General features: G+C 69.0%; 102 protein-coding genes, 3 tRNA genes and 10 pseudogenes (2 of these 115 running past the window's edge). 60 read left to right on the top strand and 55 right to left on the bottom strand.

Annotated features, from left to right (window positions below; genetic code table 11):
- Positions 1-686: the 3' portion of a GTPase Era gene (gene era / locus FU658_RS01845; protein WP_147890535.1), read on the top strand. 211 nt of this gene lie to the left of the window's left edge; 686 of the gene's 897 nt are visible here — the last part of the coding sequence; its start codon lies off the left edge, out of view; the stop codon is at positions 684-686.
- A 51-nt stretch (positions 687-737) separates the two neighbouring features.
- Positions 738-1,484, top strand: a complete 747-nt coding sequence (recO, locus tag FU658_RS01840; RefSeq protein ID WP_147890534.1) for a DNA repair protein RecO — start codon at positions 738-740, stop codon at positions 1,482-1,484.
- Here recO and FU658_RS14235 read toward each other — a convergent pair.
- Positions 1,464-2,171: an Hpt domain-containing response regulator gene (locus FU658_RS14235; RefSeq protein WP_187265860.1), complete on the bottom strand. Its 708-nt coding sequence runs from the start codon at positions 2,169-2,171 to the stop codon at positions 1,464-1,466. The genes recO and FU658_RS14235 overlap by 21 nt on opposite strands.
- A gap of 252 nt (positions 2,172-2,423) precedes the next feature.
- Here FU658_RS14235 and FU658_RS14230 point away from each other — a divergent pair, with 252 nt between their 5' ends.
- The 8 genes from FU658_RS14230 (at position 2,424) to FU658_RS01795 (ending at position 10,940) form a co-directional block, all read left to right on the top strand.
- On the top strand, positions 2,424-4,307 hold the full coding sequence (locus FU658_RS14230; RefSeq protein ID WP_187265859.1) for a translocation/assembly module TamB domain-containing protein: 1,884 nt from the start codon (positions 2,424-2,426) through the stop codon (positions 4,305-4,307).
- Positions 4,308-4,348: 41 nt separating this feature from the next.
- Positions 4,349-4,960: a YdbL family probable chaperone protein gene (locus FU658_RS01825; protein ID WP_147890531.1), complete on the top strand. Its 612-nt coding sequence runs from the start codon at positions 4,349-4,351 to the stop codon at positions 4,958-4,960.
- 78 nt (positions 4,961-5,038) lie between these two features.
- Positions 5,039-6,355, top strand: a complete 1,317-nt coding sequence (gene rlmD, locus FU658_RS01820; protein ID WP_147890530.1) for a 23S rRNA (uracil(1939)-C(5))-methyltransferase RlmD — start codon at positions 5,039-5,041, stop codon at positions 6,353-6,355.
- Positions 6,356-6,357: 2 nt separating this feature from the next.
- Positions 6,358-6,861 (top strand): CYTH domain-containing protein, encoded by a 504-nt coding sequence (locus FU658_RS01815; protein ID WP_147890529.1) that lies wholly within the window; start codon positions 6,358-6,360, stop codon positions 6,859-6,861.
- Positions 6,861-7,880 carry a beta-N-acetylhexosaminidase gene (gene nagZ / locus FU658_RS01810; RefSeq protein ID WP_147890528.1) on the top strand — a complete coding sequence of 340 codons (1,020 nt, stop codon included), beginning with the start codon at positions 6,861-6,863 and terminating at the stop codon, positions 7,878-7,880. Before FU658_RS01815 ends, nagZ begins: the two co-directional genes overlap by 1 nt.
- A 4-nt stretch (positions 7,881-7,884) precedes the next feature.
- Positions 7,885-8,451 carry a hypoxanthine-guanine phosphoribosyltransferase gene (locus tag FU658_RS01805; protein ID WP_147890527.1) on the top strand — a complete coding sequence of 189 codons (567 nt, stop codon included), beginning with the start codon at positions 7,885-7,887 and terminating at the stop codon, positions 8,449-8,451.
- Positions 8,452-8,477: 26 nt separating this feature from the next.
- The gene (locus FU658_RS01800) at positions 8,478-9,236 is read left to right on the top strand and encodes an S-methyl-5'-thioinosine phosphorylase (protein ID WP_147890526.1); all 759 of its coding nucleotides are present in this window, start codon (positions 8,478-8,480) and stop codon (positions 9,234-9,236) included.
- Positions 9,237-9,302: 66 nt separating this feature from the next.
- Entirely contained in the window at positions 9,303-10,940 is a 1,638-nt protein-coding gene (locus FU658_RS01795; RefSeq protein WP_147890525.1) for an isovaleryl-CoA dehydrogenase, read from the top strand.
- Between the two features lie 15 nt (positions 10,941-10,955).
- Here the strand turns inward: FU658_RS01795 and FU658_RS14970 are convergent.
- Positions 10,956-11,461 (bottom strand): annotated as a pseudogene (locus FU658_RS14970) (GGDEF domain-containing protein).
- Positions 11,462-12,024: 563 nt separating this feature from the next.
- A pseudogene (locus FU658_RS01780) lies at positions 12,025-12,527 on the bottom strand (GGDEF domain-containing protein).
- On the opposite strand from FU658_RS01780, the gene FU658_RS14965 reads away from it, so the two are divergent.
- Both FU658_RS14965 and FU658_RS01770 read left to right on the top strand, forming a co-directional pair.
- The gene (locus FU658_RS14965; protein WP_255505378.1) at positions 12,444-13,037 is read left to right on the top strand and encodes a hypothetical protein; all 594 of its coding nucleotides are present in this window, start codon (positions 12,444-12,446) and stop codon (positions 13,035-13,037) included. The pseudogene FU658_RS01780 and the gene FU658_RS14965 sit on opposite strands and share 84 nt — an antisense overlap.
- Before the next feature lie 293 nt (positions 13,038-13,330).
- The gene (locus FU658_RS01770; protein ID WP_147890522.1) at positions 13,331-13,741 is read left to right on the top strand and encodes a hypothetical protein; all 411 of its coding nucleotides are present in this window, start codon (positions 13,331-13,333) and stop codon (positions 13,739-13,741) included.
- On the opposite strand, the gene FU658_RS01765 is transcribed toward FU658_RS01770, so the two are convergent.
- Both FU658_RS01765 and FU658_RS01760 read right to left on the bottom strand, forming a co-directional pair.
- A complete protein-coding gene (locus FU658_RS01765) occupies positions 13,720-15,123 on the bottom strand; it encodes a sodium/proline symporter (protein WP_147890521.1) in 1,404 nt (467 codons plus the stop codon). The genes FU658_RS01770 and FU658_RS01765 overlap by 22 nt on opposite strands.
- Positions 15,124-15,147: 24 nt before the next feature.
- Positions 15,148-15,555: a hypothetical protein gene (locus tag FU658_RS01760; RefSeq protein WP_147890520.1), complete on the bottom strand. Its 408-nt coding sequence runs from the start codon at positions 15,553-15,555 to the stop codon at positions 15,148-15,150.
- A 160-nt stretch (positions 15,556-15,715) separates the two neighbouring features.
- On the opposite strand from FU658_RS01760, the gene FU658_RS01755 reads away from it, so the two are divergent.
- The 4 genes from FU658_RS01755 (at position 15,716) to FU658_RS01740 (ending at position 19,786) form a co-directional block, all read left to right on the top strand.
- Positions 15,716-16,816 (top strand): AI-2E family transporter, encoded by a 1,101-nt coding sequence (locus FU658_RS01755; RefSeq protein WP_222708334.1) that lies wholly within the window; start codon positions 15,716-15,718, stop codon positions 16,814-16,816.
- A gap of 45 nt (positions 16,817-16,861) precedes the next feature.
- Positions 16,862-17,434 carry a DNA-3-methyladenine glycosylase I gene (locus FU658_RS01750; protein WP_147890519.1) on the top strand — a complete coding sequence of 191 codons (573 nt, stop codon included), beginning with the start codon at positions 16,862-16,864 and terminating at the stop codon, positions 17,432-17,434.
- A gap of 76 nt (positions 17,435-17,510) precedes the next feature.
- On the top strand, positions 17,511-18,320 hold the full coding sequence (locus FU658_RS01745) for an undecaprenyl-diphosphate phosphatase (protein WP_147890518.1): 810 nt from the start codon (positions 17,511-17,513) through the stop codon (positions 18,318-18,320).
- 86 nt (positions 18,321-18,406) lie between these two features.
- A complete protein-coding gene (locus FU658_RS01740; protein WP_147890517.1) occupies positions 18,407-19,786 on the top strand; it encodes a YfcC family protein in 1,380 nt (459 codons plus the stop codon).
- Between the two features lie 52 nt (positions 19,787-19,838).
- Here FU658_RS01740 and FU658_RS01735 read toward each other — a convergent pair whose 3' ends face one another.
- The 7 genes and pseudogenes from FU658_RS01735 to FU658_RS01705 form a co-directional block, all read right to left on the bottom strand.
- Complete coding sequence (locus FU658_RS01735) at positions 19,839-20,276, bottom strand: hypothetical protein (protein ID WP_147890516.1); 438 nt, start codon at positions 20,274-20,276, stop codon at positions 19,839-19,841.
- Between the two features lie 69 nt (positions 20,277-20,345).
- A complete protein-coding gene (locus FU658_RS01730; protein WP_147890515.1) occupies positions 20,346-21,086 on the bottom strand; it encodes a proteasome-type protease in 741 nt (246 codons plus the stop codon).
- Between the two features lie 38 nt (positions 21,087-21,124).
- Positions 21,125-21,952 carry a transglutaminase family protein gene (locus FU658_RS01725; protein WP_147890514.1) on the bottom strand — a complete coding sequence of 276 codons (828 nt, stop codon included), beginning with the start codon at positions 21,950-21,952 and terminating at the stop codon, positions 21,125-21,127.
- A gap of 2 nt (positions 21,953-21,954) precedes the next feature.
- Positions 21,955-22,896, bottom strand: coding sequence for an alpha-E domain-containing protein (locus tag FU658_RS01720; RefSeq protein ID WP_147890513.1), 942 nt, complete (start codon positions 22,894-22,896; stop codon positions 21,955-21,957).
- A pseudogene (locus tag FU658_RS01715) lies at positions 22,896-24,091 on the bottom strand (circularly permuted type 2 ATP-grasp protein). The gene FU658_RS01720 and the pseudogene FU658_RS01715 overlap by 1 nt, the downstream one beginning before the upstream one ends.
- A gap of 303 nt (positions 24,092-24,394) precedes the next feature.
- Positions 24,395-26,161 (bottom strand): annotated as a pseudogene (locus FU658_RS01710) (ABC transporter transmembrane domain-containing protein); the annotation flags it as partial.
- Between the two features lie 6 nt (positions 26,162-26,167).
- A complete protein-coding gene (locus FU658_RS01705) occupies positions 26,168-26,788 on the bottom strand; it encodes an IMPACT family protein (RefSeq protein WP_147890512.1) in 621 nt (206 codons plus the stop codon).
- Between the two features lie 144 nt (positions 26,789-26,932).
- On the opposite strand from FU658_RS01705, the gene FU658_RS01700 reads away from it, so the two are divergent.
- Positions 26,933-29,881: a bifunctional diguanylate cyclase/phosphodiesterase gene (locus FU658_RS01700; RefSeq protein WP_147890511.1), complete on the top strand. Its 2,949-nt coding sequence runs from the start codon at positions 26,933-26,935 to the stop codon at positions 29,879-29,881.
- On the opposite strand, the pseudogene xseA reads toward FU658_RS01700, so the two are convergent.
- A pseudogene (gene xseA, locus FU658_RS01695) lies at positions 29,833-31,238 on the bottom strand (exodeoxyribonuclease VII large subunit). The gene FU658_RS01700 and the pseudogene xseA overlap by 49 nt on opposite strands.
- A 116-nt stretch (positions 31,239-31,354) precedes the next feature.
- Here xseA and FU658_RS01690 point away from each other — a divergent pair.
- Both FU658_RS01690 and ispG read left to right on the top strand, forming a co-directional pair.
- A complete protein-coding gene (locus tag FU658_RS01690) occupies positions 31,355-33,013 on the top strand; it encodes a hypothetical protein (RefSeq protein ID WP_147890510.1) in 1,659 nt (552 codons plus the stop codon).
- Between the two features lie 20 nt (positions 33,014-33,033).
- Positions 33,034-34,278 (top strand): flavodoxin-dependent (E)-4-hydroxy-3-methylbut-2-enyl-diphosphate synthase, encoded by a 1,245-nt coding sequence (ispG, locus tag FU658_RS01685; protein WP_147890509.1) that lies wholly within the window; start codon positions 33,034-33,036, stop codon positions 34,276-34,278.
- 12 nt (positions 34,279-34,290) lie between these two features.
- Here ispG and FU658_RS01680 read toward each other — a convergent pair whose 3' ends face one another.
- The 8 genes from FU658_RS01680 to rnd all read right to left on the bottom strand — a co-directional run bounded on the left by FU658_RS01680 (position 34,291) and on the right by rnd (position 40,661).
- Entirely contained in the window at positions 34,291-35,163 is an 873-nt protein-coding gene (locus tag FU658_RS01680) for a DMT family transporter (protein WP_147890724.1), read from the bottom strand.
- 56 nt (positions 35,164-35,219) lie between these two features.
- Positions 35,220-36,272, bottom strand: a complete 1,053-nt coding sequence (murB, locus tag FU658_RS01675; RefSeq protein ID WP_147890508.1) for a UDP-N-acetylmuramate dehydrogenase — start codon at positions 36,270-36,272, stop codon at positions 35,220-35,222.
- On the bottom strand, positions 36,269-37,312 hold the full coding sequence (locus FU658_RS01670; RefSeq protein WP_147890507.1) for a quinone-dependent dihydroorotate dehydrogenase: 1,044 nt from the start codon (positions 37,310-37,312) through the stop codon (positions 36,269-36,271). Before FU658_RS01670 ends, murB begins: the two co-directional genes overlap by 4 nt.
- Positions 37,313-37,380: 68 nt before the next feature.
- Positions 37,381-37,608: a DUF4190 domain-containing protein gene (locus FU658_RS01665; protein ID WP_321167721.1), complete on the bottom strand. Its 228-nt coding sequence runs from the start codon at positions 37,606-37,608 to the stop codon at positions 37,381-37,383.
- 19 nt (positions 37,609-37,627) lie between these two features.
- Positions 37,628-39,163 (bottom strand): L-piperidine-6-carboxylate dehydrogenase, encoded by a 1,536-nt coding sequence (gene amaB / locus FU658_RS01660; protein WP_147890506.1) that lies wholly within the window; start codon positions 39,161-39,163, stop codon positions 37,628-37,630.
- 42 nt (positions 39,164-39,205) lie between these two features.
- Positions 39,206-39,282 (bottom strand) — tRNA-Arg (locus FU658_RS01655).
- A gap of 143 nt (positions 39,283-39,425) precedes the next feature.
- A tRNA-Ala gene (locus tag FU658_RS01650) sits at positions 39,426-39,501 on the bottom strand.
- A 38-nt stretch (positions 39,502-39,539) separates the two neighbouring features.
- Complete coding sequence (rnd, locus tag FU658_RS01645; RefSeq protein WP_147890505.1) at positions 39,540-40,661, bottom strand: ribonuclease D; 1,122 nt, start codon at positions 40,659-40,661, stop codon at positions 39,540-39,542.
- Positions 40,662-40,723: 62 nt separating this feature from the next.
- Here rnd and FU658_RS01640 point away from each other — a divergent pair, with 62 nt between their 5' ends.
- Positions 40,724-42,628: a formylglycine-generating enzyme family protein gene (locus tag FU658_RS01640; protein ID WP_147890504.1), complete on the top strand. Its 1,905-nt coding sequence runs from the start codon at positions 40,724-40,726 to the stop codon at positions 42,626-42,628.
- A gap of 59 nt (positions 42,629-42,687) precedes the next feature.
- Here FU658_RS01640 and phbB (FU658_RS01635) read toward each other — a convergent pair whose 3' ends face one another.
- The 4 genes from phbB (FU658_RS01635) to gluQRS all read right to left on the bottom strand — a co-directional run bounded on the left by phbB (FU658_RS01635) (position 42,688) and on the right by gluQRS (position 45,788).
- Complete coding sequence (phbB, locus tag FU658_RS01635) at positions 42,688-43,425, bottom strand: acetoacetyl-CoA reductase (protein ID WP_147890503.1); 738 nt, start codon at positions 43,423-43,425, stop codon at positions 42,688-42,690.
- Positions 43,426-43,522: 97 nt separating this feature from the next.
- Positions 43,523-44,029, bottom strand: a complete 507-nt coding sequence (gene phaR / locus FU658_RS01630) for a polyhydroxyalkanoate synthesis repressor PhaR (RefSeq protein WP_147890502.1) — start codon at positions 44,027-44,029, stop codon at positions 43,523-43,525.
- A gap of 72 nt (positions 44,030-44,101) precedes the next feature.
- Positions 44,102-44,842: an acetoacetyl-CoA reductase gene (gene phbB, locus FU658_RS01625; protein ID WP_147890501.1), complete on the bottom strand. Its 741-nt coding sequence runs from the start codon at positions 44,840-44,842 to the stop codon at positions 44,102-44,104.
- 61 nt (positions 44,843-44,903) lie between these two features.
- A complete protein-coding gene (gene gluQRS / locus FU658_RS01620; RefSeq protein WP_147890500.1) occupies positions 44,904-45,788 on the bottom strand; it encodes a tRNA glutamyl-Q(34) synthetase GluQRS in 885 nt (294 codons plus the stop codon).
- Between the two features lie 108 nt (positions 45,789-45,896).
- Here gluQRS and htpX point away from each other — a divergent pair, with 108 nt between their 5' ends.
- Positions 45,897-46,766: a protease HtpX gene (gene htpX / locus FU658_RS01615; protein WP_147890499.1), complete on the top strand. Its 870-nt coding sequence runs from the start codon at positions 45,897-45,899 to the stop codon at positions 46,764-46,766.
- 86 nt (positions 46,767-46,852) lie between these two features.
- Here the strand turns inward: htpX and FU658_RS01610 are convergent, their stop codons facing one another.
- Together FU658_RS01610 and epmB are read right to left on the bottom strand one after the other, a co-directional pair.
- A complete protein-coding gene (locus FU658_RS01610) occupies positions 46,853-48,928 on the bottom strand; it encodes an EAL domain-containing protein (protein ID WP_147890498.1) in 2,076 nt (691 codons plus the stop codon).
- Between the two features lie 92 nt (positions 48,929-49,020).
- The gene (gene epmB / locus FU658_RS01605) at positions 49,021-50,025 is read right to left on the bottom strand and encodes an EF-P beta-lysylation protein EpmB (RefSeq protein WP_147890497.1); all 1,005 of its coding nucleotides are present in this window, start codon (positions 50,023-50,025) and stop codon (positions 49,021-49,023) included.
- 100 nt (positions 50,026-50,125) lie between these two features.
- Here epmB and efp point away from each other — a divergent pair.
- The 5 genes and pseudogenes from efp to FU658_RS01580 all read left to right on the top strand — a co-directional run bounded on the left by efp (position 50,126) and on the right by FU658_RS01580 (position 54,255).
- Positions 50,126-50,690, top strand: a pseudogene (efp, locus tag FU658_RS01600) (elongation factor P).
- Positions 50,691-50,719: 29 nt separating this feature from the next.
- Complete coding sequence (locus tag FU658_RS01595; protein ID WP_147890496.1) at positions 50,720-52,066, top strand: TRZ/ATZ family hydrolase; 1,347 nt, start codon at positions 50,720-50,722, stop codon at positions 52,064-52,066.
- 41 nt (positions 52,067-52,107) lie between these two features.
- On the top strand, positions 52,108-52,824 hold the full coding sequence (gene ubiG / locus FU658_RS01590; protein ID WP_147890495.1) for a bifunctional 2-polyprenyl-6-hydroxyphenol methylase/3-demethylubiquinol 3-O-methyltransferase UbiG: 717 nt from the start codon (positions 52,108-52,110) through the stop codon (positions 52,822-52,824).
- The gene (locus tag FU658_RS01585) at positions 52,824-53,597 is read left to right on the top strand and encodes an HAD-IA family hydrolase (protein WP_147890494.1); all 774 of its coding nucleotides are present in this window, start codon (positions 52,824-52,826) and stop codon (positions 53,595-53,597) included. Before ubiG ends, FU658_RS01585 begins: the two co-directional genes overlap by 1 nt.
- On the top strand, positions 53,557-54,255 hold the full coding sequence (locus FU658_RS01580) for an isoprenoid biosynthesis enzyme family protein (protein WP_147890493.1): 699 nt from the start codon (positions 53,557-53,559) through the stop codon (positions 54,253-54,255). The genes FU658_RS01585 and FU658_RS01580 overlap by 41 nt, the downstream gene beginning before the upstream one ends.
- A 33-nt stretch (positions 54,256-54,288) precedes the next feature.
- On the opposite strand, the pseudogene FU658_RS01575 reads toward FU658_RS01580, so the two are convergent.
- Positions 54,289-55,139: pseudogene (locus FU658_RS01575) on the bottom strand (M23 family metallopeptidase).
- Between the two features lie 25 nt (positions 55,140-55,164).
- Entirely contained in the window at positions 55,165-55,404 is a 240-nt protein-coding gene (yidD, locus tag FU658_RS01570) for a membrane protein insertion efficiency factor YidD (RefSeq protein ID WP_147890492.1), read from the bottom strand.
- Positions 55,405-55,532: 128 nt separating this feature from the next.
- On the opposite strand from yidD, the gene dksA reads away from it, so the two are divergent.
- Positions 55,533-56,714 carry an RNA polymerase-binding protein DksA gene (dksA, locus tag FU658_RS01565; RefSeq protein WP_147890491.1) on the top strand — a complete coding sequence of 394 codons (1,182 nt, stop codon included), beginning with the start codon at positions 55,533-55,535 and terminating at the stop codon, positions 56,712-56,714.
- Positions 56,715-56,817: 103 nt separating this feature from the next.
- Here the strand turns inward: dksA and FU658_RS01560 are convergent, their stop codons facing one another.
- Genes FU658_RS01560 through cysS form a run of 3 tightly spaced genes read right to left on the bottom strand, consistent with a single transcriptional unit; the run spans position 56,818 to position 60,444 of the window.
- A complete protein-coding gene (locus FU658_RS01560; RefSeq protein ID WP_187265856.1) occupies positions 56,818-58,590 on the bottom strand; it encodes a DUF885 family protein in 1,773 nt (590 codons plus the stop codon).
- 14 nt (positions 58,591-58,604) lie between these two features.
- On the bottom strand, positions 58,605-59,042 hold the full coding sequence (locus FU658_RS01555) for a SufE family protein (RefSeq protein WP_255505342.1): 438 nt from the start codon (positions 59,040-59,042) through the stop codon (positions 58,605-58,607).
- A 22-nt stretch (positions 59,043-59,064) separates the two neighbouring features.
- Entirely contained in the window at positions 59,065-60,444 is a 1,380-nt protein-coding gene (cysS, locus tag FU658_RS01550) for a cysteine--tRNA ligase (RefSeq protein ID WP_147890488.1), read from the bottom strand.
- 192 nt (positions 60,445-60,636) lie between these two features.
- Between cysS and FU658_RS01545 the strand changes: the two genes are divergently transcribed.
- The 9 genes from FU658_RS01545 (at position 60,637) to FU658_RS01505 (ending at position 70,814) form a co-directional block, all read left to right on the top strand.
- Positions 60,637-61,050, top strand: a complete 414-nt coding sequence (locus FU658_RS01545; RefSeq protein WP_147890487.1) for a hypothetical protein — start codon at positions 60,637-60,639, stop codon at positions 61,048-61,050.
- Between the two features lie 244 nt (positions 61,051-61,294).
- The gene (locus FU658_RS01540) at positions 61,295-62,296 is read left to right on the top strand and encodes an N-acetylornithine carbamoyltransferase (protein WP_147890486.1); all 1,002 of its coding nucleotides are present in this window, start codon (positions 61,295-61,297) and stop codon (positions 62,294-62,296) included.
- Positions 62,297-62,345: 49 nt separating this feature from the next.
- Positions 62,346-63,557, top strand: coding sequence for an argininosuccinate synthase (locus FU658_RS01535; RefSeq protein ID WP_147890485.1), 1,212 nt, complete (start codon positions 62,346-62,348; stop codon positions 63,555-63,557).
- Complete coding sequence (locus FU658_RS01530; RefSeq protein WP_425477561.1) at positions 63,541-64,632, top strand: acetylornithine deacetylase; 1,092 nt, start codon at positions 63,541-63,543, stop codon at positions 64,630-64,632. Before FU658_RS01535 ends, FU658_RS01530 begins: the two co-directional genes overlap by 17 nt.
- An 11-nt stretch (positions 64,633-64,643) precedes the next feature.
- Positions 64,644-65,972, top strand: a complete 1,329-nt coding sequence (locus FU658_RS01525; protein WP_147890483.1) for an acetylglutamate kinase — start codon at positions 64,644-64,646, stop codon at positions 65,970-65,972.
- Entirely contained in the window at positions 65,965-66,930 is a 966-nt protein-coding gene (gene argC, locus FU658_RS01520; RefSeq protein ID WP_147890482.1) for an N-acetyl-gamma-glutamyl-phosphate reductase, read from the top strand. Before FU658_RS01525 ends, argC begins: the two co-directional genes overlap by 8 nt.
- A 35-nt stretch (positions 66,931-66,965) precedes the next feature.
- The gene (argH, locus tag FU658_RS01515) at positions 66,966-68,264 is read left to right on the top strand and encodes an argininosuccinate lyase (RefSeq protein WP_147890481.1); all 1,299 of its coding nucleotides are present in this window, start codon (positions 66,966-66,968) and stop codon (positions 68,262-68,264) included.
- A 193-nt stretch (positions 68,265-68,457) separates the two neighbouring features.
- A complete protein-coding gene (locus tag FU658_RS01510) occupies positions 68,458-69,876 on the top strand; it encodes a glycosyltransferase family 2 protein (RefSeq protein WP_187265855.1) in 1,419 nt (472 codons plus the stop codon).
- 8 nt (positions 69,877-69,884) lie between these two features.
- Positions 69,885-70,814, top strand: a complete 930-nt coding sequence (locus tag FU658_RS01505) for a PgaA family protein (protein ID WP_147890480.1) — start codon at positions 69,885-69,887, stop codon at positions 70,812-70,814.
- A gap of 52 nt (positions 70,815-70,866) precedes the next feature.
- Here FU658_RS01505 and FU658_RS01500 read toward each other — a convergent pair.
- A tRNA-Pro gene (locus FU658_RS01500) sits at positions 70,867-70,943 on the bottom strand.
- Between the two features lie 146 nt (positions 70,944-71,089).
- On the opposite strand from FU658_RS01500, the gene hisS reads away from it, so the two are divergent.
- Together hisS and FU658_RS01490 are read left to right on the top strand one after the other, a co-directional pair.
- On the top strand, positions 71,090-72,469 hold the full coding sequence (hisS, locus tag FU658_RS01495; RefSeq protein ID WP_147890479.1) for a histidine--tRNA ligase: 1,380 nt from the start codon (positions 71,090-71,092) through the stop codon (positions 72,467-72,469).
- On the top strand, positions 72,459-74,426 hold the full coding sequence (locus FU658_RS01490; RefSeq protein ID WP_147890478.1) for an HAL/PAL/TAL family ammonia-lyase: 1,968 nt from the start codon (positions 72,459-72,461) through the stop codon (positions 74,424-74,426). The genes hisS and FU658_RS01490 overlap by 11 nt, the downstream gene beginning before the upstream one ends.
- Here FU658_RS01490 and FU658_RS01485 read toward each other — a convergent pair.
- Together FU658_RS01485 and FU658_RS01480 are read right to left on the bottom strand one after the other, a co-directional pair.
- Positions 74,415-74,582 carry a diguanylate cyclase domain-containing protein gene (locus FU658_RS01485; protein ID WP_147890477.1) on the bottom strand — a complete coding sequence of 56 codons (168 nt, stop codon included), beginning with the start codon at positions 74,580-74,582 and terminating at the stop codon, positions 74,415-74,417. The genes FU658_RS01490 and FU658_RS01485 overlap by 12 nt on opposite strands.
- Positions 74,558-76,255 (bottom strand): sensor domain-containing diguanylate cyclase, encoded by a 1,698-nt coding sequence (locus FU658_RS01480; RefSeq protein WP_147890476.1) that lies wholly within the window; start codon positions 76,253-76,255, stop codon positions 74,558-74,560. The genes FU658_RS01485 and FU658_RS01480 overlap by 25 nt, the downstream gene beginning before the upstream one ends.
- A 113-nt stretch (positions 76,256-76,368) precedes the next feature.
- Between FU658_RS01480 and FU658_RS01475 the strand changes: the two genes are divergently transcribed.
- The 9 genes and pseudogenes from FU658_RS01475 (at position 76,369) to hisIE (ending at position 83,854) form a co-directional block, all read left to right on the top strand.
- Positions 76,369-76,704, top strand: a complete 336-nt coding sequence (locus FU658_RS01475; protein ID WP_147890475.1) for a YerC/YecD family TrpR-related protein — start codon at positions 76,369-76,371, stop codon at positions 76,702-76,704.
- 31 nt (positions 76,705-76,735) lie between these two features.
- Complete coding sequence (gene hisG, locus FU658_RS01470) at positions 76,736-77,635, top strand: ATP phosphoribosyltransferase (protein ID WP_147890474.1); 900 nt, start codon at positions 76,736-76,738, stop codon at positions 77,633-77,635.
- A 5-nt stretch (positions 77,636-77,640) separates the two neighbouring features.
- On the top strand, positions 77,641-78,948 hold the full coding sequence (hisD, locus tag FU658_RS01465; RefSeq protein ID WP_147890722.1) for a histidinol dehydrogenase: 1,308 nt from the start codon (positions 77,641-77,643) through the stop codon (positions 78,946-78,948).
- Positions 78,945-80,045 (top strand): histidinol-phosphate transaminase, encoded by a 1,101-nt coding sequence (gene hisC / locus FU658_RS01460; protein WP_147890473.1) that lies wholly within the window; start codon positions 78,945-78,947, stop codon positions 80,043-80,045. The genes hisD and hisC overlap by 4 nt, the downstream gene beginning before the upstream one ends.
- Positions 80,042-81,148, top strand: a complete 1,107-nt coding sequence (gene hisB, locus FU658_RS01455; protein WP_147890472.1) for a bifunctional histidinol-phosphatase/imidazoleglycerol-phosphate dehydratase HisB — start codon at positions 80,042-80,044, stop codon at positions 81,146-81,148. Before hisC ends, hisB begins: the two co-directional genes overlap by 4 nt.
- Positions 81,145-81,746 (top strand): annotated as a pseudogene (gene hisH / locus FU658_RS01450) (imidazole glycerol phosphate synthase subunit HisH). The gene hisB and the pseudogene hisH overlap by 4 nt, the downstream one beginning before the upstream one ends.
- Positions 81,743-82,477 carry a 1-(5-phosphoribosyl)-5-[(5-phosphoribosylamino)methylideneamino]imidazole-4-carboxamide isomerase gene (hisA, locus tag FU658_RS01445; protein ID WP_147890471.1) on the top strand — a complete coding sequence of 245 codons (735 nt, stop codon included), beginning with the start codon at positions 81,743-81,745 and terminating at the stop codon, positions 82,475-82,477. The pseudogene hisH and the gene hisA overlap by 4 nt, the downstream one beginning before the upstream one ends.
- Positions 82,471-83,250, top strand: coding sequence for an imidazole glycerol phosphate synthase subunit HisF (gene hisF, locus FU658_RS01440; RefSeq protein ID WP_147890470.1), 780 nt, complete (start codon positions 82,471-82,473; stop codon positions 83,248-83,250). Before hisA ends, hisF begins: the two co-directional genes overlap by 7 nt.
- On the top strand, positions 83,237-83,854 hold the full coding sequence (gene hisIE, locus FU658_RS01435; protein ID WP_147890469.1) for a bifunctional phosphoribosyl-AMP cyclohydrolase/phosphoribosyl-ATP diphosphatase HisIE: 618 nt from the start codon (positions 83,237-83,239) through the stop codon (positions 83,852-83,854). The genes hisF and hisIE overlap by 14 nt, the downstream gene beginning before the upstream one ends.
- On the opposite strand, the pseudogene FU658_RS15890 reads toward hisIE, so the two are convergent.
- Positions 83,811-85,057 (bottom strand): annotated as a pseudogene (locus FU658_RS15890) (endonuclease/exonuclease/phosphatase family protein). The gene hisIE and the pseudogene FU658_RS15890 overlap by 44 nt on opposite strands.
- A complete protein-coding gene (locus FU658_RS01425; protein WP_147890468.1) occupies positions 85,054-85,773 on the bottom strand; it encodes an arginyltransferase in 720 nt (239 codons plus the stop codon). The pseudogene FU658_RS15890 and the gene FU658_RS01425 overlap by 4 nt, the downstream one beginning before the upstream one ends.
- Positions 85,774-86,115: 342 nt before the next feature.
- On the opposite strand from FU658_RS01425, the gene FU658_RS01420 reads away from it, so the two are divergent.
- Positions 86,116-86,508 carry a CAP domain-containing protein gene (locus FU658_RS01420; protein WP_147890467.1) on the top strand — a complete coding sequence of 131 codons (393 nt, stop codon included), beginning with the start codon at positions 86,116-86,118 and terminating at the stop codon, positions 86,506-86,508.
- 13 nt (positions 86,509-86,521) lie between these two features.
- Here the strand turns inward: FU658_RS01420 and FU658_RS01415 are convergent, their stop codons facing one another.
- The 5 genes and pseudogenes from FU658_RS01415 to FU658_RS01395 form a co-directional block, all read right to left on the bottom strand.
- Positions 86,522-87,682: an LBF_2804 family protein gene (locus tag FU658_RS01415; protein ID WP_147890466.1), complete on the bottom strand. Its 1,161-nt coding sequence runs from the start codon at positions 87,680-87,682 to the stop codon at positions 86,522-86,524.
- A gap of 9 nt (positions 87,683-87,691) precedes the next feature.
- A complete protein-coding gene (locus tag FU658_RS01410) occupies positions 87,692-89,074 on the bottom strand; it encodes a M16 family metallopeptidase (protein ID WP_147890465.1) in 1,383 nt (460 codons plus the stop codon).
- A 341-nt stretch (positions 89,075-89,415) separates the two neighbouring features.
- A pseudogene (locus FU658_RS14960) lies at positions 89,416-90,498 on the bottom strand (M16 family metallopeptidase); the annotation flags it as partial.
- Positions 90,499-90,664: 166 nt separating this feature from the next.
- The gene (locus FU658_RS01400) at positions 90,665-91,087 is read right to left on the bottom strand and encodes a c-type cytochrome (protein ID WP_147890464.1); all 423 of its coding nucleotides are present in this window, start codon (positions 91,085-91,087) and stop codon (positions 90,665-90,667) included.
- Positions 91,088-91,112: 25 nt separating this feature from the next.
- On the bottom strand, positions 91,113-92,432 hold the full coding sequence (locus FU658_RS01395) for a ferredoxin reductase family protein (protein WP_187265854.1): 1,320 nt from the start codon (positions 92,430-92,432) through the stop codon (positions 91,113-91,115).
- Between the two features lie 163 nt (positions 92,433-92,595).
- On the opposite strand from FU658_RS01395, the gene FU658_RS01390 reads away from it, so the two are divergent.
- Together FU658_RS01390 and FU658_RS01385 are read left to right on the top strand one after the other, a co-directional pair.
- The gene (locus FU658_RS01390) at positions 92,596-93,549 is read left to right on the top strand and encodes a DmsE family decaheme c-type cytochrome (RefSeq protein ID WP_187265853.1); all 954 of its coding nucleotides are present in this window, start codon (positions 92,596-92,598) and stop codon (positions 93,547-93,549) included.
- Between the two features lie 147 nt (positions 93,550-93,696).
- Positions 93,697-95,787, top strand: coding sequence for an MtrB/PioB family decaheme-associated outer membrane protein (locus tag FU658_RS01385; protein WP_187265852.1), 2,091 nt, complete (start codon positions 93,697-93,699; stop codon positions 95,785-95,787).
- 15 nt (positions 95,788-95,802) lie between these two features.
- Here the strand turns inward: FU658_RS01385 and FU658_RS14625 are convergent, their stop codons facing one another.
- The 6 genes from FU658_RS14625 to FU658_RS01360 form a co-directional block, all read right to left on the bottom strand.
- A complete protein-coding gene (locus FU658_RS14625) occupies positions 95,803-96,465 on the bottom strand; it encodes an efflux RND transporter periplasmic adaptor subunit (protein WP_222708333.1) in 663 nt (220 codons plus the stop codon).
- A complete protein-coding gene (locus FU658_RS14620; RefSeq protein WP_222708332.1) occupies positions 96,455-96,991 on the bottom strand; it encodes an efflux RND transporter periplasmic adaptor subunit in 537 nt (178 codons plus the stop codon). The genes FU658_RS14625 and FU658_RS14620 overlap by 11 nt, the downstream gene beginning before the upstream one ends.
- A gap of 8 nt (positions 96,992-96,999) precedes the next feature.
- Positions 97,000-99,357 carry an ABC transporter permease gene (locus FU658_RS01375; protein ID WP_147890460.1) on the bottom strand — a complete coding sequence of 786 codons (2,358 nt, stop codon included), beginning with the start codon at positions 99,355-99,357 and terminating at the stop codon, positions 97,000-97,002.
- A complete protein-coding gene (locus FU658_RS01370; protein WP_147890459.1) occupies positions 99,354-100,079 on the bottom strand; it encodes an ABC transporter ATP-binding protein in 726 nt (241 codons plus the stop codon). The genes FU658_RS01375 and FU658_RS01370 overlap by 4 nt, the downstream gene beginning before the upstream one ends.
- 82 nt (positions 100,080-100,161) lie before the next feature.
- Complete coding sequence (locus FU658_RS01365; protein ID WP_147890458.1) at positions 100,162-100,560, bottom strand: pathogenicity-like protein; 399 nt, start codon at positions 100,558-100,560, stop codon at positions 100,162-100,164.
- A gap of 49 nt (positions 100,561-100,609) precedes the next feature.
- The gene (locus FU658_RS01360; RefSeq protein ID WP_147890457.1) at positions 100,610-101,491 is read right to left on the bottom strand and encodes an acyl-CoA thioesterase; all 882 of its coding nucleotides are present in this window, start codon (positions 101,489-101,491) and stop codon (positions 100,610-100,612) included.
- A 92-nt stretch (positions 101,492-101,583) separates the two neighbouring features.
- Between FU658_RS01360 and FU658_RS01355 the strand changes: the two genes are divergently transcribed.
- From FU658_RS01355 to FU658_RS01315, 10 genes are all read left to right on the top strand, one after another.
- Complete coding sequence (locus FU658_RS01355) at positions 101,584-102,165, top strand: Na+/H+ antiporter subunit E (RefSeq protein ID WP_147890456.1); 582 nt, start codon at positions 101,584-101,586, stop codon at positions 102,163-102,165.
- Positions 102,162-102,440 (top strand): MrpF/PhaF family protein, encoded by a 279-nt coding sequence (locus tag FU658_RS01350; protein ID WP_147890455.1) that lies wholly within the window; start codon positions 102,162-102,164, stop codon positions 102,438-102,440. The genes FU658_RS01355 and FU658_RS01350 overlap by 4 nt, the downstream gene beginning before the upstream one ends.
- Positions 102,437-102,754, top strand: a complete 318-nt coding sequence (gene mnhG / locus FU658_RS01345) for a monovalent cation/H(+) antiporter subunit G (protein WP_147890454.1) — start codon at positions 102,437-102,439, stop codon at positions 102,752-102,754. The genes FU658_RS01350 and mnhG overlap by 4 nt, the downstream gene beginning before the upstream one ends.
- Positions 102,751-103,167 (top strand): DUF4040 domain-containing protein, encoded by a 417-nt coding sequence (locus FU658_RS01340; RefSeq protein ID WP_222708331.1) that lies wholly within the window; start codon positions 102,751-102,753, stop codon positions 103,165-103,167. The genes mnhG and FU658_RS01340 overlap by 4 nt, the downstream gene beginning before the upstream one ends.
- Positions 103,152-103,688 (top strand): MnhB domain-containing protein, encoded by a 537-nt coding sequence (locus FU658_RS01335; protein WP_187265850.1) that lies wholly within the window; start codon positions 103,152-103,154, stop codon positions 103,686-103,688. Before FU658_RS01340 ends, FU658_RS01335 begins: the two co-directional genes overlap by 16 nt.
- The gene (locus FU658_RS01330) at positions 103,685-103,993 is read left to right on the top strand and encodes a sodium:proton antiporter (protein WP_147890452.1); all 309 of its coding nucleotides are present in this window, start codon (positions 103,685-103,687) and stop codon (positions 103,991-103,993) included. The genes FU658_RS01335 and FU658_RS01330 overlap by 4 nt, the downstream gene beginning before the upstream one ends.
- A gap of 216 nt (positions 103,994-104,209) precedes the next feature.
- On the top strand, positions 104,210-105,544 hold the full coding sequence (locus tag FU658_RS01325; protein ID WP_147890451.1) for a complex I subunit 5 family protein: 1,335 nt from the start codon (positions 104,210-104,212) through the stop codon (positions 105,542-105,544).
- A complete protein-coding gene (locus tag FU658_RS01320; protein ID WP_222708330.1) occupies positions 105,541-106,926 on the top strand; it encodes a complex I subunit 5 family protein in 1,386 nt (461 codons plus the stop codon). Before FU658_RS01325 ends, FU658_RS01320 begins: the two co-directional genes overlap by 4 nt.
- On the top strand, positions 106,914-107,039 hold the full coding sequence (locus FU658_RS14955; protein WP_255505340.1) for a hypothetical protein: 126 nt from the start codon (positions 106,914-106,916) through the stop codon (positions 107,037-107,039). The genes FU658_RS01320 and FU658_RS14955 overlap by 13 nt, the downstream gene beginning before the upstream one ends.
- A gap of 69 nt (positions 107,040-107,108) precedes the next feature.
- Positions 107,109-108,716 (top strand): complex I subunit 5 family protein, encoded by a 1,608-nt coding sequence (locus FU658_RS01315; protein WP_147890450.1) that lies wholly within the window; start codon positions 107,109-107,111, stop codon positions 108,714-108,716.
- A gap of 24 nt (positions 108,717-108,740) precedes the next feature.
- Here FU658_RS01315 and FU658_RS01310 read toward each other — a convergent pair whose 3' ends face one another.
- From FU658_RS01310 to FU658_RS01280, 7 genes are all read right to left on the bottom strand, one after another.
- Positions 108,741-109,046 carry an STAS domain-containing protein gene (locus tag FU658_RS01310; RefSeq protein ID WP_147890449.1) on the bottom strand — a complete coding sequence of 102 codons (306 nt, stop codon included), beginning with the start codon at positions 109,044-109,046 and terminating at the stop codon, positions 108,741-108,743.
- Positions 109,027-109,701: an MlaC/ttg2D family ABC transporter substrate-binding protein gene (locus tag FU658_RS01305; protein WP_187265849.1), complete on the bottom strand. Its 675-nt coding sequence runs from the start codon at positions 109,699-109,701 to the stop codon at positions 109,027-109,029. The genes FU658_RS01310 and FU658_RS01305 overlap by 20 nt, the downstream gene beginning before the upstream one ends.
- Positions 109,702-109,711: 10 nt before the next feature.
- The gene (gene mlaD, locus FU658_RS01300) at positions 109,712-110,239 is read right to left on the bottom strand and encodes an outer membrane lipid asymmetry maintenance protein MlaD (protein ID WP_147890447.1); all 528 of its coding nucleotides are present in this window, start codon (positions 110,237-110,239) and stop codon (positions 109,712-109,714) included.
- Positions 110,240-110,265: 26 nt separating this feature from the next.
- Positions 110,266-111,009 (bottom strand): MlaE family lipid ABC transporter permease subunit, encoded by a 744-nt coding sequence (locus FU658_RS01295; RefSeq protein WP_147890446.1) that lies wholly within the window; start codon positions 111,007-111,009, stop codon positions 110,266-110,268.
- The gene (locus FU658_RS01290) at positions 111,006-111,818 is read right to left on the bottom strand and encodes an ABC transporter ATP-binding protein (RefSeq protein ID WP_147890445.1); all 813 of its coding nucleotides are present in this window, start codon (positions 111,816-111,818) and stop codon (positions 111,006-111,008) included. The genes FU658_RS01295 and FU658_RS01290 overlap by 4 nt, the downstream gene beginning before the upstream one ends.
- Positions 111,818-112,627 carry an MlaA family lipoprotein gene (locus tag FU658_RS01285; RefSeq protein ID WP_187265848.1) on the bottom strand — a complete coding sequence of 270 codons (810 nt, stop codon included), beginning with the start codon at positions 112,625-112,627 and terminating at the stop codon, positions 111,818-111,820. The genes FU658_RS01290 and FU658_RS01285 overlap by 1 nt, the downstream gene beginning before the upstream one ends.
- A 268-nt stretch (positions 112,628-112,895) precedes the next feature.
- Positions 112,896-113,454: the 3' portion of a hypothetical protein gene (locus FU658_RS01280; RefSeq protein ID WP_147890443.1), read on the bottom strand. 134 nt of this gene lie beyond the right edge of the window; 559 of the gene's 693 nt are visible here — the last part of the coding sequence; its start codon lies beyond the right edge, outside the window; the stop codon is at positions 112,896-112,898.

Genomic DNA, 113,454 nt, shown 5'->3' with positions numbered 1-113,454 from the left:
CCCGGGCGATCAACCGCTACCTCAACCGCGCTGCACGCGGCGCCGTATCGGACGTGCACGCGGCGGTCCTGCTGGTCGAGGCCGGCCGCTGGACCGACGACGACACCCTGTCGTACTCGGTATGCCGCGATGCGGGCATCCCGGTCGTGCTGGTCATCAACAAGGTCGACAAGCTCAAGGACAAGGCGCAGCTGCTGCCATTCATCGCGGAGGTGACCGCGGAGCGGGATTTCGCCTCGGTGCACCCGGTGTCCGCGCTCAAGCGCAAGGGCCTGGATGACCTCGTCGAGAGCCTGTTGGCGCTGGTGCCCGAGTCCGAGCCGCTCTATGCGGAGGATGAGATCACCGACAAGTCCTCGCGCTTCATGGCCGGTGAACTGGTGCGCGAACAGTTGATGCTCAGGCTGGGCGACGAGCTGCCCTATGCCGCCGCCGTCGAGGTCGAGAACTTCGACGAGGACGGTGAGCTGCTGCGTATCGGCGTGATCATCTGGGTCGAGCGCGAGGGGCAGAAGCCGATCGTGATCGGCAAGGGTGGCGAGCGCATGAAGTCGATTGGCCGCAGCGCTCGCGAGGGAATGGAGTCGCTGTTCGGCCAGAAGGTGTTCCTGCAACTGTGGTGCAAGGTGCGCGAGGGTTGGTCGGATGACGAGAACGCACTTCGGCGGCTGGGCTATGGCGACTGAAGACGCCGCGGTGGCGGCGACGAACCATCCAGCCCGCGGCATCTGAGCCCGATGCGCATCGAGCAGCAGCCTGCGTGGGTGCTGCACCTGCGCCCGTGGCGGGAGTCCAGCGCCCTGGTCGAGCTGTTCACCCGCGACCATGGGCGCGTGGGCGCGGTGGTCCGGGGCATTCGCGGACCCCGCCAGCAGGCGCTGCGGGCCGCGTTGCAGCCACTGGTGCCGGTGCATGTGGACTATCTGGCCCGCGGCGAGATGGCGCGGCTGATCCAGGCCGAGGCGATGGGCCTGGGCCTGCCGTTGCGCGGGGATGCGCTGATGGCGGCGTTCTATGTGAATGAACTGGTGCTGCGCCTGGCGCCGCGCGGCGACCCGGCGACTCCGCTGTTCCTGCGCTATGGAGTGGTGCTTTCGGAGCTGGCGGAGGGGCAGCCGCTGGCCTGGGTGCTGCGCCGTTTCGAACGCGACCTGTTGGCCGAACTCGGGGTGGGGTTGGACTGGTCCATGGATGCCCGGGGCATGCCGCTGGATGCCGCGGCGCGCTACCGCGTGGACCCGGAGGACGGGCCGGTCCGCGATGCCGGCCATCGCTCCGGGAGCGTCAGCGGAGCGGCGCTGTTGTCCCTGGCGGGAGAACACTGCCCGCCCCTGGAACAACTGCGCGAGCTGCGACCGGCGCTTCGTGCGCTGCTGGTGGCCCAGCTGGGCGGGCGCCCCCTCAAGAGCTGGGACATGCTTGGCCGCCTGCAGCGTCCGAAGATCGCTGCGCCCGGCGCCGACTCACAGACCGGCGAGGGTTGAGCGGCAGGCAGCGTCGAATGTGGCCTGCCGCTGTGGGCTGGAGGGGTCGCGGGAGAGGTCCCGCACGGCGTCGAGCAGGCCGCGCGCGCCGACGAAGCCGCAGGACGCCTTGAGCCGGTGCAGGGTGTCCTGGAGCTCCTCGAGGTTGCCGTCGCGAAGGGCGCCCAGCACCCGGGCGTGGTCGAGCGGAAGCTCGCGGGCGAAGAGCGACCGCAGCGCGGCCACCGATTCGAGGTTGCCGCCGGCCGCGTGCAAGGCCTGGGCGTCGTCCCACACGTCGATGATGCATCCCGGGGCAGGTGGCACTCCCTCCACGGCCTCACCAGGCAGATGGGATCGCACCGCGTCCTGCAGGCGGCGGGCCTCCAACGGCTTTGCCAGCACTTCCAGGAAGCCGGCGGCCAGCAGGCGGTCGCTACGTTCGGGAAACGGATCGGCGGTCAGTGCGATCGCGGCGGTTCGCCCGTCGCGATGCGTCTGGAGTTGCCCAAGCAAGGCCTCGGCGGTGCCATCAGGCAGGTTCGCATCCACCAGCCACAGGTCGAACACGGCCTTGCGCGTAGCGCCCATCGCCTCGGCGCAGGTCGACGCATGCACGACCGAGGCGGGCAGGGACTCCAGCACCTCGAGCAGGAAATGGGCGCTGACGATGTCGTCTTCCACCAGCAGCAGTCGGGCGTCATTCATTGCGGAGGCGTCGCTTGCGGCGGGATCGGGCTTATCCTCGCGGAATGAGCGGCGCATTGCCAAGCACGACGTCCAGGTTCCGCGACGCAAGCCACGGTGCCACCGGGTGCTGGCACTCGGTGCTGGTGTTCGCGCTCGCCCTGGCGGTTGCCGTGCCCGCGCAGGCGCGCGTCGTGGAAGCGAGGATCGACCGGGTCGACGCGGGCGTGGTGCGGGCCAGCAACCTGGTGATGCGTCTGGACTGGCCGGAGGATGCGGCCACGGGGCACCTGGCGATTGGATGCCGGGCGCGGTCGACGCCGCGCGCTGGGCTACGCCTGGCGCGACGTCGGCTGGGATTGCCAGGCCGAGCGGCTTGAAGACGGCAGGCTGCGCTGCGCCGGAATGGCGGTGGCCCAGGGCGGGCCGGTCTTCTCGCAGCCCGGGGGTGCCCGGGTCGCCATCGTGGTCGATGGATCCGCGATCCGCGGCGACCTCACGCGGGGAGGGGGCAGGCTGGGCCTGCAAACGGCGGGGGGCGAGTCCGATCCGCTGGTGATCCTCGCGACCAGCGTCCCGGTCGACTGGCTCGAGGCCTTCGTCGCGACGCTGTGGGCACAGGGGCGCTTCCATGCCGGCACCGTGGATGGCGAACTGCGGGTCGACACCCGGCCCCCAGGCTCGACGACGGTGCGTGGCGACCTCCAGCTCAACGAGGTGGGCTTCGATACGCCCGATGGGCTGCTGGCCGGCGAGGGCGTGAACGCGCGACTCGACCTGGACGTCGCCACCGGGCCGGCCGGGGCGGATGTGTCGGTCGGCGGCGAACTGCACGGTGGCGAGCTGCTGGCGGGGCCGATCTACGTCCCGCTCCCGGGCGGGGCGGTACAGGTCGCGGTGGACGCTCGCCAGCGCGGAGGCCTCTGGGAACTGCAGCGTCTTCACTGGGCCGACGGGGAGGCGCTGGTGCTTGACGGGCACCTCGCGCTGGACGCGGACCTGGCACCGCGGGAGGGCACGCTCACCTTGCGCAGCACCGATGCCGGGACGCTTGGCGAGCGCTACCTCGCCGGCCTCCTGGCGCCGGCGGGCCTGTCGCAGGTGCGCTTGTACGGGGCGTTGCGCGCGCGGGCGGTCTTCAGCGGGGGCTCGCTTTCCGCCGCAGGCGTGGAGCTCGACGGCGTCAACGCGATCGATGGCGCGGGCCGCTTCAGCTTCGCCGGACTGCGCGGGCATCCCCGCTGGAGCGCAGGCGATGCGCGTGTCGAGAGTCGGCTGTCGTGGTCGGCGGGCGCGCTCTACGGGCTCGGCCTGGGTCCCGTCGACCTGCCGCTGGAAAGCCAGCGAGGGGAGATCGGCCTGACGCGTGCAGTGGCGATGGACCTGTTGGGTGGGCGCCTGGCCTTCGAGCATTTCGTCATCCGGGCGGGGCTCGACGAGCAGTCGGCGCGCATCGGACTGGGCCTGGAACTATCGGGCCTGGACCTGGCCGACCTGTCCCAGCGCCTGGGCTGGCCACCCTTCACCGGCACGGTGGAGGGAAGGATTCCCTCCGCGGTCTACGCCAACAACCAGCTGACCCTGGACGGTGGCCTGACGATGCAGTTGTTCGGCGGCCGGCTCGACATCGGTGCGCTGGCCATGGAGCGCCCGTTCGGCGTCGCGCCCACCCTCAGTGCCGACGTCGCCCTGCGTGGCATCGAGCTGCTGCCGCTGACCGCGGCCTTCGGCTTTGGCGAAATCAGCGGCGAGCTGGCGGGTCGCATCACCGGCCTTCGCCTGGTCGACTGGTCGCCAGTGGCGTTCGATGCGCACCTGTACTCCAACCCCGGCTACCGTGGCCGCCAACGCATCTCCCAGCGGGCCGTGCGCGACATCAGCAGCGTCGGCGGCAACTTCCTGGTCACCGAATTGCAGAACCAGGCCCTGCGGCTCTTCAGCAGCTTCGCGTATCGAAGGATGGGGATCAGCTGCCGGCTGGCCGACCAGGTCTGCCTCATGGATGGTATCGGTTCACATGAAGGCGGCTATACCATCATCGAAGGATCCGGCCTGCCACGACTGACCGTGGTCGGGTTCGGTCGTGCCGTCGACTGGCCGGTGCTGGTGGAACGCCTGCGGGCGGTCACCGAGGGGCAGATGCCGGTGATCGAATGATCGACCGGATCGATGCAATTGCTGCAACGGGAGAAAACCGAATGCGACACCGTTTACTGCTCGTGCTGTCCGCCATGGCGGTCTCGACACTCGTGCTGAGTGCCTGCCTGACGATCAACGTGTATTTCCCCGCCGCCGAAACGCGGGAGGCGGCGCGCGAGTTCGTCGAGAACGTGATCGGCGAGGACGGCACGGCGGAGTCGCCGCCCCTGGTCGACCCGCAGGGCGCCATCGCGCCGCGCCAGGGCCTGGGTGAGCGCGTCCTGGGTTTCTTCATTCCTGTCGCCCACGCCCAGACGGCCGACATCAACATCCGCACGCCGGCGATCCTCGCCATCCAGAGCCGGATGGCCGAGCGTTTCCGCAGCCAGCTCCAGCCGCATTTCGAATCCGGCGCCCTGGGGTTCACCCGGGATGGCCTGGTGGTGGTGCGCAACGCCGGCGCCATACCGCTCAACGCCCGCGTGGCGGTGAACCAGGCGGTGGCCGACGACAACCGCGACCGCAATGCGGTCTATCGGGAAATCGCGGTGGCCAACGGACATCCGGAATGGGAAGCGCAGATCCGCGAGATCTTCGCCCGGCAGTGGGTGGAATCCGCGCGCAGCGGCTGGCACTACCAGGACGCCGGCGGGAGCTGGCGCCAGAAGTAGGCCATCCCGGGGTGGATTCCCCATGCGGGGCGCGGATTTGAGACAATCCGCGCCCCGTTTTCGTTTCAGCGAGCATCCGTGGCCCGTCGTCGCAACTTCCAGGAATTCGAAGCCGAGATCACCGGCCTGACCCACGACGGCCGCGGCGTGGCCCGCCTGGAGGACGGCAAGGCGGTGTTCATCGCCGGTGCGCTGCCCGGCGAGCGGGTACGGGCGATGCAGACGGGTCGTCATCGCAGCTACGACGAGGCGCGCACCGAGGAGGTCCTGCAGGCCGCCCCGGAGCGGGTGGAACCGCGCTGCCAGCATTTCGGCGTGTGCTCGGGCTGCGTCCTGCAGCACATGGCCGAATCGCAGCAGATCCAGGCCAAGCAGGGCGTCCTGATCGAGAACCTCGAGCGTATCGGCCACGTGCGGCCGGGCACCGTGCTGCCACCGCTGACCGACGCGTCCTGGGGCTACCGTCGCAAGGGACGATTCTCGGTGCGCCATGTCGAGAAGAAGGGCAAGACCCTGGTCGGCTTCCGCGAAACGAACCCGCGCTACGTGGCCGACATCACCCGCTGCGAAGTGGTCGTGCCGCAGATCGGCGGGCGCGTGGACGAGATCGGAGAGCTGGTCGATTCCCTGCAGGCACGCAGCGACATTCCGCAGATCGAATTCATCGCCGGCGACGAGGCCACGGCGCTGATCTTCCGCCACCTGACGCCCCTGGGCGAGGCCGACCGCGACGCGCTGGTCGCGTTCTCCAAGCGCACCGGCCTGGCGGTTTTCCTGCAGCCCGGTGGCGTCGACTCGGTCCAGCCGCTGTGGCCGGAGCAGGTGCCGCTGTCGTTCGCCATCGCCGGGCATGGCGTGGAGCTGGCGTTCCGCCCGCTGGATTTCATCCAGGTCAATGCCGGCATCAACCACAAGATGATCGACCTGGCCCTGGAGCTGCTCGATGCGCGGCCCGACGACCGGGTGCTGGACCTGTTTTGTGGACTGGGCAACTTCACCCTGCCCCTGGCACGGCGGGTGTCCGAGGTGGTCGGGGTGGAGGGTGATGCCGGACTGGTGCAGCGCGCACGCGAGAACGCCCAGCGCAACGGCATCACCAATGCGCAGTTCCACGCCGCCGACCTCACCCAGGACCAACGCCAGGCGACCTGGATGAGGCAGGGCTTCAGCAAGCTGCTGCTGGACCCGCCGCGCTCGGGCGCCGATGCGGTCCTGGCCCAGCTCGACCTCGACGGCATCCAGCGCATCGTCTACGTCAGCTGCCATCCTGCGTCGCTGGCGCGCGACGCAGGCTACCTGGTGCGCGAGCGGGGTTTCCGCCTGGTGGCCGCGGGCGTCATGGACATGTTTCCCCACACCGCGCACGTCGAGTCGATCGCGGTGTTCGAGCGCTGAGCATGGGCATCGAGATCGAACGCAAGTTCCTCGTCCTCGGCGACGCCTGGCGCGAGGCATCATCGCAGGTGGTGCGCATGGCGCAGGGCTATCTCAACGATGCCGAGGCGGTGGACTCCGGACGCCAGCGCGCCTCGGTGCGGGTGCGCATCGCCGGTGCGCAGGCCTTCCTCAACATCAAGTCGCGCGAGCGGGGGCATACGCGGCAGGAGTTCGAGTACGAGGTGCCGCTGGTGGACGCACGGGCGCTGCTGGCGCTGTGCGTGGGTGGCCTGGTCGACAAGCGCCGCCATCACGTCGCTGTCGGCGCGCACCGGTGGGAGGTCGATGAGTTCCTCGGGGAGAACGACGGCCTGGTCGTGGCCGAGATCGAGCTCGACCACGCCGAGGAGGACTTCGAACGCCCGGCATGGCTGGGTCGCGAAGTGACCGATGATGTCCGCTACTACAACCTGGCGCTGGCTTCGCGCCCGTACTCGGCCTGGTCGGCCGCGGAGAGAAACTGATGCTGGTGATTGGAATCGAGTCCACCGAGCTGCTCGCGCACGAACGCGAGTGGTTGCAACACGATGCAGTGGCGGGAGTGATCCTGTTCACGCGCAACTTCGCCTCGCGCCAGCAGGTGATCGATCTGACCGCCTCGATCCGTGATGCGGCGCCGCGGCCGCAGCTGGTGTGTGTCGACCAGGAGGGTGGCCGGGTGCAGCGCTTCCGCGACGGGTTCAGTGAACTTCCCCCGCTGGCCAGCTTCGGGCCGACCTACGACGTCGATCCCGACCGCGCGCTGGCGCTGGCCGGCGAGCATGCCTGGCTGATGGCGAGCGAGATCCGTGCGCTGGGCATCGACCTGAGCTTCGCGCCGGTCGTCGACCTGCACCGTGGCAACCGGGCGATCGGTGATCGCGCGTTCCACGAGGACCCGGCGGTCGTCGCCGCGTTCACCCGTGCCTACGTGCACGGCATGCACGCTGCGGGCATGGCGGCCACGCTCAAGCATTTCCCCGGCCACGGCTCGGTGCTCGAAGACACCCATTTCGACGATGCGGTCGATCCGCGCCCGCTGGAAGCGCTGCGCGAAGCCGACCTGATGCCGTTCGTCGCGGGAATCGAGGCGGGCGCCGATGCGATGATGCTCGCGCACGTGCGCTACCCGGCGGTGGCACCGGAGCCTGCGGGCTACTCGCCGCGCTGGATCCGCGGGATCCTGCGCGAGGAAATGGGCTTCCGCGGTGTCGTGTTTTCCGATGACATCGGCATGGCGGCCGCCGAGTCCGCGGGCGGCCTTGCCGCGCGCGTGGACGCCCACCTGGATGCGGGCTGCGACGTGGTGCTGGCCTGCGCCCCGGCGATCGTCGCCGAGAGCCTGGAGGCCATGGCAAGGCGACCGGCCTCTTCGACCGTGGCGCTCTCGGGCCTGATGGGCCGCGGCGGGCTGGGCTGGGACGCGCTGCTGGCCGACGTCCGCCACCGGCAGGCACGTCGCGACGTGCTCGGCGACGATTCCACGCCGACCGGGGTAGCCTGATCCCATGGAGAAATCACTTGCCTACGCCCTGTCCCATTCCGAAGTGCTCTTCGAGCGTGCACAGATCGATGCCGCGATAGGGCGCCTGGCCGGGTCGATCGCGGAGGACTATGCCGGCGAGCGCCCGCTGTTCCTGACCGTGATGAATGGCGGCATGCCGTTCGCTTCCCTGCTGGCGCTGGAGATCGGGCGGCAAGCATCGTCGCGCGGCATGGCAGACCTGGAGTTCGACTACGTCCACGCCACGCGTTACCGCGGCGACACCACCGGCGCGGGCCTGCACTGGCTCAGGCGCCCGGAGGTCCCGCTTTCGGGGCGGCGCGTGCTGCTGGTGGATGACATCCTCGACGAAGGCCACACGCTGGCGGCGATCCGCGAATGGTGCCGGGCCGAGGGAGCGGTCGACGTGCGCATCGCGGCGATGACGGTGAAGCGGCACGATCGCTGCGTGGAGGGACTGGTGGCGGACTACGTGGCCTTCGAGGTTCCCGACCGTTACGTGTTTGGTTTTGGCATGGACTACCACGAGCGCGGCCGCCATCTCCCGGCGATCCACGCACTGATCGACTGAAGCGGCCTGGACGACGGGAGCGGGAAATGAGCGATGAAGCAATCGACCTGGCAGTGATCGGAGGGACGGGCCTGTACCGGCTGGCGGCATTCGAGGACGCCGAGGCGATCGTGCGCGACACGCCGTATGGAGAAACATCCGGGCCGGTGCGGGTGGGACGCCTGCACGGTCGCCGGGTCGCGTTCCTGGCCCGTCATGGCGAGCAGCATTCGCTGCCCCCGCATCGGGTCAACTACCGCGCCAACCTGTGGCTGCTCCAGGACCTGGGCATCCGTCGCGTGCTGGCGGTGAACGCGGTCGGCGGGATCACCGGCGACTGGGCGCCGCAGGCCCTGGGCCTGCCCGACCAGTTGATCGACTACACCTGGGGACGGGTGGGCACCTTCTGCGAGGAGCCCGGTTCGGAGGTGCTGCACGTGGACATGACCGAACCCTACAGCCGGTCGCTTCGGGAAGCCGTGCTCCAGGCCGGCGTCGATGCCCGCGTCGCCCTCGTCGACGGGGGCTGCTACGGCGCCACGCAGGGGCCCCGCCTGGAGACCCGGGCGGAGATCGCACGCATGCGCCGCGATGGCTGTGACCTGGTCGGGATGACCGGCATGCCCGAGGCCGGCCTGGCGCGGGAACTTGGCCTGGAGTACGCCTGCCTGGCCCTGGTCGCGAACTGGGCCGCAGGATGTGGCGACCAGGCCGAGATCACGCTGGAGGAGGTGCATGCCAACCTCGAGCATGCCACGGCTCCCATTCCCGCCTTGCTGGAGGCGCTGCTGGCTCCGGCGCGCTGAGTCGCTCCTGCAGCCGTTCCGGCGTTCGCGCACAATCGGGGAGCAGGCACGTACCCGGGAGTTGCCATGAACGCCCCCAGTGAGTTCGACACCCACCAGGTCGACAACCAGCCGCCGCCGTTCGAACCGCGCTGTCTGTGGGAGTCCGACCCGGCCCTGCGGCAGGCCGTCGCCCGTGAGGGCGGGGACTGGGCGGGCGACGCATTGGCACGCTACGGCACGCTGGCCGGCGGGGAGCTGTTCGCGGCCGGCTTCGAGGCCAACATCCACAAGCCTCGCCTGCTGACGCACGACCGCTTCGGCCACCGCGTCGATCGCGTGGAATTCCACCCGGCCTATCACCAGCTCATGGCGGCAGGGGTCGAGCACGGGGTGTCCAACTTCACCTGGCGGCATGAGCGACGCGGGTCACTGGTGGCGCGGGCGGCGATGACCTACCTCCACCACCAGGTCGAGGCCGGGACCAACTGCCCGTTGACGATGACCCACGCGGCGGTCCCGGTATTGCGCGCCAGCCCGGGGTTCGGCGAATGGGTGGAAAAGGCGATCGCGCCGCGTTACGACGCGCGCGACATCGCGATCACCCACAAACACGGCGTGACGCTGGGCATGGGGATGACCGAGAAGCAGGGTGGCTCGGACGTGCGCGCCAACACCACCCGTGCAGAGCCGCTTCCCGCCTCCGGCGAGTACCGTCTGGTGGGCCACAAGTGGTTCTTCTCGGCACCCATGTCGGACGCCTGGCTGGTGCTGGCACAGGCCCCCGATGGGCTGACGTGCTTCCTGTTGCCGCGTCGCCTCCCCGACGGGGCGCTCAACGCGCTCCGGCTGATGCGCCTGAAGGACAAGCTCGGCAACTGGTCGAATGCCTCGTCGGAAGTGGAGTTCTGCGGCGCCTGGGCGCAGCGCGTCGGCGACGAGGGCAGGGGCGTGGCGACGATCATCGAGATGGTGTCGCATACGCGCCTGGACTGCATGATCGGCGCTGCGGCCCAGATGCGCATGGCATTGGCCCAGGCCATGCACCACGCCACGCACCGGCGCAGCTTCGGCAAGCGTTTGGTGGAACACCCCCTGATGCGCAACGTCCTGGCCGACCTGGCGCTGGAATCCGAGGCGGCGGTTGCCCTGGCGCTGCGGGTGGCCCGTGCTGTCGGCGCGGCACCCTCCGACCCCCGGGAGGCCGCCTTCGCGCGGATCGCGACCGCAGTCGGCAAGTACTGGCTGTGTCGTCGCGCCCCGGCCTTCGTCAACGAAGCCCAGGAATGCCTCGGGGGCGCGGGCTACGTGGAGGAATCGATCCTGGCGCGGCTGTACCGGGAGGCCCCGCTCAACGCGATCTGGGAAGGGTGCTCCAACATCCAGTGCCTCGACGTGCTGCGGGCCCTGCGCCGGGAGCCGGCCTGCGTGGATGCGGTGCTGGCGGAACTCGACGGCGCTGCCGGCGCGGATGAGTCGCTGGACGAGGAGGCGGCGGCCTTCCGAAGGATCCTGGCGCAACCCGAGTCGCTGGAAACCGGCGCCCGCTTCGTCGTGGAGCGGCTCGCGCTCGCATTGCAGGCCTCGCTCCTGTTGCGCACCGGGGAGAACACTTTGGCCGACGCGTTCTGCCGGTCCCGGCTCGACGACCGGCACGGCCTGGCGTTTGGGACGCTTTCGGGGGACGTTGATTTCGAAGGCATCCTGGCCAGGGTCGGGCGCTAGGGAAGCGCACGCCCTTCAGTCGTTGCGTGCCAGGGTCCCGACGTCCAGGGCCCGGGTGCTGATCGGTCCGTTGCCGGGTACCGGCAGGTCGTCGAAGACCAGGCGTGCGCGGCCACCGCGTTTGGCGCGGTACAGGGCCGCATCGGCGCGGCCGAGCCAGGCTGTCCAGTCTTCACCGGACTCCAGCATGGAGGCGCCGATCGACACGCTCACCGGCCCTCCGGGGCTGCACAGCTCCCTTCGCAGCGCCTCGTGGACGCCCTCCAGGATGCGAACGCCATCGCGGGGATCGGCGCCTGGCAGGACCACGACGAACTCCTCTCCGCCGAAGCGGTAGATTCGGTCGACCGACGCAACGTGCGCTGGACGGTTTCCACCAGCGTCTTCAGGACGCGGTCCCCGGCCTCGTGGCCGTACAGGTCGTTGACCGATTTGAAGTGGTCGATGTCGAGGATGCCCAGCGTCATCGGCGTGGGCTCCCGCTGGTTCGCCGCGATCGCCGCGTTGAGGTCCTCCTCCATCAGTCGCCGGTTCCCCGCGCCCGTGAGCGGGTCGCGCGTGGCGAGCGACGCCAGGCGTGCTTGCTGGAGTTCGTTGCGGTAGGCCGATGCATAGGAGTAGATGCTGAGCAGCAGCGTGGTGACGGCGTAGCTCGTCATCTCGATCACGCTTTCGAACATGCCGACCTGCACCAGGAGTCCGGCGACGAGCACCAGGCTGAGGCCCATCGCCCCGCGGCGATCGAGCAGGATGAAGTTGGTGACGATGGCCAGGTAGGACCACAGCAGCGCCTGGCGGTCGAAGACGAGCGAGACCACGAGGCAGCACAGGGTGTTGACCAGGCCCATCGCCACGGCGGCACGCTGGACGCGCCCGGTACGCCAGGCGTAGGCGGGCGCGGCACAGATGGCGAGCACGATCCCCAGGTTCAGCAGCGCCTTGCCAGGCTCCCCCGTGGCCAGGCGCAGCACCACGAAGGGGCTGATGCCCAGGACGCTGCAGCCACCGAGCACCATGAGCATGGTCAGCTGGAAGTTGCCCTTGAGTCTCCCTGCGATGTCCATCGCCCCTCCCCGCCGCCTGGTCAGGGGCTGTCGACAGCCTCCCGGCGCCGATCAGCCCGTGGGTCGGGGCGCTGGACCGGGGTGTTGCTCCCGAAAACCCGGACCTGGTTCCTCCCCCCCTGCTTGGCATCGTACATCGCCGCGTCCGCGCGCGAGAGCCATGGGCGCCAGTCTTCTCCCGGCAGCGGGAGGGCACCGCCGATCGAGACCGTGATCCGCCCCCCGGGGACATCGAGCTCGTCGTGGATCGTTTCGCGCAGCGTGTCGAGCACCTGGTGCAGTGCGCCGGCTTCGACACCATCGAGCAGGAGCAGGAATTCCTCTCCTCCCATGCGATACAGCCGGTCCCGCTTGCGCACGCGCGCCTGGACGAGCTCCGCCAGGTCACGGATGACCACGTCGCCCGCCTCATGGCCGAAGCGGTCGTGATGGCCTTGAAGTGGTCGATGTCGATGACGGCCAATGCGTAGTTCCCGGCCGGGCCCATCGCCCCCTGCATGAGCAGGTCGAGTTCCTCCTCCATCAACCGGCGGTTGCCGACCCCGGTGAGCGGGTCACGTCGTGCGATATGGGTCAGGCGCATCTGGTGGAGCTCGCTGCGCGAGACGAAGATCATCGCGCACACGGCCACCATCGCCGAGGTGGTCAGGAAGGACATCAGCTCCGCAGTCGAGGCGAACAGCTGCTGCTGGCTCACCGCCGTCCCCAGCAGGGCAAGCGTGCACAGGATGGCCAGCCCGCGGTTGGCGAGCAGCATGAAGTTCGAGAGTACGACCATGTAGGTCCAGTACAGGCCGAAGGGGCCGAGCAGGACGACGATCGCCATGCAGCCGATGGTGTTGGTCAGGGCGACCAGGACCCCTGCGCGACGCGTGTCCCGGGTCCGCCACGCATAGGCCATCGTCGAAGCGATGGCCACGATGATCAGCAGGTCGACCAGTCCGATGAGCCATTGGCCGCTCGCGAAGCGCAGCACGGCAAACGGACTGATCCCGAGCACGGCACAGCTGCCGAAGAAGAGGATGATGGGTAGCCGAAGGTCCGCGTCGAGGCCGTCCGTTGATCCAGGACGGGCGGATGGTCGCAGCTGCCGGGACAGGTCCTTCGCGTGACGGTACGGGGTCAGGGGCATCGGTCGTGCTGCTCGGCTCGGCGCGGGAGGCGGACTTGGCACTGGCCCGTTGCGGTGGAGTCTACGTGGTGTCGTGAAGGCGCGTTTGCGCGCTGCACAATGGCTCCGGCGGCACGGGCGCCCAGTTCGCGGTAGTCTGGCAACGTACCCCTGAACCGGGGAGCCCGTCCGAGGACTGCATCATGAAAAGCCGAATGCCCCGTCTCTTCCTCATCATGCTGTCGGCCACCCTCGTCGTTGCCTGCGGGCAGCGCGAAGGGCAGGACGCAGCGCCCCCGGTGGCGTCCTCGATGACGGTGACCTCGGTGACGCCGGAGCGGGATAGCGTGCTGCGCGTCGGCGACGAAGTCGCAGTCCGCGTGGAGGTTGCCTACACCCTGGGCTCGGCTGCTGGCAACGTGGGCCTGGTCGTGCAGTCCGGCGACGGGGAAGTTCTGGCCGAGCAGGTGGGCGCGGCTGTCCGCGGCGAGCACGCGATGACGCTGCAGGCGGTCTTCCGGGTGCCCCAAACCGACGTGGTGCACCTGGTGGTGCCGCTTTCGGAGCGGGGTCGAAGCACGACGTCCGACGTTGAGATCATCAGTTACGAGGTCGATCCGCGTTGAGGGGCCACCCTGCGGGTGCCCCACCAGGCCAGCGCCAATGCGACGAAGAAGGGCAGCAGCCGTTCCACCGCATTGCCCGGTGCTTGCGGCAGGAAGCTGATCAGCACCGTCAAACCGAAGCCTGAAAGCATGGCCGCCAGCCGGTAGGGTGGGGCAACCGCACCCAGCCAGAGCGACACCAGGAGCAACGGACCAAAGGCGTTGCCCAGTGCCTGCCACGCGAACAGCACCCGACGGAAGATCGTGCTGGGGAAGTACAGGGCCAGGACCACGGCGGCGATGCCCAGCGCGATGACGACGAGGCGGTCGGTGCGCAGTGACACCTTCCCCTGCAGCAGGTCGTGGCTGACCGAGCCGGAAGCGACCAGCAGCTGACTGTCCGCGGTCGACATGATGGCCGCCAGCACGCCGCCGGTGACGATGCCGCCCACGACGGCGGGCAGCAGCGCGACGCTGGCTTGCAGCAGCACCGATTCGGCTTCGGCGAGTCCCGGCAGGAGCACCCGGCCGGACCATCCCAGGATGACCATGCCGATGTAGATCAGGACGGCCCAGCCCAGCGCGATGACGCGGCCCAGCCGGATGTCGTGCTCGGAACGCAAGGCCATGAAGCGGTTCACGACGTGGGGCTGGCCGGGGTAGCCCAGGCCGATTCCGAACAGGCCGACGACGAACACGATGGCCAGCAGCAGTCCCGGCTGGTCCACCAGCCGCAGCAGCGCGGGGTCGCCCTGCGCCACCAGTCCGCTCCACAAGCCACTGGGCCCGCCGACCGCCACCAGGGCGACGAGCGGAAGCACCAGCGCCACGAACAGCATCATCACGCCCTGCAGCGCATCGGTGACGCTGGCGGCCCAAAAGCCGCCGAGGAATACGTAGCCCACCACGACGATCGCGCCGACCACCATGGCCATCGTGGCCGGCACCGGCAAGGCCGTCGCGATGGCCGTGCCAGCGGCCTGGAACTGCGCCGCCACGTAGAAGGTGAAGCAGAACAGGATCACGAGCGCCCCGAGCATGCGGAAGCGCCGTGCCTGGGGTGCCGGCATGCCGTGGGAAAGGTGTTCGACCAGGGTCAGCGCGCCGTTCGCGTGGCTTTGCCGCAACAGCCTCGGTGCCACCAGGAACCAGTTGATCGCGAATCCCGACACCACGGCAGGCACCAGCCACAACGCCTGCAATCCCCACGCGTAGGCGGCGCCGCTCATGCCCAGCAGGGTCCACGCCGAGGAGGAACTGGCCGAAGCGCTGAGCGCGGCGACGGCGGGGCCGAGCTGGCGGCCGGCCAGATGGAAATCGGTGCTGTCGCCGACCCTGCGACGGGCCCAGAGGCCGATGGCCAGCAGCAATACGAGGTAGACCAGCAGCGTGGCGGCGATCATGTGCGCGCCCCCCTGGCCGAGCGGTCAGTGATGGCGGCGCTTCTTGCGTGCCGCTCGCGGATCCCGGCCCTTCGGCTTTCCGAAGGCCTTGCGCTTGCGCGCGGCGGCGGCGGCGGCGTACGGGTCCGCCTTGGCGTGGCGGCGCCAGTGCATGAGGTCGTGAACCGCTGCGCCGACCCAGCCGAGCAGGCCCAGCAACGCGACGAACACGCCCAGTCCGCGAGCGAACGGGAAGATGATCGCGGCGACCAGCACCAGCCCGCCTGCTCCGAAGATGGCCAGCCCGATCCTCGTCGGCGGCCAGGTGAGGAACCAGTGCCCCAGCGGGTAGATGGCGGTCACGACGCGACCGAAGCCACGGCTTGCGCCAACCAGGGCGAGCACCGACAACAGGGTGAGGGGAAAGGCGATCCAGAACGCGTCGGTATTCATGTGTTCTCCGGGTGGTCGTGCGATTCAAACACGAGCGCGCCACGCAGGGAACAGCCAAGCGCTCGATATGCCGGGTGCGTCTGCAGGAATGGCGGGTTCCGGTATCCTGCTCGCATCGTGCCGCGACCGCGGCGCGGCTTGATCGACAAGGAGTCGCGCAATGCCCATGGACCGCCTGCAGAAGGTGTTTTTCGGCGTGGCCCTTGCCGTGCTGGTGGGCTGGGTGCTGCATGTCGGCAAGCAGGTGTTCGTCCCGATCGTGTTCAGCGTGCTGATCGCCTACGTGATCGTCGGCCTGGCACGCCTGCAAAGACGCATCCCCGGAATCGGGGGGCGCTTGCCCACGGCGGCGTGCTTCACCTTGTCGATACTCGGCATCGGCCTGGTGCTGGCCGCCGGCGTCTCGCTGATTGTCACCAACGTGGGCAAGGTGGTGGAACTGGCGCCGGAGTACCAGGAATCGCTGCTGCTGCAGATCCAGCGATTGGCGGTGTTCCTCGGCATCGAAGCGGCCCCGACCTGGACGACGCTGCAGGAGGACGTGCTCTCGCAGATCAGCCTGCAGGCCCTGGTCGGCTCGACGGTGGCCTCGGTGACCGGCATCCTGGCCACGCTGCTGATCGTGCTGCTGTACGTCACGTTCCTGCTGCTGGAGCAGCGGGTGTTCTCCGACAAGGTCGACCGCCTCTCCGACGATCCCGGGAACGTGGCGCAGATCCGCCGCGTGGTGCACGACGTGAACTCACGCATCGGCACCTACCTGGCGCTCAAGACCTTCATCAACATCCTGCTGGGTGTCGTGAGCTGGGCGATCATGTCGATCATGGGGGTCGAATTCGCCGCCTTCTGGGCCGTGGTCATCGCCCTGCTCAACTACGTTCCCTACATCGGATCCTTCCTTGGCGTGCTCTTCCCGGTGGCGATGTCGCTGGTGCAGTTCGGCGACCTGGCCTCGGTCGTGGTGCTGATGGTTTCGCTGAGCGCCGCGCAGTTCCTGATCGGAAGCTTCCTCGACCCGTTCCTGATGGGGAACTCGCTCAACCTCAGTCCGTTCGTGATCCTGGCCAGCCTGGCCATATGGTCCAGCCTGTGGGGGATCCCGGGGGCGTTCCTGGCCGTGCCGATCACCGCGGTACTGCTGATCATCCTGGCCGGGTTCCCCGGCACGCGGCCGATCGCGGTGCTGCTTTCGCGAAACGGCGAGCTCGGGGCGCACGAACCGGCTTTGCCGCTTCCTGCACCGCAGGAAAAGGAAGCGTAGCGCCCGGGCCCGGGAGGGCGGGGGAAGATCACGAGGGCCGCGGGCATGACGAGTTATTGCAGGTTTGCGAGGGACCATCCGCTCCACGCCGACTACCACGACCGCGAGTACGGCTTTCCCGAGCGCGACGACCGGGCGTTGTTCGAGCGCCTGGTGCTCGAGATAAACCAGGCCGGCCTGAGCTGGGAACTGATGCTTCGCAAGCGCGGGAATTTCCGTCAAGCGTTCGACGGATTCGACCCGGAGCGCGTCGCGGCCTACGGTGAGGCCGAGCGCGAGCGGCTGCTTTCGGATGCGGGAATCATCCGCAACCGCCTCAAGATCGATGCGGTGATCCACAACGCAGGGGTCATCGTGGCGCTCTCGAGGCAGCACGGCGGATTTGCCGGCTGGATCGATCTGCACCATCCACTCGGCAGGCCCGAATGGGTCAAGCTGTTCAAACGGCACTTCCGCTTCACCGGGGGCGAGATCGTCAACGAATTCCTGATGAGCACCGGATGGCTGCCCGGTGCCCACGAGCCGGACTGTCCGGTGCATGCGGAGGTCGTCCGCCTGCAACCGCCGTGGCTGCTCGCGGCGGCGAAGCCCACGGGCGGGTCGCCCGCCACGGCATGAGCCACCGGTTTGACGCACATGCGCCCGCTGCGTTCCAATCGCGCGTCCTGAATCGACTTCCTGCCGGCCCCCCGCCTTGAGCCTGATAGAGATCTTCGTCCTTGCCGTCGTGCAGGGCCTGACCGAGTTCCTGCCGATATCAAGCGCGGCCCACCTGATCCTGGTGCCGCTGCTGACGGACTGGGACGACCAGGGCCTGACGTTCGACCTCGCGCTGCATCTGGGCAGCCTGGCTGCGGTGGTGTTCTATTTCCGGCGCGAGATACTCCTGGTGGTGCACGACTGGGGCGGCTCGCTCGTCACCCGCCGGCAGACGGAACACTCGCGCATCGGCTGGGCGGTCTTGTGGGGCACCATTCCCGTCGGCATCGCCGGCCTGCTGTTCAAGGACCTGGTCGAGACGACGATGCGCACGCCGGAGGTCGGGGCGATCGTGATCGCGTGCTCGCTGATCGGCTTCGGCCTGCTTCTGGGACTCGCCGACTGGCGTTTCCGGGGCGAGCGCACCGAGCGCGACATGCGCTGGACCGACGTGCTGGTCATCGGCGTGGCCCAGGCGCTGGCGCTCATACCCGGGACATCGCGCTCGGGGATCACGATGACCGCAGCGCTCTTCATGGGCCTGAGCCGCGAGGCAGCGGCGCGCTTCTCGTTCCTGCTCTCCATCCCGGTCATCGTGCTGGCCACCGGCCTGCAGTTGCTGGAGCTGCGCGACCCGGAAGTGCAGATCGACTGGCGCAGCCTGTGGCTGGGCAGCCTGGTGGCGGCCGTGAGCGCCTATGCCTGCATCCACTACTTCCTCGCCTTCATCAAGCGGATCGGCATGCAGCCATTCGTCGCCTATCGGGTCATCCTCGGCGCGATCCTGTTGTGGATCTTCCTGTAGGCCGGCGCCCCGCCTGAACCCGAAGGCAGGCGTGGGGAAGACCGGTTAGCATGGCCGGCGTTCACCCCAAAACAGAGTCGTCGCCCATGGCCCGAAGCTTCCGTGTCCCGCATACCCTGGTCCTGCTGTTCGGGATCATGATCCTGGCCCTGGTCTCGACCTGGGTGTTGCCGCAGGGCAGCTTCCAGACCCAGCCCAACGAGCAGGGCAGGGAGATGGTCGTCCCGGGCAGCTACGAGGTGCACGAGGAGCGGGTGTGGTTGACGCCTGTGGCGCTGTTCACGGCGGTGCCGCGGGCCCTTGCCGATGCGCAGTCGATCATCTTCTTCCTGCTCATCGTCGGTGGGGCGATCGCGGTCCTGCGTGCCACCGGCATGATCGACGGGGTGCTCGGGTGGCTGCTCAGGCGCATCGGGCACAACCCCGCGCTGCTGATCGTCTTCGGCACCGCAGCGTTCGCCGCGGGTTCGGCGACGCTCGGCGTCTCGACGGAATACATCCCGTTCGCACTGGTGCTGATCACGCTGTGCGTGGCGATGCGCCTGGACGCGATGACGGCGATGGGGGTCATGATCTGCGGCTATGGCGTGGGCTATGGCGTGGCCTGGACCAATCCCTACACGGTGCTGGTGGCGCAGGACGTGGCCGGCTTGCCGCCGACCTCGGGCATCGGGTTCCGACTGGCCTTGTTCGTGCCCTTCGTCGCCGTGGCCGTCCACCACGTGTGGCGTTACGCGCAGAAGGTGAAGAACGATCCTTCCGCCAGCCTGACGAACGACCTGGACGATCCCCGCCACCAGGCGAAGGCCGAGTATCCGGAGCTCGACGGGCGCCGCTCGGCGGTCCTGGCGATCACGATGCTGGCCCTGGTGGCGATGGTCTACGGCATTTCCCAGCGCGGTTGGTACCTCGTCGAACTGGGAGGCATCTGGCTGGCGGTGGCCCTGTTCGCGGGGGTCGTCGGCGGGCTGCGCCTGGACGATACAGCGAAGAAGTTCGCCGCCGGGGCCTCCGAGCTTGCCGTCGTGGCGTTGCTGGTGGGCTTCGCCCGCTCGATCGCGTTGATCCTGGAGGACGGGCAGGTGCTGCACACGATCGTGCATGGTGCCTCGATCCCGCTGGGCATGGTCGGCGCGGAGTTGTCCGCCGTCGGCATGCTGCTGATGCAGACGCTGATGAACTTCTTCATCCCGTCCGGCTCCGGGCAGGCGTTCGCGACGATGCCGATCATGGCGCCGCTGGCCGACGTGGTCGGCATCGAGCGTCAGGTGGCGGTGCTGGCGTTCCAGTTCGGCGACGGGTTCTCGAACATGATCCTGCCGACGAACATCGTGCTGATGGCGATCCTGGGCGTGGCGGGAATCCCGTTCGACCGGTGGTTCCGCTTCGCCTGGCCGCTGCTGGTCAAGCTGATGTTGATGGCGGCCCTCGCCCTGGTGGTCGCGGTGTGGATCGGCTACAGCTGACCCGCGCCAGGCAGGGCGGGCACGGCCCGCCCTGCCGGTTCCAGCCGACGGCTCAGCGGGCGCTGATGATGAAGCTGCCGAAGGCGACGCCAAGGTCGACGCCGCGACCCGTACCGCTCAGGGCGAGCGAGACCGGCCCCTTGGTGACCACCTGGCCCTTGGCCGAACCACCGGCGCCGGCATGGGCCTCCGCGCTCGCGTAGCCGCCCAGGAGTTCGTTGATGTTGTCCACCGGCGAGAACTCGCCGACGCCATTCTCGATCGTCGACTTGCCGAAGGACAGTCCACCGCCGCGGGCCTCGAGCGCCACGTTCATCGACTGGCCGTTGTTGCAGGTGATGGTCCCCGTGCCGGAAGACTTCTTGTAGAAAAGCGACCATCCGCTCATGTTGAATCGCATCTCGCAACGCACGTCGGCGGCGGATGCCTGCGGCACCATGCCCATGACGAGTATGGCTGCGGTGAGGGAGAGAAGTGTATTGCGCAACATGGAGACCTCCTTGCCTTGATTGACCAGCCCCGAAGATGCGCTGAAGCCCGTTAACCTTCCTTAACCGGGTTAGAAACCCCAGTCAGGCTGGGGAATTTGCCGGTGGGCCTCGCTGATGGCCTCCGACCAACGCTTGCGCAGCATGAGGAAATATTCGTCGTCCTCCGTGATGCGTCGCAGCGATGGGCCCTCGAGATGGTCCTTGCGGTACACCAGCAGGTCCATCGGCAGCCCGACGCTGAGGTTGGAGCGCAGCGTGGAATCCATCGAGATCAGCGCCAGCTTGATGCCATCGATCAGGTTGGTCTCGCTGGTCACCGCCCGGTCCAGGATCGGCTTGCCGTACTTGTGCTCGCCGATCTGGAGGAAGGGTGTGTCCCCGGTGGCCTCGATGAAGTTGCCCGCCGAATAGATCTGGAACAGCCGGACCGTGCGCCCATGGAGCTGGCCGCCCAGGAGGATCGACACGTCGAACGACAGCCCATGCTCCTGCATGGCCTTGCCGTGGGTGCGGTAGACCTGGCGCACCGCTTCGCCGACAAGCGACGCCGCCCGGAACATCGACGGCACGGTGTAGATCGTCGCGGTCTCCCCGGTCTCCGGATCCTGCACGCCTTCCTGGATCAGGTTCATGACGGCCTGCGAGACCGCGAGGCTGCCGGCGGTCATCGTTGCGATCATCCGGTCGCCCGGCGTCGAGAACACCTGCAGTTTGGCGAAGCTGGAAATGTTGTCCACGCCGGCATTGGTGCGGGTGTCGGCCAGCATGACCAGGCCGTCGTCGAGGAAAAGTCCGACGCAATAGGTCACGGGTAGTTCTCCATAATGGGGGTGCCTGAGCGACGCAACTACTGTGAATTCTGCGTCTGGCTCGTGGTCCGCGTCTGGCTGACGCTGACGGTGACTTCCAGTGTCTCGGCAATGCCGCCTTGCCGGATGCCCCGGACCGGCGCCGCATCGACGTAATCGCGGCCGATCGCGATGCGCACGTAGTGCGGGTCGGGCGAGATGCCATTGGAGGGGTCGAAGCCGACCCAGCCCAGTTCGTCGATGAAGACTTCCGCCCAGGCATGGCTGGCCGCGTCTTGGCCCTCCGCACCGGCGCACAGGTAGCCGCTGACGTAGCGGGCGGGATGGCCCATCAGTCGTGCGCACGCCGCCATCAGGTGGGCGTGGTCCTGGCATACGCCGGCGCCTTGGGCGAGCGCCTGGGCCGCGGTCGTGCCGCTGTCGGTGCGATGCGAGTGGTATTCGACGTGCGACAGGATGCGGGCCGACAGCGCGTGGAGTGCCGGCACCGGTTCATCCGGCCCCAGGTCGGCCACGAGGGCCTTGATCGCATCGTCGGGTTCGGTAAGCGGGGTGGGGCGGAGGTAGATCTCCGGAGGCAGCCACTCGCCTTCGTCCCCGTGCACGCCCTGCACGTCCCGGGTCTCGACCAGGCCCGTCACCTCGATGACCACCGTGTCGATCGGGTCGTCGAACCCGTGCGTGGCCACCAGGTTGCCGAAACCATCCATGCCGGTGGGCTGGAGGCGTTTTCCCGCCACGTCCACCTGCCACTGGCGGACGAGTTGCGAAGAGGCCGGGGTCGGCCACAGCCGGAACGCCTGGATCAGCCGCAGCGCCGGTTCGGCATAGCGGTAGGTGGTGCGGTGGTGGACATGCAGTTTCATGGTCAGAACATGTGTCCGCTTGCGACCTCGCCACCCAGCTCATCGCTGCGTTCGACGAAGTCGGTGAGGTATTCGTGCAGTCCGAGCGCGAGGATGTCCTCGATACGACCGAACTTGAGCTGCGCGTACATCGAGTTCGCCCGGCGCTTGGCTTCTGCGATGCGGCGCGGATCCTGCCCGCGGATCGCGTCGAGGTCGTAGGTGATCTCGCCGAAACAGAACGCCAGCGAGCGCGGGAACTCGCGCCGCAGGATCAGCAGTTCGGCGACATTCGCGGCATTGATGCGGCCGTGGAACAGCACCCGGTAGGCGCGTCGGGCGCCGACCACGCGCAGTACGGCCAGCCACTGGTAGTAATCCACCAGGCCGCCCACTTCCTCGGCCTTGGGCAGAAGCACGTGGTACTTCACGTCCAGCAGGCGTGCGGTGTTGTCGGCGCGCTCGAGGTACTTGCCCAGGCGGGCGAAGTGATAGCCGTCCTTGCGCAGCATCGTACCCGCCACCACCCCCTGGAACAGGCCGGTACGGGTCTTGCACCAGTCCAGGAACGTCGCCAGCGCGTCACCATGCATCGGCTTCGGGTCGAAGCCTCGAAGCTCGTGCCAGCTGCCGTTCACCGCTTCCCACACGTCGGTGGTCAATGCCGTGCGCACCGCGCGCGCGTTGCGGCGCGCGGTCTGGATGCAGCTGGTGATCGAGGAGGGATTGTCGGAGTCGAAGGCGAGCCACTCGATCACGCGCTCCGGGGTCGCGTCCTCGTAGCGCTCGAAGAAGGCATCGGCCGTGCCCGAAGCGATGATCGCGGATGCCCATTCGCTCTCGCCGGCGCCGTCCACGCGCGCCGCGCTCATGTGGCCGGCCACCTGCAGCAGGCGCGCCACGTAGTCGGCCCGCTCCATGTAGCGGGTCAACCAGTACAGGCCGTCTGCGGTCCGGGCCAGCATCACTCCTCCAGTACCCAGGTGTCTTTGGTGCCGCCACCCTGCGATGAGTTCACCACCAGCGACCCCTCGCGAAGGGCGACACGGGTCAGGCCGCCGGGCACGATGCGCACGTTCTCCCCGCTCAGGATGAACGGACGCAGGTCGACGTGGCGCGGGGCGATGCCCTGCTCGACGAACGTGGGCACGGTCGACAGTGCCAGCGTCGGCTGGGCGATGTAGTCGTGTGGCTTGGCCTTCAGGATCCGGGTGAATTCCTCGATCTCGCTGCGGCTGGACGTCGGGCCGACCAGCATGCCGTAGCCGCCTGAGCCATGGACCGCCTTCACCACCAGCTCGTCGATGTGCTCCAGCGTGTAGCGCAGGTCGTCGGGCTTCGAGCAGTCGCGAGTCGGCACGTTTTGCAGCAGCGGTTCCTCGTCCAGGTAGAAGCGGATCATTTCCGGGACGTGTATGTAGACCGCCTTGTCGTCGGCCACGCCGGCGCCGACCGCGTTGGACAGCGTGAGGTTGCCGCGCGGGTGGCGAAGTACAGGCCGGGCACGCCAAGCATGGAGTCGGGCTGGAACACCAGCGGGTCGATGTAGTCGTCGTCGATGCGCCGGTAGATCACGTCGACGCGTTCCAGGCCGCGCGTGGTGCGCATGTAGCACACGTCGTTGCGCACCATCAGGTCCGCGCCCTCGACCAGGTCGATGCCCATCTCGTCGGCCAGGAAGGCGTGTTCGTAATAGGCGGAGTTGTGCACGCCGGGCGTCAGCAGCACCACGGTCGGGTCGCCAGGGCAGTTGGGCGGCGCCACCGAGCGCAGCGTTTCGAGCAGGTCATCGGGGTAGTGGTTCACCGCAGCAATGCCCTGCTGTCGGAACAGGTCCGGGAACAGGCGCATCATCACTTCGCGGTTCTCGACCATGTAGGACACGCCCGAAGGCGTGCGGCAGTTGTCCTCGAGCACGTAATAGTCGTCCGGCCCGGTGCGCACCATGTCGATGCCCATGATGTGGCTGTAGACATGGTGGGGCAAGTCCAGGCCGGCCATCTCGGGGCGGAACTGCGGGTTGTGCAACACCAGCTTCGAGGGGATGCGCCCGGCGCGGATGATCTCGCGCTCGTGATAGACGTCGTGGATGAAGGCATTCAGGGCGCGGGCGCGCTGTTCCAGGCCCGTCGCGAGGCGTTGCCATTCCGCCTGGGCCATCACCCGGGGGATCAGGTCGAACGGGATCAGCCGCTCCGGGTCGCCGCCCTCGGTGTACACCGCGAAAGTGATGCCGATGCGGCGGAACAGGGTTTCGGCCTCGCGCCGCTTGAGTTCGAGCTGGTCGTCGGGCAGCTGGTCGAGCCAAGCCTTGACCAGTGCATAGGGAGGCCGGATCTCATCCGGCCAGCCCATCTCGTCGAAGCAGGGGCGATCGCCGTGCTTGGGGTCTTGTGACGGCATGACTCCAAACTGACGTGAATGGCTCCCCACGTCAAGCCGCGCCCTGGAATCGGCGCGGCGTCAGCGGGTGAACTGCAGGCGCGCCAGTTCCGCGTACAGGCCGCCCTGGGCCACCAGTTCGTCGTGTCGCCCCTCGGCCACGATGCGTCCCCGATCCATGACGACGATGCGGTCAGCCTTGAGCACGGTGGCCAGCCGGTGCGCGATGACCAGGCTGGTGCGATGCTCCATCAGGCGCTCCAGGGCATGCTGGATCGCCTGCTCACTCTGGGAGTCCAGCGCGCTGGTGGCTTCGTCGAGCAGCAGGATGGGGGCGTCCTTCAACACCGCGCGTGCGATCGCCAGACGCTGCTGCTGTCCGCCGGACAGGCGCACGCCGCGCTCGCCCAGGAAGGTGGCGTAGCCGTCGGGAAGCTCCGAGAGGAAGCCATCGGCCTCCGCATTTCGCGCGGCGGCATGGACGGCGTCGTCGTCGGCATCGAGCCGGCCATAGCGGATGTTCTCCATCGCGTCGGTGCCGAAGATCACCGGATCCTGCGGGACCAGTGCGATGCTCGAGCGCAGCGTCTCGGGCACCAGCTCGCGCAGGTCGACGCCATCCAAACGGATACCCCCTTCGTCGGGGTCATAGAAGCGCAGCAGCAACTGGAACACCGTGCTCTTGCCCGCACCCGAAGGTCCGACGAGGGCGATGGTCTCGCCAGGGCGGATCTCGAGGTCGAAGTCCTCCAGTGCTGGCGCGTCGGGCCGGGCCGGGTAGTGGAAGCGGACGTGGTCGAAGCGGATCGAGCCCCGGACCGGATCAGGCAGGGCGCGGCGCGCGTGGCGCAGCGATGCCCGGGGCCTCGCGCAGCAGGTCGCTGATGCGCTCCATGCCGCCGGCGGCCCGCTGCACTTCACTCCATACCTCCGTCAGTGCGCCGACCGAACCGGCTCCGATCACGGCGTAGAGGACGAACTGTCCCAGCACGCCGGCACTCATCCCCCCGGCCACGACGTCCTTGGCACCAATCCACAGCACCAGCGTGATCGCACCGAACACCAGCACGATGACCGATGCGGTCAGCACGCCTGGGTTCGGGTGCGCACCGGGCGGCCCGAAGGGCGGCGTCCACGGCGGTGCCGTAGCGCTCGGATTCGAAACCCTCGCGGGCATAACTCTGCACCGTGTGCATCGCGTTGAGCGTCTCGCCGGCGCGGGCGTTGGCATCGGCGATGCGGTCCTGGCTGTCGCGCGAGAGCGCCGCACGCGGCGGCCGAACACCACGATCGGCAGGATCACCAGGGGGATCCCGACCAGCGCCAGGCCAGCCAGCCACGGGCTGGTCACGGCCAGCATCACGCCACTGCCCAGCAGCGTGACCACGCTGCGCAGCGCGACCGATGCGCTGGACCCCACCACGCTGCGCAGCAGTTCGGTGTCCGCAGACAGCCGCGAGATGATCTCGCCGGTCCGGGTGCGCTCGTAGAAACCCAGGTCCAGGCGCATCAGGCCGGTGTAGAGCGCGCGGCGGATGTCGGCCACCACGCGCTCGCCCAGCAGGGTGACGAAGTAGAAGCGCGCCGCCGTGGCCAGGGCGAGCACCAGCGCCACGCCGAACAGGGCCGCGAAATAGCGGTCGATCGAGGCCGCGTCCTGGCCGCCGAATCCGCCGTCGATCATGAACCGCACGGCCACCGGAAGGCTGAGCGTGGCGGCCGAAGACAGGGCCAGGAAACCCAGCCAACCCGCCATCAATCCCTTGTAGGGCCGCACGAAGGGCCACAGGCCGGCCAGCGGCCTGAGCCTGGGCGTCGCGGGCGTGGCCGGCGCTTCGGCGGTCGCGTCGCTTTTCATGGGGTTCCCATTCCGTCGCCGGGCCCAGGGTGCACCGTAAGGCGGGCCTGTCCGCGGCTCGCGTCCGCCATGGCCGATTGCAGCCGGTCGAGTTCCCCTGCCGGCAGTCGCACGTGCAGCCGCAGGCCGTCGGGCAGGAAGGTCTCCTCGATCTTCCTGGCTCCGAACGGGTCGAGCAGGGCGTGGAGCGTGCCCGCGAACTCGAAGCCCGCCTCGAGCGTCGCTTCGCACCACACGACCAGCGCCCGGCGCGGTGCCAGGCGCAGGCACTCGGCCGCGGCACCGCCATAGGCGCGCGCCAGGCCGCCCGCCCCGAGCTTGATCCCCCCGAACCAGCGCGTCACCAGCACGGCGACCTGGTCGACGTCCTGGCCTTCGATCGCTGCCAGGATCGGGCGTCCGGCGGTCCCGGCAGGTTCACCGTCGTCGCTGAAGCGGTAGGACGACCCGATGCGGTAGGCCCAGCAGTTGTGGTGGGCGGAAGGGTCGGCATGCGTGGCAACGAACGCCAAGGCCGCTTCCGGGTCGGATACCGGTACCGCCCGGGCAAGATGGCGGCTGCGCTTGACCTCCAGCTCGAACAGGGCCGGTCCGTCGATGGTCTGCCAGCCGCTCATCTGGGGTCGTTCGGGGGGAGGGAGGGTCTCGGGTGGCAATCCATCCGTGCAAGGGTAGCGGATCGCTCCTTCGACCGAAATTGCGGGCCGTGGACATGTATTCCGGTCGTCGGGGCGATATGCTCCGGGACAATGGGGAGTTCCGTGACACAAGCCAGTCCGCCGAGGGCCGATGCATCGCTGCGTCAGGCGCAGGTGTGGCATGCACTGGTGCAGGCGCGTGAACTCCCCGACCTGGCCCAGGCGCTGTCGCGCCTGGGTGAAACGCTGCCCGGTTTCCGTGCCCTGCGACTGGGTTGGGGCAACGAGGCCACTGGCACCCGTTGTGCCCCGGACGGCGTGCTTCTGGACGCGGCCGTGGAGCAGGCGTTGCAGCGGGCCTGTGCGGCCCGCGATGGCCTGGTGCTGGAGTTGCCGGGTGCGGTGACCGCCGCCTGGCCGGTGCCGGCCACCGACCGGACCATCTCCGTGGTCATCCTGTGCGAAGACAACACGCCGGTGGCGCGCTTCCAGCCCCTGCTCGACAGCGCCAGGGCCCTGGCCAGCGCACTGGTGGAGAAGGAGTCGCTGCGCCTGGCGGTGGCCCGGACGGGCCAGGCGGAGCGGCTGCAGAACGCGCTGTACTCGATTGCGGAACTGGCCAGTTCCGAACTGGACATGCCGCGCATGCTGGCCCGGCTGCACGAGATCGTCGCAGGGCTGATGTACGCGGAAAACTTCTTCATCGTCCGTTACAGCGCCGCCCGGCAGACCATCCGGTTCATCTATTTCGCGGACTCCCAGGATCCGTTCATTCCCGACCCGGAGACGGAGCTGGGGATCGCCGACCTGCCCAACAGCCTGACCCTGGGCATGATCCGCCATGGCCGTGCGCTGATGGGGCCCTCCGCCCAGCTGCGTGCGCAGATCGGCCTGGAGCCTGCCGACGCGCATGGCCCGGACAGCGCCGACTGGCTCGGGGTACCGCTGCTCAGTGGCGAGGAGGTGCGCGGCGCAGTCGTGGTGCAGAGCTATGACGGCCAGGTCAGCTTCTCCGAGGAGGACCGGGTGCTGTTGTCCTTCGTCGCGCAGCACATCCTGACCGCGCTCGAGCGCCGTGATGCGCGCGAGGAACTCGAGCGCCGGGTCGGCGAGCGCACCCGCGAGCTCGCGCGGACCAACAGCGAGTTGCGTTCGGAGGTCGAGGAGCGCCAGCGTGCCGAGCGCCTGCAGGCGGCCCTGTTCCGCATCGCGGAACTGTCCATCACCACCGGCTCCCAGGATGCCTTCCACGCCGCCGTGCACGAGGTGGTCGGCAGATTGCTCTACGCGCGCAACTTCTTTATCGCCCTGCTCAACGAAGGCGGCGATGGACTGGAGTTCCCGTACTCCGTCGACGAACGCGATGCCCAGCGTCCACCCAGGCACCTGGCCCATGGCCTGAGCGAATACGTCCTGCGCACCAGGAAGCCCCTGCTGGCCGACCACGACAAGGTGTCGGAGCTGGTCGCGACCGGCGAGGTGCAAAGCTCCGGTGCGGCATCCCGTTGCTGGCTGGGCGTTCCGCTGATCCGCGACGAGGTGGCGGTGGGCGTGGTCGTGGTGCAGAGCTACTCCGACGAGGTGATGTTCACCCACCGTGACCAGGAACTGCTGACCTTCGTCTCTTTCCACATCGCCAGCGGCCTGGTGCGCAAGCGTGCGCAGGAACGCCTGCTGGAGGCCTATGCCGAACTCGAGCACCGCGTCGAGGAGCGCACCGAGGCGCTGGCCAGGGCCAACAGCGAGTTGCGCGCCCAGATCGTGGAGCGCGAACGCGCCGAGCGCGAGCTGACCCACCTCGCGCTTCACGACAGCCTGACCGGGCTGCCCAACCGCACCCAGTTCCTGGATCGACTGCAACAGTCGATGCAGGAGTACGCCACGCGCACCGACTCGCCGTTCGCCGTGCTGTTCCTGGACCTCGACCGTTTCAAGGTGGTCAACGACAGCGTCGGCCACCTGGTCGGGGACGAACTGCTCAAGCACGCGGCCCGCCGCATCTCGATGGCGGTGCGCGAGCCGGACATGGTGGCCCGCCTCGGCGGCGACGAATTCGCCGTCCTGCTCGAAGACGTGGGCGACGAGGCCGGCGCGATCGAGGTCGGGCGCCGCATCATCGACGCGCTTTCGGCGCCAATGATGATCGAGGGCAAGGAATTGTTCACCTCGGCCAGCATCGGCATCGCGCTGGCCACGCCGGAATACCTCGCGGCCGAGGAACTGCTGCGTGACGCGGATGCGGCGATGTACCGTGCCAAGGCCGCTGGTCGCAACACCTCGGAAACCTTCGATGCCGGGTTGCGGCTGGAGGCGCTGCGCGTGCTGGACCTGGAAAGCGACCTGCGCCGATCCCTGGCACGGGGCGATTTCGAGCCGTACTTCCAGCCCATCGTCGCGCTGGAGGATGCCCGCACGGTTGCCCACGAGGCCCTGCTGCGCTGGCACCACCCGGTTCGCGGGCTGCTGCTGCCCGGAAGCTTCCTGTCGGTCGCGCAGGACAGCGGCCTCATCGAGCAGATCGACTGGCAGGTCTTCGAGCAGGCCATTGCGGCGATCCCCCGCCTGTGTCCGGACGGGGGCTATGTGTGCATCAATGTCTCGCCCCGGCACCTGCATTCACGGGCGTTCGTGCCGCGATTGCAGGCCCTGCTGGCCAAGGCCGGCGCCGAGGGCCGGCAACTGCGTGTCGAACTCACCGAGGGCGCGTTGCTGGAGGGCTCGGAGTCGGTGCACCACAGCCTCGCGCAGCTTCGCGGGGCCGGCATCATCGCGCAGATCGACGACTTCGGTACCGGGTACTCGGCCCTGTCCTACCTGCACCGCTTCCCGATCGGCGCATTGAAGATCGATCGCAGCTTCGTCGCGGACCTGGACAAGGATCCGGCCGGCAGCGGGCGGGGGGCCGTGGTGGGCGCGATCCTGGCGATGGCGCGGTCGCTCGACCTGGAAGTGATCGCGGAGGGCATCGAATCCCCTGGCCAGCGGGAAATGCTGATGAAGCTGGGTTGCCAGCTCGGGCAGGGCTACTTCTTCGGGCACCCGTTGCCGCTGCCACCCGGGTCCGTACGCTGACCGGAGCTCACCTCAAGCAAGGCCTCGCCATCGAAGAAGCGGGCCCTGAGACGCTGCCCGGGGCGTAGCTGTGCCTGGCTGCGAACGACCGCCTGGCTGTCCTCGTCGCGCATGATCACGTAGCCACGCTCGAGCGTGGCCAGGGGGCCGACCGCATGCATGGCCCGCGCCATGGCGTCGACCTGCTGCCTGCGCTCGCGCAGCATGCGCTCGGCCACCGATCGCTGGCGCTGGTGGGCCTGGCGCAAGCGCTCGCCGAGCAGGGCCAGGTGCCGCTTCGGATGGAGCGTCCCCAATACGGCCCGGCTGCGCGAGAGCCGCGAGTGGCGGTTTTCCAATGGCCGACGCATCGCCAGCGCCATCCGGCGCGACGCCTGTTCCAACCGCTCCCGGCCGCGTTCCAGGCGCGCTGCGGAGCCTGCGACTGCAGTCGCAGCACAGCCCGGTCCAGCCCTTGCCCGGCCCGTGCAAGGTGTCGGCCGAGCTCTGCTGCGAGGCGCTGCCGGTGGCGTTCGAGCTGGTCGGCGAACGCTGCGCGGTCGGGCACCAGCAGCTCGGCGGCTGCCGATGGCGTGGCCGCGCGGAGTGCCGCGGCGAATTCCGCCAGGCTGAAATCGCTTTCATGGCCCACGGCAGCCACGATCGGTACCGGGCAGGTCGCCATCCACCGGACGAGGGCTTCGTCATTGAAGGCCCACAGGTCTTCGAGCGAGCCTCCGCCACGCGTGAGCAGCAGCGCGTCATAGCGACCCGAGGCCGCCGCGCGCTGCAAGGCGTGCAGGATCGTCGCGGCGGCACCTTCGCCCTGCACCGGCACCGGCAGCACGTCGACGGCAAGCAGCGGGAAGCGCCGCCCCAGCACGCTGATCACGTCGCGTACCGCCGCGCCACGCGGCGAGGTGACCACGCCCAGGCGCCGCACGAGGCGGGGCAGGGACGGCTTCCCGGCGGGATCGAACAGTCCTTCGGCGGCGAGACGGGTCCTGAGGGCCTCGAACGCGGCGCGAAGCGCACCCTCGCCGGCGGGCTCCATGTGCTCGAGCACCAGCTGGTAGTCACCGCGGGGCTCGTACAGCGTCAGGCGGCCGCGGGCCAGCACCTGCTGGCCGTTGGCCGGTGCGAAGGCCAGCCGCGAGGCCTTGAGCCGGAACAGCGCGCAGCGCACCTGCGCGCGTTCGTCCTTCAGGGTGAAATAGAGGTGCCCGGAAGCCGGTCGCGACAGGTTGCTGATCTCCGCCTCGACCCAGACCACCGGGAACGAGCCTTCCAGCAGGTCGCGCGCGAGGGCGTTGAGCTGGGCCGGCTTGAGGACCTGGCGCTCGCGCGGGATCGTGCTGGACGGGGAATCTGCGGTCATGGGGCGGTTCCGGGCCGGCCGATCAGGATGCCGGGGTGGGGCGCAGGCGGCAAGTTGGCACGATGAACGGTGGCCGTGCCGACCGCGCTAGAATCGGGCTCCTGCAAGGAGATTCCATGAGCGAAAGCCATCGCCGACTGCTCGATCTGGGGCCTGCCGCCGAGAAGCCGGAGGCGGGCAGTGGCTTGCCGCGGGAACTTCGCAAGCTCAAGACCTGGCTGGGCGAACTTCCGTGGGCCAATCCCGATGTCGCCCTCGACCAGTTGCAGCAGGCACTGGTCGACCTGGCCACGCGCGAAGGCGTCTCCGGTGCCGATCGATGGGCGGCAGCGGAAGCACTGCGTGGCCCGGTGCTGGAGGTCATCGCGCTGGTGTCGCGACGCTTCCTCGGCGTTCCGCTGCCGTTGCCGCCGGCAGGCGTGGCGGCCGCACGCCAGGTCGAGGCCCTGCACCGCCACCTGGCAGACGCCTGCCGGCGTGCGGCGGGTGGGATGTGCTCGTCGAACGGCGGCTTGCCGATGCTGCGTTCCGGGCGCGTGGTCAGCGCGCTGGAGCGCGCCAGCCACCACTATTGCGAAGCGCTTTCCGTGGCGTGGGCCACGTATCGCACACCGGCGCACGGCGCCTGGCTGGGCCTGTACCGCACCCACCACTTCGCCGAATCGGTGTCGGTGGCCGACAAGGAGCCCGCCCAGCCCTCCTCGGAGCATGCCCGCACCACGCGGACACACCTGGTTCGCAGCCTGCTGGTGGCGCTGGCCAACCCCTACGCTTTCGACCAGGACGACCAGGCACTCCTGTGGCGGTTGAGTGCGAGCTATGCGCCGCTGTGTTCGTTGTCCCCGGCAGGCAAGGACGAGGACGGCGGCCAGTGGATCGCACCGGTGCCGGTCGACGCCGACCGGGGGCCGGGCGGGCTGGTGGATGACCCGGCGCAGTGGCTGCACCTGTCGTTCGCCGCCTACCAGGACGACGTGGCCAACGCGATCGACCAGTACGACGGGGACCCCGCGTCGGTGGTCGGCCTGGGACGCGGCCGTTCCCTGCACCAGGTACCCATGTCGATGCTCCAGCAGCTTCGCCGCGCGTTCGGACAACGCTCCGCACGACGGCACGAGCGACTGCCCGGCGGACACGAGCTGGAGATCGTCATCGGCCTGGCGGGTCTGCATTTCCATCTTTCAGGCCGTGATTTCGACGAGTTCGTCCGCCAGGCGCGTGAACACGTCATCCAGGTCAGCGACCGCGCAGGCTGGGCCCAGTCGGGTGCCGATGCCGCGCGCGCGCCGCTCGTGCGTGCGGAGGTGCTCGACCAGAGCCTCGGGGGCTATCGTCTCGGGGTGCGCGATGAAGGACTGGTGCGTGCACGCGTGGGCGAACTTGTCGGGCTGTCCTGGCGGCAGGCCCCGACGCTGGCCGGGTTGCCACGCGACTGGCTGGTCGGCGTGGTGCGCTGGCTGCGCTATGACGATGGCGGCGGCGTGATCGTCGGCGTCGAGCTGCTCTCGCGTCGGGCGTGGCCGGTGGCGCTGCAGCCTCCAAGTGCCGCCGACCAGGCCCACTCGGCGGTGCGCGCCGTTGAACTGGTGACGGCGCAGGACGAGGAGCATGAGCGCGGCCGCTTCGTGGTTTCGCTGGTGGACCGGCCGTCCGGCCAGGTCGAACGGCTGGCATTGTCCCTCGCCGAGGGCGAGGCAGACGAGGAAGCCATGGCCCTGGGGACCGTTTCGCGTGCCGGCGAATACCTGATACTGGACGAGGTGGCGGAGCGCTGAGCCCGCCCCGAGAGGATCGAATGAGCGACAGCAGTTTTGGTTCGCGCCCGCGGCGCCGTACCGTGGCGGTGGATGTCTCCGGCGTGGCCATCGGTGGCCAGGCCCCGGTCGTGGTGCAGTCGATGACCAACACCGACACGGCCGACGTGGAGTCCACCACGCGGCAGGTGGCGCAGTTGTGGCGCGCGGGTTCGGAGCTGGTGCGGGTGACGGTCAACACGCCCGAGGCTGCCGCCGCAGTCCCGCGGATCGTCGATCGCCTGCAGATGATGGGCATCAGCGTGCCGATCGTCGGGGATTTCCACTACAACGGCCACCAGTTGCTCGAGCGCGAGCCCGCCTGTGCCGAGGCCCTGGCGAAGTACCGCATCAATCCCGGCAACGTGGGCTTCGGCAAGAAGAAGGACCAGCAGTTCTCCAAGATCGTCGAAACGGCCGTGCGGCATGGCAAGCCCGTGCGCATCGGTGTGAACTGGGGTTCGCTCGACCAGGCCCTGGCCACACGGCTGATGGACGAAAACGCCGCGCGCCGGGAGCCCTGGGACGCCGGCCGGGTGTTGCGCGAGGCACTGGTGGTGTCGGCGCTCGAATCGGCCGCCCGCGCCGAGGAACTGGGCCTGGCCCGTGATCGCATCGTGCTCAGTGCGAAGGTCAGCGGCGTGCAGGAGCTCATCGCGGTCTACCGCGACCTGGCGCGTCGTTCCGACTACGCACTGCACCTGGGCCTGACCGAGGCCGGCATGGGCTCCAAGGGCATCGTGGCCTCAACCGCTGCACTGGCGGTGCTGATGCAGGAAGGCATCGGCGACACGATCCGCATCTCCCTGACCCCGGAGCCGGGGCAGTCGCGCACCGCCGAAGTGGTGGTGGCTCAGGAACTGTTGCAGACAATGGGCCTGCGGGCGTTCACCCCGCTGGTCACGGCCTGCCCGGGCTGTGGCCGGACGACCTCGGAGTTCTTCCAGGTCCTGGCGCAGAAGGTGCAGGCACACGTCCGCGAGAAGATGCCGCAGTGGCGCATCAGCCATCCGGGCGCCGAGAACCTGTCACTGGCGGTGATGGGATGCGTGGTGAACGGGCCGGGCGAGAGCAGGCACGCCGACATCGGCATCTCGCTGCCCGGCACCGGGGAGGCCCCGTCCGCCCCGGTGTTCATCGACGGCGAGAAGGCGATGACGCTGAAGGGCGAGAACATCGCCGAGGCATTCGTCGAGGTCATCGACGACTACGTCGATCGTCGCTACGGCGGGCGCGATCGGGACTGAGCCTCGGCCCGGCTAGCGCGGGTTGGGTGTCTCCGGGGCGATTTCGGGGTCGGTGACGGCGCGCCGGGCCAGTTGCGATTCGCGGTGCGCGATGTAGGCGTTGGCACCGAACACGATCGCCGCACCGATCGCGGTGTAGCGATCCACCCCCTCGCCGAACAGCAGCCATGCCAGCACGGCGACCACGGGCAGCTGCAGGAAGCTCACCGGCGTGAGCAGCGAGGCATCGCCCAGCCTGAACGCGCGGGTCCAGCACATGTGTCCGGCCGTACCCAGCGCACCTGCCAGGATGATCCACAGCCAGGTGATGCCCACCGGTGTCTCCCAGACCAGCAGTGCCGGTACCAGCGACATCGGGATCCACAGCAGGCTGGTGTAGATGACGATCGCGTCCGGGTGTTCGGTGCGCGAGAGAAACTTGATGCTCACCGCCACCGCCGCACTCATCGCCGCGGCGAACAGCGCCACCAGCATGCCGAGGGTGAAGTCGCCCCCGAACGGCCGCAGGATGACGATGACCCCGATGAATCCGACCAGCACTGCGCTCCAGCGCCGGGCGCGGACCACCTCGCCCAGCAGCAGGACCGCCAGGATCGTCACGAACAGCGGCGTGGAGTACGACAGCGAGATGGCCTGGGCCAGCGGCAGGTTCACGATCGCCCAGAACCCGGCCAGCATCGAGGCGATGCCGATCAGGCAGCGGGTGAAGTACAGCGGCAGTTTCGCCGTTTGCAGCAGTCTCGGCCCATGCCGCAAGAGCAGCGGCAGCGCGAACGCGAACCCGAACACGTTGCGGAAGAAGGCGATCTCGAACGGGTGCAGTTGCGCCGATGCCAGGCGGATCGTCACCGCCATGATGCCGAAGAACACCGCGCTGGCGGTCATCAGGCCGATCGCGTGCCAGATGTCGCGGGCCGCCTTGTCACCGGCGCTGGAGTTGATCACGACCACCTGGCGTCGGGGTCGGCACCGATGATCCGGGGCTCGGGTTCGAGCTCGATGCCGAAGCGTGCCGACACGGAGGCGGCGACCTTGCGCGCCAGGGCGAGCAATTCGCGTCCCGAGGCATGTCCGTGGTTCACCAGGACCAGCGCGTGCTGGTCGGAGATGCCGGCGTCGCCGTCGCGGTGGCCCTTCCAGCCACACGCCTCGATCAGCCAGGCCGCGGAAAGCTTGGCCTGGCCCGCGCTGCCGGAAGGGAACACGGGCAGGGTCGGGTTCTCCGCCGCGAGCCGCTCCGCGGTGTGCTGCGACACGACCGGGTTCTTGAAGAAGCTGCCGGCGTTGCCGATCAAAGCCGGATTGGGCAGTTTGCGGGTGCGCAGCCGGATCACGGCTTCGGCGACCTGCGAGGGGCGGGGCTGCCCCACGTCCATCGCCGCAAGCTCCTCGCGGATGCCGGCATAGGCCAGGCGTGGCTCGGCGTGGCGCGGCAGCCGGAACTCAACCGCGGTGACCACCCAGCGCCCGGCCTCCTGCTTGAACAGGCTGTCGCGGTAGCCAAAGCGGCATTGTCCGCGCCCCAGCCGTTCCAGCGCGAGATGCACGCGGTCGAACGCCTCCACGGTCTCGATGAATTCTGCGACCTCGACCCCGTAGGCGCCGATGTTCTGGATCGGGGCGGCGCCCACCGTGCCCGGGATCAGCGACAGGTTCTCCAGGCCGGCGAGCCCGTGGCCCAGCGTGTACTGCACGAAGTCGTTCCAGGAGACGCCGGCCTCGGCACGTACAAGCGCACTCGTGTCGTCGCTTTCCAGGATCGTGATGCCGTGCATCGCCAGGCTGACCACGACGCCGGGGACATCCGCGACCAGGAGCAGGTTGCTGCCTTCGCCCAGCACCAGCACCGGTCCATCGCGCAACATCGGGAAGGAAAACAGTTCCTCCAGCGCCGATACTTGGCGCACCTCGGCGAGCAACTGCGCTCGCACGGGCACCCGGAACGTGTTGCGACCGGTCAGCGGGGCGTTTTCGGTCAGGGTGTAGCCGCTCATCCCCGTGACGGCGCTTCACGGCGTCGGCGCACGGCCTCCACGGCTTCGTACACCAGGCCCGGACCGCGGTAGACCATGCCGGTATAGACCTGCACCAGGCTGGCACCCGCCGCCAGCTTGCCGGCGGCGTCGGCGCCGCTGAGGATGCCGCCCACCCCGATGATCGGGATGTTCTCGTTGAGCTTGCTGCGCAGGCGGCGCAGCACCGCGGTGGAGCGCGCATACAGGGGCTTGCCCGACAAGCCGCCGGCTTCGGACGCATGGCGGTGCCCGGCCACGGCCTGGCGTTCGATCGTGGTGTTGGTGGCGATCACGCCGTCGACCCGGGCCAGGTTCATGATCTCCGCGATCCGGTCGATCTCCTCCTCGGCCAGGTCCGGCGCGATCTTCACCAGCATCGGTCGCCGCTCACCGAATTCGGCGGCCAGGTCCTCCTGCGACTCGCGCAGCGTGGAGATGAAGTTCCACAACATCTCCTCCTGCTGCAGGTCGCGCAGCCCGGCCGTGTTGGGCGAGGAGATGTTGACGGTGACGTAGTCCGCGACCGGATAGACCTTGCGCAGGCAGTGCAGGTAGTCGTCGACCGCATTCTCGTTGGGGGTGTCGCGGTTCTTGCCGATGTTGATGCCCAGCAGGCCCGGTCCGCTGCGTCGGGCGCGCTCGACGTTGGCGACCAGCGCATCGACGCCGTCGTTGTTGAAGCCCAGCCGGTTGATCACCGCCTGGTGCTCGGGGAGCCGGAACATGCGCGGCTTGGGATTGCCCTCCTGGGCGCGCGGCGTGGTGGTGCCGATCTCGACGAATCCGAAGCCGAGCGCGAACAGGGCGTCGATGTGGGTGCCGTTCTTGTCCAGCCCCGCGGCGAGTCCGACCGGGTTGGGGAACTCCAGCCCGAACGCCTTGACCGGCATCGGCTCGGGACGACGCGAGAGCAGCGGATTGAGGCCGCTGCGGTAGGCCGCCTCGATGGCCCGCATCGCAGCGTGGTGCGCCTGCTCGGCGTCGAGCCGGAACAGGAACGGGCGGGCGAGGGCGTACATGGGTCAGCTGAAGATCGCGGCCAGGGCCGCGAGCGACCCGAAGATGAAGATGACGGCGAAGAACGCCATCACCAGCAGCACCAGCTGCAGCCATCCGAGGACCAGGCCGCGACGGCCAGGCCGTCGCCGGTCTCGTGGCCCGCCGGCATGCTGACGCGCAGCTCGCCGCGGGCCATGTGCCCGGTGATGATCGCCACGATCGCACCCACCAGGGGCACCACGGTCCACGCGAGGATCCCGAAGACCAGGCTGACGATCGCGAGGGTATTGGTGGAGGGTGGTCGTGGCATGTTCATCGCGGGGACGGCTCCGGGGTCAGAGGTCGAACTTGATGCCCTGGGCCAGCGGCAGCGCGTCGGAGTAGTTGATCGTATTGGTTTGCCGGCGCATGTACACCTTCCACGCATCCGAGCCGGATTCCCGGCCACCACCGGTCTCCTTCTCGCCGCCGAACGCCCCGCCGATCTCGGCGCCGGAGGTGCCGATGTTGACGTTGGCGATGCCGCAGTCGGAGCCGGCCGCGGACAGGAACTGCTCGGCCACGCGCATGTTCATCGTGAACATCGCCGAGGACAGGCCCTGCGGCACGTCGTTCTGCATCTCGATCGCCTCGTCGATGTCCTTGAACGGCACCACGTAGAGGATCGGGGCGAAGGTCTCGGTCTGGATCACTTCGTGGCTGTTCGGCACGCCAGTGATGATCGTGGGCTTCACGAAGTGGCCCTTGCGGTCGGTCATCGCCTCGCCGCCGGCCCGCACTTCGCCGCCGGCCGCCTTCGCCTTCTCGATCGCACCCAGGTAGCGCTGCACCGAGGCGTCGTCGATCAGCGGGCCCATCAGCGTGCCTGCCGCATTGGGGTCGCCGATCTTGCCCTCGACCTGCTTGTAGGCCGACACCAGCTTCTCGACGATCTCGTCGTGCACCTTCTCGTGCACGAACAGGCGCCGGGTCGAGGTGCAGCGCTGGCCCGCGGTGCCGACCGCGCCGAACACGATCGCCGGGATCGCCAGTTTCATGTCCGCGGATTCGTCCACGATCATCGCGTTGTTGCCGCCCAGCTCCAGCAGCGAACGACCCATGCGCGCGGCGACGCGCTCGCCGACCTTGCGGCCCACGGCGGTCGAACCGGTGAAGCTGATCAGCCCGATGCGCTTGTCGTCCACGAACTTCTGCGCCAGCTCGGTGCCGGCGTCGTTGAACAGGAAGAAGATGTCCGGGAAGCCGGCCTCGCGCAGGGCGTCGTTGCAGATCTTCATCGACGCGATCGCGGTCAGCGGGGTCTTCGGCGACGGCTTCCAGATGCAGATGTCTCCGCACACCGCCGCGATGAACGCGTTCCAGCTCCACACCGCGACCGGGAAGTTGAACGCGGAGATGATGCCGACCACGCCGAGCGGGTGGTACTGCTCGTACATGCGGTGGCCCGGGCGCTCGGAATGCATGGTCAGGCCGTAGAGCTGGCGCGACAGGCCGACGGCGAAGTCGGCGATGTCGATCATCTCCTGGACCTCGCCATCGCCCTCGGGCTTGATCTTGCCCATCTCCAGCGAGACCAGGGAACCCAGCGCGTCCTTGTTCTCGCGCAGCGCGTTCGCGCACAGGCGGATCGCCTCGCCGCGGCGCGGGGCCGGGGTGGTGCGCCACACCTTGAAGGATTCGCGGGCGCGCTCGACGATCTTCTCGTAGTCGGCCTCGCTGGACGCATGGACCTTGGCCAGCACCTCGCCGGTGCTCGGGTCGGTCGGCTCGATCACGCCGGCGTCGCGGGTCTTGGACCACTCGCCCTGGCCGAGATAGGTGCCGGACTCCTCGTTGCCGAGGCCGAGGGCGGAAAGTACTGCGTGGGTCATGGGAACTCCTGTTCGATTCGCCGCATCGTGCGGCGCAAAGCATGGCGACCCCGGCAGGATTCGAACCTGCGACCTTCCCCTTAGGAGGGGGACGCTCTATCCAGCTGAGCTACGGGGCCGGTGAACTGCGGCATTGTAACCGCTGGGCCGCCCGGACGAGGGGTCCGGAGGGACCGTGTGCACAAACGGAAACGGCGCCCGAAGGCGCCGCTGCCGTGTCGGTACACCGTGCGGCGCAGGCCGCGGGTGTCCTTCGTTGTCGTGGTGGAGCGGAGGAGGATCGAACTCCCGACCTTCGCATTGCGAACGCGACGCTCTCCCAGCTGAGCTACCGCCCCACGAAGCCGGAGATGATAGCGGTAGCGGCCGTGCAACGCTAGCCCCCGGACGCGATCTCCGCGGCGAGGGCCGGTTCCAGGAGTTCGCGTCGCCAGCCGCCGAACGCAGCGTCCCAATCCCCCGTGGCCAGCAGCAGCTCGATCTGCCGCCGCGAGGCCAGGACGCCGTCTGGAATGCCTGCCGCTTCGGCCACGCCCGCCACGCGCTCCTGCAGGCGCTTGACCAGCGCACGCTGGCTGGCGTCCTGGGCGGGCGCGAGGGGGAGCTCGCGGTCGCTGTCCTCCAGCGGGGCGCTGGCCACCTCCCAGAGCGGGCCGCGCAACTGCCGGGGCGAGCGTGCCTGGCCGTCGAGCAGGCGCGCGAAGGCCGCCTGGTCGACAGGGACGCGACGGGCCAGCGTCACGACCAGCTCGTTGTCGATGATCCAGCTGCGCGGCCGATCGGCCCGCCGCGCCTGCTCATCGCGCCACACCAGCAGGCGCCGCAGCCGGGCCTGCCCCTCGGCATCCAGGGTCTGGGCACTGCGCATCGACAGGTGTGGCCACGGGTCGCGTGCGTCGGCATCGGCGGCAGCCACGGCGCGCGCGCAGTCCTCCTGAAGCCACCCCTGGCGGCCCAGCTCCTCCAGTCGCCCGGAGAGCTGCCCATGCAACTCGTGCAGGTGGGTCACGTCGTCGGCGGCGTAATCCAGCTGGCGCTCGCTGAGCGGGCGCAGCAGCCAGTTGGAGCGGGTTTCACCCTTCTCCAGTTCGGTGCCGGTCAGGGAGGCCACCAGCTTCTGGTAGCCCACGCCGGTGCCGAGGCCTGCCAGGGCGGCGGCCACCTGGGTGTCGAACAAGGGGCTGGGCACGGCGTCGCAGGCGGTCTTGAACACCTGCAGGTCCTCGCTGGCGCTGTGCATGACCTTGAGCTTTCCCGGGTCCCGGAGCAGTGGAACCAGCTCCCCGGGCATGCCGGGCACGAGGGGGTCGACCAGCAGCACCTGGCCCGGGACCGACAACTGCACGAGGGCCACCTGGGGCCAGAACGTGCGCTCGCGCACAAATTCGGTGTCCACGCCCACGACCGGCTGGTCGGCCCATTGCGCGAGCGTGTTGCGCAGCGCGGCAGGATCGTCGATCCACTGCCTGGCGGGGTGTGAAGGATGTGTTGCAGCCATCAATGCATTCGCCTAAGTTGAAGCCACTTTGTCGGGACACCGACTTCAGGGGGAAGTGGTCTATGTTCGCTGTATCGGGGGAGTTCGCTTCATCTGGAAAGCATGGCACGAAGCCGACGCTGTCGGGCGGGTTTGTCGTCATGGCACTGGGGGCCGGCGTTGCGCTGGCATCGATGGGTCTGGGCGGCATCGCCCACGCGGCTGCGCAGGACGCGCCGCCGCCGGAAACAACGGCCGAGGAGGCATCCGACGCGCCCGCGTTGCGCCGTCGTCTCGTCGACGCGACGTCGCAGGAGGAGGAGTGGGCGCCGGACCTGAGCATGACGCCGGCCGAAGAGGCGCGTGAGCTGGTGCAGCGCGGTGACCAGGCGCTCGCTGCGGGGCGTCCGGAGGATTCAGCCGGCGGAGCGATCGCGTTCTACAGCCGGGCACTGACACTGAGCCCGAACAACGATGGTGCACGCAGCGGCATCGACCGGGCGGTGGCCCAGATCGTTGCACGAGGTGAGGCGGCCGTGGCTGCCGGGCGCTTCGACGAGGCAGCCCGGCTTTCGGCGATGGCCAACCGCCATCGTGGCCAGACCGCCGCGGCCCAGGCGCTTTCGACGAAGATCTCGGCGGGGCGTGAGCACGCCCAGCAGCTGGCTACCGCGCAGCAGCACATCGCCGAGGGACGGTTGGTCGCGCCCGAAGGCAACAATGCGGTGGAAATCTATCGCGCGCTCCTGGCGGCGGATCCAGGCAGTGCAGCTGCCCGCTCAGGACTGGAGCAGGTCGAGGCCGCGCTGGTGGCGCAGGCGGCGCAAGCCGCTGAAGCGGGCGACTTCGCTGCTGCCGATCGCCTCCTGGCACAGGCCGGGGAGGTGGTGCCGGGGTCGAGCGCCGCGCAGGACGCCGGCGCGCGCATCGTCGCCCAACGCGAACAACGCGCGGCCAGCATCGAGGCCAGCATCGAGTCCGCCATCGATGCCGGCGACTACGACGAGGCCGAGCGCCAGCTGGCGCAGCTCGATGGCGTGTCGCTGGACGGGCGCAATGTCGAATCGCTGCGCACACGCCTGGACAACGCACGCAACTACGCCAACTTCAGCCCGGGCGACGTGCTCACCGATCCGATCGCCTCCGGCGGCGAAGGTCCGGCGCTGGTCGTGATTCCGCTGGGCACGTTCATGATGGGCTCGCCCGCGAACGAGCGTGACCGCACCGCCAACGAGGGGCCCCAGTTCCAGGTACGGCTCTCGCGCGGTTTCGCGATGTCCCAGACCGAGATCACCGTGGGCGAGTTCCGGCAGTTCATCAACGCGACCGGCTACGTCACCAGTGCCCAGCAGGCGGGACGCGCGACGGTGTACGACGAGTCCACCGGCAGCATCGGCGAAAAGACGGGGGTCAACTGGCAGCACGATCACCTCGGTGAGCGCGCGTCCAACGACCTTCCCGTCATCCACGTGTCCTGGAACGATGCCAAGGCCTACGTGGATTGGCTGGCGCGCGAGACAGGCCAGCGCTACCGCCTGCCGACCGAAGCCGAGTACGAGTACGCCCTGCGTGCGGGAGGCCAGACGGCCTATCCGTGGGGCGATGGCGCCCAACCGCCGCGGGTGCTTGGCAACCTGACCGGCGACGGCGATCGTTCTGTTACCCGCCGCAACTGGTCGAATGCCTTCAGCGACTACTCCGACGGGCACTGGGGTCCTGCCCCCGTGCGCACCTACGAGGCGAATGCATTCGGGCTCTACAACATGATCGGCAACACGTCGGAGTGGGTGGAGGACTGCTGGCACGACAATTACCAGCGGGCCCCGACCGACGGCAGCGCCTGGGTGAACCCGGGTTGCGCCCGCCGCGTGATTCGAGGGGCGTCGTGGGCCAGTGCCCCGAGCCAGGTGCGCTCGGCATTCCGCCTGTCGGCCCAGCCGGGCTCGACCAACCCACGCCTGGGCTTCCGGGTGGTGCGCGAGTTCTAGCGGCCAGCAGGAAGCAGTAGTGCAACGCATTCGGCGGGCCATGGGCCCGCCGAATGCATTCAGAAACTCATGAACAAGCCGCCATTGACCGGGATGTTGGCACCGGTGATGTAGTCGCTGCCCGGTCCGCAAAGGAACGAGACCACGCGCGCGATGTCTTCGGGCTGGCCGATGCGGCCGACCGGAATGGAGGAGACGATCCTCTCGCGGATGTCCTCGCGGATGGCCCGGGTCATCTCGGTGTCGATATACCCGGGCGACACGGTATTCACCGTGATGCCCTTGCTGGCGGTCTCGCGGGCCAGCGACATCGTGAATCCGTGCAGTCCGGCCTTGGCTGCTGCGTAATTGGTCTGCCCGAACTGCCCGGTCTGTCCATTGATCGAGCCGATGTTGACGATGCGCCCTTCGCCACGCGCCAGCATGCCTTCCAGCACGTGTCGGCTCATGTGGTACGCACCGCCAAGGTTCACGCGGATCACGTCCTCCCAGTGCTCGGGCTCCAGCTTGCGCAGGGTGGCATCGCGGGTGATGCCCGCCGCATTGACCAGCGTCCGGATGCCTCCGTGTCGTGCCTGCACGTCCTTCGCCAGCGCGGCGCATGCCGCATCGTCGGTGACGTCGCAGGCGATGAACTCGATGCCTTCGTGGCCATCGCGCGCGCGCCACGCGTCAACTCGCGCTGCGTCCGACGCAAGGTCCACGGCCACCACCAGGTGGTCGCGGGCGAGTTGCTGGCAGATCGTGGTGCCGAGGCCGCCCAAGCCTCCGGTCACCAGGGCGACAGGTGGGTTCATAGGGGATTCCTGATGGTTGGGTTGGTGCAGGGCAGCAGGTGATGCGGCGCATCAACCCGGGCATCGCGCTCTTGGCGCCGGCCCTGGCGCAAGGGGCTCAGCGGCGCTTGCCGGTGCCGGTGGCGGGCTTCTCGCGAACCTCCCCCGGAGCGTCCTGGGAGGTCCCCATCTTGTCGATCAACCCCGACTGCAGCTCGCGCCACAGGTCCATGTTGCGCTCGGTGAGCTGGTTGAGCATGGCGAACGGGGTCTTGCCGAGCATGCTGTTGAGCTGGCTGCGGAACTGCTGCTGCTGGTCCAGGAACAGCTGCATGCTGCGCTCGAGGTAGCTGCCCATGAAGCCCTGCAGCGAGTCGCCGTAGAAGCGGATGATCTGGCTGAGCAGTTCCGTCGACAGCATCGGCTGCCCGTCCTGCTCGTGCTCGGCGATGATCTGCAGCAGGACCGAGCGGGTGATGTCGTTGCCGGACCGGGCGTCGCGCACCTCGAAGGACTCGCCATCGACGATCAGCTGGCGCACGTCTTCCAACGTGATGTAGCTGGAAATCTCGGTGTCGTAGAGGCGGCGGTTCGGATACTTCTTGATGATGCGCACTTGTGCCATGCGGCAAAAACCCCTGCGGTCTGGTGCCTTGCAGCATGGCGCAGGGGTTTTTGGAGTGCAAGCTCTAAACCGCTACCAGCCCATGTACTGGCCACCGTTCGCCGACAGGTTCGCGCCGGTGATCCAGGCCGCCTCCTCGGGCACGAAGAAACCCACCGCATAGGCGATTTCATCGGGCTTGCCCAGGCGCCCGGTCGGGATCTGCGCGATGATCTTCTCGCGCACTTCCTCGGGAACGGCCATGACCATGTCGGTGGCGATGTAGCCCGGGGACACGGTGTTGACGGTGATGCCGAAACGCGCGTTTTCCTGCGCCAGCGAGATGGTGAATCCGTGCATGCCCGCCTTCGCCGCGGCGTAGTTGGCCTGCCCGTACTGGCCCTTCTGGCCATTGATCGAGGCGATCTGGACGATGCGGCCCCACTTGCGTGCCCGCATGCCCTCGATGACCGGACGGGTGACGTTGAAACAGGAGTTGAGGTTGGTGTTGATGACCTCGTGCCATTGCTCGGCGCTCATGCGATGGAAGGTCGTGTCGCGGGTGATGCCGGCGTTGTTGACCAGGATGTCGACCGGTCCGAGTGACTTCTCGACCGCCTCGACCATCTCGCGCGCAGCCTCCGGGCTGGCCACGTCCCCGGGGACGATCGTGGCCTGGATGCCGTCGTCGGCCAGGGCCTTCTGCCAGGCCAGGGCCTTCTCCTCGTTGCGGAAGTTCGTCGCCACCTGATGGCCCATCTGGGCCAGGCGGCGGACGATGGCCGTACCGATGCCGCCGGTGCCACCGGTGACCAGTGCAATGCGTTTGCTCATGGTGAGGTCCCTCCCAGGACGGTTTGCGGGTCGAAGGTCAGGCCTGAGTGTAGCGTCCCGTTCACGGCGGCGTGATGACGCGGGCGACCGGCCCGCGGGGCAGCGCCGAGGCGTCGAAACTCGATGCCATGCGCTGCAGCACGGCATCGGCCGACCCATGCAGCGCAATCCGTGCCGGGTCCTGGCCCAGCAACACCCAGACGCGGGCCAGTGCCGGCATCGGGTCGCCGGGGTCCACCGGCAGGGCGGCCAGCGATTTCGACAGCTTCGCGCCACCCGCGTCGGTGACCAGCGGCAGGTGCAGGTGCCGCGGTGTCGGCAGGCCCAGGAAGCGCTGCAGCAGGACCTGCCGCTGGGTGGAGTCGACCAGGTCCATGCCACGCACCACGTCGGTGATGCCCTGTTGCGCATCGTCCACCACCATCGCCAGCTGGTAGGCCCAGAAGCCGTCTGCACGCCGGATCACGACATCCCCGACCTCGCGGCCCACGTCCTGGCACAAGCGACCCTGCAGCAGGTCGACAAAGCACGTCTCGCCGTCGGGAACGCGCAGGCGGATCGCCTCGTGCTGGCCGGACGGCTTGGCGACGCATCGGCGATGCACCCCGCCGAAGGGCTCGAGGTCACGCCGCGAGCAGCGGCAGGGAAAGGCGTCACCCTGCCCGAGGAGCTGGTCGAGGGCGGCCTGGTAGAGCGCTGAACGCGTGCTCTGGTAGACGACCGCTTCGTCGGATCGCAACCCGAAAGCGGCCAGTGTCGACAACTGCAGCGCCGCGGCTCCGGGAACTTCACGCGGCGGGTCGAGGTCTTCGATGCGCACCAGCCAGGTGCCCCCGGCCTGCCGGGCAAGCAGCCAGCTGCCCAGTGCGGCCAGCAGCGAGCCCAGGTGCAGGGGGCCGGTCGGCGAGGGCGCGAAGCGGCCCCGGTAGCTGGGAGTCGGGCTCATCGGGGGAATTGCGTTCCGGAGAGATTGAAACAAGTATCCAACACCCCATCTGCTAATTTGCATCCATTCCTTACCCCATCCTTCCCCCTTTCAGGAGTCCAGGCCGCCATGAAACGAGTCTTCCTGCTCGTCGCGACCAATTTCGCCATCCTGCTCGTCCTGGGTATCGTCCTCGCCATCCTGCAGTCGCAGTTTGGCCTTGAGCTCGACGGCTACCTCGGCCTGCTGGTCATCGCCGCGGTGTTCGGCTTCGGTGGCGCGTTCATCTCGCTGGCCATGTCCAAGTGGGTGGCCAAGCGCTCCACCAAGGCGCATGTGATCGGCCAGCCGCGCAACGAGATCGAGTCCTGGTTGCTGTCGACCGTGAAGCGGCAGGCCGACATGGCCGGCATCAAGATGCCGGAGGTGGCGATCTACGACGCGCCGGAGATGAACGCATTCGCGACCGGCCCCAGCCGCAACAATTCCCTGGTCGCCGTCTCGACGGGCCTGATGCGCGACATGAGCCGCGACGAGGTCGAGGCGGTGCTGGCGCACGAAGTCAGCCACGTCGCCAATGGCGACATGGTCACGATGACGCTGCTGCAGGGCGTGCTCAATACGTTCGTGATCTTCCTCTCGCGCATCATCGGCGGCATCGTCGATCGCGTCGTGTTCAAGAACGACCGCGGTTATGGGCCCGGGTACTGGATCACGGTCATCCTTGCCCAGATCGTGCTGGGTGTCCTCGCGTCCATCATCGCGATGGCGTTTTCCCGCCACCGCGAGTTCCGTGCCGATGCCGGAGGCGCGAAGCTCGCCAGTCGCGAGAAGATGATTTCGGCGCTGGAGCGCCTGGGCAAGAGCTACGGCCAGAGCACGCTGCCGGAGTCGGTCGAGGCATTCGGGATTTCCGGCCGGGTCTCGGGCGGCATGAAGCGGTTGTTCATGAGCCACCCGCCGCTGTCGGAGCGTATCGCGGCGCTGCGCAACGGTTGAGTCTGGTGAGCGCATGAACGAAAAAGCCCGCCGGATGGCGGGCTTTTTCATGTCCCGAGCAGGGTCGGGAAGGAACGGCGATCGGGTCAGCCGAACTCGTAGCTCATCTCCGGACCGGCTGCCGCGAGGAAGTGCCCCTCGACGAAGTCGACCCCGCACGAGAACAGCACGCTCATGCTGCCCGCGTCCTGGACGAATTCGGCGATCGTCTGCTTGCCGGCGTCACGCGCCTTGTCCGCGATCTCGCGGATCCGCTTCTGGTTGTCGGGGTTCTTCGCCAGTTCATCCATGAAGCTGCGGTCGATCTTCAGGAATTCCGGGTCGAAGTGCGTCAGCAACTGGAACGAGTTGAGCCCGGAGCCGAACTGTTCCAGCGCGACCCTGCAACCGAACGACTTGAGCGACTTCTGCAGGTCCTGGGCCGTCTTGAGGTTGGTGAAGACCTTGGTTTCAGGCAGCTCCACGACCAGATGGCGGCCTTCCACCCCGTGCGACGCCAGGGCCTTGCCGATGAACTCGCCGGTGGTGGGCTCTGCGAGCGACGTGCTGGAGAGCTTGATGAACAACGTCGTGTCACGCCCCGCGGCGTTGCGCTCGGCCAGCACTTCGGCGGCGCGCTGCACCACCCAGCGGTCGATGTCCTGCAGCAGTCCGTGTTCCTCGGCGATGGGCAGGAAACTCAGCGGGGGCATCACCTCGCCGTTGCCCACGCGCATGCGCAGGAACACTTCGTAGTGCTCGCCCGGTGCGCCCTGGAGGCTGACCACCGGCTGGTAGTGCAGCAGGAACCCCCCCTTCTCGAGTGCGTCCTTGATGCGCTGCACCCAGCCGCGGATGCGTTCCTCCTCGGCCCGGTCACGCGCAGCGGGATCGAAGATCTCGGTGTGGTTGCCGCCCACCGACTGCGACGACGCAAGGCACTGGCCGGCCTTGGCCAGCACCTGCTGGACGCTGGCGATCTTCTCGCCGATCTGCACGCCGCCGATGCTGACGGTGAGGTTCAGCGAACGGTCGCCAGCCTCGATGATGTGGTTGCGGAAGCCCTCCAGGACCTTGTGCGCGCGATCTTCGCTGTTGGGATAGTCGCAGCCGGTCAGCAGCACCGCGAGGCCGTGGTCGCTGAAGCGCGCGACCACGGCGGATTCGTCGAGCGACAGACGCACGCGCTCGCCGAAGCCACGCAGCAGTTCGTCGGTGTGGGCCAGTCCGATGTCGGCCAGCAGGTTGGTGTAGTTGTCCGGTTCGATCAGCATCAGCGACTGGTCGCCTCGACCCTGGGCCGCGGCCGTGACGGCGTTCTCCAGCTCGCCGAGGAAGTACTGGCGATTGAACAGACCGGTCACCTGGTCGCGCTGGCGCAGCTCATCAAGCTCCCTGGCCACGTCGGCGTCGAGCATCTGCTGGCGGAACACCACCTGCAGGCACGGCTCGCCCTCCCAGCTGGCCTGGGTGAATTCCATGACGGCGTCGAAGTTCGTCCCGTCAGGTCGTTGCGCGACCAGCTCGAGCGAGCGCGGTGGCTGCTCGCCCTTGCCCAGGCGCTTGAGCACCTGCTTGAAGCTGTCGGTGTGTCCCGGGGCGATCATGTCCAGCACCGACAGGCCCTCGACATCCTCGAACGACTCCAGCCCGAACATTTCCAGGTAGGCCTCGTTGGCACGGATGTGCATGCCCTCGTGCAGGTAGGCGATGGGTTCGCGGGAGGAGTCGATCAGGGCGTCGCAGCGGCGCTCGGTCTCGCGCAGCGAGGATTCCAGGCGGCGCAGGCCGCGCCGGTCCTGCAGGGCGTCGAATTCCGCGCGCACCTTGAACTGCAACTGCCGCGGCTGCGACTGCAGCACCACGCCGCGCGCACCGGCGTCGATCGCGGCGAGGTAGTGGGCCTCCTCGAGCCGGGCCATCGTTGCCAGCAGCGAAATGTCCTTGCCGCTGGCGGCCACGGCTTCGGCCACCTCGGCGAAGGGCATCTGCTCGCTCGAGAAGTCGGCCAGCACGAGGTCCGAGCCGCTGCCGGAGAGTATCTGCCTGAGTTCGTCGAGGCTCTCGGGGCGTTGCGGACGCACGGCCATGCCGCCGTTGCGCAGTTGGCTGATCAGGTGTTCCGCATCGTCGATGCGGTCGCCGATCAGAAGCAGTCGGATGACCGAGTCGCTTGCAGGCATCTGCCAATCCCTTTCGTATCAGAGGCGCCGTGCGCCACGGGGGGTGATGTTCGAAACTATCGCAGGTTTGGGGCGGAAACGCTTGACCGGGTTCACAAAGGCAGCTTGCTGCCGGCCCCGGCCACCTCGCGTACCAGCTTGGGGACCAGATAGCCCGGAAGCCGCGTGCGCAGGGCTTCGACCAGCTGCAGCGCGCGGGCATCGTCGACTTCGAAGTGGGCGACGCCGGCCACCCGGTCGAGCTGGTGCAGGTAGTAGGGCAGGGTGCCGGATTCGAACAGGGCCAGGGAAAGCCCGGCCAGCGACTCCACGTCGTCGTTGACCCCGCGCAGCAACACCGCCTGGTTGAGTACCGTCGCGCCAGCCTCGCGCAGCGCGGTCAGTGCGCTGGTGACGTCGCGATCGATCTCGTTGGGGTGGTTGGCGTGGACCACCACGATGCATTGCTGGGCGAGGCCGGCGATCCAGTCCAGCAACGGCGCGTCGATCCGGGCCGGCAGGACGATCGGCAACCGGGTGTGCAGCCGCAGGCGCTTCACGTGCCCGATCCCGGACAGGGCGTCGGTGAACTGCCTGAGCTTGGCGGTCGACAGCGACAGCGGATCACCGCCGGACAGCAGCACCTCCTCGATGTCCGGGGCGCGGCGCAGGTGGTCGAGTGCCCCGGACCACTGGTTTGCCGCCGCGGTCTCCTCGGCATAGGGGAAGTGGCGCCGGAAACAGTAGCGGCAGTGGATCGCGCAGCTTCCCGTCGCGACCAGCAGGGCACGCCCCTCGTACTTGTGCAGCAGGCCGGGCGCGGCCCGGGCGTCGAGGTCGCCGACCGCGTCCAGGCCGAAGCCCGCTGCCGGCTGGTCCTCGGCATCGAGCGGCAGCACCTGCCGCAGCAGCGGGTCGTCGGCGTCGCCGTGGCGCATGCGGGCGAGGAAGTGCCGGGGGACACGCAGCGGGAACTGCCGGGTGCCGCCTACCGCAAGGCGATCCGACAGCCGCTCCAGCCCGAGGGCCGCCAGCAATTCCGCCGGTTCGCGCACGGCCTCGCGCCACTGCACCTGCCATGGTGTCGGCTGCGTCGAAGGGGCGTTAGCAGGTATCATCCGCAGTCACGTTCCGCTTGGCCGGAATGGGAAACCCCACATTGTAGCCGCCCCGGATGCGCTCCGGGCGGGCGAGAAACGCATCCAGGAGCATCCGACGATGGCCAGCTACGGCATGAACGACGTCAAGAACGGGGGCAAGATCCTCGTCAACGGCGACCCCTGCATCATCACCGACACCGAGTACGTCAAGCCGGGCAAGGGCCAGGCCTTCACCCGGGTGAAGTACCGCAACATCAAGTCCGGCCGGTGCAGGAAATCACCATGAAGGCGACCGACAACCTCGAGGTCGCGACGTGATCGACACCGACATGCAGTTCCTCTACTCCGACGGCGAGTACTGGCACTTCATGCAGAGCGAGACCTTCGAGCAGGTCCAGGCCGACGCCGCCGGCGTGGGCGATGCGGCGAAGTTCCTCAAGGGCGAGGAGGACTGCACCGTCACCCTGTGGAACGGTACCCCGATCATGGTGACCCCGCCGAACTTCGTCGAGCTCAAGATCGTCGAGACCGATCCCGGCGTTCGTGGCGACACCTCGGGCGGCGGCGGCAAGCCGGCCACGCTCGAGACCGGCGCGGTGGTGCGCGTGCCGCTGTTCGTCAACCAGGACGAGATCATCAAGGTCGACACCCGCAGCGGCGAGTACGTCAGCCGCGTGAAATGACCCGGCCTCGGCCGTCCACCGGGACATCCATGAACGAACGCAACGACGCCAAGCCCTGCGACCTGCTGATCGAGGCCGGCTGGGTGGTCCCGGTGGAACCCGCTGGCGTGGTGCTGGAAGACCATGCGGTGGCGGTGACGGGCGGGGAGATCCTGGCCGTGCTGCCGCGTGCCCAGGCGCGGGCCCGATTCACCGCCGCCGAGGTGGTGAGCCGGCCCGGCGGGGTGCTGATCCCCGGCCTGGTCAATGCCCACTGCCACAACCCGATGACGCTGATGCGCGGGGTGGCCGACGACCTGCCGTTGATGACCTGGCTCCACGACCACATCTGGCCGGTCGAGGGCAAGGTGATCGGACCGGAGTTCGTGGCCGACGGCGTCGAGCTGTCCATCGCCGAGATGCTCCGTGGCGGCACGACCTGCGCCAACGAGAACTACTTCTTCCCCGACGCGCAGGGCGCCACGTACGCGCGCATGGGGTTCCGGGCCGTGGTCGGCCTGCCGCTCATCGAGTTCCCGACGGCCTGGGCGAAGAGCCAGGACGAGTATTTCGACAAGGCGCTGGAGGTGCATGACCGTTTCCGCGGCGAGCGCCTGGTCACCACGGCGTTCGCGCCGCACGCGCCCTACACCGTGTCCGACGAGAGCTTCGGGCGCATCCGCATGCTGGCCGACCAGCTCGACATCCCGGTGCACTGCCATGTGCACGAGACCGCGCAGGAAGTCGATGACGCACTCAAGCAGCACGGCATGCGCCAGATCGCGCGGCTCGACCGTCTTGGCCTGGTCAACAGCCAGCTCATCGCGGTGCACATGACCCAGCTCAACGATGCCGAGATCCGGCTGTGCGCCGAGCGCGGCGTGTCGGTGGTGCATTGCCCGGAATCCAACCTGAAGCTGGCCTCGGGGTTCTGCCCGACCGAGAAGCTGAGCCAGGCCGGCATCAACCTGGCGCTCGGTACCGATGGGTGCGCCAGCAACAACGACCTGGACATGTTCGGCGAGATGCGCACCACCGCCCTGTTGGCGAAGGGGGTGGCCGGCGAGGCCGCCGCGATGGATGCGGGCCGCGTGCTGCGCATGGCGACCCTGGGCGGCGCACGGGCGATGGGCCTGGGCGAGGTGACCGGTTCGATCCAGGCCGGCAAGCGCGCCGACCTGACCCTGGTCGACATGGATGCGATCGAGACCGTGCCGATGTACGACGTGGTGGCGCAGCTGGTGTATGCGACCGGCCGCCACCAGGTCTGCGACGTCTGGGTGGACGGCCAGCGCAAGCTCGATGCCGGACGGCTGGTGGACATCGATACCGACGCACTCAAGGCGAAGGCGCGCGAATGGCAGCAGCGCATCGCCGCGATCCGCCCCCCGCGCTGACCCCAGCCCGGCTCCTTCCGGAGGCGGGTACGGAGAACCCGATGAGCAGCGAAACCGACAACGTCAATCCGGCCGAACTCGAGAAGTTCGGTCGCCTGGCCCAGCGCTGGTGGGACCCTGAAGGCCCGCAGCGACCGCTCCACGACCTCAACCCGGTCCGGCTGGGCTATGTCGCCGATCGCGTCACGCTCGCCGGTTCCACGGTGCTCGACGTCGGCTGTGGTGCGGGCCTGCTGTCCGAGGCGATGGCCGCGGCCGGCGCGCGCGTGACCGCCCTGGACCTGGCACCTGAACTCATCGAGGCTGCGAAGCTCCATCTCTACGAATCCGGGCTCCAGGTCGATTACCGGCTGAGCTCGGTCGAGGCGCTGGCGGAGCGCGAGCCGGGTACCTTCGACGCCGTCACCTGCATGGAGATGCTCGAGCACGTTCCCGACCCCGGGTCGGTGATCGCGGCCTGCGCCCGCCTGCTCAAGCCGGGTGGCCGGCTGTTCGCCTCGACGATCAACCGCACCCCCGCCGCCTTCGCGCTGGCGATCGTCGGTGCCGAATACGTGGCCCGGCTGCTGCCGCGCGGCACCCACGACTACCGCCAGTTCATCCGGCCGTCGGAGCTGGCGGCGTGGTTGCGCTCGGCCGGGCTGGAGATCGAGGACGTCAGTGGCCTGGCCTACGACCCGCTGCGCCGCAGGGCCTGGATCAAGGACGCCACCTCGGTGAACTACCTGGTGTGCGCCCGCCGGCCCGGGAAGGCCTGATGCGGCCGGGCCACGCGGTACTTTTCGACCTCGACGGCACACTCGTCGACAGTGCCTTCGACCTGCACGCCGCCATGGTCAACCTGATGCGCAGCGAGGGTCGCGCGCCACCGCCGCTGGAGCAATTCCGGCGCGTGGTGTCCAAGGGGGCCCGGGCGATGCTGGCGCTGAGCTATCCCGATCTCGACGAGGACGCCCGCGAACAGCGGGTGCTCCCGTTCCTGGAACACTATGCCGTGACCGTGGAGGACAACCCCGGCGCCTACAACGGGATCGCCCAGGTGCTCGAGGCAATCGAAGCCTCCGGAGCGCAGTGGGGAATCGTCACCAACAAGCCCGAGGCGCTGGCGCGCCGGGTGGTGTCGGCGATGGGCTGGGACACCCGCTCGGCGGTACTGGTCGGTGGCGATACGCTGCCGGTGAAGAAGCCCGACCCCGGCACATTGCTGCATGCCTGCAAGCAGCTTGGCGTGGCACCGCCCAATTGCGTCTACGTCGGTGACGACGAACGCGACATCGTGGCGGCACGGCAGCCGGAATCGTGTCCGTTGCCGTCGCCTGGGGCTACCGCGAGCTGCACGAATCGCCTGAAGACTGGAACCCGGACCGCATCGCGCGCGCGCCTCGCGACCTGCTGGGCGCCGGCATGCTTTGCGCACAGGACAGTCCGGCAGGCGTGTGATGGCGCCCGACACGGACCTGCGTCGCAAATGGCTCCACCGGGAACCCGAGATGGGCCTGGTGCTGCGATTCGTCCCGGCGCCTCAGCGTGAATCGGCGGTGGCCTGGGGGGCGCTGCTTTCGGAGCTGCGCGAAACAGCGTTCGAACACAGCGATGCCCGGGTCACCCAGGCCAAGGCGGGCTGGTGGGCCGAGGAGTTGCTGCGCTTCGGCAAGGGGGAGGCGCGGCATCCGCTGGGCCGGGACCTGCCCGCCGGCCTGCCGTGGGTGGAGCTTGCCACCGCCCTGGCGCGCGTGGCGGGCGAAGGGGAACGCGCGGCGGATCCCGCGGAGGCGTTCGAGCAGATCGCGCCGTTCGCCGATGCACTTGCCCGGCTCGAAGCCCTGTGGTTCGGTGCCCGACCCGAGCCTGCCGCCGTGGCTTCGGTGGCGGTGCACCTCCTGGCACAGCGTCTGGTCCACGGCCGTGCGGACGACGATGCGGCCCGCGTCCCGATGAACCTGTTCGCCCGCCACGGGCTGACGCCCTCGGCCCTGGGGGAGGAGCGGGGCGAACCGGTGGTGCGGGACTGGTCGCTCGCATTGCGCGGGCATGCACCCGAGCCGGGGCCTGGCATGGTGGTTTTCCGACGACTGCGGGCGGGACTCGATCGCGAGCAGCTCGCGTACCTGCAGCGTCATCCCGGCCGGCCGTGGCAGCCCGGGCCACTCACCGTATGGCGTAGCTGGCGCCTGGCCCGCGCAGGCTGAATCCTCGCCCGCAGGGCAGGTCGGCGGGCAGGACTAGGGGCCGGGCTGCGGTCCAACCAGCAGCTGCGGGTCGATGCGCACGCCGAACCAGTTCATGCCCCAATGCATGTGCGGACCGGTCGCCCTTCCGGTGGCTCCCACCGCGCCGAACACCTGACCCTGCTCGACCCGCTCGCCCTCGGCCACGTCGATCCGACTCAGGTGGAGGAAGTTCGAACTCAGGCCATGCCCGTGGTCGATGAGCACCGTGCCTCCGGTCAGGAAAAGGTCGCTGCCGACGAAGGTCACCACGCCCGCGGCAGGCGCCCTGAGCGGGGTCCCGGTGGGCACCGCCACGTCGAGGCCGGAGTGGAATGCGCGCGGCGTTCCGTTGTAGATGCGCTGGCTGCCGAACACGCCGCTGATACGCCCGGTGACCGGCCAGATGAAGCCGGCCGCCCAGTCGGCCCGGTCGTCGTCCCGCTCGCGCGCACGGTTCACGCTGGCCTGCTCACGGGCGATCCGCGCGGCGATGGCCGGGTCCGGCGTCACCGTCGACTGCGGTACGCCCTCCACGCGCTCGATGCGGAAGTCCCGCGACTGGACGCCTATCGCGTGGACGTGCGTGCGACCGCCGGGGGTGGTTATCTCCACCTGCACCCGGCCCTCGTCGTCACGGCCGACGCCGAAGGCGAAGCGTCCATCGGGGGCCTGGCGCAGGGTGCGCGAGTCGACCACGACCTGGCTGCCGGCGGGCGCCGGCCGACAACGAGACCGCCCTGGAGGGCGTTGTCGGGCAGGTCGATCCCGGTAAGGAGGCGCTCGGCCCGCGCTGCATCGGCCCCTGCTGGCCCCGCGAGGCCCAGCGTGGACACGAGCACCGCCGCGCCCAGCAATGCCTTCATTCGAGCCATGGTGGCGCTCCCTGGTTCATTGGCGCGGCTTGCGCTCGCACCGGTGTTCCGGCACCGGGTCGACCCCGCCGGGGTTGAGCGGGTGGCACCGGGCTACCCGTCTCATGGCCAGCCAACCGCCCCGCAAGGCCCCGAACCGCTCGATGGCCTGCATCGCGTAGGTCGAGCAGCTGGGGTAGAACCTGCAGCGCTGGCCAAGCAGTGGGCTGATCAAAAGCTTGTATCCGCGCAGCAGCAGGATGAGTATGTGTTTCAACAAGGGACTGCCGGGGCCGGGCAGGGCACGAAACCAGCGGTCGGAAGTGCCCGTCGCGGTTGCCGCTGCTACCCACGTAGGCTATAACACCCGGCCACAGCGCCTCAATCTAGAAAGGTGGAGTCATCGTGGCTGCGAAGAAGACCGTCAAGAAGACCGCCGCTTCCGCGAGGAAGCCGTCCAAGCCCGCCGCCAGGCCGGCAGCGAAGAAGGGGGCCGCGAAGTCCAAGTCGCCCGCCAGCAAGGCTGCGGCGAAGAAGGCCCCGGCCAGGAAGTCCGCAGCCGGCAAGTCCGTGGCGAAGAAGGCACCTGTGAAGAAGGCGCCAGCCAAGAAGTCCCCGGCCAAGAAGGCGCCGGCGAAGAAGGCACCTGCCAAGAAGGCCCAGGCACGAAAGGGCGCGACGAAGTCGGCCCCGGCCAGGAAGGTTTCCAAGTCCGCGACCGGCAAGACGCCGGCCCGGAAGAGCGCCACCGGAAAGGCAGCAAAATCCCCCGCGACGAGCGCGATTAAAAAGGTTGCAGACAAGTTGGTGAAGATGATCAAGCCCGATGCCAAGGCATCGGCGAAAAACAAGGCATCGCCGGCGAAGGCCAAGTCCGCCCCGGCGAAGAAGTCCGCTGCCCCGGCAAAGAAGGCTGCTCCTGCCAAGAAGGCCGCCCCGGCGAAGAAGGCCGCGGCAAGCAAGCAGGCTGCTCCCGCCAGGAAGTCGGCGGCGACGAAGCAGGCTGCGCCGGCCCGGAAGCCGGCGAGCGGCGCGACCACGTCCTCGACCGACAAGCCCGCGGCCGCCAAGGCCGTGGCTACGGCGAAGGTGGCCACGGCCCGCACCGGGAATGTCGCACGGGCCAAGCCGGCGGTACCGCGCGAGGTGCCGCCCAAGCCGCAGCCGACCGGGCAACGTGTCGACCTGCCGCCGGGCTACAAGCCGTCCCGCGACGAGGAGTACATGAGCCCCGCCCAGCTCGAGTATTTCCGCCAGCGCCTGCTGAAGTGGCGCGACGACCTGGTCGAGGAGTCCAAGCAGACCATCGAGAACCTCAAGGAGGAGGTGCGTGACGTCGGCGACGAAGCCGAGCGCGCCACCCGTGAGACCGAGAATTCGCTGGAACTGCGCACGCGCGACCGCTACCGCAAGCTGATCAACAAGATCGACTCGACGCTCAAGCGCGTCGACAGTGGCGAGTACGGCTACTGCGTCGACACCGGAGAGGAGATCGGCCTGGACCGCCTCGAGGCGCGCCTGACCGCCGAGCGCACGATCGATGCGCAGGAGCGCTGGGAGCACCTGCAGAAGCAGATGGGCGAGTAGGCCCGCCCGGTACTCCGGTCCGCTTGCGAAAAAGCCCCGCCAGTGCGGGGCTTTTTCTTCTCCAGGGCACCGGACGCGCCCGCGGGAAGCGTCCGGGACGGCTTCAGCGCCCCAGGTCGTAGAACCGCCAGCTGGTCCGGAAATCGCTGCCCGGCGCCTGCTGCTGCAACCTGGCACGCACCATCTCCACCGGCATCACGCCCCCTTGCAGGATGAAATCGTGGAAGTCGCGCTCGCTCATGCGGCCCGACTCGACGAAGTCCCGGTGCAGGGCCTGGAACTGCAGTCCGCCGAGCATGTAGGCGGCCTGGTAGATCGCCGGCCAGTCGCCGGCAAAGCTGCGACGCACCTCGGCCGCCGCGTTCTCGCGCTCGTGCCCGTTGTCGACCAGCAGCTCGATCGCCTGCTGTGGTGTCATCGTTCCGAGGTGGAAGCCCAGCGAGAACTGGATGCGTGCCGCACGGTGGGCGCGCCAGAACAGCATCCCGATCCGGTCCTCGGGCGTGGCGGCGAAACCGAGCTCGTAGAGCCTGAACTCCCAGTACAGCGCCCAGCCCTCGGTCCAGAACGGCGTGCGGAACAGGTTGCGGTGGGCCTGGTAGCGCTGGTTCATGAAGTGTTGCAGGTGGTGGCCCGGGATCAACTCGTGATGCACCACGGCGCGCGAGAAGTGGCGGTTGTTGCCGCGCAGGCTGTTCACGCGCTTCTCGTGCGGCATGTCGGCGGTCGGGTAGGCCACCCACACGTCGACGCCTCCGAGGAAGAACGGGGCCTGCAGCTGCCGCTCCGGGCTGAGCATGTTCATGCGCCAGTCGCGCGTGGACAGGTCGGGGATCGTGACCAGGTCGCGCTCGCGCAGGAACGCCACCGCCTCGTCGGCCAGCTCCTTGACCAGCCGCGGCTGCTCGCCAGGGGCCGGGTGGCGGGTCTTGACGTATTCCAGCGCATCGCGCCAGTCGGCGTAGCCCAGTTCGCTGGCGGCCTGCCGCATTTCGGCCCGGATCCACTCCAGCTCGCGCTCGGCGATGCGCACCAGCTCCTCGGGGGTGTAGGGGATCATCTCGTAGTCGAGGTCGTCGATCAGCGCCTGCCGCCCGATCGGGTCGCCGATGATCGTCTCCGGGTCATCGGCACCGGCCAGCTTGCCGCGCAGCGTCCTGGCGTAGTCCTGCATGACCGCGTCGAGGGCCTCGTGCGGGCCGCGGGTCCACCAGGTCAGCTGCGGGTCATAGCCATCATGGAATTCCTGCCACTGCGCCAGCGCATTGCGCGTCGCGTCCAGGATCGCGGCGGCGCGAAAGGCCACCACGGGGCGTACGTCGCTGGCCCGGGACGGGTCTTCCTCGATCGCATCGCGGCGCGCCTTCATCGTGCCGGCGACCCGGTCGAGGAGGTCGGCGCTGCGGCGACCGTCGGGATACACGAGGGCGCGACGTTGCTCGAGCAGGTCGAGCAGTTCATCGATACCCGGCAGCAGCACAGCCGCTTCCTCGTAGCGCTGCCGGGCGAAGGCCAGTCGCCGCTCGCGATCATCGAGTTCGCGCGAGAAGAGCAGGTGGTCGACGCGGTCTTCCAGGTCCAGCGTGTCGGCGGGAATCTCCGCCAGACGGGTTCGCCAACCGGCATGGAGCGCCTGGAGCGCATCGTGCCGCGCGCGGCCGTGCTGGATGTCGTGTACGTGCTGGAGGCTGCCCAGGTCGGCGGCGAAGCGCTGGATCAGCGGCACCATGCGCTGTCCATCCGTGCCGGCGGCTTCGATCTCGGGCAGGTTCGGCACGCCGTCGGTGGTGGATGCCGATGCGGTGGGGAAAGCGAGCGCGAGGCAGGCCCACGCGGCCACGAGGACTCGGAAGGGAAGGGTCGCCGGACGGTTCATCGTCACTCCTGGGTTCATGGATCCAGCGCCGTGCGGGCGCTGTCCTTGATCGATGCCAGCAGCGCGGCGAGGCCGTTGCTGCGGGTCGGGGAAAGGTGCCGCGAGAGTCCGATGCGCTCGATGTAGTCGGGCTCGGTGGCCAGGATCTCCTCGGCCGGGCGGCCGCCGTAGACGCGCAGCGCCAGGTAGATCAGTCCGGAGACGATGGCCGAATCGCTCACCGCCTGGAACGTCATCCGCGAGCGGTCGCCGCCGGGCACGATCCAGACCATGGACTGGCATCCGAGAAGGCGATGGTCCTCGGTCTTGAGCTCCTCCGGGAACGGCGGCAGCTTGCGGCCGAGGTCGATCAGGTACTGGTAGCGCTCGGTCCAGTCGCCGAAGAAGCCAAACTCCTCGGCGATTGCAGCCTGGGCCGCTTCGGCGCTGGGTTCGGTGGGCAATGCGTTCAATGCGTGGTCTCCGTGGTGTGGATCAGCCGCGGCGCCAGCGGACGCCCTCGGCCGTGTCCTCGAGGCTGATGCCTTCGGCGGCGAGCTGGTCGCGCAGCGCATCGGCGCGGGCGAATTCGCGGGACTTGCGCGCGGCATTGCGTTCGTCGACCAGGGCCTGGATGCGGGCGTCATCGTCGCTCGAGCCGCCCCGGTTGAACCAGTTTGCCGGCGGCTGCTGCAGCAGCCCCAGCGCCCGACCGGCACCCAGCAGTTCGCGCTTGGCGGCATGGCGGGCCGCGCCGCCCTGCGCACGTCGGGCTTCGCCGGCGATGCGCGCGAGTTCCGCCAGTGCGTTCGGCGTATTCAGGTCGTCGCACAGCGCGGCCTCGATGGCCTCCGGGATGGGCGCTTCGAGCGGGGTGCCGGCATCGACATCGGCGAGGTCGCGCAAGGTGCCGTAGAGGCGATCCAGTGTGCGCACGCTTTGCTCGATCAGCGCATCCGACCAGTCCAGCGGCTGCCGGTAGTGCGCCGACATCAACGCCAGGCGCAGGGCCTCGGGCGGATGCGTGGCGATCAGGTCGTGGACGCGGCTCACGTTGCCGAGCGACTTGGACATCTTCGCGCCGCCGAAGTTGAGCATGCCGTTGTGCAGCCAGAAGCGGGCGAACGTCTTGCCACCGTGGGCGCAGGTGGACTGCGCGATCTCGTTTTCGTGGTGCGGGAACTGCAGGTCCACGCCACCGGCATGGATGTCGATCGTCTCGCCCAGGTGCGCGGCACTCATCGCCGAGCATTCGATATGCCAGCCGGGGCGACCCCGTCCCCAGGGGCTTTCCCAGCCGGGCAGCTCCGGCGTCGACGGCTTCCACAGCACGAAGTCACCGGGATCGCGCTTGTACGGGGCCACGTCCACGCGCGCGCCCGCCAGCATGTCGTCGGTGGAGCGCCGCGACAGCGCGCCGTATCCCGCGTAGCTGGCGACCGAGAACAGCACGTGGCCCTCGGCTGCGTAGGCGTGGTCGCTTCGTACCAGGTTCCCGATCATCGTGATGATCTCGCCGATGTGGTCGGTCGCCGCCGGCTCGAGGTCGGGCGGGGCGACACCCAGTGCGGCCATGTCTTCGCGGTAGGCGCGGGTGAAGCGGTCGGTGATGGATCCGATCGGTTGGCCCGTGTCGATCGCCGCTTGGTTGATCTTGTCGTCGACATCGGTGATGTTTCGCGCGTAATCCAGCCGTGGCCAGTGTCGGCGCAGCAGGTCGGCGAGCACCCCGAACACGACCGGGCCGCGCGCGTTCCCGATGTGGACGTAGTTGTAGACCGTCGGGCCGCACACATACATCGTGACGCGCTCGGGGTCCTGCGGCTGGAAGTCTTCGATCTGGCGCGAAAGGCTGTTGAAAAGTCGCAGGGCCATGGGCGTCGCGGCGGCGGAGGGAACGTCCAGTGTACCAACTCGACTCCGGCGCTTAACGCAAATTAAAGCCCATGTTCATCCCCGTAATGCTGCAATGACCGACATGCCCCTTCCCCCGACCGCCTGCACCGCCCACTTTTCGCCTGTTCCCCCGGCGTGGCGCCGGGCGGGCTCGTGTCCGGGGACGCGTTGATGCGCGAGGGAGCATGGATGCTTGGGTTGGCGATGCTGGTTGCCGCCGGCGGCCTGCGGGCCGAGAACCCCAGCCGCGAGAACGTCATCTTCGCCTACGCGCAGGTCCTGCGCGCGGATCCTGTCTACGAACGGGTCCTGGTGACCGAACAGGTCGAGCGCTGCGACGAGGGCCAGATCCCGCGGACGCGCGACCGCTTCAGCCGCGCCACGTCCGACGATGCTGCCGACAGGCTGGTGCAGCGCGGCTGCCACCTGGTCGAGGAGGACCGGGAAGTCAACCGACTGGCCGGTTACGATGTCGAGTACCGCTATCGGGGCGACGTCTTCATCTCGCGCGTGCCGGAAGACCCTGGCGACCGGGTGCGCATCCGCATCGCTGTTTCTCCCGCACTCGACAGCAGCTCCCGCTGAGCCGGCTTGCCGCTGCGCCCCGAGCCATGCCAGACTTGCGCCCCATGCCGATCCATTACGCCGACGCCGACATCCTGACCTCCGCCCGCATGGCGTCGGGGATGACCTCGCGCGCGCGCCGAATCCGACCACGCACCTGACTGGGTCGAGTTCGATCGCATCGAATTCCTGAAAAAGCCCAGCCCCGCGCTGGGCTTTTTTCGTTCAAGGCATCGCCCGTCCATCCCGTCCAAGGCCCCAGACCATGAAGCATTTCCTCAATACCCAGGACCTCAGCCGCGCCGAGCTTGAAGCCTTGCTGGTGCGTGCGGCCGAATTCAAGGCCAGCCCGGCCGGCGACCAGCTCAAGGGACGCGCCATCGCGCTGGTGTTCTTCAATGCCTCGCTGCGCACCCGCACCAGCTTCGAGCTCGGCGCCTGGCAACTGGGTGGGCATGCCGTGGTGCTCCAGCCGGGCAAGGACGCATGGCCGATCGAGTTCGAGTTCGGCAATGTCATGGATGGCGACGCCGAAGAGCACATCGCCGAGGTGGCCCGCGTGCTGAGCCGCTACGTGGACATGATCGGCGTGCGTGCCTTCCCCAGGTTCGTCGACTGGTCGGTGGACCGCGAGGACCGCGTGCTTCGGGGTTTTGCCCAATACGCCACGGTGCCGGTCATCAACCTGGAAACGATCACCCATCCCTGCCAGGAGCTGGCCCACGCGCTGGCGCTGCGCGAGCGCTTCGGCAACGACCTTCGTGGCAGGAAGTACGTGCTGACCTGGACCTACCACCCCAAGGCCCTCAACACCGCCGTGGCCAACTCGGCGCTGACCATCGCCACGCGACTGGGCATGGACGTCACCTTGCTGTGCCCGACGCCGGACTATGTGCTGGACGAACGCTACATGGGCTGGGCGCGCGACAACGTCGCCGAGTCCGGCGGCTCGCTGCAGGTCAGCCACGACATCGACGCGGCCTACAGCGGTGCCGACGTGGTCTACGCGAAGAGCTGGGGCGCGTTGCCGTTCTTCGGCAACTGGGAGGCGGAGAAGCCGATCCGCGACCAGTACCGCCACTTCATCGTCGACGAGGCCAAGATGGCGCTGACCAACAACGGTGTGTTCAGCCACTGCCTCCCGCTGCGCCGCAACGTCAAGGCCACCGATGCGGTGATGGATTCCCCCGCCTGCATCGCGATCGAGGAAGCCGAGAACCGCCTGCACGTGCAAAAGGCGGTGATGGCGGCGCTCGCCGACCGCTGATCCACGAACAGTCTCCCCCCATCCAACCCCCGACACTGGACCCATACCCATGAGCAAGCCCATCGTCCTCGCGTTCTCAGGCGGCCTCGACACGAGTTTCTGCGTGCCTTACCTCCAGGAGCAGGGATACGAGGTGCATACCGTGTTCGCCGACACCGGCGGCGTCGACGCGGCCGAGCGCGACTTCATCGAACAGCGAGCCGCCGAGCTGGGCGTCGCCAGCCACGTCACCGTCGATGGTGGTCCGGCCATCTGGGACGGTTTCGTCAAGCCCTTCGTCATGGCCGGCGAGGCCTACCAGGGCCAGTATCCGTTGCTGGTCTCCGACCGCTACCTGATCGTCGAGGCCGCGCTCGAGCGCTGCGGGGAACTCGGCACGAGGCACATCGCCCACGGCTGCACCGGCATGGGCAACGACCAGGTGCGCTTCGACCTGGCGGTCAAGGCGCTGGGGGACTACACGATCGTCGCGCCGATCCGCGAGATCCAGAAGCAGCACACCCAGACCCGGGCCTACGAGCAGGCTTACCTGGAGGAGCGCGGCTTCGGCGTGCGCGCCAGGCAGCAGGCCTACACGATCAACGAGAACCTGCTGGGGGTGACCTTGTCCGGTGGCGAGGTGGATCGCTGGCAGGCGCCGGGCGAGGGTGCACGCGGCTGGTGCGCCACGCGCGAGGACTGGCCCGAGGCCCCGTTGCAGGTACGCATCGGGTTCGAGAAGGGAGAGGCGGTCAGCCTGGATGGCGAGCGCGTGGCCGGCCCGGTATTGCTGGCGCGCCTGAACGAGGCCTTCGCCGCCTACGGCGTGGGCCGCGGGATGTACACCGGCGACACCACCATTGGCCTGAAGGGGCGCATCGTGTACGAGGCGCCCGGGCTGGTCGCCCTGCTGGCGGCCCACCGCGCACTCGAGGAGGCCGTGCTGTCCAAGCACCAGAACCGCTTCAAGCCGGAAGTGGCGCGCAAGTGGGTCGAGATCGTCTACGAGGGCTTCTTCCACGATCCGCTCAAGGCCGACCTGGAAGCCTTCCTGGTGTCGAGCCAGTCCTGCGTCAATGGCGAGGTAGTGCTGGAGACCCGCGGTGGCCACGTCGACGCGGTCGCGGTGCAATCCCCGCACATCCTCAACGCCAAGGGCGCGACCTACGCGCAGTCGGCCGACTGGGGCGTGGAGGAGGCCGAGGGCTTCATCCGCCTGTACGGCATGAGCTCGACACTGTGGGCCGAAGTGAACCGGACGAAGGGTGGCCGGGATGCTTGATCGCGTACTGACCCACCTCGAGAAGCTGGTGTCGTTCGACACCCGCAATCCGCCGCGCGCGATCGGCACCGGGGGCATCTTCGACTACTTCCGCGAGGTGCTGCCCGGTTTCCGCATCGAGGTCACCGACTACGGTGATGGCGCGGTGACGCTTCTGGCGGTCCGTGGCAACCCGACGCGGCTGTTCAACGTGCACCTGGACACGGTGCCGGATTCGCCGCACTGGAGCGCGGATCCGCTGAAGCTGCGGGTGGCCGAGGGCCGCGCCGTCGGGCTCGGCGCCTGCGACATCAAGGGCGCGGCCGCGTGCCTGGTGGCGGCAGCGGAGCAGACGTCCGGCGATGCGGCCTTCCTGTTCAGCACCGACGAGGAGGCCAACGACGCGCGCTGCATCGAGGGCTTCCTCAAGACCGACCATGGTTTCCGAGAGGCGCTGGTGGCCGAGCCGACCCGCTGCGAGGCCGTGCTGGCCCACCGCGGAATCAGCTCGGTGCTGATGCAGTTCAAGGGCCGGGCCGGGCATGCTTCCGGCGCCGAAGCGATGCAGGCCAGCGCGCTGCACCAGGCGATCCGCTGGGGTGGCCGGGCGCTCGACCACGTCGGTGCCTGCAGCCATCTGCGCTTTGGCGGCCTGACCGGGCTGCGCTTCAACATCGGGCGGGTCGAGGGCGGCATCAAGGCCAACGTGATCGCTCCGGCGGCCAGCCTGCGCTTCGGCTTCCGGCCGCTGCCCTCGCAGGACATCGACGCGCTGCACCAAGCCTTCCGGGAGTTCGCCGACGAGCAGGCCCTGGCGTCCTACGAGGAAACCTTCCGTGGACCCCCGTTGCCGGCCGGTGACGTGGCGCGCGCCGAGGACAAGCGCCTGGCCGCCCGTGACCTGGCCGAGGAACTGGACCTGCCGATCGGCAACGCCGTCGACTTCTGGACCGAGGCCTCGCTGTTCTCGGCGGCCGGGCTGACGGCGATGGTGTTCGGTCCGGGCGACATCGCCCAGGCCCATACCGCCGACGAGTGGGTGGCGCTGGACCAGCTCGGCACCTACGCCGCGGCGGCCACCCGGATCATGCAGTGAGCGCCCCGGCGATGAGTCCGATCAGCGATCCGCGTCCGACGATCGTCCGGCTGCTGTCCAACATGGCCAGCGCCAAGGAGATCCAGCAGTACCTCAAGCGCTTCTCGCAACTCGACGCGACGCGCTTCGCCGTGGTCAAGGTCGGGGGCGCCGTGCTGCGCGACGAACTCGGCGCACTGGTGTCGTCGCTGGCCTTCCTGCAGCAGGTCGGCCTGACACCGATCGTGCTGCATGGCGCAGGGCCGCAGCTGGACGAGGAGATGGCGGCCGCCGGCATCGGCAAGACGACGATCGATGGCCTTCGGGTGACCTCGCCACAGGGCCTGGCCGTGGTTCGGCGCGTGTTCCAGCAGCAGAACCTGCGCCTGGTCGAGGCGCTGCAGTCCGAGGGAGTGCGCGCCACGTCGATCCAGTCCGGCGTGTTCGAGGCCGACTACCTGGGGCGGCGCAAGTATGGCCTGGTCGGAAAGGTCGTGGGCATCCACACCGCCGGCATCGAGGCGGCGATCAAGGCGCGCTCGATCCCGGTCATCGCCAGCCTCGGCGAGACCGCATCGGGCCAGATCCTCAACATCAACGCCGACTGGGCGGCCAACGAGCTGGTCAAGCAACTCCAGCCCTACAAGATCATCTTCCTGACCGGCACCGGTGGGCTGCTCGACGACCGCGGGCGGATCATCGACTCGATCCACCTCAGCACCGAATACGACGAGCTGATGAAGCAGCCCTGGCTGCACTCTGGCATGAAGGTGAAGATCCAGCAGATCCACGACCTGCTGATGGACCTGCCACCCTCGAGCTCGGTATCGATCACCCGGCCCGACGAGCTGGCCAAGGAGCTGTTCACCCATCGCGGCTCGGGCACGCTGGTGCGGCGCGGCGAGCGCATCCGCCGGCATCGCTCCTGGAAGACGCTGGACCTGGAGCGGTTGCGGACGCTGGTCGAATCGAGTTTCGGCCGCACGCTCACGCGCGACTATTTCGACTCGACCACGCCCTGGCGCGTCTACTGCAGCGAGAACTACCGTGCCGCGATCATCCTCACCCGCGAGGACGGGATGCTGCACATGGACAAGTTCGCGGTCAGCGAGGATGCCCAGGGCGAGGGCCTCGGCCGGGCGATCTGGCAGGTCATGCATGCGGAGAACCCGAAGCTGTTCTGGCGCTCCCGGCGCGGCAATCCGATCAACGAGTTCTACTTCGCCAATGCGGACGGTGCGATGAAGGACGAGCGCTGGACGGTCTTCTGGTATGGCCTGGATGAGTGGGACATGATCCGCGCCGCGGTCGAGCACTGCCGCCAGCGCCCGGCGACGCTGGAGGGTAGCCTCCATGGCTGAGCGAACCCGCATCGGCATCGTCGGTGCCCGGGGCTACGTGGGCGGTGAGCTGGTCAGGTTGCTGGCGGCCCATCCCGACTTCGAGCTCGCCTTCGTCTCCTCGCGAGAACTGGCGGGCCAACCGCTGGACGCCAGCATCGCGGGTGCGCCACGGGGCCTGGCGTTCGAACGGCTCGAGCCCATGGACGTGGCCCGCAAGGAGGTCGAGGCCGTCGTGCTTGCCCTGCCCAACGGCCGCGCGGCCGCCTTCGTCGAGGCGGTGCGGGCGAGGACGCCCGGCGCCGTTCTGGTCGACCTGTCCGCCGACCATCGCTTCGACGACGCTTGGTACTACGGCCTGCCGGAACTCACCCGCGAGGCGAGCCGGGACCAACGCCTGATCTCCAATCCCGGCTGCTACGCCACGGCGATGCAGCTGGCGATCGCACCGATGCGCGATGTGCTCGAGGGGCCGGTGCAGTGCTTCGGCGTGTCGGGCTGGTCGGGCGCCGGGACCAGCCCCTCGGACAAGAACGACCCGGACAAGCTGCGCGACAACCTGATGCCCTACGCACTGGTCGACCACCTGCACGAGCGGGAGGTGAGCCGGCACCTGGCGCACCCCGTGGAGTTCATGCCGCATGTCGCAGCGCATTTCCGCGGCATCACGCTCACGGCCAACCTGCACCTGACGCGACACTTCGACCGGGAGGCGGTGATGGCGCGTTTCCACCAGCGCTACGATGACGAACCCCTGGTCGAAGTGGTCGATCCGGCACCGTGGGTGTCACGGATCGCCGGACGCCACGGGGTGCAGGTGGGTGGCTTCACCCTGTCGGCGGATGGCCGGCGGCTGGTCGTGGTCGCGACGTTGGACAACCTGCTCAAGGGCGCTGCGACCCAGGCGCTGCAGAACCTCAACCGGGCCTTCGGCCTGCCCGAACTGACCGGCATCCCCCACGACCCCCGCATGCCCTGAAGCGGGCGTCGCCCGCGACGAATACGGAAACCCTCATGTCCGACCTCCTGTGGCAAAAACCCGGCGTCAAGGTCGACGCCCGCATCCAGGAATTCCTCGCCGGCGAGGACGTCCTGCTCGACCGCGAGTTCTTCCTCCACGACATCCAGGCCAGTCGCGCGCACGCCGAAGGCCTGCAGCGCATCGGCATCCTCGACGGCGACGAGCTCGAGGCGCTCTTGCGCGAGCTCGAAGCGCTTGCCGGGGACTTCACCGAGGGTCGCTTCGTCCTGGATGCGCGCTACGAGGACGGGCACTCGGCGATCGAGCAGCGTCTCGTCGAACGGCTGGGTGACACCGGGAAGAAGATCCATACCGGCCGCAGCCGGAACGACCAGGTGCTGGTGGCCACCCGACTCTGGCTCAAGGACCGGCTGCTGCGACTCCAGGCCGTGTGCGTGGAGACCGCGGAGGTGGCGCTGGCCCGCGCCGGGGCCGAGGCGATGCTGCCGCTGCCGGGCTACACGCACCTGCAGCGGGCCGTGGTGTCTTCTGCGGGAATGTGGTGGGCGGCCTGGGCGGAGGGATTCATCGACAACGCGCAACGCGCCGTCGATACGCTGGCGTGGGTGGACGCCAATCCGCTGGGTTCCGCCGCCGGCTATGGGGTGAACCTGCCGCTGGATCGTGAGCACACGACCCGGGCGTTGGGCTTCGGACGCATGCAGGTCGCGGCCACCTATGCACAGCTATCGCGCGGGAAGTTCGAACTGGGGGCGATCGACGCGCTGGGCATGGCGCTGCTCGACCTGCGCCGGCTGGCCTGGGACCTGTCGCTGTTCACCAGTGGCGAGTATGGATTCGTGACGCTGCCGGCGGAATACACCACGGGCAGTTCGATCATGCCCAACAAGCGCAATCCCGACGTGATCGAACTGATGCGCGCAACCTACGCCAGCCTCGCGGCCGCGCGCGCCGAGATCGAGCAGCTGCTCTCCCTGCCCTCGGGCTACCACCGCGACCTGCAGTTCTCCAAGGGCGCACTGGTGCATGGCTTTGGTCGTGGCATGGGTGCGCTGGAGCTGCTGCCGGACCTGCTGCGCAACCTCGACTGGAACCGCGAGCGCATCGATGCAGCGCTGGAGCCGTCGATGTACGCCACCGACCTGGCGGTGGAACTGGCGGCCAAGGGCATGCCGTTCCGCGATGCCTACAAGCAGGCCGCCGATCCGGCACAGTGGGCCGAGGGCGACCCGGTGAAGAGCCTCGAGGCGCGCAGTTCGACGGGGAGTGGTGGGGCGCTGGGACTCGACATCCTGCGTCGCAGGCTCGACCTGCTCGGGATCGGCGAATGAGGGGGTTCGTGTGAAAGCGTGATTCACATCACGCTTTCCGGCGCAATCTGACGCTGCGCGGCACGCTGCACTCGCGGGCATCGCGCTCCTTCCACGGCGCATGCGCCACTGTCGGGGGGGCTTCCACGGGAGACTCCCCCAATTGGCATGTTCCATGCTTGTTGCCGGGTGCCCCCTCCACGCACCCGGAATTATGTACAACCCCCACAAGCGTCCGGAACTTCCGGACGATTCACGCCGAGAGTCCCGCCAACCGCCTCGATCTCCAGAGCCCCGGACACCAGACAACAACCAGCGCATCTACCTGGGCGTGCCGGTCAAGTTCGCGCTGGCGTTTTCCATCGCCGTCGCCTGGGTGGTGCTGAGCGTGTGGCTGTCACAGCCGTGGCTCGCCGAACTGTCGATGCATGTCGGCTTCGCCCTGGCGTTGCTCGTCATCGTGTTCATCGCCTACGTACCCGGGTTCATGAACGCGTTCCTGATCGGCTCGATCGCGTTCGACCGGCGACCCATACGCAGGGCCCTCGCCGAGTACCCGGCGATATGCGTCCTGGTGGCCTGCTACAACGAGCGGACCAACATCGTCGACACGCTACGCAGCCTGGCCGGACAGGATTACCCGGGCGAACTGGAGGTCGTGGTCATCGACGATGGCTCCACGGACGACACCCTGGCATTGGCGCGCGCCGAAGCCGGACGCATCGAACGCTCCGGCCTGACGGTCCGGGTGATCGCCCTGGGCGAGAACGGGGGCAAGGCCAGGGCGCTCAATCGGGGGCTGTCGGAAACGACGCAGCCGCTGGTGATCACCGTGGACGGGGACTCGTGGTTGCGCACCGATGCGTTGAGCAAGATCGTGCAGCGCTTCCTGTCCGACCCCCCGAACACCGTGGCGGTGGCCGGTGCCGTGCTGGTGCGCAATTCGCGCGACAGCTGGCTGGCGCGGGCGCAGGAGTGGGACTACTTCCACGGCATCGCCGCGGTGAAGCGGATGCAGAGCATGTACCACGGCACGCTGGTGGCCCAGGGAGCGTTCTCGCTGTACACGCGGGAGGCGTTGAACGGCGTCGGGGGCTGGCCGGAGTGCGTCGGCGAGGACATCGTCGTGTCCTGGGCGCTGCTCAAGACCGGCGCACGCGTGGGCTACTGCGAGGACGCCTGCCTGTTCACCAACGTGCCGGTGGACGTAAAGCAGTTCGCGCGCCAGCGCCAGCGTTGGTCGCGCGGCCTCATCGAAGCTTTCGCCAGGCATTGGCCGCTGCTCTTCAAGCGCCGGTTGAGCACGCTGTTCATCTGGTGGAACCTGCTGTTCCTGCCCCTGGATACCGTCTACACGCTGGCCTTCCTGCCGGGAATCGTTCTGGCGCTATTCGGCTACTACTGGATCGCGGGACTGATGACGTTGCTGGTGTTGCCGCTTGCGGCGATCTGGAACATCGTCATCTTCCGCGTCCAGTCCCGGATGTTCAAATCGCAGGACCTCGCGGTCCGACGCAACATCACGGGCTTCCTGTTCTATACGGTGGGTTACACGATGTTGCTGCAGCCGGTGTGCGTGATGGGTTACGTGGCGGAGTTGCTGAAGCTTCGCAAGAGCTGGGGTACCAAGTGAGGCGGCCCATGTTTTCGCTGGGTGCACTGGTGCTTGGCCTGGTGGGAGTTCCCGGCGCGTCGGCGGCGGGGGAGGAGGGCCACCAGGCGCTGCGGGTGGATGGTTTCCATTCCTCCGACGCCGATGGCGCCGAACTCACCCGGTTCGGCCTGGGCTGGGACTTCCAGCGCCGGGATCGCGAGCACTGGGTCGGCGCCAAGGTCGAGCAGGCGCGCTTCGTCGCGCCTGGCTGGTCCCACGAGGAACAGCGCGTCTACTTCCAGGCTGCCGGCACGCTGGGTTCGGGCGACATCGACGACGACACCTGGCGGTGGCGGGTGTCGCCGGGAACCAACGGGGACCGGTTGCTCGGCTCGGCGGCCATGAACACGGAAGGTCCGCGCCGTCGCGAGCTGTTCATCGAACGCGAGTTGCTGGAGACGCGGCAGGGCGTGGAACGCGAACAGGTCGTGACCTTCCTGGGCGCGGCGATCGACCAACCGCTTGGGGAGCGCGCGAGCGTGACCGGCCTGGCGGGCTGGCAGGATTTCGACGACGGCAACCGGCGCGTGCACCTGCGTGCCAACGGCGTGCTCTCCGTGTGGCGCGAGCAGGGACTGAGCCTGCAGCTGCGCACGCGCTACCACCGCAATTCCGAACCGAACCTCGGCGACTACTTCTCGCCGGCCTGGTACGTCGATGTCATTCCCGCGGTAGGTTGGCGCAGGTTCGTCTCCGGCCACCAGTTCAATGCCGTGGCGGGCGTCGGACGGCAGCGAACGGCGGCCGAGGACTCCAGGCGTGCGCGCCTGCTGCAGGCCGGCTACGAAAGCCCGCGCTGGCGCGACAGCTGGGTGCGGATCAACGTCGGCTACTCGGACACCCCGGTGTCGACGAGCGCGCAGCGGGACCGCTACAGCTACCGGTTCATCATGTTCGAGGGCGTCATCGCGTTCTGAGGCGCCGGGAAAACGCAAAAGGCCCACCGATCGGCGGGCCTTGGCATCGAATTGGTCGGGGAGACAGGATTTGAACCTGCGACTTCTACGTCCCGAACGTAGCGCTCTACCAGGCTGAGCTACACCCCGACTTCGAGCCGCACATTCTAGGGGGGCTCGCCCCGGCTGGCAACATATTTCTCCCGCCCATGCTCCACGGGCTGGCCCGCGAGCCGGGTCAAGGCCGGTGCCCAGCGGTTAGAATGGCGGTTTGCCCCAGCATCCGGAGTACGGACTTGATCAAGCCCCGCACCATGCCCGGCGTCATGGAGCTGCTGCCGCGCGACCAGATCGCGTTCCAGCGCATGCTCGACGTGATCCGGCGCAACTACGAGCGCTTCGGCTTCCTGCCGGTGGAAACCCCGGTGATGGAGCTCTCCGATGTCCTGTTGACCAAGACCGGTGGGGAGACCGAACGCCAGGTGTATTTCGTGCAGTCCACGGGGGCGCTCGAGAAGGGCGGGGAGGGGCTGCCCGAGCTGGCGATGCGCTTCGACCTGACCGTGCCGCTGGCGCGCTACGTGGCGCAGTACGAGCATGAGCTCGCGTTCCCGTTCAAGCGCTACCAGATGCAGCGCGTCTACCGGGGCGAACGCGCCCAGCGTGGTCGTTTCCGCGAGTTCTACCAGTGCGACATCGACGTGATCGGCAAGGACACGCTGGGGCTGCGCTTCGATGCCGAGATCCCGGCGGTGATCCACGCCGTGTTCAGCGACCTGGACATCGGACCGTTCACGATCCAGATCAACAACCGCAAGCTGATGCGCGGCTTCTTCGAAGGCCAGGGCGTGGCCGACGGCGAGCAGCAGATGCTTGTGCTGCGCGAGGTCGACAAGCTCGACAAGCGAGGCCCGGAAGCGGTCTTCGAAACGCTGACCGGCCCGGATTTCGGCCTGGCCGACGAGGTGGTGCGCGCCATCATGGATTTCGTCGCGATCCGATCCAGTGGCCTGGCCGACGGCCTGGCCCGACTCGACGTGCTTGGTGGGGGCAGCGCGAGCTTCGAGGAAGGCGTGGCGGAACTGCGCGAGGTGCTTTCGCTGGTCCAGGCCTTCGGCGTCCCCGACGATGCGGTCGCGATCAACCTTTCGATCGCGCGTGGCCTGGATTACTACACGGGCACGGTGTACGAGACCACGCTGGACGAGTATCCCCAGATCGGTTCCATCTGCTCGGGTGGTCGCTACGACAACCTGGCGGAGAACTACACGAAGTCCCACCTGCCCGGCGTCGGCATCTCGATCGGCCTCACGCGCCTGTTCTGGCAATTGCGCGAGGCGGGCATCGTCTCGACCGCCGAGTCCACCGTCAAGGCACTGGTGGCCCTGATGGACGATGCGCGCGTGGAGGACAGCCTGGCGCTGGCGCAGCAGTTGCGCGCGGCGGGCATCAACACCGAGGTGCAGCTCGAGCCGAAGAAGCTGGCCAAGCAGTTCCAGTACGCGGACCGCGCCGGCATCCGGTTCGTCGTGCTGTCCGGCGAGGACGAGGCGGCGCGGGGCGTGGTGACGGTCAAGGACCTGCGCCGCGGCGAACAGTTCGAGGTGGGGCGCGGGGAGCTGGGTGGCGCCTTGAAGGTGGAGCTTGAGCAGGCGAGGGTGATGCATGTCGAATGAAGCCCACAACGAGACGATCCGCCTCGACGGCCGCTCGCTGACCCGCGGCCACGTCGTGGCGGTGGCCCGCGGGGCGCGGGCCGAGCTCGATGCCGGCCAGCTGGAGCAGGTGCGCCGCGCGGCCGATTTCCTCGCCGAGCAGGTTCGCCAGCAGGAACCCATCTACGGCGTTTCCACCGGATTCGGCAGCAATGCCGACCGTCTGCTGGGCGCGCACCGCCTGCGTGACGAGCTGCCCGGGGCCACGCGCGACCCCGACGCGGGCTCGCTGCATTCGGAACTGCAGCGCAACCTGATCATCACCCACGCCGTATGCGTGGGCGAGCCGTTCGCGGCCGACGTGGTGCGGGCCATGCTCGTCATCCGCATCAACACGCTGATGAAGGGCCACTCCGGGATTCGCGTGCAGACGCTGCAGGCCATGGTCGACATGCTCAACGCCGGCATCGTGCCGGTGGTGCCGAAGCTGGGATCGGTCGGCGCAAGCGGCGACCTGGCACCGCTCTCGCACTTGGCGATCGTGCTGCTGGGCGGCGGCGAAGCCTTCCTCGACGGCGAGCGCGTCCCCGGTGGCGAGGCGCTGCGTCGCGCCGGGCTTTCGCCGGTGGAACTGTCGTACAAGGAGGGGCTCGCCCTCAACAACGGCACCGCGCAGATGCTGGCCTGCGGCGTCCTGGCGCTCGACCAGCTCGAGCAGCTCCTGGACACGGCGGACCTGGCCGCGGCGATGACGGTCGATGCGTTCGCCGGACGCCTGGGCGCGTTCCGGGAGGCCGTCCACGCGCTGCGCCCGCACCCGGGCCAGGTCGATGTGGCGGCCAACCTGCGCGAGCTGCTGGATGGTTCCACCCTGGCCGACATCCCCTACCACCTCGTGCCGCGCTTCCGGCCCTGGCAGCCCGACAGCTGGCAGACAGCGGAGCAGCAGGCGCTGCGCTTCGACATCGGCTGGGATTGGGTGCCGCTGGGCCAGCGGCACGGGCGCGAGCGCTTCTACCAGCGTTTCCGGCCGTTCCGCGGCGGCAAGAAGCACCAACCGCAGGACAGCTATTCGCTGCGCTGTGTCCCTCAGGTGCACGGCGCGGTGCGCGATGCGCTGGCGCAGGCGCAGCGGGTGCACGACATCGAGCTCAACGCGGTCACCGACAACCCGCTCGTGTTTCCCGGCCATGTCTCCGAGGACATGCCGATCGAGGACCGCGTCGTCTCGGCGGGCCACTTCCATGGCATGCCCCTGGCGCTGGCGATGAGCTACATCAAGGCCGCCATCCCGGTGCTTGCCTCGATCTCGGAGCGGCGCCTGAACAAGCTGGTCGACCCGGCGACCTCCGATGGCCTGCCGCCGTTCCTGATCGGCAACGAGGACGCGACCGAGTCCGGATGCATGATCGTGCAGTACACGGCGGCGGCGATCGTCAACGACCTCGCCACCCGGGCGCATCCGGCCTCGGTGTACTCGGTGCCCACCAGCGCGAATGCCGAGGACCACGTGTCGATGGGTGCGAACGAGGCCCGCCACGTGCTCGACATGTGCGCCGACCTGGGGAAGGTGCTGGGCCTGGAAGCCTACGTGGCAGCCCAGGCGCTGGACTTCCGTCGCGACATGATCAATGCGGCGCGCGAGCTCGCGCGCAGCGGCGACGCCGAATCCCTGGCCTCGAAGGTGCACGGAGCGCCCCCCGTGGGGCACGAGGACCGCGCGGCCTTCCTCGCCGAAGTGGAAGGCCTGCGACGCGAGCTTGCCGAAAGCGCGGAGTTCACCCCGGGCAACGCCGTCAGCGCCGCGCTCGACGCACTGCGCGAGGAGATCCCGTTCATGCGTTTCGACCGCGCCATGGATGCCGAAGTGCAGACGGCGGTCCGGCTGGTCGCGTCGGGCCGGCTGCTTTCAGCGGCGCGCGCCCGCGCGGGGGATGAGCCCGCGCAGGCGATGCGCGGGGGCGGTTCAGGCCTGTAGCGTGCTGGGGCCGCGCACGCAGTTGCGGCCGGCATCCTTGGCCTCGTAGAGGGCCGCGTCCGCGCGCCGGATCGCCTCGTCCGGGCTGACCGGCTCGCGCGGCGGGACCGAGTACGCGCCGATGCTGAGCGTCAGTGGCAGGAGCAGGTCGCGCATGCGCAAGGCGATGCGGCGATCGACGCGCACAGTGCCTGTGCCACCTGCATGGATTCGACCTGGTCGAGGTCGCGCAGTGCCACGACGAACTCCTCGCCGCCGAAGCGTGCCACCAGCGCGTCGTGCTGCTGCAGCTGGGCCTGCATGTTGCGGGCGACCTGGCGCAGGCATTCATCGCCCACCATGTGCCCATGGGTGTCGTTGATGCGCTTGAAGTAGTCGATGTCGATCATCAGCAGGCCGAGCGGTCGCTGGTCCTCGCGTGCATCGACCAGCAGGCGTTCGAACTCGGCCATGAACCAGCGACGGTTGAAGGTGCCGGTGAGTGCGTCGCGACGGTTCGACTCGCGCAGGCGGCTGTTGACCTCGGCCAGTTCCTCCAGGGCTGAACTCAGCTCGCCGGTGCGCATGCTCACGCTGTGTTCGAGGTGCTGCTTGGCCTCATGGACGATGCGTTCGTTCTCGCTGCGCAGCGCGGCATAGCGGTAGGCGAGTGCGAACGACAGCAGGATCATCTCCATCGCCGAGCCGATCTGCACGCCGTACTCGGTGATGAACATCTTCGGCAGGACGCCGAAGGCGACCAGGGTGAAGGTCGCCGTGCCCAGGAGGAACACGCCCCAGGCGAGCAGGAAGAGGGCGGCTGGCCGGTAGCCACGGCGCAGCGTGACGAAGGTGACCACGGCGATCCAGGCCACGCTGGGCAGGACCGCGGCGGACGCGATCGGGGTCGCGATGCGATAGGGCAGCAGCATCGACGCCAGGCCCCAGAGGAAGAAGAAGCCGATGATCGCCGTGCAGGCGATGTCGCCCATCCGCCAGCGTTCGCGCAGCCCGAGGAACACGCGCGCGAACTGCTGCATGCCGATCTGCGAGATGCAGATCGACACCGGTACCGATTTGTCCTGCAGCCAGGCGGAATTGGGCCAGAAGTATTCGAAGGCCAGGCCGTTGAGGCAAAACAGCACCAGGCCGAAGCCGGCGACGTGGAACATGTACCAGAAGTAGCTCGGGTCGCGAAGGCTCAGCCACAGGATCAGGTTGTAGAAGAACAGCGCCAGCAGGATGCCGTAGTACAGGCCCATGCCCAACTGGGCGTTGTTGGCCAGCTCGGTGAATGCCGTCGGCGTGTAAAGCACCAGCGGGACCTGCATCGAGCTTTCGCTCTTCACCCGCACCAGAAGGTCGACCGGTTCGCCGATGGGCAGGTCGATCCAGAAGTTGGGGTGCCGGTAGGCCACCGATCGGCTCGAGAACGGCAGGCTGTCACCGGAGGCCTGGTGCACGACGTGGCCGTCGCGGTAGCGCACGTACAGGTCGATGCGATCGCTGAGCGGGTATTGCTGGACCAGGAGTCGCCGGATCTGGGTGGGGTCCTGGTTGACCACCCTGGCATGGAACCAGAACGCGCCCGCGCGGAAACCGAAGGTCGTGCGACCGTCGGGCAGGGGCTGGAAGCCATCGTCGGCCAGGGCTTCGAACATGACCGCCGAACTGGCGCGGGCATCCTCCTCGTAGTGCCAGCGCATGTAGGGCGCGAGGACCACGGTCTCGTCCCCGGGAGCCAGCGTGGCGGTATGCGCCGTGGCGGCCAGCGCGCTGCCTGGCAGGGCCAGGGCGGCCAGCGCGCAGGCGAACACGGCCAACAATGCACCTATCGCTGCTCGCAGCACGCGTTACCGCCTCCCCCCGGATCGATGCGCGAACAGTACCCGTTCCCGGCCGCCACGGAAAGTTGGCCAGGAAGTGCTTGCTAATGTAATAACGCGCTATTACACTGTGCGGAATGAAACGGCGCACCGCCAACGACACCTCACCCGCGCAACAGCTCGACGCGTTGTGCGAGGCCCTGGACTCCCTGGAAGGGCCGGAGGAGATCAGGGCATTCCTGACCGACCTGTGCACCCCGGCGGAAATGCAGGCGCTCGCCGATCGCTGGCGGGTGGTCCCTCTGATCCTGCAGGGGGTCCCCTACCGGGAGATCCACGACCTCACCGGCGTCAGCGTGACCACCGTGGGGCGGGTGGCGCGCAGCGTCGAGTTCGGCGCCGGCGGCTATCGCCGGGCCGCCGAGCGCTGCGCCGACGTCCCGGCCGTCGACCCATCCGAAGCATCCCACTGAATTCCCCCCCGCTTACCGACCCGGAGGCGACATGAAGTCGCGCGACCGCTTACGCATTGCCATCCAGAAGTCCGGCCGCCTGGCCGATCCCGCCCGTGAGCTGCTGGCGCGTGCCGGGCTGAGCTTTCGCGAGAGCCGCGACCGGCTGTTCTGCTACGGCGAGTCGCTGCCCATCGACCTGCTGCTGGTCCGGGATGACGACATCCCCGGACTGATCGCAGAGGGCGTGTGCGACCTCGGCGTGGTCGGCCTCAACGTGCTGGAGGAGCAGGCCGAGGAGCGACGCACGCAGGGCCTGGGGGAGGGCTTCACCGCGCTGCGCGAACTGGGCTCGGGCCGCTGCCGCCTGTCCATTGCCGCGCCACGGGAGTGGAACTGGGAAGGCCCGCAGTCGCTGGCGGGTACCCGGATCGCCACCAGTTACCCGCAGCTGCTGGGCCGGTGGTTGCGCGAGCACGATGTCGATGCCGAGGTCGTCGTGCTGGCCGGGTCGGTCGAAATCGCGCCGCGCCTGGGCAAGGCCGAGGCGATCTGCGACCTGGTGTCCACCGGCGGCACCCTGGCGGCCAACCAGCTGCGGGAGGTGGCCGTGATCATCGAGAGCCAGGCCGTGCTGGCCGGACCCGCCACACCGTTCGCCGACGAGCGGGCCGAACTGGCGTCGATGTTGCTGCGCCGGCTCGACGGCGTGCTGCGGGTGCGCGGCAGCAAGCTGCTGATGTGCCAGGCGCCGCGCGAGTCGCTGGATGCGCTGTTGAAGCTGCTGCCGGATGCCGAGCCACCGACGGTGATGCGGCTGGACAACAGCGGCGACCAGATCGCGTTGCAAGCGGTGTGCCGCGAGGAGGTGACCTGGCAGAGGCTCGAGGACATGAAGCGCATCGGTGCCCGCGGGCTGCTGGTGTTGCCGGTGGAGCAGATGCTGGCATGAACGACATGACGGTTCGACGCGTGGACTGGATGGCCCTGGACGAGGCGGAGCGCGAGGCCGTGCTGCAGCGCCCGACCATGGCGCTCGACGCCACGGTGCGTGTGGCGGCCGCGCGGGTCATCGACCAGGTCCGTGCGGACGGCGACGCAGCCCTCAGGGCCCTGACGCGGCGCTACGACCAGGTCGAGATCGATGCGATCCAGGTCGCGCCCGACGCGTTCCTCGCCGCGCGCCAGGCGGTGTCCGATGCACTTTACGAGGCGCTGGTCGCGGCTCGCGACCGGATCGCGACCTACCACCGTGCAGGGATGGCCGAGGGATTCGACATCGAGACCGCGCCCGGCGTGCGCTGCGGTCGGGTGATCCGACCCATCGGGCGGGTTGGCCTGTACGTGCCGGCGGGCTCGGCACCGCTGCCTTCCACGGCACTGATGCTGGGTGTCCCGGCGATGCTGGCCGGTTGCCGCGACGTGGTGCTGTGCAGCCCGCCGCGGCCGGATGGCGGGGTGGACCCCGCGGTCCTCGTTGCGGCGCAACTGTGCGGAATCGAAAAGGTCTTCCGGGTGGGCGGTGCGCAGGCGATCGCCGCGATGGCCTACGGTACCGGCACGGTGCCCAGGTGCGACAAGCTCTTCGGCCCAGGCAACGCCTATGTCACTGCCGCCAAGCAGGCGGTGGCGCAGGATGCGGGAGGAGCGGCGATCGACATGCCGGCCGGTCCCTCCGAAGTGCTGGTCATCGCCGACTCTGGAGCCGATCCGGAGTTCGTCGCCGCCGACCTGCTTTCGCAGGCCGAGCACGGCCCGGATTCCCAGGTCCTCCTGCTCTCGGACTCGGTGGAAATCCTCGATGCGGTCACCATCGAGCTAGAGCGGCAACTGGCGACGCTTCCGCGTGCGGAGCTCGCAGTGCAGGCGCTTTCCTCCTCGCGACTGGTGCGGGTGCGCGATCTCGACCAGGCCTTCGACATCAGCAACCGCTACGCACCCGAACACCTCATCCTCGCGCTGCGCGAACCGGAGGGGTGGCTCGACCGGGTCCAGGCAGCAGGCTCGGTGTTCCTTGGAGACTTCGCGCCCGAGGCGCTGGGCGACTACAACTCCGGCACCAACCATGTGTTGCCGACGGGCGGTGCAGCCCGGGCCTACAGCGGCGTGTCGGTCTCGAGCTTCCAGACCACGATCAGCGTGCAGTCGGTGTCGCGGGAGGGGCTGCGTGCCATCGGCCCGGGTGCCGCCGAGATGGCGCGGGCAGAGCGGCTTGTCGCGCACGAGCGGGCGGTGACGCGGCGCCTCGCCAGGGGGGATGCATGAGCACGGAAATCCGCCCGTCGCCACTGGAACTGGTGCGCGAGGACCTGCAGTCGTTCGCCGGCTATTCCTCTGCTCGACGCAGCGGAGTCGCCGGCGCGGTATGGCTCAACGCCAACGAGTCGCCGTCGGCGAACGCAGCCGATGGCCGCTACGGAGCCCATCGCTATCCCGATCCGCAGCCACCGCAACTCCGGAAGGCCCTGGCCGAGCTGTACGGCGCGCGCCAGGAACAGGTCCTGGTCGGACGCGGCAGCGACGAAGCGATCGACCTGCTGGTGCGCGCGCTGTGCCGCCCCGGCATCGACGCAGTGGCTTGCGCGCCACCGGTATTCGGGATGTACGCGGTTTGCGCGCGCCTGCAGGGCGCGCCCCTGGTCGAGGTGCCCCTGCTCGAGGACGGCAACGGCTTCACCACCGACATGGCGGCCATGGCGGAGGCGGCACTGGGGCAGCGCGCGAAGCTGGTGTTCCTGTGTTCACCGGCCAACCCGACGGGCCAGTCGCTCGACGTGGATGCGATCGCCGCGCTGGCACGCCGGCTCGAGGGCCACGCGATCGTCGTCGTCGACGAGGCCTATGGCGAGTACGCCTCGGTTTCCTCCGCGGTAGGCCTCATCGACTCGCTGCCCAACGTGGCGGTGCTGCGCACGCTCTCCAAGGCCCACGCCCTGGCGGGCGCCCGCGTCGGCTGCCTGGTGGCCGACGAGCGCCTGATCGAACTGCTGCGCAACTGCCAGGCCCCGTATCCGCTGCCATCGCCCTGCGTGGACCTGGCGCTGGCGGCGCTGGCACCGAAGATGCTGGCACGCACCCGTGAGCGCGTGGCGGAAACGATCGCCGAACGCGAGCGGCTGTACAACGCGCTGCAGGGCCTGGACCGCGTGCGCCGGGTCTATCCCTCGCAGGGCAATTTCCTGCTGGTGCGTTTCGAGGATGCCCAGGGCGTGTATCGCGGCCTGCTGGAGCACGGCGTCGTGGTGCGCGACATGCGCTCGGCGCCGGGACTGGACGACGCCTTGCGCATCAGCATTGGCAGCACACGGGACAACGCGGCCTTGCTGGCCGCACTTGAGGCGACCGGGGAGGTTTCCAAGTGAGCCAACGCATCCTTTTCGTCGATCGTGACGGAACCCTGATAGAAGAACCGGCCGACTTCCAGATCGACAGCTACGCCAAGCTGCGCTTCGTGGCGGGCGTCATCCCCGCGCTGCGGGCGCTGTGCGCGGCCGGCTTCGAGCTGGTCATGGTGACCAACCAGGATGGCCTGGGCACCGACAGCTTCCCGCGCGAGGCCTTCGAGGGCCCTCACCAGCTGATGATGCAGGTGCTGGAATCGCAGGGCATCCGCTTCCGCGAGGTGCTGGTCGACGAAAGCTTCGAGCACGAGGCCAAGCCGACCCGCAAGCCCAATGTCGGCCTGCTGCTTCATTACCTGCGCGACCGCAGCATCGACCTGGCCGGTTCGGCGGTGATCGGTGACCGGCCGACCGACCTGCAGCTGGCCGAGAACCTGGGCTGCCGGGGGTTCCAGCTTGCGCCGGGGCCGTGGACCTGGGAAGGCATCGTTGCCGAGCTGCTGGGTGGTGGGCGGCGTGCCAGCGTGGAGCGCACGACCCGGGAAACCCGGCTGCGCATCTCGATCGACCTCGACCAGGTGGCCGAGCCGGAGGCGCGGACCGGCCTGGGGTTCTTCGACCACATGCTCGAACAGTTGGGCAAGCACGGCGGCTTCGCGCTGAAGGTGCACTGCGAGGGCGACCTGCACATCGACGAGCACCATACGGTGGAGGACACCGCGCTGGCGCTGGGGCAGGCGCTGCGCAGCGCGCTGGGCGACAAGCGCGGCATCGGCCGGTACGGCTCGGCCGCCAGCGACCACGACAGTCGCGAGCTGGCGGCGCGCTTCGTACTGCCGATGGACGAGACACTGGCCAGCGCCGCCGTGGATCTCTCCGGTCGTCCGTACTTTGTCTTCGAGGGCAGCTTCCCGCGCGAGCAGGTCGGCGGACTGCCCACCGAGCTGGTGCCGCATTTCTTCCGCTCGCTGTGCGAGACCGCGGGTCTCAACCTGCACCTGCAGGTGCGTGGGGAAAATGCGCACCACATGGTCGAGGCCTGCTTCAAGGCCACCGCGCGGGCGCTGCGGCAGGCGCTGGCGCGCGCAGGTACCGACCTGCCCAGCACCAAGGGCGTGCTGTGATGCGAGTGGCGGTCGTGGACTCCGGAGGCGCCAACATCGGATCGGTCTGCTACGCCTTCGAGCGCCTCGGGGTGGAAGCCCGGCTGACCGCGACCCGGACACGATCCGGCGCGCGGACCGGGTGGTGCTGCCCGGCGTCGGCGCGGCCGCCGCGGCGATGCGCACGCTGGCCGGTCACGGGCTGGTCGACGTGCTTCGCGCCCTGGACCGGCCGCTGCTGGGCATCTGCCTGGGCATGCAGCTCCTGTTCGAAGGCTCCGAGGAGGGCGATGTCGCCTGCCTCGGCCTGCTCCCCGGCGTGGTGCGGCGCCTGGCCCCGGCGCCGGGCGTGCGCGTGCCGCACATGGGCTGGAACCGGCTTTCGCACCGTGGCCCGTCGCCGCTGCTTGCGGGCCTGCGCGACGGTGCCCAGGCCTACTTCGTGCACAGCTACGCCGCGCCCGTCACCGGCGACTGCATCGCCGCGACCACCCATGGACAGCCGTTCGCGGCCATGGTCCAGCGCGGCAGCGTGGCCGGCGCGCAGTTCCATCCCGAGCGCTCGGCCAGTACCGGTGCGCGCATCCTGGAAAACTTCCTCAGGGGCCACCGCCAATGACATTCACCGTGTTTCCCGCCATCGACGTGCGCGGCGGAGCCGTGGTCCGCCTGCTGCAGGGTGACTACGAACGCGAGACCCGCTATGGCGACGACCCCCTGGCCCAGGCAACCGCCTATGCCCGGGCCGGTGCCGAGTGGCTGCACCTGGTCGACCTGGACGCGGCCCGGGCGGGGGGCTACACGCTCACCGCACTGCTGGCGCGGCTGCGCGCGGAAGCAGGGTTGAAGGTCCAGACCGGGGGTGGCGTGCGTGGCGAACGCGACCTGGTGACCCTGCTCGAAGCGGGTGCGGAACGCGTCGTGATCGGTTCCCTGGCCGTACGCGAGCCCGGACTGGTCCAAGGCTGGATTCGCCGCTACGGGTCCGGGCGCATCACCGTGGCGCTGGACACGCGCTGCGACGAGACGGGCCAGTGGACGCTGCCGGTGGCTGGCTGGACCGAGGCGAGCACGCGCACGCTCGATGACCTGGCGCAGGAGTACGCGCACGCCGGGCTCGAGCACCTGCTTTGCACGGACATCGCCCGCGACGGGATGCTGCTCGGCCCGAACCTCGACCTCTACCGGCACCTGCTTGGTCTCGTTCCCGGGCTCGCGCTGCAGGCGTCGGGTGGCGTCCGCGACCTGGACGACGTGCGTGGTGCCCGCGAGGCTGGCTGCAGCGGCGTCGTACTGGGCAAGGCCCTGCTGGAAGGCCGGCTGCGTCTTGAAGAGGCACTGGCATGTTGAGCCGCCGGCTGGTGCCGTGCCTGGACGTGCGCGACGGACAGGTGGTCAAGGGGGTGCGCTTCCGCGACCACGTCGTGGTGGGTGCGATCGAGGAGCTGGCGCTGCGCTATCGCGACGAGGGCGCGGACGAGCTGGTGTTCTACGACATCACCGCCAGTCCGCAGGCGCGAAGCGTCGACCCCGCCTGGGTGGAACGCGTCGCCCGGATCATCGACATCCCGTTCTGCGTCGCTGGTGGCATACGCAGCGTGGCGGATGCGCGAATCATCCTCAATGCCGGCGCGGACAAGATCTCGGTCAACACGCCTGCGCTGGAGCGGCCGGCCCTGGTCGCCGAACTGGCCGACGCCTTCGGCGTGCAGTGCGTCGTCGTCGGCATCGACAGCCTGCGTGACGAGGACGGCGACTGGCGCGTCCGCGCCTACACCGGCGACCCCGAACGCATGCGCGCGATGCCGCGGCGAACGCTGGACTGGGTCGAGGAAGTGCAGCAGCTGGGTGCCGGCGAGATCGTGCTCAACTGCATGGGGGCCGATGGGGTTCGTTCCGGCTACGACCTGCAACAGCTGCAGGCGGTCCGGGAGCGCTGTGCGGTACCGTTGGTTGCCTCGGGCGGCGCCGGCCTGCCGGCGCACTTCCGCGACGTGTTCCTCGACGCGGACGCAGATGCCGCGCTGGCGGCCAGTGTCTTCCACTCCGGAGAGATCCGGATCCCCGAACTCAAGCGGTTCCTGCGAGGGCAGGGCGTGGAGGTGCGTGATGAACTCCGATGAGATCGATCGACTGGCCTGGGACAAGCAGGCCGGGCTGATCCCGGCGATCGTCCAGGACGCGCGCGACCAGCGCGTGTTGATGCTGGGTTACATGAGCCGCGACGCCCTCGCCAAGACACTGTCCAGCGGGCGGGTCTGCTTCTACAGCCGCAGCCGCAAGACACTGTGGATGAAGGGTGAGAGTTCCGGCGACTTCCTCGAACTGGTCTCGCTGGAGACCGACTGCGACCGCGACACGCTGCTGGTGCAGGCGGTGCCCCACGGACCCACGTGCCACCTCAAGCGCGTGAGTTGCTTTCCCAAGGCACCTGCGGGGTTCATGTCCGAGCTCGACGCCCTGGTGCGTGGGCGCGAGGCCGACAGGCCGGTCGACAGCTACACCACGCACCTGTTCGAGTCGGGCACGCGCCGCATTGCCCAGAAGGTCGGGGAGGAGGGCGTGGAAACGGCCCTGGCGGCGGTCGCGCAGGATGCCGAGGCCGTGCTGGGGGAAGGCGCGGACCTGGTCTTCCACCTGATGGTCTTGCTGCGCGCGCGCGGCCTTGGCTGGAACGACCTGGTCAGCGTGCTGGCCGCGCGTCATCGTCCGAAGGCGCCAGCCTGAGGTCCACCCAGACCAGGTGATGGTCGCTGGCTTCGGAGGCGCCCAGTACGTCCTCCTCCGGCAGCGGCCAGTACACGCCGCTGTCGATCACCTCGAAGTCGACCGAAGGCAGCACGTAGTCGACGCGCAGGTTGCCGGTGCGCGGATCGAAGTTGCCGGTGTCATGGGCCGGGTCGCCGCGGTGGGTCTCGTTCGCCTCGCCCTGCTCGCGCGCCGCCAGCGCGCCGCCCTCGCTGCGCGGCGGTGGGTAATCCAGCACGCGGGGGTGGGACAGCAGCTGGAGGATCGCGCGCCCGTGGCTGGCGCCATCGACCGGGTCGGCGTTGTAGTCGCCGACGATGACGAACCGCGCGTCCTCGCCCAGCCCACCGCTGCGGCCGGCATCGTCGACCAGCCACTCGGCTTCGCCCGAACCGATGTACTCCGCCCACAGGCGGATTTCGTCGTGGTTGCGCAGGCGGTTGCGTCCCTCCGGCCCATCGAAGGCAGGGGGGGTCGGGTGGGCGGCCAGCAGGTGGATGCGACCCAGTGGCGTGTCCACGCCACGTCCCAATGGGATTTCGACGACAGCGGGAACTGCTCCCAGGCCGGGGCGGGGTACCAGGGGGCCCCGGTTTCGGGGTCCTGCACCTCCAGCGCGCCGGGCAGGTCCTTCCAGCGCAGGTGCTGGAAGGTACGTGACGCCTCGGTGTCGATCGGGTACCTGGACAGCAGCAGCATGCCGTACTGGCCCGGGTGCGTGCCGTAGCCCCACGCGTCGCCGGGTCCATCGGTGCGTCCGTCGCCGTCGAGGTCGAAGCCGCTGGGCATGCCGGTGTTGACCGGGGCGAAGAAGCGATACGGGTAGTCGATCGCCACCTGGCCCGCCTGGGAAACGGCGAGGTAGTCGCGCATGAAGGCGTCGGCGGCCTCGCCGTCGGCGTCGTGGTCGAACTCGTTGATCAGCAGGATGTCCGGTGCCAGGTGCTGGATGATCGCGGCCACCTTGCGCGCCCTTTCGTGGCCCTGTGCAAGCTGGCGCGCCACGTCGCCAGCTTCCCCGCCATGCAGCGAGGCGTTGAACGTCGCCACGCGCAGCGTCGCGTCGGTGGCCGGTGGGGTCATGGGCGTGGAGGAGGTGTCATTCGAACTGCCGGGGGGCGATGGCGTGCACGCCAGGGCGAACAGGGTCGCCGCGAGCAGCGCCACGGTGGGTCTGGTCATGTCCGGTCCGAGGTGTCCAGGTTGCTCCAGCGGCCCCGCTCGAGCTTCTCGAGCGGGTGGAAGCTGGATTTGTAGTCCATCTTCGGATGATCCTGTATCCAGTAGCCAAGGTACAGGTGCTCGAGGCCTGCGCGCTGGGCCCATTCGATCTGCTTGAGGATCGCGAAGCTGCCGAGGCTGCGTGCCGCCGCATCGGGTTCGAAGTACGTGTACACCGCCGAGAGGGCATTGGGCAGGCAGTCGGTCACCGCCACGCCCATCAACGTGCCCCCGCGGCGCATCTCCAGGAAGCGCGTCGGGCTCCAGGCGCACTTCAGGAAGGCATCGAAGTCGCTCGGACGGGCCTCGTCCATGCCACCGTGGCGATGGCGGCTTTGCAGGTAGCGCTGGTAGAGCACGAAATGCTCGGTCGTGCGTTCGGCGGCCACGACACGCACGTCGATGTCCTGGTTGCGACGCAGGCAGCGCCGCTGGCTGCGGTTTGGCCTGAAGCGCGCCACTGGAATGCGTACCGAGATGCAGGCCTTGCACTGGGCGCAATAGGGGCGGTAGACGTGCTCGCCCGAACGCCTGAAGCCCATCGCCAGCGCGCCGGCATACAACGAGGGCAGCTGGCTGTCGCGAGGGTCCAGCACCAGGTCGCGGGCGGCCCGGTCATGCCAGTAGCCGCAGGGGTGTTCGGCGGTCTGGTACAGGCGGATCGATGCTGCGGTCATGCCCCAATGCTAACCAAAGCGAGCCGTGGGCAACGACCGCCCATCCCCGGGTTTGCATGGCTGGTCGGATCCACTATGGTCGAGGGCGCATTCAAGAGGAGGACGCCCGTGCCGCGACGGTTGCCCTGGATGGGGCTGTTGGGAATCGTGCTTTACACAAGTGCGGGGGCGGGGCCCTATTGGCCGGAGTCGGTGCCTCACAACGACCCTATCGATGGCCGCAACGCAGAAAGTCGTTTCCAAGAGCCCGTCGGTTGCGGAGAAAGCGCGCCCGCCACCCGGCTGGCGCTGCTGATCGCGTCCGATCCCGGGCAGCGGCGGCCTGAGTTGCGATGCAGCCCGGTGCTGTCACGCATCGCGTCGGAGCGGGCCCGCGAGCTGGCCGAGGAAGGCCGCATCAGCCACTTCACCAACGGCCTGGCCCCGAACCTGCGCCTGCGGCAGTCCGGCTATCCACTGCCCCGGCAGTACCCGCATGGGGGCGCGAACCAGGTCGAAGCGATAGCGGGCGGGTTCGCAGGACCCGAGGAGGCCTGGGCCGCTTTCAAGCGCTCCGACCGGCATCGCTCGCACCTGCTCGGCGAGCACGAGTTCTTCAAGTCCCAGGATGAGATCGGGGTGGGATTCCACAGGTTGCGTGAATCGCCCCACGTGGAGTACTGGGTCGTCTTCGTCGCCACGCGTGCCGACACCGCCCACCCCCCCATCGCAGCGAAGCAACACGGCGCGGACTAGGCGCCGCGCGCCCTCACGCCACCTCGCGGGTCCTGGGGGTCACGGCGCTCAGCAACTTCGCGTCCAGCCCATGGCCATCGTCGAACGCGCGGCGCAGGCGGCGCAGCGCCTGTTCGTCGAAACGGCGTGCGCGAGCAGCCGCGATCTGCGACAGGAATTCCCGCTGCGACCTGCGCGAGCGGCCGTCGAGGACGGTCACCGTGGTCACCGTGCGCAACAGCACCTGGCCTGCCGCTTCATCGAGGTCGGCGACGCGCCCGGACCAGGCCGACCAGTCCTGCTCGATCGCATCGGGATCCAGGTCCAGGCGATCAAGCAACTGGTCGAGGAACAGCACGTAGTTCGGGTGCGCGTCCTGGCTGCGGGTGATGCTTTCGGCCACCGCTTCGGCCACCAGCTGGCGGGCCTGGCCATCCATCGCCTCGACCGGCGCCTTGATCATTTCGTCCAGGTCGCGAAGGGCGACCGGCCCCGCCGCACGGTGCCGCACCTTGGCGAGGATCCACTTGGTGACGATCATGTTCCACACCGCATATACGGCGATTGCCGCGAACGGAAGCACGGTGCGCACCGCCGCGCGCCCCAGCAAGCGGCGCAGGATGATGCGCAGCACGACGCTGGTTGCGCTGACCTTCACCCGGTACATGATCGCCTGCAGCACGAGTCGCCATCGCGGCACCCGGGCATACGGATCGACGCCGTGGATCGGAGCCCGTGGATTGGGGATGTCGAGCGCGGCGCGCGAGAGCCCGAGCGCCATCATCTTCTCCGCGTCCTCTGGCCCAAGCTGCAGCCCGGTGAGCTCGCCCACGCGCGCCACGGCCAGCAGGACGCGCCAGTACAGATAGGCGATCTCGGCCGCGCTGACCACCAGCGCGATACCCAGATAGGCAGCCCAGAACGGCCACTGGTCAAGCAGGTCCTCGCCCCCGCGGTCCTCGCCGAAGTGGGCATGGAGCACCAGCTCGCTGGCGCCGATGAGCGCACCGGCGACGGCACCGCACAGGCCCGCGTGGACGAGGGTGGTCCGCTCGATCCGCTTGATCCGCTCGAGGACACGGGCAGGCCACGCGCACATGGCATCGCGGTGCTTGTTGCTGCGGCTTCGGAGGAAGCCCAGCCCCATGCGCTCGATGGCGTTGAGTTCCTCGCTGTGGGGTGCGGCTGGACGCATGCGGCTGGCTTACTCGAAGACCCGCTCGGCGTCGACCACTTCGATCCGGCCAACGGACAGGCCGAACGGCCGTGAAGCGATCTCCGCGTCCTCGGCCAGGAGGGCCTCGGGCTTTTCGGTGTTGTACTCGATCGGCGAAGGCGCGTCGTCGGCCAGCGCGGCGGCCAGGCCCTCCCCATCGCGGGTGACGAACACGAACTGTGCCGCGTCGGTGTGGATGTAGCGGCGGATCGCGGCGTTCACGTCCTCCAGCGTCAGCCGCTCCAGGCCCCGGCGCACGTAGTCGATGAAGTCCGGCGTGCCGTACCACTCCGAATCGGTGGCGTAGCCCAGCCGCGTGGCGCTGGTCGAGGTCAGGATCGCCACGAACTTGTGCAGGAAATTCCTGCTGGCCTCGAACTCCGCCTGCGACAGGCCTTGATCGACCAGGCGGTCGAGCTCCCACAGCGCGGTGCGGGTGGCGAACAGCGCGTCGTTGTTGTCGCGCAACGGGCGCAGCCAGACCTGGAACAGGTCGTTGCGGCGCGGATAGCCGGGCTCGGGCTGCATGCGGAACATGCCGCCCGGGAAGTACTCGATGTAGGCATAGCTGCCGTAGTTCATCCCGCGCTCCTCGCGGATGCGCTGGTAGAGGCGGCCGGAGCTGTTGCGGTGCTCTCCAAGCCAGCTGCGCACCAGCCACAGGGCGATCCAGTCGTCATCGCCGCGCTTGAGCTCGATCGGCCAGCCGAACGAGACCGCCACGCCAGGCGTTTCCTTCTCGATGATGCGGGCCGCGCGTTGGCCGGGCCGGTCCACCGTGGGTACGGCGAGCATGCCCGGGCCGCCATCGGGAAGCCGGTCCAGGTCGCGAAGCAGGGCCTGCCGGAAGGAGGCGTCGTAACCCCCGGCCAGGCCCAGGCCGACGTTGCCGTTGGTGAAGCGCCGGGCGACGAAGTCGCGGACGTCCGCCAACGTGAGTGACTCCACTTGGCTCGCATGGCCCAGGCTGAGTCGACCATAGGGATGCCCCGCGCCATACACCATCTCGTATAGCGCTTCCTTGCCCAGTTCCTCGTCGTTGTTGCCCCGCAGGCTGGTGCGGATGGCGTTGGCCTGCTGCTGCCGCAAACGCTGGAAATCGTCCTCGCGCAGGCCGGGCTCCAGCAGCATCTCCCGGACCAGGCCATGCCAGGTTTCCAGGTTGTCGCGATGCACGGTGGCGGTGAAGGTGACCAGTTCCTTGTCGACCTGTACCGACAGGCCCGAGGCGATGGGATGGAATGCCTGCTGAAGCTCGGCGTGGCTGCGACGCGCGCTGCCGCCATTGGCCAGCATCGAGGCGCTGAGCTGGGCCAGGCCGGCCTTGCCCGGCGGATCGAACGCCGCACCGGTCTGGAAGGTGATGCGCACGTCACCAGGGCCGCGTCGGAGGGCTGCTCGATGACGATGATGTCGGCCCCTGGCGTGGCTTCAGCCCACCGTGCGACCTCCTGGTCGAGTTCGCGGAAGGCGTTGGCGCCGGGCAGCGATTCTTCCGCGGCGATCGACACGCTGACACGATTGGAGTCGGTGAAGACGCGGTTGGCGGCGTCGACGATCTCCGCCGGGGTGACGCGGTCGAAGCGCGCGTAGAGGCGGTTGAGGGTTTCCGGATCCCGGTCGTGGTGAACGAAGCGCGCCAGCGTGGCACCGATGCTGGCGGCGGAATTGAGCGTCGCCGCGAACGCGTACTTCACCCGCGACTTCGTTTCGGCGAGTCGACGCGCGTCGAACTCCTCGGTGCGCGCACGCAGCAGGGTGTCCTGGATCGCGGTGACGACGGCCTCGGCATGGGCCGGGTCGGTAAGGCGCGCACCGATCGTGAACAGGCCCGGATCCTTGTTGGTGGGGGCGCCGGCGAAGAACTGGTCGACCAGTCGCTCGCGAACCACCAGCTGCTGGTAGATCTCCGAGGTGTTGCCGAAGTGGAGTTCGGCCAACAGCATCAGTGCCGGCGTGTCGGCGGAGTCGGCGTCGAAGGCCGGACCGCGCCATGCGTTGAGCAGCCACGGCTGCGTCGGACCGTCCCAGGCCAGGTGGCTGTAGCGCGGGCCGGCCAGCGGCGGCTCGACCGGGATGTCGACCTCGTAGCTTCCGCGTTCCCAACCACCCCAGTAGCGTTCGACCAGCGCGGCCGTGGCTTCCGGGTCGACGTCACCGACCACGATCACCGTCGTGTACTCGGGCCGGTACCAGCGGTCGAAGAAAACCCGCGAGTACTCTATCTGGTCGGGCATCGCCACGATGTCGTCGAAGTAGCCCATCGTGGTGTGGCCGTAGGTGTGGACATCGAAGGCGAGCTCGGAAAGCACCTCGAAGCCCTTGAGCAGCGGGTTGGCGTAGTTCTTGAGGTACTCGCCCTTGACGGCGAGGGCCTCGGTGCGGAACTGCTCCTCGGAGTAGTCGAGGTTCTGGAAACGGTCCGCCTCCACCTCGAGGATCTTCTCCAGGTCCTCGGTCGTGAAGTTGATGTAGTAGTTGGTCAGGTCCGAGGAGGTGTAGGCGTTCTGGTCGCCGCCTGCGGCCTGTATCACCGCCTGGTACGCGTCGGCCGGGTAGGTCGGCGTGCCGCGGAACATCATGTGCTCGAAGAAGTGGGCGAATCCCGACTTGCCGTCCTCGACCTCGTTGCGCGAGCCCGTCTGGACCGGGATCTGGAGGCTGACCAGGCCCGGCGTGTCGGTGGGCACCACGATCAGCTTGAGGCCGTTGTCGAGCTCCCGCTCGAGGTAGGGCAGGTCGAGGATGCGGCCGGCTTCGGCTTCGGCTTCGGCCTGGGCCGGGGGCGGGGTCATGCCACCGGCGGTGCCCAACAGCAGCGCCGCGGCGAACGGAAGGGTGAAGTGTCGGGACATCGGGGGGCTCCGGAAGCGGTTCTGGCGCCAGGGGCGGCCGGCATTCCCTATTGAAGCATGCCGGCGTGGGGCGGCCCATGTCCGAAGCCGGGGCGTGGCCCCGTGCCTAGTCGGTCAGGCTGGCGAGGTAGGAAACCAGCGCGTCGACGTCATCCCCGTCGAGTTCGCGGTAACCGCGCTTGGAGCGCAGCGCACGTGGCGAGAGGTCCTCGGCCACCGAGTCCTCGCCGAGGGTCCAGGCGCGGATCTCCGGGCGCTCCATGCGGCTGCCGACACCATCGAGCGGGCTTCGCGGACTGCCTTCGCCTGCGATCGAGTGGCAGGTGGCGCAATCGAGCGATGCGTAGACCTCCCGTCCCCTTGCGACGCGTTCGGCATCCCCGGGGGCGGCTGCTGGCGGTACCGGCAGCATCGGCTCGGCCGCGATCGTGGCCGTACCGGCGTTGTAGGTGGCGGCGAAGGCCGCGGTAAAGACCAGGACCAGGCTGCAGGTGATCCAGGCCAGTCGTCGTGCCCATCGTTCGCGCATGTTCGCTTGCTCCTTGTTGTGGCCGTCAGGCCAGGTCGAAGATCTCGGAGTGCACCCTGTTCAACGCAACACCCAGGGTTCCGAGGCCTTGCTCGGCCAGCCGGATCATCGGCGTGGGCCCGCAAACGTAGTACTGCAGGGCCTGGCGCTCTTCGAGGCTGCCGGGCAGGTAGCGCCCCAGCACGCCGGCGTCGACGAAGCCACGCTCCCCCTGCCAGTCCGGAGCGGGCTCGAGCAGCACGTCGACCACCTGCATGTTGATCCGGTCGGCGAGGCTGCGGATCTCGTCGCCGAACACGATGCGGTCGGCGACCCGGTTGCCGTAGAACAGCCATTTCGGCCGTGTGTCCCCCCGGTCGGCGAGGGCCCGCAGCATGCTCATCAGCGGTGCGATGCCGACGCCTCCGGCGATGAAGACGTATCCGGCCGCTTCCGGGTGCCTGTCGATGCCGAAACTGCCATAGGGCCCGTCGACGAACGCCCGTTCACCCGGCTTGATGTCGCCGATGCCCGAAGTGAAGTCCCCGAGCTCCTTGATCGTGAACGCGATGCGGCCGGGTCGGGTCGGGGTGGAGGAAAACGAGAACGGGTGTTCCTTCATCGCGAACGGCGAGGCACGCAGGGTCAGCCACGCGAACTGGCCGGGATGGTAGGCGAACGGCTCCCCCTGCTCGGGTTCGAGCTCCAGTGTCCACGTGTGGCTCGCTTCGGGCCGGACTTCCATGACGCGCCAGGGTCGGCGAAGCAGTGCGGCCGGACGCGCCAGCCGCACCCAGACGGCCAGGCCGAGCCAGAACGCACCCAGCCCGATCCACAGTAGCCGTGCGGGCGTGTCCTGCAGGTAGCTTCCCGAACCGAACACATGCACGAGCGCGGCGACGACACCCGCGACCGCGAGCACCACGTGCACCCGCCGCCACGCGTCGTACTCAAGTCGCAGGGTCTTGCGCCATAGCGAGCTGCCCACCAGCAGCGCGAACGCCAGCAGCGCCAGCCAGCCCGAGAGCATGTACGCCGGCGCGCCCGCGGGGTTCGGCCAACCCGCCACCACCGGATGGCGCCACACCAGGATCCCCACATGCAGCAGCAGCACGAGGAACGCACCGATCGCAAGATAGCGGTGGAAGGTGTAGATCACGTCGATGCCGAACGGGGCCGTGGCGCGCTTGAAACGGGCGGTCAACGCGAACTGCAGGCCCATCATGCCCAGGCTGGCGTAGCCCAGCGCCATCGCGAAATCCCACCAGAAGCCGCCCGGACGAGGGCGCTCGCCCACCAGCAGTACGAGAAGCGGCACCAGGACCAGCACGAGGTAGACGGCTATCCACACGGCCGCGGAGCGCAATTGTCCGGTTCCGGTTCTGATGGCAGGCTCCTGGCACGAGGGCTCAACCCGCATTGTAGGCACGAGGCGTGGCGGCCGTTTGATCGACCTCAAACCACATCCCTGGAGACCGCGTAGCATGGCCAAAGCACTTGGGAGATACGTCGTGAGCGTGTTTCGAACCATGTTCGCAGTTGGCCTGGTGGCGGTGTCGGCGCTGGTGATCGCAGGCCTCGTGCCCGCTCCCGGCGGACAGCCGGCCCAGGCACAGGCCGAGGATCCACTCGCCGGGTACGTGTTGCCCGAGTCCGTCCAGGCCTGCACCGCCTGCCACGAGGAGCCGCACGTGCTGTCGATCCTGCATGGCCCCCATGGCGTCAGCGAGGATCCGCGAAGCGGCTTCGCGCAGCTCGGGTGCGGCAGTTGCCATGGCGCCAGCGAGGCACACATGCAGCGCCCGGCACGCGGCGAGCCGCGCAGCCCGCCGGACGTGGTGTTCGGTCCGCACCGGACCGACGACGGCCGTGCCGACGCAATGTGCCTGGCCTGCCACGGCGCAAGCGCCGGCATGCACTGGCAGGGCAGCGAGCATGAAGTCGCCGACCTGTCCTGCGCCAGCTGCCATACCTCGCACGCCTTCAGCGACCCCGTACTCGACCGCTCCGGCGAGGCGCTGGTGTGCGCGACCTGCCATGCCCGTACCCATGCCGAGGCCCTCAGGCCGTCGGCCCATCCCATGCTGGACGGGCAGGTGGCGTGCCGCGACTGCCATGCCGTACACGGCGGCCCTGGCCCCGGGCTGCTGTCGGCGAACACGGTCAACGAGAATTGCACTGGCTGCCACGCCGAGTTTCGTGGCCCCTTCCTTTGGGAGCATCCGCCCGCGGCCGAGGACTGCCTGGCCTGCCACGTTCCGCACGGCTCGGTGCACCGGCCCCTCCTGGTCAAGCGCACGCCATGGTTGTGCCAGGACTGCCACATGGCGCAGTTCCATCCCAGTGCAGCACTCAGCGGTACCGGCCTTCCGGGCGAGTCGCTGCCCTCGGGCTCGCAGTCGATGCTCGGGCGCGACTGCATGAACTGCCACGTGCACGTCCATGGCAGCAACCATCCTTCCGGCCCGGGAACCACGAGGTAGGCACGAGATGCCCATCAAGCCCGCCCGCATCGGACTGCTCCTGGGTGCCAGCCTGCTGGTCGCCACGCCGGGAATGGCCGGCGCGGGCGTGCCGCAGCCCATGCCGGGACCGCTGGGGCGACGGACTGCAATGTCCTGGCGGTGGGTGTGGGTGACTTCAGCGGGGGCCGGTTCGGGTACGGACGCTGGCGCGGCGAGCCGCCCGGCGGCACCGGACTGCTCGACCTGCTGCTGTGCCGCGCGCTGGCACCGGGCGAGGGCGGCGCACGGCATGCGCGGCTGCAGCTGCACGACGCGACGCTTTCCACCCGTCGTGCGGAACTCGTGGTCGGGCGCCAGGGTGCCTACCGGATCGAGGTGGGCCACCAGGGTCTGCCGCAGCCGCGCGTGGCGGCACGCACGCCATTCACGAATCCGGGTTCGACGGCTTTGGTGCTGCCGCCGGACTGGGTCGCCGCCCCGACGACGGCCGGCATGACCCGGTTGCTCCCGGCCTTGGGTGAAGTCGGACTCGGGGTCGATCGTCGTCGCCAGCATGTCGGCCTCATGGCATGGCTCGGGGAACGCTGGCAGGTCGACACGCGCTACGCCGAGGACCGTCGCCAGGGCCTGCGCGGGTTCGCGGGACTGATCGGCAACACCGGTGGCAATCCCCGGGTGGCGATGCTGCCCGAGCCGGTCGACCAGACCACCCGCGATGCCGACCTCGGACTGCGCTATGCCGGCGAGCGCTGGCAGCTGCGTGCCGGGGTGCTGCTCTCACGCTTCGAGAACGCCCATTCGGCCCTGACGTGGCAGAACCCGTTCTCGGCCATTGCCGGCTGGGACGCCTCCGCCGGCCATCCGGGCGGTTTCGGACAGGCCGGGCTGATGCCGGGCAATCGTTTCAGCCAGGCCAGTGTGTCGGCTGCGACCTCGATCGGCGAGCGCACGCGCGTCAATGCCGACCTTGCGCTGGGGCGCCTGACCCAGGACCAGGCGTTCCTGCCCTACACGGTCAATCCCGAGCTGGCCGCGAGTATTACCCAGGAGCTGCCGCGCGCCTCGCTGGACGGTCGCGTGGACACGCGGCTGCTGAACCTGCGCGTGGCCTCCCGCCCCAGTCGGCGCAGCGACTGGTTGCTGTCGTATCGCTTCGACGAACGCGACAACCGGACCCCACGCGACGAATACGTGTACATCGGTGGCGACTCGCAGGCCCAGGATGCGGGCGAGGCCAGCTCACGGCGACGATTCAACCTGCCGGTCGGCCACCGGCAGCAACGGCTGCGCGCGGAGGCCGGCTACCGCCATGCCAGCGGCGTCGATGCCCGGGCGGGCATCGAGCACCGGCGACTGGACCGGACCTTCTCGGCACGCAGCGAGAACGACGAGACCCGCACCCATGTCGTGGTGCGGGCCCGGCCCACCCAGCGGCTCACCGCGGGCACCCGCGTGGAGCACAGCCGCCGTGGCGGATCGACCTACCTCGGCAGCCGGCCCTTCCTCGACAGCCATTCCGAGGCCTACACCGACACCGTGCCCGGCGGCTTCGAGAACCTGCCGGGCCTGCGGCAGTACCACCTCGCCGATCGCGAGCGCTGGCGGGGGAGCGTGTTCGCCCAGCTCGGCATCGGGGATTCGTGGCAGGTCGGCCTGACGCACGCCCACACGCGCGACGACTACCGGCGCTCGGAGTTCGGCCTGCAGCAAAGCCGCATCCGCGATGCGATGCTCGACGTGGCCTGGGCGCCACCGGGCCCCACCTCGCTCACGGCCTTCATCGGGCGCGAGCGCATGGCCTTCGAACAGGCGGGGCGGGCCTTCAGCGGCGGCCCGGCGCGGCTGCCCCAGGCGTCCGATCCCGACCGCGACTGGTGGGCGGTCCACGACGACCGGGTGACGTCGATGGGGGTGGGCCTGCGCCATGCCATCGACGAGGGCCGTCTGCGCGTCGGGGTCGATGCCGCGCGCACGCGGGTGGACGGACGGGTCGACGTGACCACCGGCCCGGCGCTCGCCAGCGCGCCGCTGCCCGATTCGCACTCCACGCTCGACAGCGTCGACCTGGTGCTCGACCTGCGCCTGCAGCCGCGTCATGGCCTGCGCCTGCGTTACCGCATGGAGCACTTCCGGGGTGCGGACTGGTCCACCGACGGCGTCGGGCCGGCCCAGCTGGCCAACGTGATCCTGCTGGGCGAGGCGATGCCAGACTACCGTGCGCGCGCGCTGCTGCTGTCCTGGTACTACCGCTTCTAGCGCGCTGCGGGATGCTCAGCGCGAGCGGATCCGATCGCCGTCCGAGAGTTCGCGGTCGGGGTGCACCACCACCCGGTCCCCGCGCGCCAGTCCGTCCAGGATTTCCACCTCGCCGCCGCCCCGAAGGCCGGTACGCACCGGCTGCAGGCGGGCACGGGCCCCGTCCACGCGCAGCACCGCCTGGCCGTCCCCATGCCGGAACAGGGCGCTGGAGGGCACGTGCAGCACGTCGTGGGCCTCGCCCAGGATGAAACGGGCGTTGACGCGATAGGCGTCACCCAGTCCACGGAACGCCTCGGGGGGGGCGTCGATGTCCAGGACCACCCAGACGCGCTGTTCCTCCACCCCCAGTGCCGACACCTTGGTGAAACCGCCAGGCTCGACCTGCCGCACCCGGGCCGCGAGCGCGGGTTCGCCACCCCAGCGCACCAGTTCGGCGGGCAGCCCGGGCGAAAGCCGTACCGCGTCGGAGGAGAGCACGTCGACCTCCACCTCCAGCGCCTCCGGATCGCCGACGTCCAGCAAGGGCTGGCCGACCTGGACCGGTCGACCGCTCTCGAAGTGGCGGCGAAGCACCACACCGTCCACCGGCGAGCGGATCTCCAGCTCCACCGCGGCTGCCGCATCCGTGCTGTCATGCGCCAACACCGCCTCGGCAGCCGCGAGTTCATGCTGCACGGTGCGCGGAGGAACCGGGCGCTGGCGGCCTCGCGCTCCGCGGCCAGGCGTGCGGTCCGGGCCCGCTCGGCCACCTCGCTGGCCACCAGTCGCCGCTCCAGCAGGGCCTGCTGCGCTGGTCCTCCGCGATCGCCTGCGCCGCGCGGGCATCCGCGGCGCGAACCTGCTCCCCTGCAGCACCCAGCCGGCCCCGGGCGGCTTCGACAGCGGCTTCGGCCTGGCGGCGGGTGCGCGCGTCCAGTGCCGGGGCGTGGACCGGCTCCAGCGTCACCAGGACGTCGCCCCGGGCGATGCGGTCCCCCGGTTCCATCTGCAGCCTTCGCGCGTTCGCCGCAAGCGGCGCGGTGATTTCGAACCGGTCCTTCAGCCGTGTGCGGCCTTCGGCTTCGACGGTGTGGCGCACGCTTCCGGTTCCCACCACCGCCGTGTCGACCAGCCGTGACGTGGGCCAGAGCGCGACCAGCAGCAGCGCGACGACCACGAAGGCGATGAGGATGAGGCGCAGGCGACGGGGAGTCTTCATCATGGTCCCTTTCATTCCTTGGTCTTGAGTGCGCTGGCGAGATCGATGCGGTCCAACCGGCGCCGCACCATGGCCACCGAGACGGCCGTGGCCGCCAGCACCAGCAGGCCCGCCCACGCGTAACCCGAGGGCGTGATGACCAGCGGGATGCGATAGAGGTCGGATTCGAAGCCCCGGACCAGCAGGGCGCTCATGCCCAGCCCCAGGGCGAAACCGGGCAGCAGGGCCAGGAAGGCGAGGGTGAAAAGCTCGCCCGCCAAAAGCCGCCGTATCTCGGCCCGCGTGTAGCCCAGCACGCGAAGGCTGGCCAGTTCATGGCTGCGCTCGGCCAGCGTGATGCGCGCGGCGTTGTAGACCACGCCCACGGCGATCGAGGCCGCCAGCAGGGTGGCCACCAGGGTGAAGGTGAGCATGCCCTGGGCCATGGTCTCGCGGAAGCCCACCACCGTGGCCATCGAGTCGGTGATCGAGACCACGCGCGGGCGCTCGCGCAGCGCATCAAGCACCCGGGTGCGCTGGTCGGGGTCGATGCCCAGCCACGCGCCCGATACCGCGTCGCCCTCGCCCAGCAACGCGTTCATGCGGTCGCGGCGCAGGTAGGCGCCCACGCCCATGTACTCGCGGACCGTCCCGGCGAGCTGCACGTCCATGCGCTCGCGGCGCCCTTCGCGGAACTCCACCTCGACCCGGTCGCCGGGCCGGATCCCCAGCATGTCCGCGAGGTGGTCGGTGAGCAGCAGGCCGGTCCCGGGAAGCCGGGCCGGGTGGAGGCGGTCGTCCAGCACCCGCTTGAGGTCGCCGTCATCGGCCAGGCCGAGGAGGGTGGTGCGGTACTCGCGGTGCCCGGCGCGCAGAATGACGCTGCTGGCCCGGAACGGCTCGACCACATCGACGCCCGGCAGCGCCGCGAGTTCGTGGATCGCCCGCCACGAGGTTGGCTCGGCGAACGCAACGGCGAGGTCGTCTCGCTGCGCGAATCCGAACTGCACGTCGACCATCTCCTCGATCGCACCGGCCTGGAACCGGGACATGACCAGGATGCCGCAGGCCAGGCCGATGCCCAGTACCGACATCAGCGTGCGCAGTGGCCGTCGTTCCAGGTTGCGCAACACGATGCGCGCCGAAGGGTCCAGCCAGCGCGCCAGGCCGATGCGTTCGCCCAGGGTGCGCCGGAACACCGCCGGCGCCTCGGGCTGCATCGCCTGGGCCGGTGGCAGCCGGAACGCCCGCGCCAGCGCCCCGACGGTGCCCACGGCCGCGGCCACGACCGCGAAGCCCGCGGCCAGCAGCACCAGCAGGGGCGAAAGCGACCAGGACAGGTAGGGAAAACTGTAGAAGACCATGTACACGTCGGCCAGGGCCCGGCCTCCCCAAGCGCCCACCAGCAGGCCGGGCACCACGCCCGCGGCCACCATCAGCAACACCAGCTGCGCATAGTGGCTGCCGACCTGCCAGCGGGTGTAGCCGAAGGCCTTGAGCACCGCGATCTGCTGGCGCTGGGTGCCGACCATGCGGCCCACGACGATGTTGAGCAGGAACGCGGCAACGCCGAGGAAGATCAGCGTGAACATGCGTGTCATCACCAGCAGCTGGCCGAGTTCCTCGTCGAGGAAGCGGTGCGAGATCTGCAGGTCGCGGCCGTGCGCGCCGACACCGCCGTAGGGCAGCAGCAGCGCGTCGAGCGCATCGATGACATCGGCTTCGCGTGCCCCGCGTTCCAGCGTCACCACCAGATCGTTGAAGGCACCGTCGAGATCGAAGGCCATCGCCAGGGGTTCGCGGGCCATCCACATGACCCCGAAGCGCTGGAAATCCGGGAACAGGTCGCCGGGGCGGATCTGGTACACGAACTCCGGCGACATGCCGATGCCGCTGATGCGCAGCAACTGGCGCCTGCCGTTGAGGATCGCCACCAGCGCATCGCCCGGGACGAGCGAATGCGCATCGGCGAACGAGTCCGCGACCACCACTTCGTCGTAGGCCTGTGCGAGCCGGCCCTGGCGCAGGTGGATGCCGTTGAGGCCCGGGTCCCCCGGTCCGGCCTGCGACACCAGCTGCGCGTTGACCGGCTCGTCGAATCCGTCGATCTCGATCGCGACGTGGGCCGCGACGCGCGCCTGTGCCTGGCGCACGCCGGGCAGGGCTGCAACGTCCTCGAGCAAGGGCAGGGGCGCGCGCTTGGCCTGGGCGAACACGTCGGCGAACCGGTGCTCGGCGTAGTAGAGCGCCCGGGTGTCCGAGAGCGCCTGGTAGTTGCTCAGCGCCATCGTCATCATCGCGATGCCACCGACCACCACCATGGCGATGGCGACCACCTGGCCGCGCAGCTGCCACAGTTCGCGCCACAGCTTGCGGTGCAGGACGCTCACCAGTGCAGTTCCCGTGGTGGTCGCTTCGACGCGTTGCGATGCTCCTCGGCCACCTGCCCGTCGCTGAGGCGGATCACCCGGTCGGCCATCTCGGCGATGACCGCGTTGTGGGTGATGACCACGGTGAGTGCGCCGGTTTCCCGGTTGGTGCGTTCCAGGGCCTCCAGCACCACCACGCCGGTGCGCGAATCCAGCGCGCCGGTGGGCTCGTCGCACAGCAGCACGGCGGGACGCTTGGCGATCGCGCGGGCGATGGCCACGCGCTGCTGCTCGCCACCGGAGAGCTGGGAGGGAAAATGGTCCATGCGTTGCTCGAGGCCCACCAGGGCCAGGGCGGCCTCGGGGGTCATCGGATCGCGCGCGATCTCGGTGACCAGCGCCACGTTCTCGCGCGCGCTCAGGCTGGGGATGAGGTTGTAGAACTGGAACACGAAGCCGACCGACTCGCGCCGGAAGCGCGTCAACGCGTCATCGCTGGCGTCGGTCAGCACATGTCCCTGGCATTCCACCCGGCCCGAGGTCGGCGCGTCGAGGCCGCCAAGGATGTTGAGCAGGGTCGACTTGCCGCTGCCCGAGGCCCCCAGCAGCACGACGAACTCGCCGGGATACAGGTCCAGGTCGACGCCGCGCAGCGCGTGCACCTCCACCTCGCCCATGCGGTACACCTTGCCCAGGCCGCGGGCACGGAACACGGGATCGGCCTTGGACTGGGCTGCGTGCATTCTTCCAGTCTAGATGCCGCGCCGCGGCCCGGGTTGATCCTCCGCAAATACGGCGCCACCGAGTGGGGTCGGGTGCCGGCGCTCAGCCGAAGATGCCCAGCATCATCACCGCGGCCATGGCTGCGATCGCCGCCAGCAGGATGATCCGGATCCGCAGGGCCCACTTGCCGCCCGGGCGCTCGCCACCTGCGGGGATGATCGGATCGCGGCTGGTCTGGGGCAGGTAGCTGGAGACGCTGCGCTCCGAATCCATCAGCCCCGCCTCGCGAAGCAGCCTGCGCGCATGTGGCTGGTCGTCGGCACGGATCACCCATACCGCGGGCATCGGGGCCCGCTCCGGATGCACGTAGCTGAAATCGTGCCGGTGGTTGCCCCGGTAGGAGCGGCCGTCGGTGATCTTGGTCTGGATGCCGTGGCTGTTGAGCAGTTCGGCGACCCCTTCCACGGTCTCGAGCCGCTGGGTCTGGAAGATCTTTCTCATGCGCGCATTTTACCGCGCCGCAGTGGTGAAATCCGTGACCGGTGCGTGATCATTCCGCCGGTTTCACGCGCATCAGGCCTTCCTGCGCGGAGGAGGCGACCAGCCGCCCGCGGCGGTCGTAGATCAGGCCGCGCGACAGGCCCCGCGCACCCTGCGCGGTCGGGCTGTCGCAACTGTAGAGCAGCCAGTCGTCCACTCGAAAATCGCGGTGGAACCACAAGGCATGGTCGAGCGAAGCCATCACCACGCCGGGTTGGTAGTAGCTGATCGCGTGCGGGAAGGTCGCCGTGCCGATCAGGTGGAAATCCGACGCGTAGGCCAGCATCGCGCGGTGCTGGGCCTGGTCGTCGCCAATCCGGTCGACCAGCCGGAACCACACCTGCTGGTAGGGCGGCCGCTTGCTGGGCTGCAGTTCATCGCGCGGGTAGACGTGGCGGAACTCGAACGGGCCCTGGCGCATGACCCAGCGGCGCATCTTCGGGGCGAGTGCGGCCAGCGTGCGCTCGCTCGGCGGCTCGGGCGGCGACAGGTCCTCGGGTGCGGGCACTTCCGGCATGGAGATCTGGTGCTCGGCGCCGGGCTCGGGCTCGTGGAAGCTGACCGCCAGCACGAAGATCGGCTGGCCATGCTGCACCGCGGTGATGCGTCGCACGCTGAAGCTGCCGCCATCGCGGGTGCGGTCGACCTGGTAGAGGATCGGGTGCTCCACGTCGCCGGCGCGAAGGAAGTAGCCGTGCGCGGAGTGCGCCACGCGCTTCGGGTCGGTGGTCTGCTGGGCTGCCGACAGCGCCTGGCCCAGCACCTGTCCGCCGAACACGTATTTCGTGCCGATGTCACGGCTGGCGCCGCGGAAGTAGTTGTCCTCCAAACGCTCGAGCCGAAGCAGGTCGATGAGTTCCTCGACGACGGGTGCAGTCATAACGCTCTCCATGGCAGGCCGCGGAGTATATCCGGGGCTGCTGGAGCACGGGCTCCAGCGCCACGGGTTGGCCTCGCGGTGGCGTAGCCGTTACAACTGTCGCGATGACAGGCCACGCGAAGTCGACCACGAAGGAACCGCGGGAGGGTGCGAAGGCGGCACATCCGCCGGGCGCGGCACGCTGGGCATGGGCGTGGCGCACCAGCGTGGTGCTGTTCGCGCTGTGGCTGCTGCTGTCCGGGCCCGACGCCTGGATCGTCGGGCTGGGTGTCGCGCTGTCCGGAGGACTGGCAGGCGCCTTGCTGGCTCCGGGCGAGCCGTTCCCGTGGCGGCCATGGCGCCTGCCAGGCTTCTTCGGTTTCTTCCTCAAGGAGTCCCTGCTGGGCGGGCTGGACGTTGCGCGTCGGGCCTTTGCCCGTCGCGTCGATGTGGAGCCATGCTTCGCGCACTACCCGTTGGCATTGCCCCCCGGTGCACCGCGCACGCTGATGGTCAGCCTGGTCAGCCTCCTTCCGGGCACGCTCAGCGCCGACCTCGATCCCGAGACGGACCGCCTGCTGGTGCATGCGCTCGCCCCCGCCGCGTTCGACACCCTGGCCGAGCTCGAGCAGCGCATCGCAAGGCTGTTCGGCTTGCAGGTGGCCTCCGGCAAGTCCGAACCCTGGCCGGTGGAGGACACTGCTTGAGTACGTTCCTGGCCGGGCTGGCGGTGTTCCTGCTGCTCAACCTGGCCGCCGGCCTGTGGCGGGTGTGGCGTGGCCCGAGTGCGGCGGACCGTATGTCGGCCGTGCTGCTTTTCGGCTCCACCACGGTGGCCTTGCTGCTGGTTCTGGCCGAACTCGGGGGCGAGCCCGCGCTGCGCGACGTGGCGCTGGTGTTCGTCATGCTTGCCGCGATCCTCAGCGTCGCCTTCGTCGGACTGCCGCGCACGCGCAATGACGGCAGGGGGTCGGGCCGGTGAGCGTTTCCGAAGTCCTCGCCGTCGGGCTGCTGGCGCTGGGGGCGTTCTTCTACCTCGCCGGTACGGTCGGCCTGCTGCGCTTCCCGGACGTGCACTCGCGCCTGCATGCGCTGACCAAGGCGGACAACCTGGGCCTGGGCCTGGTCTGCGCCGGGATGGCGCTGCTGGCGGGAAGCTGGCGGGTGGCAGGCATGCTCGTGGTGGTCTGGCTGCTGGGCATGCTGGCGGCCACGGTGAGTTGCCACCTGATATCCCGCGCCGCCCTGCAAGGGACCGGGGAAACAAAGCGCGCACACGAAGGGGACGACGGGTGAACCTGCTGCTCGACGCCCTCCTGGCGATCGCCCTGGTCGTGCTGGCCTTCCAGGTGGCGGCCGGACGCACGCTGTTCCTCGGCATCGTCGTGTTCGTCGTGTTCGGCGTCGTCATGGCCCTGGCCTGGGCGCGCCTTGGCGCGCCGGACCTGGCACTGGCCGAGGCAGCCATCGGCGCCGGCATGACCGGCGCGCTGCTGATGCTCGGTTACCGCCGCCTGCTCGAGCGCAAGCCGGAGAAGATGCGCCGGGCGCACAAGCGTGACAGTCGCCTTGCCGCTCCACTGGCCGTGCTGGTGTCGTGCCTGGTTGCGTCCTGGGCTGGACGGCACTGCAACTGCCGACCGGAGCCGGCAGCGCAGGGCAGGGGGTCCTCGACGCGATGGATGCGCAGCCGGTGGGAAATCCGGTGACCGCCGTGCTGCTGATCTTCCGCGGCTACGACACCCTGCTGGAACTGGTGGTGCTGATGGTGGCCCTGCTGGGTGTACGGGCGATCCAGGGCGAGGCCGGGCCGCCGCCGTTGCCGACGCCGGCCCATGCCGGCCTGCCCCTGGTCGGAGCCATGCTCTCGGCGCTGGTGCCGCTGGCGGTGCTGGTGGCGGGCTATCTGTTGCATGCGGGCGGGCATTCCCCGGGCGGCGCCTTCCAGGGCGGGGCGGTCCTCGCGGCCGGTGGCGTGCTGCTGCTGCTCACGGGGCGGCTGCAGCCCCACGCCGATCCGGATGCCGTGGATCGCATCGGGCTGGTGCTGGGCGTGCTCGTGTTCAGCGGTATCGGCCTGTCCATGCTGGCGCTGGGAGGGCAGCTGCTGGCGATGCCGGGGGCATGGGCCATCTACCTGGTCGAGACCGCGATGATGCTGTCGATCGGACTGACCCTGGTGCTGCTGTTCGGTGCGGCCGCCGGCCTGCGCCTGCGGGGCATGCCATGAGCCAGGCGGCGATCTACGTCCTGGCCGCGTCCGCGGTGATCGGCGCGGGCATCTATGGCCTGCTGGTGGCCGGCCACCTGCTGCGCAAGCTGCTGGCGATAAACCTGCTGGGGGCGGGCGTGTTCCTGTTGCTGGTCACGCTGGCCAGCCGGGGTGGGCAAGCCCCGGACCCGGTGGCCCAGGCACTGGTGCTGACCGGTATCGTCGTCGCGGTGTCGATGACCGCGTTCGCGCTGGCGCTACTGGACCGCCTGTTCGAGCAAACCGGGCAGACCCGGCTGGACGTGGACGACGATGAGCGCTGAGACGGCACTGGCCTGGCTGGTGTTCGGGCCGCTGCTGGCCGCCTGTGCGCTGGTCGTGCTGGGCGGGGGCGATGTCCGCCGGACCGACGGGGGGGGTGCGCGGGCGACTGCGCACGCTGGTTGCCGCCACGGCGCTTTTCGCCCCGCTGGTACTGCTCGTGATGCCGACGCTGGCCATGCAGCAGGTGCAGGTGCTCGAGGTCGTCCTGGGCGGCCATGCCCCCCCCGATCGGCATCGGGCTGCGGCTGGACGCGTTGTCGCTGCTGATGTTGTGGCTGGTGGCGGTGGTCGGCGCGGCAGCAGGGGGGCACGCACTCTTCCTGCAGCCGCCGGGCAGCGCGGCGGGAGAACGCTTCTGGCCGGTGTGGCTGCTGATGTTCGCCGGCCTCAACGGCCTGTTCCTGTCCGCCGACCTGTTCAACCTCTACGTGGCGATCGAACTGGTGACCCTCTCCGGCGTGGCCCTGGTCGCGTGGGACGGACGCGGGGCGGCGCTGCGAGCGGCGATGCGCTACCTGCTCCTGGCCATGCTGGCCTCGCTGGCCTACCTGCTGGCGGTGGCGCTGCTGTACGGGGAACACGGCACGCTGGACCTGTACCTGCTGGCGCAGGGGGTGGCTGGCGGGTCCGGGGCCACGCGTACCGCGCTGGTGCTTGTCGCCGTGTCGTTGCTGCTCAAGGCGGCGATCTTCCCGCTGCACGTGTGGTTGCCCCCGGCGCACTCCAACGCGCCCGGGCCGGTCAGCGCGGTGTTGTCGGCCCTGGTGGTCAAGACGGCCCTGTACCTGCTCTACCGGCTGTGGTTCTGGACGCTGGACGGGCACCAGCCGGTCCCGGTGGCGACCCTGTTCGGCCTGCTCGGCGCCGCGGCGATCCTGTACGGGTCGATCGGCGCGCTGGTGCAGTCGCGGCTGAAGATCATGGTGGCGTATTCCACCGTGGCGCAGCTGGGTTACCTGATGCTGGTGTTTCCCCTGTCGGCGCTGCCGGCCGCGGGGGCACTGGCGTGGAACGGCGCGATCTATCACCTGCTGTGCCACGGCCTGGCCAAGGCGGCGATGTTCCTGGCGGCGGCCAACATGCTGCTGGCCCTGGGCAGTGACCGGCTCAAGGACCTCGCCGGCGCAGACCGACGCGTGCCCCTGAGCGTGTTCGCATTCGGCCTGGCCGGTGTCAGCCTGATGGGCCTGCCACCCAGCGGTGGCTTCCTGGCGAAGTGGCTGATGCTGGAAGCAGCGTGGACGCAGCGCGCCTGGGGCTGGATGCTGGTGCTGCTGCTCGGCAGCCTGCTGGCGTCGATCTACGTTTTCCGCGCGCTGGGTGCGATGTTCACCGCGCGCAGCGCAGAGGCGGCGTCGTCCGCGGACCCTGAGCGAACGGGGAGCGGTACGCGGGTGGGATGGGGGATGGGGCTGGCCGCGCTGGTGCTGGCTCTCCTGGCCGTCGTTGCGGGCTTCGCCTCGGCACCGGTGTTCGGTCTGCTGGAGGCGGGCCCACCCTTCGAGCGCATCGTCGATCCCGCGGCGCCAGTGCAGGAGTCGGAGCGATGAGCGCCGTGTTCGACTTCGCCTCGCTGCCCCTGTGGGCGGTCCTGGTCTCGTTGCTTGCCTCGGTCGTCATCTTCGCGCTCGGCGAAGACCGGCAGCGCACGCGCACCGCGGTGAACCTGCTGGCGGCCGTGCTCAAGCTCGGGCTCATCTGGGTCATGATCGAAGCGATCCGCGCCGGCCAGGCATTCGAGTTCCGCCTGCCCCTGCTGCCCGGCCTGGACCTGGTGTTGCGCGCGGATGCGTTGAGCCTGCTGTTCATGACGCTTTCGGCCGTGCTGTGGCTGCTGACCACGATCTACGCGATCGCCTACCTGGAGCGAAGTCCCGACCGGGCACGTTTCTTCGGCTTCTTCAGCCTGTGCGTGGCCAGCACGATGGGCGTGGCGACCGCCGGCAACCTGTTCACCTTCTTCATCTTCTACGAGCTGCTGACCCTGGCCACATGGCCCCTGGTGGCCCATCGCGGCAACGCCGCCTCGCTTGCCGGGGCGCGCACCTACCTCGTTTACACGCTGTCGGGCAGTTCCCTCTTCCTGGTGGGCCTGGTGTGGCTGTACGGGATCGCCGGCAGCCAGGACTTCATCCTGGGCGGTTCGCTGGCCGCCGCCGCGACGGAGCATCCCGCGCAACTGCGCTGGGTGTTCGTGCTGATCGCGGTCGGCATGGGCGTCAAGGCGGCACTGGTGCCGATGCATGGCTGGCTTCCCAAGGCGATGGTGGCGCCGGCGCCGGTCAGTGCCCTGCTGCATGCGGTGGCGGTGGTCAAGGCCGGGGCGTTCGGCCTGGTGCGCCTGGTCGAAGACGTCTACGGCTTCGACCTCGCCTCCAGCCTCCGGCTGACCGATGCGCTGGCGGTCGCCGCGGGGTTCACCGTGGTGTACGGATCGGTGCGCGCGCTGTTCCAGAGCGACATCAAGCGACGCCTGGCCTGGTCCACGGTCAGCCAGGTGTCCTACATCGCGCTGGGCGTGAGCATCGGCGGCCCGCTCGCGCTGACCGGTGGACTGGTCCACCTGGTCCACCAGGGCCTGATGAAGATCACGTTGTTCTTCTGTGCCGGGATCTTCGCCGAGCGGCTGGGCATCCACCGCATCGACGAGCTCGATGGCGTGGGCCGGCGCCTGCCCTGGGCGGGCGCCGCGTTCAGCGTGGGCGCGTTGGGCATGATCGGCTGCCGCCGCTGGCAGGCTTCATCAGCAAGTGGTACCTGGGCCTGGGCGCCCTGGCCGCCGGGCAGCCCTGGGTGCTGGGGGTGCTGGTGGCCAGCACCTTGTTCAACGCGGCGTACTTCCTTCCGCTGCTCTACCGCATCTGGTTCGCGGCGCCGCCGCCGCGATGGCCCGACGAACCCCGGCTCGGACGCAGCGTCGTGGCCGGGCTGACCGTTCCGGCCCTGGTGACCGCCGTGCTGGTCATCGGGACAGGCGTGTTCGCCGGCCAGGCCCTCAGTCCGCTGGGCTGGGTGGAGCTGATCGTGGCCCGGGGGTCGCGATGACCGGCCTGTTCGCTGTACTCGCGGTCGGAGCGGTCCTGCTGCCGCTGCTGGGGGGCGCTCGGCCTGGTGGTGTTCGCGTCGCGCGCCCACGCCGCGGGGGTGTTGCGCATCCTGCTGCCGCTGGCCTGCCTGCCGCCGCTGGTGCTGGCGCTGATGCCGGTGCAAGGCGTCGAGCTGACCGCGATCCTGCTGGGAACGCGACTGGAAACCGGAGTGCTGCAGCAGGCCATGTTGCTGCTGGTCGCCCTGGCCTGGGGTGCGGCGGGTTGGTATGCCGCCGATCGTGTCACGCACCAGCCCGGGCGCTTCGCGGTGTTCTGGTTGCTGAGCCTGGCCGGCATCGTGCTCGCCACGCTGGCCGGGGACCTGGCTTCGTTCTACTTCGGCTATGCGCTGATGACGCTCTCCGCCTACGGCCTGGTGGTCCACGATGGCGGAGCGGCGGCACGACGTGCGGGTCGCGTCTACCTGGTCATGGCGATCCTCGCCGAAGGCGCGTTGCTGGCGGGCGTGCTGCTGCTGGCTTCGCGATATGGGGCAACCGGCGTCGGCGACATCACCCGGGCTGCCCTGGATTCACCCCGGACCGGAGGACTGGCCGGTGTGCTGTTGCTGCTCGGTTTCTCGGTGAAGATCGGCGTGGCCGGGCTGCATCTGTGGCTGCCGCTGGCCCATCCGGTGGCGCCAGTGCCGGCCAGTGCCATCCTCAGCGGCGTCATCGTCAAGGCCGGCGTGCTGGGTCTCGTGCGCCTGGTGCCACCCGGCGCGCTGCCCGAGGCATGGATGCCGGGCCTGCTGGCCCTGGGGCTGTTCACTTCCTTCTACGGGGCGCTGGTCGGCATCGTGCAGACGCGCATCAAGACCGTGCTGGCCTATTCGACCGTCAGCCAGATGGGACTGGTGTTCATGGTCGCGGTGCTGGCGGTGTTCGCTCCCGAGCGCGCCGTGCTTTGGCCCCTCCTGGGCCTGTTCGTGCTGCACCACGGACTCAACAAGGCGGCGCTGTTCCTCGCCGCCGGGTCGGTGCCGTTGCTGGGGTGGTGGCGGGTGCTGCTGTTCGCGTTGCCGGCCTTGTCGCTGGCCGGAATGCCCCTGCTGTCGGGCGCACTGGCCAAGGGTGGACTGAAGTCCGCGCTGTACGACGCGGGACCTGGCCTGCCCCCGATCGTGTGGTTGTCGCTGGGCTCGGTCGCCACGGCGTGCGTGCTCTGGCGGGCCCTGTCGCTGGCCAGGGCGGGCGAGGCAGACGCGCCGAGGCCCCATGCGTCGTGGCCGGCGCTGGTCGTCGCGGCCGTGGTCGTGCCCTGGCTGTGGGCATCGCGGCATGACCTGGCGCAGCTCCCGTCCACCGCGGTGCTGTTCGAGGGCTTCTGGCCGCTGGCGGCGGCACTGGTCGCGGTGTTGGCCGTGGCGGCCATCATCAGGCGTTCGCCGGCGCTGGATTGGCGCGGCCGGATCCCCGAAGGCGACGTGCTGGTGCCGCTGCTCGCCCTGCTGTCGGGCATACGTGGCGTGTTCGCGCGTGCGTGGCCCCGCTGGCATGCCGTGCAGTGGCCAAACCCCGGGCCGGCGCTGGAGCGCTGGATCGCCCACGGGGAGCGCTCGCTGGGTTCGGTGTCCGCGGCCGGGTTGTCGCTGCTGTTGCTGGGGCTCGTCCTCTGGGTGGCCTGGACCTGAGCCGGGGGCCACGCGACGGGGACCTCAGGGGAAGTCGCTGAAGTCCGCTTCGATGCGATAGGCCCGGCACAGGTCTTCAAGCCCTTCGGGCTGGCCCGACAGGGCCGGGCGCTGGCCGTTGCGGGCGTCCACGCGGGCCACCAGTTCGCTGATCAACGCCACGCCGGTGGAGTCGAGCTGAGCAACCCCCGAGATGTCGAGCGTCCGCACGCCGGAATAGTCCGCCCGGGACAGGTCCAGCGACGCGACCCCGGCGGCGTCGCAGCGGCCGCGCAGGGTCAGCGTCGACGCATCGCGCTCGAGCGTGGGCTCAGAGCTCGGGGTCGACATCGATGCGCCCCTCGCGCAGGTCGCGGGTCACGCCGGCAATGCCCTTCTCGCGCACCAGCGGGTCGAACTGGTTGCGGAAGGTCTGCACGTAGGACACGCCCTCGACGATCACGTCGAACACCCGCCACTGGCCATTGCGCTCGCGGAACAGGTAGTCCACCGGGATCGGCGCGCCGCTGGGGCGACGGATCTCGGTACGAACGCGCTCCACGGTGCCGTCGCGCATCGGCTGCGACGCACGCACCTGGACCGCGGTGTTCGGATCGACCGTCAGCAGGGCCGTGCCGTAGCGGCGCAGCAGGTTCTCCTGCAGCGCCTCGGCGAAGGCGGTCACCTCGGCCTCGTCGGCGCCACGCGAATGCCGGCCCAGGACCAGCCGGCCGGTGTAGGCGGTATCCAGCGTCGGACCCAGTTCCTGGCGGATGAACGCCAGCAGCACTTCCTCGTCGGCATTGAATTCGGAGGCACGCGTGCGCAAGCCCTCGAACACCCGGTCGGTGCTCTGGCGGATGATCTCCTCCGGCTTGGCCTGGGCCTGGGCGGGCAGGGCGACCAGCAGCAGAGCTGCGCAGACGAGCGCCAGCAGGCCCAGGAGCGACGCGGAGCGCTGCGTCGGGGAGGTCGGGGAGTCGATGCAGGGGATGGACTTGTTCATGGCAACCACTTCATTCCTGGTAGGGGTCGAGGTCTTCGCTGTCGGCGTCGGCGTCGGCATCGGCCGACCCGCCGCCGCCCGGCGGACCATCGAAGATGAATTTGGCGATCAGGTCCTCGAGCACCACGGCCGACTGCACGAGGAAGATCTCGTCGCCGTCGGCCAGCATGTCGATATCGCCTCCGGGGGAGATGCCAACGTAGCGCTCGCCCAGCAAACCGCTCGTGAACACGCCGGCGGCGCTGTCGGCCGGCAACTCGTCGAAGCGGCGGTCGATGCGCAGCGTCACGACCGCGTCGAAGGTGACCGGGTCGAGTTCCACGCGGCCCACCTCGCCGATCGTCACGCCACCGATCTTGACCGGTGCGCGCAGCTTGAGTTCACCGATGTTGCTGAACTTGGCCACCACCTCGTAGGTCTGCCCGGTGAACGGCAGGCGCCCGTTGGTGGAGGCGAAGGCCAACGCCAGCAGGGTCAGGAAGGACAGCAGCAGGAACAGGCCGACGGCCAGTTCGGTACGGGGTTTGGAGGCGCTCATACGCGGGTCTCGCTAGACATGGGGTATTACAGCCGGAACAGCACGGCGGACAGGATGAAGTTGAACACCAGCACCAGCAGTGAACCGTTGACGACAGCGCGGGTGGTGGCGACCGAAGTGCCCTCGATCGTCGGTTCGGCGTTGTAGCCGGTATAGGTGGCCATCAGCGCACCCAGCAGGCCGAACACCATGCACTTGAGGAAGGCGACGCCGAAATCATCGACCAGGTCGATGCTGCCGCGCAGGCCCGACCAGAAGTAGCCCGCGTCCACGCCGAGCACCCACACCGCCTGGAAGTACCCGGAGACGATCGCGAAGCCGCAGAAGATCGCGCACAGCAGCGGCAATCCGACGATCGCCGCCCAGAAGCGGGGCACCACGGTCTTGGCCACCGGGTCGATCGCCATCAGCGACAGCGAGGAGATCTGGTCGGTCGCACGCATCAGGCCCAGTTCCGCGGACATCGACGATCCGGCGCGGCCGATGAACAGCAGCGCCGTGAGCACGGGACCCAGTTCGCGGTACAGCGACAGGCCCAGCAGGGTGCCCAGCGCGTTGCTGGCGCCGAACGTGGTGAGCGTGCGGTAGCCCTGCAGCGTCATGACCAGGCCGACGAAGGCGCCGCCCACGGCGATGATCGGCAGCGACCGCACGACCACGGTGTACAGCTGCAGGTTGAAATCCCGCAGCCAGTCCCGGCGCGGGCCGCTGGCACCGAGGATGCGCAGCAGGAACAGGCCGGTGCCGCCGATGTCGGCAATCATCTTCATGCGCCCGCCCCCTGGGCCAGGGAACGGCCCGGGTCGAAGGGAATCGGCCCGTCCGGCTCGCCCTTGAGGAACTGCTGCACCAGCGCGTCGTCGGCGGCATACAGCGCTTCGGGCGTGCCGTTGAAGACGATGCCGCGATTGGCGATGACGACCACGCGGTCGGCGATGCGCAGCGATTCCTGCACGTGGTGGGTGACGATGATGCTGGTGAGCCCGAGGATGCGGTTCATGCGCCCGATGAGCTCGATGATGACGCCCGAGGCGATCGGGTCGAGTCCGGTCAGTGGCTCGTCGTAGATCATCAGTGGCGGGTCCATCGCCAGTGCGCGGGCGAACGCCACGCGCCGCGCCATGCCGCCCGACAACTCGCGCGGATACAGGTCGTAGGCCGAGCGCAGGCCGACCGCATTGAGCTTGAGCTCGACCAGCCGGCGGATCACGTCGGGACCCAGCTTCGTGTGCATCCGCAGCGGCAGCGCGATGTTCTCGGCCACGGTCAGGTCGGATAACAGGCCGTTGCCCTGCAACAGCACGCCGATGCGGCGGCGCAGGCGCATCAGCTCGCGTCCCCCTGCCGGGACCGCTTCGCCGAACACGTCGATGCGACCGCGTTCGGGGCGCAGCTCGCCGGTGATGGCGTGCAGGAGCGTCGACTTGCCTGCGCCGCTGGGTCCCAGGACCGCGGTGATCGAGCCGACCGGCAGCGCCAGCGACGTGTCGTCGAGGATCACGTGGCCGCCACGCACGATGCGGACGCCATCGAGACTCACGGCGGTGTCGACGCCTTCGGGGAGGGTGCGCGGCTGCATCAGTCGAAATCGTCCTCGAAGTAGTCGTCGTCGTCGAGCAGGTAGTCGGGCAGGTGGTCCTCGTCGGTGCTGATCTGGAAGCGACGGCGTTGCAGATAGGTGTCGCGGAACAGCGTGTAGCTGTCTCCCGCGCCGGCCTCGAGCTCGCCCAGGTCCATCAGCATCGCGCGCAGGTCCACCAGGCCCACGCCCTGGATCAGGAAACGGTCACGCTCCGGGTCGACCTGGCGCAGCGGGTTGAGGGGCGCGTCGCCGGCTCGGCCGATGCCGTCGCGCAGCGTGCTCGAGCCCATCAAGGGCAGTACCAGGTAGCGCGATTCAGTCCAGCCCCACACGCCCAGCGTTTGGCCCAGGTCCTCGTTGTACTGCCTGAGACCGATCTCGGTGGCCGGGTCCAGGAAGCCGGCCAGGCCCAGCGTCGCGTTCATCGTGAAGCGCAGCAGCGCGCTGCCCGCCTGCTTGGGCCGCCCCTGCAACACCAGGTGCACCGCCGTGACCGGCTGGTACAGGTTGGCGAAGAAGTTGCCGACACCCTTGCGCACCGGCTGCGGGGTCACCGCGCGGTAGGCGGTGGCCAGTGGCCGGGCGATGTAGTCGTCGACCTTGAGGTTGAAGTTGTGGACCTGGCGGTTGAACGGCTCCCACGGATCGAACACACCATTGCCGCCGCCAGCGGGCGAGTCGATGGCCTCGGCCGCGGCGGCAGCGCCGTCGCCATAGGACGCGGCATCCACCCGCTCCACGTCGGCGGGCGGTGCATCCCGCTCGGGCGTTGCACTGCAGGCGGCCAGGAGCGCGACGAGGAGCATGACAAGGAGTCGCCTGGCGAACCCGGCGTGGGAGGCAATCGGTCGGGCGATGGCGCGTGCTGCTGTTGGCATCTCGGGGCCTGGTGGGGTCATGGCGTTGCGTGGGGGCACAAAAAAAGCGCCGCCCGGACGGGCATGGCTTGGGCCATGGCTCGCTGGGGCTGCGCGGAGGACACGATTATCCCACAACGCGGGAGAGTGTCATCGCAGGACAGTGACCGTGACGCAAAAACGCCGGCCGCGGTCGACTGCGGCCTGAACGACCGGCTCATGCGCTGATCCCGAGCCCTGACCCGGTCGCGGTGCGACGCGACGCATGGGCACCGGTGGCGGCGGCAAGGGCGCGCACGGACGCGGGCGCCGGGGCTTCGCCCCACGCGCACGGCTGTTGCTCCAGGGCGAGCATGCCGGTGGCGCCCTTTCCTGGCTTGCGTGTGTCGAGCAGGTGGAACTCACCGGCATAGCCTGCCCCCAGCCGCAGCGGCGGCTGGCGGCGCATCGACACGGTCCGGTCGACCAGCAGCACGGCCTGCCGGCCCCGCTCGGCCATCACCTCCGGGGGGCGCGCCCGGGTATCGATCCAGATCGATTCGCCACCGGCCTCGACGAGGAGGTCGGGCGTGCCGCGCACCAGCGGTTCGGGCGCCGTCACCGCCACCCTGCCATGCAACCACAGGTAGGTGCGCACCAGGGAACACTGGTCGAACAGCGGCCGCAGGGTGTTGGCGCCACCGCAGTGCACCGAGGCGTTCGCCATCAGTCCGAAAAGCTTGCGGCCCAGGCGCTGGGCGCTCCCGGAACGCTCGGCGAGGGCCATCAATGCTTCG

The sequence above is a fragment of the Alkalisalibacterium limincola genome (assembly GCF_008017755.1).
In the GTDB taxonomy this organism is placed as follows: Bacteria; Pseudomonadota; Gammaproteobacteria; order Xanthomonadales; family Xanthomonadaceae; genus Alkalisalibacterium; species Alkalisalibacterium limincola.
The sequence above is the reverse complement of the archived record's forward strand: the minus strand, read 5'-3'. Positions and strand labels throughout refer to the sequence as shown.

Coding starts and splice junctions, on each gene's coding strand:
- recO (WP_147890534.1), top strand. CDS start 738: ATGCGCATCGAGCAGCAGCCTGCGTGGGTGCTGCACCTGCGCCCGTGG.
- FU658_RS14235 (WP_187265860.1), bottom strand. CDS start 2,171: ATGAATGACGCCCGACTGCTGCTGGTGGAAGACGACATCGTCAGCGCC.
- FU658_RS14230 (WP_187265859.1), top strand. CDS start 2,424: ATGCGGCCACGGGGCACCTGGCGATTGGATGCCGGGCGCGGTCGACGC.
- FU658_RS01825 (WP_147890531.1), top strand. CDS start 4,349: ATGCGACACCGTTTACTGCTCGTGCTGTCCGCCATGGCGGTCTCGACA.
- FU658_RS01815 (WP_147890529.1), top strand. CDS start 6,358: ATGGGCATCGAGATCGAACGCAAGTTCCTCGTCCTCGGCGACGCCTGG.
- nagZ (WP_147890528.1), top strand. CDS start 6,861: ATGCTGGTGATTGGAATCGAGTCCACCGAGCTGCTCGCGCACGAACGC.
- FU658_RS01805 (WP_147890527.1), top strand. CDS start 7,885: ATGGAGAAATCACTTGCCTACGCCCTGTCCCATTCCGAAGTGCTCTTC.
- FU658_RS01800 (WP_147890526.1), top strand. CDS start 8,478: ATGAGCGATGAAGCAATCGACCTGGCAGTGATCGGAGGGACGGGCCTG.
- FU658_RS01795 (WP_147890525.1), top strand. CDS start 9,303: ATGAACGCCCCCAGTGAGTTCGACACCCACCAGGTCGACAACCAGCCG.
- FU658_RS01770 (WP_147890522.1), top strand. CDS start 13,331: ATGCCCCGTCTCTTCCTCATCATGCTGTCGGCCACCCTCGTCGTTGCC.
- FU658_RS01765 (WP_147890521.1), bottom strand. CDS start 15,123: ATGATCGCCGCCACGCTGCTGGTCTACCTCGTATTGCTGCTGGCCATC.
- FU658_RS01760 (WP_147890520.1), bottom strand. CDS start 15,555: ATGAATACCGACGCGTTCTGGATCGCCTTTCCCCTCACCCTGTTGTCG.
- FU658_RS01755 (WP_222708334.1), top strand. CDS start 15,716: ATGCCCATGGACCGCCTGCAGAAGGTGTTTTTCGGCGTGGCCCTTGCC.
- FU658_RS01750 (WP_147890519.1), top strand. CDS start 16,862: ATGACGAGTTATTGCAGGTTTGCGAGGGACCATCCGCTCCACGCCGAC.
- FU658_RS01740 (WP_147890517.1), top strand. CDS start 18,407: ATGGCCCGAAGCTTCCGTGTCCCGCATACCCTGGTCCTGCTGTTCGGG.
- FU658_RS01735 (WP_147890516.1), bottom strand. CDS start 20,276: ATGTTGCGCAATACACTTCTCTCCCTCACCGCAGCCATACTCGTCATG.
- FU658_RS01725 (WP_147890514.1), bottom strand. CDS start 21,952: ATGAAACTGCATGTCCACCACCGCACCACCTACCGCTATGCCGAACCG.
- FU658_RS01720 (WP_147890513.1), bottom strand. CDS start 22,896: ATGCTGGCCCGGACCGCAGACGGCCTGTACTGGTTGACCCGCTACATG.
- FU658_RS01705 (WP_147890512.1), bottom strand. CDS start 26,788: ATGAGCGGCTGGCAGACCATCGACGGACCGGCCCTGTTCGAGCTGGAG.
- FU658_RS01690 (WP_147890510.1), top strand. CDS start 31,355: ATGAGCGAAAGCCATCGCCGACTGCTCGATCTGGGGCCTGCCGCCGAG.
- ispG (WP_147890509.1), top strand. CDS start 33,034: ATGAGCGACAGCAGTTTTGGTTCGCGCCCGCGGCGCCGTACCGTGGCG.
- FU658_RS01680 (WP_147890724.1), bottom strand. CDS start 35,163: ATGACCGCCAGCGCGGTGTTCTTCGGCATCATGGCGGTGACGATCCGC.
- murB (WP_147890508.1), bottom strand. CDS start 36,272: ATGAGCGGCTACACCCTGACCGAAAACGCCCCGCTGACCGGTCGCAAC.
- FU658_RS01670 (WP_147890507.1), bottom strand. CDS start 37,312: ATGTACGCCCTCGCCCGCCCGTTCCTGTTCCGGCTCGACGCCGAGCAG.
- FU658_RS01665 (WP_321167721.1), bottom strand. CDS start 37,608: ATGAACATGCCACGACCACCCTCCACCAATACCCTCGCGATCGTCAGC.
- amaB (WP_147890506.1), bottom strand. CDS start 39,163: ATGACCCACGCAGTACTTTCCGCCCTCGGCCTCGGCAACGAGGAGTCC.
- rnd (WP_147890505.1), bottom strand. CDS start 40,661: ATGGCTGCAACACATCCTTCACACCCCGCCAGGCAGTGGATCGACGAT.
- FU658_RS01640 (WP_147890504.1), top strand. CDS start 40,724: ATGTTCGCTGTATCGGGGGAGTTCGCTTCATCTGGAAAGCATGGCACG.
- phbB (WP_147890503.1), bottom strand. CDS start 43,425: ATGAACCCACCTGTCGCCCTGGTGACCGGAGGCTTGGGCGGCCTCGGC.
- phaR (WP_147890502.1), bottom strand. CDS start 44,029: ATGGCACAAGTGCGCATCATCAAGAAGTATCCGAACCGCCGCCTCTAC.
- phbB (WP_147890501.1), bottom strand. CDS start 44,842: ATGAGCAAACGCATTGCACTGGTCACCGGTGGCACCGGCGGCATCGGT.
- gluQRS (WP_147890500.1), bottom strand. CDS start 45,788: ATGAGCCCGACTCCCAGCTACCGGGGCCGCTTCGCGCCCTCGCCGACC.
- htpX (WP_147890499.1), top strand. CDS start 45,897: ATGAAACGAGTCTTCCTGCTCGTCGCGACCAATTTCGCCATCCTGCTC.
- FU658_RS01610 (WP_147890498.1), bottom strand. CDS start 48,928: ATGCCTGCAAGCGACTCGGTCATCCGACTGCTTCTGATCGGCGACCGC.
- epmB (WP_147890497.1), bottom strand. CDS start 50,025: ATGATACCTGCTAACGCCCCTTCGACGCAGCCGACACCATGGCAGGTG.
- FU658_RS01595 (WP_147890496.1), top strand. CDS start 50,720: ATGAACGAACGCAACGACGCCAAGCCCTGCGACCTGCTGATCGAGGCC.
- ubiG (WP_147890495.1), top strand. CDS start 52,108: ATGAGCAGCGAAACCGACAACGTCAATCCGGCCGAACTCGAGAAGTTC.
- FU658_RS01585 (WP_147890494.1), top strand. CDS start 52,824: ATGCGGCCGGGCCACGCGGTACTTTTCGACCTCGACGGCACACTCGTC.
- FU658_RS01580 (WP_147890493.1), top strand. CDS start 53,557: ATGGGCCTGGTGCTGCGATTCGTCCCGGCGCCTCAGCGTGAATCGGCG.
- FU658_RS01560 (WP_187265856.1), bottom strand. CDS start 58,590: ATGAACCGTCCGGCGACCCTTCCCTTCCGAGTCCTCGTGGCCGCGTGG.
- cysS (WP_147890488.1), bottom strand. CDS start 60,444: ATGGCCCTGCGACTTTTCAACAGCCTTTCGCGCCAGATCGAAGACTTC.
- FU658_RS01545 (WP_147890487.1), top strand. CDS start 60,637: ATGCGCGAGGGAGCATGGATGCTTGGGTTGGCGATGCTGGTTGCCGCC.
- FU658_RS01540 (WP_147890486.1), top strand. CDS start 61,295: ATGAAGCATTTCCTCAATACCCAGGACCTCAGCCGCGCCGAGCTTGAA.
- FU658_RS01535 (WP_147890485.1), top strand. CDS start 62,346: ATGAGCAAGCCCATCGTCCTCGCGTTCTCAGGCGGCCTCGACACGAGT.
- FU658_RS01525 (WP_147890483.1), top strand. CDS start 64,644: ATGAGTCCGATCAGCGATCCGCGTCCGACGATCGTCCGGCTGCTGTCC.
- argC (WP_147890482.1), top strand. CDS start 65,965: ATGGCTGAGCGAACCCGCATCGGCATCGTCGGTGCCCGGGGCTACGTG.
- argH (WP_147890481.1), top strand. CDS start 66,966: ATGTCCGACCTCCTGTGGCAAAAACCCGGCGTCAAGGTCGACGCCCGC.
- FU658_RS01510 (WP_187265855.1), top strand. CDS start 68,458: ATGTACAACCCCCACAAGCGTCCGGAACTTCCGGACGATTCACGCCGA.
- FU658_RS01505 (WP_147890480.1), top strand. CDS start 69,885: ATGTTTTCGCTGGGTGCACTGGTGCTTGGCCTGGTGGGAGTTCCCGGC.
- FU658_RS01490 (WP_147890478.1), top strand. CDS start 72,459: ATGTCGAATGAAGCCCACAACGAGACGATCCGCCTCGACGGCCGCTCG.
- FU658_RS01485 (WP_147890477.1), bottom strand. CDS start 74,582: ATGCGCGACCTGCTCCTGCCACTGACGCTCAGCATCGGCGCGTACTCG.
- FU658_RS01475 (WP_147890475.1), top strand. CDS start 76,369: ATGAAACGGCGCACCGCCAACGACACCTCACCCGCGCAACAGCTCGAC.
- hisG (WP_147890474.1), top strand. CDS start 76,736: ATGAAGTCGCGCGACCGCTTACGCATTGCCATCCAGAAGTCCGGCCGC.
- hisD (WP_147890722.1), top strand. CDS start 77,641: ATGACGGTTCGACGCGTGGACTGGATGGCCCTGGACGAGGCGGAGCGC.
- hisC (WP_147890473.1), top strand. CDS start 78,945: ATGAGCACGGAAATCCGCCCGTCGCCACTGGAACTGGTGCGCGAGGAC.
- hisA (WP_147890471.1), top strand. CDS start 81,743: ATGACATTCACCGTGTTTCCCGCCATCGACGTGCGCGGCGGAGCCGTG.
- hisF (WP_147890470.1), top strand. CDS start 82,471: ATGTTGAGCCGCCGGCTGGTGCCGTGCCTGGACGTGCGCGACGGACAG.
- hisIE (WP_147890469.1), top strand. CDS start 83,237: ATGAACTCCGATGAGATCGATCGACTGGCCTGGGACAAGCAGGCCGGG.
- FU658_RS01425 (WP_147890468.1), bottom strand. CDS start 85,773: ATGACCGCAGCATCGATCCGCCTGTACCAGACCGCCGAACACCCCTGC.
- FU658_RS01415 (WP_147890466.1), bottom strand. CDS start 87,682: ATGCGTCCAGCCGCACCCCACAGCGAGGAACTCAACGCCATCGAGCGC.
- FU658_RS01400 (WP_147890464.1), bottom strand. CDS start 91,087: ATGCGCGAACGATGGGCACGACGACTGGCCTGGATCACCTGCAGCCTG.
- FU658_RS01390 (WP_187265853.1), top strand. CDS start 92,596: ATGTTCGCAGTTGGCCTGGTGGCGGTGTCGGCGCTGGTGATCGCAGGC.
- FU658_RS14620 (WP_222708332.1), bottom strand. CDS start 96,991: ATGATGAAGACTCCCCGTCGCCTGCGCCTCATCCTCATCGCCTTCGTG.
- FU658_RS01370 (WP_147890459.1), bottom strand. CDS start 100,079: ATGCACGCAGCCCAGTCCAAGGCCGATCCCGTGTTCCGTGCCCGCGGC.
- FU658_RS01365 (WP_147890458.1), bottom strand. CDS start 100,560: ATGAGAAAGATCTTCCAGACCCAGCGGCTCGAGACCGTGGAAGGGGTC.
- FU658_RS01360 (WP_147890457.1), bottom strand. CDS start 101,491: ATGGAGAGCGTTATGACTGCACCCGTCGTCGAGGAACTCATCGACCTG.
- FU658_RS01355 (WP_147890456.1), top strand. CDS start 101,584: ATGACAGGCCACGCGAAGTCGACCACGAAGGAACCGCGGGAGGGTGCG.
- FU658_RS01330 (WP_147890452.1), top strand. CDS start 103,685: ATGAGCCAGGCGGCGATCTACGTCCTGGCCGCGTCCGCGGTGATCGGC.
- FU658_RS01325 (WP_147890451.1), top strand. CDS start 104,210: ATGCCCCCCCCGATCGGCATCGGGCTGCGGCTGGACGCGTTGTCGCTG.
- FU658_RS01320 (WP_222708330.1), top strand. CDS start 105,541: ATGAGCGCCGTGTTCGACTTCGCCTCGCTGCCCCTGTGGGCGGTCCTG.
- FU658_RS01310 (WP_147890449.1), bottom strand. CDS start 109,046: ATGTCGACCCCGAGCTCTGAGCCCACGCTCGAGCGCGATGCGTCGACG.
- FU658_RS01305 (WP_187265849.1), bottom strand. CDS start 109,701: ATGAACAAGTCCATCCCCTGCATCGACTCCCCGACCTCCCCGACGCAG.
- mlaD (WP_147890447.1), bottom strand. CDS start 110,239: ATGAGCGCCTCCAAACCCCGTACCGAACTGGCCGTCGGCCTGTTCCTG.
- FU658_RS01295 (WP_147890446.1), bottom strand. CDS start 111,009: ATGAAGATGATTGCCGACATCGGCGGCACCGGCCTGTTCCTGCTGCGC.
- FU658_RS01290 (WP_147890445.1), bottom strand. CDS start 111,818: ATGCAGCCGCGCACCCTCCCCGAAGGCGTCGACACCGCCGTGAGTCTC.
- FU658_RS01285 (WP_187265848.1), bottom strand. CDS start 112,627: ATGCTCCTCGTCGCGCTCCTGGCCGCCTGCAGTGCAACGCCCGAGCGG.